Below are 115,343 nucleotides of genomic sequence, written 5' to 3' on the forward strand. Positions count from 1 at the left end.
CCAGCAAGCCGCCGGGGCGAATTAAGGTATAAATCAGGCCACTGGTTTGTAACCAGCTCTCAGCCAGTGACTTTTCACGAACCGCCTGACCAAAAGCGGCGCGGGCGGCGGCGGAAAGTGTTGGCCAACTATCACCACAGCCAATGGATGTAACCAAAAGCATACGTTTCAAGCCAAGTTTCTCGGCAGTATCAATAATCAGCCGGTTGCCCTGATAGTCAGCCGTGCGGCCACCTAATGTTGAAATGATGGCCGCCTCTGGCCCGACGAGTTGGCAAGCTTGGTACACACTTTCAGGATCACAAGCATCGCCACATACCACGGTCAAACCCTGGCTGCGCAGGGCTGCTGCTTGTTGCGGATTGCGTATTAATAGCGTGACCGGGCGCAGCTGCTGGCCAGAGTGGGGGGCGGGATTTGCCAGCGCGAGCAGGTGTGCGCCCACACCATGCCCGGCACCGAATATCAGCCAAGGTTTCATGGTGTTCCCTCACTTTTTTCATTTATATCATGTTGTTGCGTGAGTTGTTGAGCCAATTGATGAAACGCGGCAAGGCCGTCAGCCCGCAGTTGGCGGTGCTCATCACGGCCCACATAGACCTTCAGCATCACATCACCTTGCTGATTAAAAAATTGTACCGATGCCGTTGCCATCCCCATGAATGGGCGCTCCAGCAGGGCAATAGCTTGGCAGTTTTGTGCTCGGATATGGCCGCTAAGCCCTTGTTTGTCGCGGAGATTAAAATAGCCGTGACGATGAAAACCACTCGGCAATGGGCCTTTGTGTTCCAGAATAATATCGGCAGTGTGCACCAGGGTGGTGACATCTCCCCACTGCGTCATACTGTCCCACACGTGGTCAAATTGGTCGGCACTGACTAAAACACGTTGGGGTAAGGCGCGCACCACTTCGAGTGGGCTGACCTGATAATCCTGTGCAATTTGTTCCAGTGTGCCATCCGGCTGCGTGGCAAGAAATTCGGCCAAGGATGAGTTATCTTTAGGCGATGGACGGTTCATAAGTGGCGTTCCGTAGTCATTAGTGAGGGAATAATATTTTGCAGGGCCTGCATGATATTACTGGCCCAGAAGCGCCCGCTATCTGTGAGCCGGAGACAGAAACTGTCATCTTTTAGCAGGTGGGTCTGATGCCACTGTGCAATCAATGGCTGCAAGGGGGATGGGTCGGGAATTAATTCATGCAAGTTCAGGCGGCCGACTTCAATACCGCTTTGCAATTTAGCCCGCCACGGATGTTCGCCACTGGCTTGCGTCATCATCATTAAAGGCTTTTGCCCGCTGTCTATTAATTGATAGTAGTTATCTAAACTGCGGTGCTGCATGTAAGCATGCCCTTGCAAAGACCCCCCCGCACCACTGCCCAGGGCTAGGCAATCTGCCCCTTGCTTGATCAACAGGTTATAAAGATTGCGTTCACGGGTCGTGCGCGCCCAGTGGCTGTTACTTAACTGATGCCAGCCCGCCTGGGCGAGATTTTCGGCACCGTGACAGTAAAAGTCACATTGCTGCGCCAGTGCTGGCAGTTCCACCCGGTTATTTTCCACTGATTTGGCTAATGGTGTGGTTGGTAACAAATTAAGGGCATACAAATCAACACCATCCAGCGGCAATTGGCGCACGATAGCCAAGTCTTCTTGCCAAGTTTCGGGGGTTTGATGTGGTAAGCCAAACATCAGGTCGCAGACCACCGCAGCACGATCGCGCAAGGCCAAGTTAGTCAGAAAACTAATGGCCTGATCACGGTCAGCTTTCCGCCCCATGCGCTGGCGAATACGGGTGTTAAAGGTCTGAATCCCAACAGAAAAACGGTTGGCACCAGCCTCCAGACAAGCATCAATCCGCTCATCATCAAAATTGAAAATACGGCCTTCAATAGTTATTTCACAATCCGGGGCCAGCGGCAGACTTTTACGCAATTGGCTGATAATGCTGTGTAATTGTGGCGCTGACAGCGCACTGGGGGTGCCGCCGCCGAAGTAAATTGCATGAATCGGCCCCCCTTGTAGCAGCGGGCTGCCAGCTTCCATACTCAGTTCCCGCAGCAGGTAGTCGGTGTAGCGCGCGGTGCTTTCTGGTTGTAATGGATTTTGATAAAAACCACAGAAAGTGCAGTGAGTGGCACAAAAAGGAATATGTAAATAAAGCAAACGCTTATTCGGTGGCAGCGGCTTTTGCAGCAGTGATTGCCAGCAAGTCTGTAGTGACTCCGCCGGTAATGGGCGGCTATCGCGCCACGGCATGGTGGCCCAGCGCTTGGGGAAAGGTAGCGGCCCCGGACGGGCATGATATGGCATTAAATCAATATTCATAACAAACTCAATGACGATCTAGATGATAAATTAAATGATAATCATAAGCATTTGATCAATGAGTAAAGGGCAATATATTGATCCGCATCATTAAATTAGGGTGAAATAGGCTCATATTGGCTGGGGGTGTGGGAAATAGGCTCGGTCAATCAGGATTTGAGAGTGGCGATGAGTGGTTTTGTTACTGACGAAAAATGAAAAATCTTACAAATTCAGATGGATGAGCTAGCACAGTCACTCCGGCGTTAGCTCATCTTGAGACGATTTCAGTCTAACCTCCCTATTTATAAGTAAAATCACTGACGCTCATTATTTTAATAAGCTAGATAATTATATTTAAATAATTAGAAATATAATTATCGTGACAAGTTTCACTCACTGTAATTGATGATTTTTAATCAAAATGAATTATATGTAATGTATATTTTAATAGCTAATATACTAATCATTAATATCATTTTCACACTGCATAATTTTTTAAAACATGAATATCTTATGACAGTTTACCTATTTATAATCTGATGTGAATTGTAATAATAATCTTATGAAAATATTCAAGCCACCATTGCCAAATGCTAATTTGAAATTTCAAGGCGTGACTATATTGATTTAACAATGAAAAGAATGAAAGTGACTTTTCAAAAAAATCAATGCACAATGATATGTGGCTTGATCAAAGTAAAAGTCATGAATTAAATGATCTATGTGAAAATATAGGATTGGTCGGTGCATTAGACCATTCATTAACAATATCTACTCACCAAATTTCAGGGAATATTATGTTCACACCGTCTGACACTATTCAGAGGGATAAATATCATGACGAAGTAAACAATTTGCATTGCATATATTCTATGTGCTGTTCAGAAATTGCTAATGGCACTAACGTAAAGAATCTCAAAACTACAGTAAGTCACGAAAATACACCGGAAAAATTGCGCTTGCACTTTCTAACCTCCGGTTCATGTAAGTTCTGGGCAGGGAATGCTCTATATAGCGCGCCCGTTGGGATGGTATTAGAAAGATTTATAGTTAAGGATACTGATCATGTACCTGATTGGTTCCAAGTGCCATTGCGGTATCAAGAGCATGGAGTATTATTCTCTAGCATCAATATTCCCGCCATCTGAGTTAATAACCGCGCCAATAGTTGACTCAGACTACACAAAGAAATTCACCGAGAAGTTACACGTCAAATATTATGCACACACCTTGTCATAAAGATTAAATAACTATAGGAAATATATCATGAACACAAGCATTATAAATACAGAAAAACCCAATGATAAAATAAGGATTCGGGAAGTAAGGAAAGCCATAATTAATCACTGTAAGGAAGTAAAGGAAAAATATAGTATATTAAAATACCAGGATGCATTGGGTTTTGGTATTTTATCCACTATGATTAGTGTTATTAGTTCATTATGTTATATAAATGGGTATATAGCATGGTGGGTATGTATAATAATTAATGCCCTTTGTATTTCCTTAGCACATGAAATTGAACATGATTTACTTCACAGTTTGTATTTTAAGAAGCATCGTATCATGCAATACATCATTTTGTAGTCAACGAGCCTTTTTATATCAGACAACTATCGGCACCATTTGCTCATAAAGTAATGAAAGAAATGGGCGTAAGATTTAATGACATTGGAACTTTCAACCGAGCAAATAGATGGGGAGAAAATATCAGCAGATAATAGCTTGATTTCTGATAAGAAGAAATCACTTACCAATATGCCCCAACCCCAAATCCACTCTATATCGCCGGCGGGCGAGGGATACGGCTATTTGACCAAGGGGTGAAGGACTGATTTCAGAGTGAGTTGTCGCAGGGCATAACTGGCGTGCTATGGTGAATCCAAACGGCAGAAAGCAAAAAACCAGCTGTTAAGCTGGTTTCTTTAAATATGGTGCCCGGACTCGGAATCGAACCAAGGACACGGGGATTTTCAATCCCCTGCTCTACCGACTGAGCTATCCGGGCAACGGGGCGCATTAAACCGTATTAGCCGCTGATCGTCAACGCATTTATAGCTTAAAACGACTAAAACGGTATTGATCGCTCTCTTTTCAGGCAAAAAACAAAAAGTCTGTGTGAATTGGCCTGAAATTCAGCCCAGTGCGGCTTAACTCAGCGCACCATTTTTTCGGCATTGAGCGACTTCCAATACATCCTCCGCCAAGCATTTGGCAACCTCAACATCGGCGAGTTGGCGTTTCACCAATAACTTGCTCAGGCAACCTTCTAAAATCAACTCCATCTGCTGGGCGACCATCTCGGCATCATCGGCCTCCATCTCTCTCAACAACTCCAGCGTATAGTACAGCGAAGCTGCTTTTTGCTGTTCAGCCAATTGGTGGATAGGGTGTTCATCATCAGGATAAAAGCTACACGCAGCAATAAATAAGCAACCGGGATAGCGCTGGTTTTGCACTTGTTCACTGAGAGTTTGGTAGCGCGCCAGTAGCTTTTGTTTCGGCGATAATGTTTCATCCAGTTGTAATTGACGCCGCCAGGTATCTATCTGCTGACCATGATAACGCAGGCAATCATACAGTAATGCCTCGCGATCTGGCCAAAATCGGGTCAGATCACTGACCTCGGTTGAGACTTCTTTTGCCAGCATCTCCAGCGTGGTATTTGCCAGCCCTTTCTGTTCTAACAGATTGAGCGCACTGCTTAAAACTTGTTCGCGTTGCACGTTGCTCTCCTCCGACTTCTTACTGGCAAGTAGGGTTTTTCACAGCCGATACCCCTCGTGTTTGAGCCACGGGATGATTTAGCGACAACTTTAGGCATCGATTTATCCACACTGGCAGGCATCGCCACTTTCTGCCAGCGGACTCTATACCTTATCACTACTGCGGCGAGATTTTGTGAACTCTTTGCCATTATGGTCTTGCTTATTTCACTGTGCTCAATGAGTGATGCCCTGAATGGCAAGCCCGCACTCTGTGAAGTAGCCCGCATTTTATTGTGCATCCGCCCATAATTGTTGGTGAATAACTGATTATTCCTGTTCTTTTGCCCGATGGTTTATTGGAACGCGGTTTCTATAATGTTTATCATGAATTGCTTAACGTCCTGCATCGAGCTTTCGTGCAAATTGGGCGTTCTATCATAAGGGTTAAAAATGAGTCTCCAAAATTATCCTAATCAGTTCCGCCGCAATCTACAACAAGGGCAAACCCTGATTGGCTGCTGGAGTGCGCTGGCCAATCATATCTCGGCTGAGGTGCTCGGGCTGGCGGGTTTTGACTGGTTGGTCTTAGACGGTGAACATGCTCCGAATGATGTCACGACGTTTATCCCACAGTTAATGGCATTGAAAGGCAGTCACAGTGCGGTGGTTGCGCGCGCGCCGTGCAATGAGCCGATTATTATCAAGCGGTTATTGGATATTGGTTTCTACAACTTTCTGATCCCGTTTGTTGAAAATGCAGAAGAGGCCATTCGGGCAGTGGCTTCCACCCGTTATCCGCCAGCCGGCATCCGTGGGGTTTCGGTGTCTCATCGCAGCAACAATTACGGCACGGTGCCGGATTACTTCGCCACTATCAATGACAATATTACTGTATTGGTTCAGATAGAAAGCCAGCAAGGGGTCGACAATCTGGATGCTATCGCCGCTGTTGATGGTGTTGACGGTATTTTTGTCGGGCCGGGCGATCTTTCTGCTGCATTAGGTTATCTCGGTCAACCGAACCACCCTGAAGTGCAAAAAGTCATTCGGCATATTTTTGATCGCGCCAAAGCACAGGGTAAGCCGAGCGGCATCCTGGCACCGGTTGAAGCTGATGCTCGCCGTTATCTGGAATGGGGCGCAACATTTGTCGCTGTTGGCAGTGATTTGGGCGTCTTTCGTAGTGCCACTCAGGCCCTGCGCGACAAATTTAAACAATAATTATCGGTCTGTTTTACCTATTTAGCGCTGCCGTGTTGACGGCCTTCCGACCTTTTGAGGAGAGATACATGAAAATCGGCTTTATTGGTTTAGGGATTATGGGCAAGCCCATGAGTCAAAATCTGCTGAAAGCAGGTTACTCATTAATCGTCCTTGATAGGAATGCGGCGGCCTTGGATGAGCTGCTCAGTGCCGGTGCGCGTAAGATATCGACCCCCAAAGCGCTGGCTGCTGAGTGCGATATTATTATTACTATGCTGCCTAATTCACCACAGGTGAAAGAAGTGGTCTTAGGTGAAAATGGCGTGATTGAAGGGGCAAAACCCGGTTCGGTGCTGATTGATATGAGCTCGATTGCACCGTTGGTCAGCCGCGAAATCAGCGCAGCGCTGGCCGTGAAACATATCGCTATGTTGGATGCGCCCGTCAGTGGCGGTGAGCCTAAAGCGATCGATGGCTCGCTGTCCATTATGGTCGGTGGCGATAAAGCTATTTTCGACCAATGTTTTAATGTGATGAAAGCGATGGGCGGCTCGGTGGTACATACTGGTGAGATTGGTGCTGGTAATGTGACTAAATTGGCCAATCAGGTGGTGGTAGCGCTGAATATTGCCGCGATGTCTGAAGCATTAGTGCTGGCCACGAAAGCCGGTGTAAATCCGGATTTGGTATTCCAGGCGATTCGTGGTGGTCTGGCGGGCAGTACGGTGCTGGAAGCTAAAGCCCCGCTGGTGATGGACCGCAACTTTAAACCGGGTTTTCGTATTGATTTGCATATCAAAGACTTGGCTAACGCCTTAGATACTTCGCACGGTGTGGGGGCCCAATTGCCATTGACCGCCGCCGTCATGGAGATGATGCAGGCATTAAAAGCCGATGGGCTGGGAAGTGCAGACCACAGTGCATTGGCCTGTTATTACGAAAAGTTGGCTAAAGTTGAAGTGACGCGTTAATCAGTGCTAGACAGACTTTGTGTAGCAGCGGATAGCTCATGAGATTGAATCATTTATGAAAATAGTCATCGCTCCGGATTCTTATAAAGAAAGTTTATCCGCGCTGGATGTTGCCGTGCAGATTGAAGCAGGTTTTCGTACCCAGTTTCCTGATGCGCAATATATCAAGTTGCCGGTTGCTGATGGCGGCGAAGGCACGGTAGAAGCTATGGTTGCGGCCACGGCGGGCAGAATTATTAAGGTTAAGGTGACCGGCCCGTTAGGTGACAAGGTGGCGGCTTTTTACGGAATATCCGCTGATGAAAAGTGTGCTTTTATTGAGATGGCCGCCGCCAGTGGGCTAGAGCTTGTCCCACCGGCGTTACGTAACCCACTGAAAACCACCTCTTACGGCACGGGGGAACTGATTTGTCATGCACTGGATCAGGGTGTGAAACATATCATTATCGGCATAGGTGGCAGTGCGACTAATGATGGTGGGGCGGGGATGGCGCAAGCCCTGGGCGTCAAATTGGAGGATAAGCACGGAAAGCAGATTGGTTTTGGTGGCGGTAAGCTGGCTGAGCTGGTTAGGATTGATATCTCAGGGCTCGACCCGCGTATTAAGCAGTGCCAAATCGATGTGGCCTGCGATGTCACCAACCCATTAACCGGTCGTGAAGGAGCTTCTGCGGTATTCGGCCGACAGAAAGGTGCTACACCGGCCATGGTGACCCAACTGGATGAGGGGTTGTTGCATTATGCTCGTGTCATTAAACATCATCTTGATATCGATGTTGATCACGTTGAGGGCGCGGGTGCTGCTGGGGGGTTAGGTGCGGCGTTACTGGCTTTTTGCGCCGCGACTCTGAGCCCGGGGATTGACATTGTGACGGAAGCATTGGGGCTGGATGCTTTAGTTCGCGATGCTACTTTTGTGATTACTGGCGAGGGGCGGATTGATAGCCAAACTATTCACGGTAAAGTACCCATTGGGGTTGCCAGAGTGGCTAAACGTTATAACAAACCGGTGATTGGCATTGCCGGAAGCCTGACTGATGATGTGGACGTGGTGTATGAGCATGGTCTGGATGCGATTTTCAGTGTGATTTACAATATATGCACTCTGGAGCAGGCGCTGGATAATGCTGCGGATAATGTGTTCAGAACCGCGCGTAATATCGCCGCCACGTTAGCGATAGGTATGGCTGCTGCTGGGTCATAATATCTCGGTAAATCATCATCATATTTTAAACCGAGGCCTTCCTCATGAGTGTATATAACCTTGATCCCCGGCTTGCCCAAGATATCGTCACCCGGACGATGAAGATCATTGATACCAATATTAACGTGATGGATGGCAAGGGGCGGATCATTGGCAGCGGTGATGAAGAGCGCCTTGGCGAGCTGCATGAGGGGGCGCTGCTGGCGTTATCCCATGGCCGTATTGTCGACATTGATGATGCGGTTGCCCGCCAATTACACGGCGTGAAGCCCGGTATCAATCTGCCATTGCGCCTTGAGGGTGAAATTGTCGGCGTGATTGGCCTGACTGGGAATCCCGGACAATTGCGCCAATATGGCGAGCTGGTATGCATGGCCGCCGAAATGATGATGGAACAGGCGCGGCTGGTGCACCTGCTGGCGCAGGATAGCCGTTTGCGTGAAGAGCTAGTGCTGAACTTGATCCGCACTGAAGAAATATCACCGGCACTGATTGAATGGGCGCAGCGTCTCGGGGTCGATATCAATAAACCGCGCGTGGTGGCGGTGGTGGATGTGGACAGCGGCCAACTGAGTGTTGACAGTGCCATGTCGGAATTACAAGAGTTGCAAACCCTGCTGACTACCCCAGAGCGCAATAATCTGATTGCGATTGTCTCCCTCACCGAAATGGTGGTGCTGAAACCGGCACTTAACAGCCATGGCCGCTGGGATGCTGTGGATCACCGACGCCGGATGGAATCATTACTTTCACGTATGACGGAACGCGGCCGCTTGCGGGTGCGGCTCTCATTAGGGAATTTCTTTACTGGCCCCGGCAGTATTGCCCGCTCATACCGCACCGCCCGCACCACCATGGCGGTCGGCAAACAACGGATGCCAGAACAGCGCAGTTACTATTACCAGGATTTGGTTTTGCCCGTCTTGCTCGACAGCTTGCGCGGTGGTTGGCAAGCCAATGAGTTGGCGCTGCCATTAGCTAAATTGCGGGCCATGGACAGTAATGGCTTACTGCGCCGCACATTGGCTTGTTGGTTTCGCCATAATGTGCAACCCACGGCGACGGCGAAAGCGCTGTTTATCCACCGTAATACATTGGAATATCGACTTAATCGTATTTCGGAATTGACCGGGCTGGATTTAGCGAATTTCGATGACCGCTTGTTGTTGTATGTCGCTTTACAATTAGGCGAACAGGAATAGAAAAAATCTATTTTTTACAAAGCGCGTTATCGGTATATAAAATTAATTCTCTTTATTATGAGAGTTAATTGAAGTAATTCTCTGTGCTTAATCGTTTCTCCCCGCGATTTATTATTCTGCTTGGTACATCTGCCTATTTTACCCCCCATGAATATTTGCAGGAGCACAATTCTTTTGCATTAAAAATTAATTGTAATAACACAATACTATAGCCACTATGTCTGTGTGGTTAATTATTGTTTTATTTGTAACTTATTGTTGTAAATAAGAATTATTTATCCGTAAGGGTATGGCTTCTGGGAAGAATATAATGAATTCATTTATTGTGGCTGACGCCGAAAGCTGTATTGGTTGCCGGAGCTGTGAGGTCGCTTGTGTGGTTGCACATCATGAGGGCAAATTCCCGGATAAACCGGATTATTTCACTCCACGGGTGAAAGTCTTTCGAGACAATCAGGGCGCTACCGCTGTTTTTTGCCATCATTGTGAAGATGCCCCTTGCGCAAGTACCTGCCCGAATGGAGCTATTATTGAAATGAATAACAGCATTCAGGTTATTCAGGAAAAATGTATTGGCTGCAAAACCTGCATGATTGCTTGCCCGTTCGGCATGATGACCGTCGTGACCGAAACTGTGCAACCTGCCAGTCACCGGTTGGCGGATGCTTATCAACGTACTGAAGCCCAGAAGTGCGACCTATGTCTTGACCAACCTAATGGCCCTGCCTGTATTCATACTTGTCCTACACAAGCTTTGACTTTGGTTGACCAAAATTATCTCCTGAATCAACAGCGGCAAAAGCGCCAGCGCAGCGCATTGAATGAGCATAATGGCCGCTTGTTCAGCAGTGGTGCATCAGCGGACGTGGCTCACTCTTTCAGCCCATTACGCAAAAATATCCGCGATACGGCCGCCGTCAATCTGCTATTGCGGCCACGCCCCCCGCGCTTGGAAGCCAAAAAAATCCCACTGGCAGAGCGCAAAACCAGCTTTGCTGAAATCTATTTGCCTTTCACCGAAGGCCAAATTTATGAGCAGGCCGAGCGTTGCTTGAAGTGCGGTGACAAGACGATTTGTCAGTGGACATGCCCACTGCATAACGCCATCCCGCAATGGATTTCATTGGCCTATCAAGGCCGTATCCATGAAGCTGCTGAATTGTCTCATCAAACCAGTAGCTTGCCAGAAATATGTGGTCGGGTTTGCCCGCAAGACCGCTTATGTGAACAGGCTTGCACCTTAAATGACCATGATGGTGCGGTCACCATTGGCCAGATTGAACGGCATATCACAGAAACGGCATTGGCGACGGGCTGGCGGCCTGATATGTCGCAGGTTAAAGCTAGCGGAAAGCGGGTTGCTATTATCGGTGCCGGCCCGGCAGGTTTGGGTTGCGCGGATATTTTGGTTCGCCACGGTATCACGCCAGTTGTCTTTGATCGCTATCCTGAAATCGGTGGTTTGCTGACCTTCGGTATCCCGGCTTTCAAACTGGAAAAAGGGGTTATGACGCGCCGGCGAGAAATCTTTAGCGAGATGGGGGTCGAGTTTTGCCTCAATACTGAAATTGGCCGCGACATCACCATGGAAAATCTGCTCGGTGAGTTTGATGCGCTTTTCCTTGGGGTGGGAACATACCGTTCGATGCGCTCCGGGCTGGAAAATGAGGATGCGGCCGGTGTTTATGATGCTTTGCCCTTCTTGATTGGTAATACCCAGCACTTGATGGGGTATCCCGCCAGCGCTGCTCACCCCTATGTCAGTATGGAAAACCAGCGGGTCGTGGTGTTGGGCGGCGGAGATACTGCCATGGACTGTGTGCGCACCTCATTACGCCACGGGGCCACCAGTGTAGTTTGCGCCTATCGCCGTGATGAAAGAAACATGCCTGGCTCCAAACGTGAGGTCAAAAATGCCCGTGAAGAGGGCGCAGAATTTATGTTCAATCTTCAACCGCAACGGATTGAGGTGGATGAACAGGGGCAGGTTACCGGCATCAACATGATACGAACTGAAATGGGCCAGCCCGATGCTAAAGGGCGGCGGCAGGCGCGACCGATTGCTGGTTCTGAACACACTATTCCCGCCGATGCGGTCATTATGGCTTTTGGTTTTAGCCCGCATCGAATGTCGTGGTTGGCGGAACATAATGTGGTGCTGGATAAACAGGGGCGAGTGGTGGCCCCGACTATTTCCGGTTATCCGTATCAAACCAGTAATCCTAAAATCTTTGCCGGGGGTGACATCGTGCGTGGGGCTGATTTGATTGTCACGGCCATCGCCGAGGGGCGCAAAGCGGCCGAGAGCATTGCCTATTATCTCAATGTGTTATAACCCCAGCGGCGAGGAGAAAAGATGAACCGATTTGTTATCGCCGATATGACCCAATGCATTGGCTGCCGCACTTGTGAAATTGCCTGCGTGGTGGCGCACAGCACAGAGAATAAGGCCAGCGCCATCACTGCGGATCAGTTTCATCCGCGCCTGAGTGTGATGAAAAGTTTTGCCGTCAGCACCCCCATTCTCTGCCATCAATGTGAGGATGCGCCCTGCGAAAATTCCTGCCCCAATGGCGCAATTGCCACCGGCGACCATGGGGTGCAGGTGCTGGCTTCGCGCTGTATTGGCTGTAAAACCTGCATGTTGGTCTGCCCGTTTGGGGCGATGAATATGATTGAGCCGATGAGTCAAAACGCGACGGTGAGCGCACAAGCGCATAAATGTGATTTATGCCATTCCCGCGCAGCTGGCCCGGCCTGTATTGAGGTCTGTCCGACGAAAGCATTGAAATTGGTAACGCCACAGGCGCTAGAAACCCTCCAGCGGGAGCGACAATGGCGGGCTGCGCGTGGCGCTGTATCAGGCCGCGCCCGATAACACCTGAGATTTTAAGGATAAAAAATGGAAAAAATCCTCACGGTCTGCCCTTATTGCGGCTCCGGATGCAAATTAAATCTGTTGGTTGAGGGCGGTGAAATCGTCGGGGCGCAACCGGCTAATGGCGTCACTAATCAGGGGGAGTTATGTCTGAAAGGTTACTATGGCTGGGATTTTTTGAATGACACTCGTCTGCTGACTCCTCGCTTGACCCGCCCATTATTGCGCCGCCAGCGCGGTGGTGCATTTGAAAGTGTCAGCTGGCAAGAGGCCATTAAATTCATCACCACCAAACTTAACACCATCAAACAGCGCCACGGGCCTGATGCCATCATGATGACCGGCTCATCGCGCGGGCCGGGTAATGAGGCCAATTATGTGATGCAAAAATTCGCGCGTGCCGCCATCGGTACGAACAATATCGACTGCTGCGCTCGCCTGTGTCACGGCCCCTCCGTCGCGGGTTTACAGCAAACTCTGGGCAATGGCGCGATGAGTAATTCCATCGGCGAAATTGAGAATACCGAGTGTATTTTGGTGTTCGGCTATAACGCCGCTGACTCTCATCCCATTGTGGCGCGCCGTATTCTGAAGGCCAAAAGCAAAGGTGCCAAATTGATCGTCTGTGATCCTCGGCATATTGAAACCGCGCGCATTGCCGACCAATGGTTACCATTGAAAAACGGGGCCAATATGGCGTTGGTGAACGCCTTTATTTATGTGCTGATTGAAGAAAAACTCTATGACGATAATTATGTGCGCGCCCATACCCGGGGATTTGATGAACTGAAAGTCGGCATTGCGGATTATCGCCCGGAGGATGTCGAACACATCACGGGCCTACCCGCGCCAGCTGTGCGTTTGGCGATGCGCACCTATGCCGCGGCTCCCTCTGCGACCATTTTGTGGGGCATGGGGGTGACTCAGTGGGGGCAAGCGGTGGATGTGGTGAAAGGGCTGTCTTCGCTGGCGCTATTAACGGGCAATCTCGGGCGTCCGAATGTGGGGGTCGGGCCGGTGCGTGGGCAAAATAATGTACAGGGCGCTTGTGATATGGGGGTATTGCCCAATACTTTCCCCGGTTATGAGAAGGTGACAGACCCAGAGGCCAGAGGCCGTTTTGCCGCCGCTTGGGGAGTCGAGGAGTTACCTGCGCAGGTGGGGTTCTCGATTACTGATGTGCCGCATAAAGTGGCGCAAGGCAAACTCAAAGCCTATTACGTGTTTGGCGAGGATCCTATCCAGACTGAGCCAGATTTAGCCGCCATGCGCACCGCGTTTGCGGCACTGGAGCTGGTGGTGGTGCAGGATATCTTTATGACCAAGACGGCTGAACTGGCGGATGTGGTTCTCCCGGCCACCTCTTGGGGTGAGCATGAAGGGGTCTATACCAGTGCGGATCGCGGTTTCCAGCACTTTAATAAAGCCATTGAGCCGAAAGGCGATGTGAAGCCAGATTGGGAAATTATCAGCCTAATATCCACGGCGATGGGCTACCCGATGGCCTACCAGAATACTCAGCAGATTTGGGATGAAATGCGCAGTTTGTGCCCGCCATTCTTTGGCGCAACTTACGAGAAAATGGCGGGGCTGGGATATGTGCAATGGCCATGCCCGAGCGAAGACCACCCCGGCACCCCCTATCTGTACACCGGTAACCAATTCGCGACCGAAGATGGCAAAGGTGTTTTGAGCTGTGCGCCATGGCAGCCGCCACATGAGCAAACTGACCGCGATTATCCGCTGGCACTTTGCACGGTGCGTGAGGTCGGGCACTACAGTTGCCGCTCAATGACCGGTAATTGCGCCACACTGAAAATTTTGGCGGATGAGCCGGGTTATGTGCAGATTCATCCTGAAGATGCCAGCCAGCTTGGGGTGGCCGATCAGGCGCTAGTTTGGATTTCCTCACGGCGTGGCAAAGTGATTGCCCGTGCCAGTGTTACTGAGCGGGCTAATTATGGCGCGGTGTATATGACTTATCAGTGGTGGATTGGCGCGTGTAATGAGCTGACGGTGGATCATGTTGATCCGGTGTCAAAAACACCGGAATTCAAACATTGTGCGGTCAGAGTCGAGGCCATTGGTGATCAAAATGCGGCAGAGCAATATGTCGAGCAGCAATATAACCATCTGAAAAAACGCCTATCAGATGCCGCAGCTGTTTAGCCGTGGTGCTAAGCCACTTTGGTGGTTACCGCACCTGACTTTGCAGATGCTGTAAGAATTGGCCGGCATCCATAAAGCCGGTCACTCTGGCTGCGTTAATCTCATGGCCCTGTGCATCGAAAAACAGGATGGTCGGCAAGCCCAACACATTTAACTGTTTTAATAGCGCCGCATGCTGTGGACTGTTGGCCGTCACATCAGCCTGGAGCAGCACCGTATTGGCTAACTGGCGCTGAACCTGTTCATTGCTAAAGGTATATTTTTCAAAATCTTTGCAGGCCACACACCAATCGGCATATAAGTCCAGCATCACCGGCTGGCCTTTGGCTTGGGCTAATGCCGCCTGTAATTGGGGTAAATCAGCCACTGGTTTAAAGGCTAAGTGATTGATTTCATTTTGTTGTGTCGGGCTGCCAAAAGCCCAGTCTTGCAGGGGGCGCGCCGCAACCAGCAGGGCGGCTAGCAGCAATAACTGGCAAACTCGCACCCAACCCGAGTGCGCTTTTAGGCTCAATATCAATGCCCAGCCGAAGAAGGCGACCGCCAACAGGCTCCATAAACGCAAGCCCCAGACATCGCCTAGCACTCTTTCCAGCAAGAACACCGGCAGTGCCAGAATAACAAACCCAAAAGCTTCTTTGACATACTGCATCCACGGGCCGCTGCGCGGGAGAAGCTTATTGCCGAACAGTGTCACCATCACCAGCGGAATACCCATTCCTAAGGCATATAAATACAGTGTTCCGCCACCGGCCAGCATATTCCCGCTTTGGGCGATATACAGCAAAATGGCGCTGAGCGGCGCGGTGGTGCAGGGGGAGCAAATCAGGCCGGCCAGTGCGCCCATGGCAAAGACACCGGCCAGAGAGCCTCCGCGCTGGCTGCTACTCCATTGCACCAGTCGAGTTTGCAGTGATGAGGGTAATTGCAGCGAATAGAGACCAAACATAGACAGCGCCAGCAGCACAAACAGTGCGGATAACCCAATCAAAACATAAGGATGCTGCAACGTAGCTTGAAATTGTAACCCCGCCGCCGCCACCACTAACCCGAGCAAAGTATAAGTCAGCGCCATGCCTTGGACATAGACCACCGCCAGCAGCAATATTCGCCGCTGGCTATGGGGTTTCTCACGGCCCAGAATAATGGCTGAAATCAGCGGATACATCGGCAAGACACAAGGGGTAAAGGCGATGCCGATGCCAATAAGTAGCGCCCACAGCGGTGAGAAGGGCAATTCAGCCGCCAGCGGTGCGGCCGGGGTGACCACGGCGGGTGCCATTGGCGTAGATGCACTGGCGACGACGGCAGAGAGAGGGACGATGCGTGTTTCCGGCGGATAACAGAAACCGGCCGCGGCACAGCCCTGATAAGTCACACTGACACTGGCCTGTTCAGCAGCCTGTGTGATGGGGATTTTCAATGTTAACTGTTGCTTGAAAATCGAAACTTCGCCATAAAATTCATCATGATGCGCAATACCCTCCGGGAGGGTAAATGCCCCGAGGGCCGCGTTTTTAGGCACGATTTTGATTTGCTGGCGATACAGATAATAGTCAGGATGAATTTGCCAACTGAGGGTGAGCTGGTCACCTTGTTGGCGAAAATCAAAGGCAAACGCTTGATCAACCGGAATAAACCGGCTCTGGCTGCTTTTTGGGCCGAATGAAGCATTATCGCCAAACAGCGAAGCTTGTGCACTGTGCGGCGCGAATAAAATGCTGCACAGCAGCAGTATCAGAGTAAGTGAGCGTTGAGCCATGACAGGTAATCTTTATCTCCATCCCGTACCGGCAGCACCAGCAATTCCGGTGTTTGGTAGGGGTGATGTTGTTTGATATAGCTGAGAAGCGCTTGCTGATGAGCGCTATTGCTCTTGAACAAGAGTTGGACTTCATACTCTTGCTGGAGCTTGCCCTCCCAGTAGTAAATCGAGGTCGCGCCCGGCAATAAAGTGGCGCAGGCGGCCAATTTCTCCCCCAGTACCTGCGCGGCTAAATCTTGTGCGCTAGCTTCATCAGGGGCGGTGCACAATACCACAATTGCATCACAATCAGACATCTTAACCTCTTAGGTCGCGCGGCTTATATGACGAAGTAGGTACTATAACGCGAGCGGGGGCGGGTCAGAAGATGATTTATGTAACAGTGGGATATGGGAGGGAAAGCGGGGCGCTAGGCGCCCCATTTGTTGATATATAAACAGATTACAGCACCAGGCCGCCCATCACGAAGCCGAAGCAAACAGCCAGTGCCACCCCGATGGTACCCGGGATGAAGAATGGATGGTTGAACACAAAGCGCCCAATACGGGTGGTGCCGGTGTCATCCATTTGTACCGCGGCGACCAGTGTTGGGTAGGTCGGCAGAATGAACAGACCAGAAACCGCAGCGAAAGAAGCAATTGCCGCCAGTGGTGAAACATTCAGCGCCATGGCCATTGGCATCAATGCTTTGGCCGTTGCTGCTTGAGAGTAAAGCAGGGCGGAACAGAAGAAGAAGATAACCGCCAGCAACCATGAGTGAGTTTGAATCAGGCTACCGGCAGTTTCTTTAATCCAGTCTAAGTTGTGTTGGACAAAAGTATCGCCCAACCAGGCCACACCCAAGATACAGATACAAGCACTCATACCCGCTTTGAATGTGCTGGAGTTAAGGATTGAATCGGTATCCACCGAGCACACCATAGTGGTGATGGTGGCCACACTCAGCATGATGATCAGAATGGCGTTAGTGGTGTTCATCAGCGGTGTTGCCACCAGACCGACACTTGGGCTGTTGATAATGGCATAGGCCACCACACACAAAACGCCCGCCAAGAACAGCAACACGGAGGTTTTGGCGCGCGGTTTAATCACTTTTACCGTGTCGCCACGCAGTGTGACCAAACCTTCTTCTAAGCGTTTCAGATAGATGGGGTCGTCAGACAGTTTGGAGTTAAAGCACCAAGAGACAATCAGTGACATCACAAACACCGCCAGCAGGGTGGATGGGATGACAATCATCAACAAATGTAAATAACTGACGCCATGACCTTCCATCACTGAAGACATGTAGACCACTGCCGCAGAAATAGGGGAGGCGGTGATAGCAATCTGTGCGGACACCACTGCGGTTGACAGCGGGCGGCAAGGTTTGATGCCTTGTTCTTTCGCCACTTCCGCTATCACCGGTAGGGCTGACAGCGAAATGTTACCTGTCCCGGCAAAGATGGTCAGAAAATAAGTGACCAGCGGAGCAAGGATGGTGATGTGTTTTGGATTCTTACGCAGCAGTTTTTCAGTTTGCTGCACCAGATAATCCATACCGCCTGCCACCTGCATTGCAGAGATGGCGGCAATAACGGCCATGATGATTGAAATAACGTCAAAGGGAATGCTGCCCGGTTTGACGCCAATGATCGCCAACACCAAAACACCAATCCCACCCGCAAAGCCGATACCGATACCGCCTAACCTGGCCCCTAAAAAAATGGCCAGCAGAACGATGACTAATTCTACGGCTATCATAGTGTTTACTCCTTGTTTTTAATTGAAAACTATTTGTTTTTATTGCAAATAGAAAGTTAAAAAATTGTGTTTGCCAGAAAGTAAAAAGGCACGCCGTCCAGAGGATCATGCGTGCCTTATATGGCTACCGGATGATTATTTTATTGTTCATTTTCATCGGTATAACGTTTTGCCTTATAGGCAGGATGCATCAGGTTCTCGACAGAAAAAATGTCGTCTAACTCGGCTTCCGTTAATAAGCCGCGTTCTAGAACCACTTCTCGCACATTTTTACCGGTTTCCGCGCAAATCTTGCCCACAATGTCACCGTTATGGTGGCCAATGAATGGGTTCAGATAAGTGACGATACCGATAGAGTTAAAGACGTAACGCTCGCAGACCTCTTTGTTGGCAGTGATGCCATTGATGCATTTTTCCAGCAGATTGTAACAAGCATTTGTCAGGATGTGGATGGACTCAAACATCGCCTGGCCAATCACTGGCTCCATCACGTTCAACTGGAGCTGACCTGCTTCGGCCGCCATAGTAATGCAAGTGTCGTTACCGATCACCTTAAAACAAACCTGGTTAACAACTTCAGGGATAACCGGGTTGACTTTAGCTGGCATGATGGAAGAGCCGGCTTGCAATTCTGGCAGATTAATTTCATTCAGACCGGTGCGCGGGCCAGAGGATAGCAGGCGCAAGTCGTTACAGATTTTTGACATCTTAACGGCCAGGCGCTTCAGGGCACTGTGCACCATCACGTAAGCACCGCAGTCAGAGGTTGCTTCAATCAAATCTTCTGCTGGCACACATGCCAGCCCACTGATTTCGGCCAGTTTTTGCACTGCCAGTTGTTGATAACCTTCTGGCGTGTTCAGTGCGGTACCGATGGCTGTCGCACCTAAGTTAACTTCCAGCAGCAATTCAGCGGTACGTTGCAAGTTTTTGGTTTCTTCGTTCAGTAAGACCTGGAAGGCGCGGAATTCCTGCCCCAAAGTCATTGGTACGGCGTCCTGTAACTGGGTACGGCCCATTTTCAGGATTTTTTCGAATTCTTTAGATTTTCTACCGAAACCATCGCCGAGTTCTTTGATTGCGTCGATCAATTTCATGATAGAGGCATAGACCGCGATGCGGAAACCGGTGGGGTAGGCATCGTTGGTGGATTGGCATTTGTTCAGATGGTCGTTAGGGTTGAGGTATTGATATTCCCCTTTCTGGTGACCCATCAGTTCCAAGCCGATATTGGCCAGAACTTCGTTGGTATTCATGTTCAAAGAAGTGCCGGCGCCGCCTTGGAACACGTCTACCGGGAACTGATCCATGCATTTGCCTTTGTCCAGAACTTCATCACAAGCTTGGATAATAATGTCAGCAATCTTGCGTGGGATGGTGTGTAACTCTTTGTTCGCCATCGCCGCCGCTTTTTTTACCATAACCATGCCGCGGACAAATTCTGGAACATCACTTATCTTGCTGTTACTGATATAGAAGTTTTCAATCGCACGCAGGGTATGAACACCGTAGTAAGCCTCTGCGGGGACTTCTCGTGTACCTAACAGGTCTTCTTCAATACGAATGTTATTTGACATGAGAACCTTCTCTAATGTGCTGTCTTGTTTTGTATTTGTTAACTAAATTATGCCGCCGTGGGCAATATGATGCCGCAATGAACCTTTAGTGCGGAAAGATTAACCATTCATCTTATTGCTGACAGGATCATATGCTGCTTAATGATAAAAAGCCTTGAACTAGGATCACTATATGGTCGGAATAAATTGAGATGATCTGATATCTGTGATTTATCTCACAGTTGTACTAATGAGTAATAAAATAATTCCCCTAACTTGAAAAGCGAGTCAATCACCACCATTTTATGGGGGTCGACCCTCGTTGAAGGGGGAGTTGATGCTGAAATCCGCTAATAAGGGAAAAACAGTGTCAGCACCAGCCGGGTCCAGGTTTTCATGGTATCTGTCAGTCAGGTTTGCCCTGATGAGAGGTACTGAATGATTGGAATAAGGAGAATGCGGTGCGTTGGTTACCGTTAGCGCTGATATTTTTATTGGCATACATAGAAATATCGATATTTATCAAGGTAGCAGCAGTGTTGGGGGTGTTAGTTACCCTATTACTGGTTATCCTCAGCTCCTGTGTGGGGATCTCTCTGGTGCGTAATCAGGGAATCAAAACCTTTATGCAGATGCAGCAAAAGCTGGCTGCGGGTGAAAGCCCGGCGGCAGAAATGGTGAAAAGCGTGTCGTTAGTATTGGCCGGTTTCTTACTGTTGATCCCGGGTTTCTTTACTGACTTCCTCGGCTTGCTGCTGCTCTTACCTCCGATTCAAAAGTCATTAACATTAAAGTTGATGCCGCATTTGCACATTTACCGTGGCGGTGGTTTTGGCACGGGCAGTGGCCCTATGGGGGGCGGAAATACCTTCGATGGTGAGTTTCAGCGCAAAGCCGATGACCGCTTTATCGTCGAGCATCGTCCGGATGAGGATGATAAATCGACAGATAATCGCTTCAAAGATGATAAATAAATAGTCATAAATCTAATTGATTGTTTATTAACCATAAATTCGCAAGGTAAATCATAACGCTTTCTTTAATGGGGCGATGGCGTGGTGGCTAATATGAGTCACTGCGGGACAAGAAAAAACTGAAATTTTTTTTGTTCTCTCCCTTGAAGCGGTGTGAAGCCGCCCCCATTAAGATAGCCACGGTATCGGTTATGAAGGCATACCGATATTAATCCTAAATCTGATACGGACCTTCTCAATAGGAGAGCTATCAATGAAAATTCGTCCATTGCATGACCGCGTTATCGTCAAGCGCAAAGAAGTTGAATCCAAATCTGCTGGCGGCATCGTTCTGACTGGCACTGCAGCGGGCAAATCTACCCGTGGTGAAGTTCTGGCAGTCGGCAATGGTCGCATCCTAGATAACGGTGAGATCAAGCCGCTGGATGTGAAAGTTGGCGACATCGTTATTTTCAACGATGGTTACGGCGTGAAGTCAGAGAAGATCGACCATGAAGAAGTGTTGATCATGTCCGAAAGTGACATTCTGGCAATTGTTGAAGCGTAATTCGCGCTCTCTAATCTTCTGAACTGAACGAGTTAAGGGAAATCATACCAATGGCAGCTAAAGACGTAAAATTCGGTAACGACGCCCGCATCAAAATGCTACGCGGCGTAAACATTCTTGCTGATGCAGTAAAAGTGACCCTGGGCCCGAAAGGCCGTAACGTAGTTCTGGACAAGTCTTTTGGCTCTCCAACTATCACCAAAGATGGTGTGTCTGTTGCGCGTGAGGTAGAACTGGAAGACAAGTTTGAGAACATGGGTGCACAGATGGTTAAAGAAGTTGCCTCTAAAGCGAATGACGCGGCAGGTGACGGCACTACCACTGCAACTGTATTGGCTCAATCCATTATCACTGAAGGCCTGAAAGCAGTTGCGGCCGGCATGAACCCAATGGACCTGAAACGCGGTATCGACAAAGCTGTTATCGCTGCGGTTGAAGAGCTGAAAAAACTGTCTGTACCTTGCTCTGATTCTAAAGCGATTGCTCAGGTAGGTACCATCTCTGCAAACTCAGACTCAACTGTGGGTGAGCTGATTGCACAAGCGATGGAAAAAGTCGGTAAAGAGGGCGTTATCACCGTTGAAGAAGGTTCAGGCCTGCAAGACGAGCTGGACGTGGTAGAAGGTATGCAGTTCGACCGTGGCTACCTGTCTCCTTACTTCATCAATAAACCAGAAACTGGTTCTATTGAACTTGAAAGCCCATTCATCCTGTTAGCTGATAAGAAAATCTCTAACATCCGTGAAATGCTGCCAGTGCTGGAAGCCGTCGCGAAAGCCGGTAAACCACTGCTGATCATTGCAGAGGATGTTGAAGGTGAAGCTCTGGCAACTCTGGTGGTGAACACCATGCGCGGTATTGTTAAAGTTGCCGCTGTTAAAGCACCTGGTTTCGGTGATCGTCGTAAAGCTATGCTGCAAGACATCGCTACCCTGACTGGCGGTACGGTTATCTCTGAAGAGATCGGCCTGGAGCTGGAAAAAACCACCCTGGAAGATCTGGGTCAGGCGAAACGTGTTGTTATCAACAAAGACACCACTATCATCATTGATGGCGTAGGCGACGAAGCTGGGATTCAGGGCCGAGTTGCTCAGATCCGTCAGCAAATTGAAGATGCGACTTCTGACTACGACAAAGAAAAACTGCAAGAGCGTGTGGCTAAACTGGCTGGCGGCGTTGCCGTTATCAAAGTTGGCGCTGCAACTGAAGTTGAAATGAAAGAGAAAAAAGCGCGCGTTGAAGATGCTCTGCACGCAACTCGTGCTGCGGTAGAAGAAGGCGTAGTTGCGGGTGGTGGTGTTGCTCTGATTCGTGCTGCAGCTGCTATCACTGCGGCTGGTCTGAAAGGCGACAACGAAGACCAGAACGTGGGTATCAAAGTTGCTCTGCGCGCGATGGAATCTCCACTGCGCCAGATCGTAGTTAACGCCGGTGAAGAAGCATCTGTTATCGCGAACAACGTTAAAGCGGGTTCAGGTAGCTACGGCTACAACGCGTACAGCGAAGAATACGGCGACATGATCGCGATGGGTATCTTGGACCCAACTAAAGTGACTCGTTCTGCTCTGCAGTACGCAGCCTCTATTGCTGGTCTGATGATCACCACCGAGTGCATGATAACTGACCTGCCACGTGATGATAAAGGTGCTGATATGGGCGCTGGCGGCATGGGTGGTATGGGCGGCATGGGCGGCATGATGTAATGCTCCCAACCCTATAGCTTCATTGATTGCTGATTTAGCTATAAACCTAAAGCGAGTGGGGCAACCTGCTCGCTTTTTTTATAGGAAAAATCAGCTATACAGTCAATTCCTGTCGTAACCTCACCTCATCCAGGCTTTATACTCAGCCTTTTCTTATTCATATTTTGCAACTTAGTGCGCCAAAAGCGGTTTTATTTCACTCTGTGTGATGATTACAGGACTTTTTATTGTCTTCGTTTCTGATTTAATGTGTAAACTGTTAATCATTAACCATCAGGCTCGACATCGAGTATTTGGATAATTTCGGCAGCGGATGCCTAAGCGGCAGCGGTGCTTTCTGGTAATCTTTAGCGTGATTCTCAACTTCTCATGGGGAAAAAAATGCGGATTAAAGTGTTACTTGGTCTTTCAGCGGCACTGTTGCTGGCAGGTTGTAGCTCCACGAATCAATTGAGTTCAGCGGGCGAGCAAGTGAAGTTCTCTGATACCAAACCGGGTAGTGAATGCCAGTTGATTGGGCAGGTGACGGGCACTCAGAGCAATTGGATCTCAAGCGGTGAAAGCAGCTCAATGCGTGGTGCGGCAAATGACCTGCGCAATAAAGCGGCGGCAATGGGCGGTAATGTTATCTATGGCGCAACCAGCCCGAGTGAAACCTTCTTATCAAGTTTCGCACCGCTAGACAGCAAAATAGTCGGCGAAGTTTACAAGTGCCCTTAATATTTACAGCACGAACGTAAATAAATCAGGGGGTGTCATGGCATCCCCTGTTGCTTATTCTGCTGATAATGTATCTTGCATTAATCGTAGATCCAGCGGTGTTTTGCTGGGCTGCCCTCCGATTTCTCGCGCCAGACGCGGAACCAGATAACCGGATACCCGGCTGAGTAAACCTTTCATTAATTGCCGAGCTTCCTCATCATCAACCATAAAATGAGCAGCACCTTGTACTTTATCCAGCACATGGATGTAATAAGGCAGAATGCCGGCATCAAATAATGTATTACTTAAGGTTGCCAAGACCTCGGCATCATTATTGACCCCGCGCAACAACACACTCTGGTTTAAGAGGGTCACACCCACCTGTTTTAGCTGTGCCATACCGGCGCGTAAAGATGAGTCAATTTCATTGGCGTGGTTGATGTGTGTCACCATCAACACTTGTAAGCGTGAATCCCCCAGTCGTTGGCATAGTGCCGGAGTAATACGCGCAGGAATGACGACAGGCAAACGAGTGTGGATGCGTAAGCGTTTGATATGCTGGATGCTTTCTATTTCGTCCAGTAACCAGTCGAGTTCGCTGTCTTTGGCCATTAGCGGGTCGCCGCCCGAGAAAATAATCTCGTCCAGTTCAGGATGTTGGCGGACATAATCCAGCGCCTGACGCCAATTGGCTTTGTTGCCTTGGTTATCCTGATAAGGGAAATGACGGCGAAAACAATAGCGGCAATTGACGGCACAGCCGCCCTTGACCAGTAATAACGCGCGGTTACGGTACTTGTGCAATAGACCGGGTACTACGCTACGCTGTTCATCAAGTGGGTCATTGGTAAAACCGGGGGCCGCGATAAATTCTTCCCGTGCCGTGAGCACTTGAAGCAATAAAGGGTCTGATGGATTCCCCGGTTGCATGCGCGAAACAAATGCTCGGGGTACTCGTAAAGGAAATAAACGACGTGCAGCACTCCCTTGTTGCAGGCTAGGATGTTCATTTAGCAACAGAATTCTTAGCAATTCGTCCGGATCGGTAATTACATCGGCGAGTTGTTGCAACCAATCTTCTCTAATTGGCATGTTTCGGGTTACAATACTTGCCATTTTTTAGGCTTACTACCAGTTTCTTGAGGACCATTATGGCCAGTTATTATAGCAACGATTTTCGTCCCGGTCTTAAAATCATGTTTGAGGGCGAGCCTTATGCAGTGGAGTCCAGCGAATTCGTAAAACCGGGCAAAGGCCAGGCTTTTGCTCGTGTTAAAATGCGCCGCTTGCTGACTGGCGGGCGTGTGGAAAAGACCTTCAAATCAACAGATTCTCTGGAAGGCGCTGACGTTAACGACCTGAACCTGACTTACCTGTATAACGACGGTGAGTTCTGGCACTTTATGAATAACGAGACTTACGAACAACTGCAAGCCGATGCTAAAGCGATTGGCGATAATGCTAAGTGGCTGATTGATCAAGCCGAATGTATCGTAACTCTGTGGAATGGTCAGCCTATCTCGGTGACTCCACCAAACTTTATTGAACTTGAAATTGTTGACACTGATCCGGGCCTGAAAGGTGATACCGCCGGTACTGGTGGTAAGCCAGCAACCCTGAGCACCGGTGCTGTGGTCAAAGTGCCACTGTTCGTGCAGGTCGGCGAAGTCATCAAAGTTGATACCCGCTCTGGCGAATACGTCTCTCGCGTTAAATAAGTCACAACTCTTCAGGTGTGATAGAACATCGCGCGTAGAATGAAAGAAAACCGCTAAATCGGCGGTTTTCTGTTATCTGGGGTGAGCGGAATAAGCCCTAGTTGAGCTTTTATCGGCACTCACCGTCGCCGGATTCATTTTTGATTGCTCATGATATTGCTGCTTATTATCTTGCGTGCTAACGTATCATTCTTATCTATCTGCTGCCTGGGACGACCCAGCACGTATCTGTTATCTCGGGGACGACCCCGCCTGAGCGAGGGGGTTACCATGGCTTGGATTATTCTGGTTATTGCAGGTTTATTGGAAGTTATTTGGGCTATCGGCTTGAAGTATTCCCATGGTTTTACACGGCTGACACCCAGTGTTGTGACTCTGATAGCCATGGCGGCCAGTGTATTTTTGTTGGCTTATGCTATGAAAACGCTACCCGCAGGGACAGCTTATGCGGTTTGGACGGGGATTGGCGCGGTGGGGACGGCGATCCTCGGTATTATGCTGCTGGGTGAATCGGCCAGCTTGGCGCGAGTTTGCAGTTTGGGGCTGATTTTAGCTGGAATTATTGGGTTAAAATTGGCGTCATAAATGATAAGGGGGGAATATCCCCCTTAACGAATAGCCGAAGGTAAACGGCTCACGCGGTCATTGGCCTAAACTCAGCTCTCCCTGCTTAACCCATATCAATTCTTCCACCGGGAAACCATAATTTTTCGCGACGGCGACCAGGCGGTCTCGCGTTTGGTTATCAATTGTTGGTGTGCGCGATAAAATCCACAGATAATCCCGGTTAGGGCCAGCAATCAACGCGTGCTGATATTTGTCATCTAAATCAATAACATTATATCCGCCATAAAACGGGCCGAAGAATGAAACTTTGAGTGAAGCTTGGTGTGGCGAGCCAATAAAATAGGCTTTCCCGATGCTTTCCTGCCACTGCTGTTTCTTCGCGTTATAACCTCGGTTAATGACTTTTACCCCGCCATCATCACGGAGTGAGTAATTAGCGGTGACATGGTCTAACCCGCGCTCAAAGGAGTGGTCTAGCCGGGCAATTTCATACCACGTGCCGAGATAGCGGGGTAATTGGAAGTTATCGACGATTTTCACGTCTTTTGGTGGGGTAACACTGCAAGCGACAGAAAATAAGGTTGCCGCTAATACGGATAATTTTGACCACAGATGCATCAGTATTCCTTAGTATTCCAATCATTAGCTTGTGATTGAGAATAGCTATCATTTATGAAAGAGGCAAATGGATGAATCTGAGTTATTGGTGGAATAGGGGATTGGTGGAAAAAAAACGGCCCGGCATGAGCACGGGCCGCTGAGCGGGCATGGGTAATTACAGTGTCAGGACACCGATGATAGCGACCACACTTAGAATGGCAGCCAACCCATAGAACACCCACTTCCCAGCAGGGACGTGGATTTTCAAATCATGCATCGCATGGTGGATACGGTGTAAACCGCACCAGAGTGGCAGAATAATCATCAGCAACAGGAATACCCGGCCAATGAAACTCTGGCAGAAGGCCAATATGCGCTCATAGCTCAATGCTTCGCCGGGAAAAGCCCCCAGGGGGAGCAAAATAGCGACTAACAGAATAACTGCCGGGGCAATAATGGCACTCCACATGCCGCCCGCGCCGAACAGACCCCAGAAGATAGGTTCATCGGAGCGCTTAGGGACTTGATTCATCTTGTTCTCCTCCGAGTTAGAGTAAGGCAACGGCCAGGATAATCGCGCTAACCACGATAGTCACAACCCACAGCGCCTTGATAACTGGCTCTGGGCCCATTTTTTCGTCTTTAACAATAATATTGGCGGCTTTGGGGGCCAGTTCAAACCAGGTTTTGGTATGTAACACGGCGGCCAATAACGTAATAATATTGATTAATAACACCAATGGGTTTTGCAGGAACCCGACAAAACCTTCCCAGCCAGCAGGGCCGTTTTTCAGTGCGAATACTCCGTAAATCAACAGAATACTGAACCACACTGTGGGCAAAGAGGTACCTTCACGCAACATATAAAAGCGATAGAAACCAAGCTGTTGCCACCAGTTCGGGGCCATGCCACGGACGTAAGCTTTACGTTTAGTCGTCATTACTTTTCCCCTCCCTTATTGTGGTTTCAGCATGGCTATCATGAAGTCTTTTGCACTCTCAACCTTGCCTTGCTGGATAGCGGCGGCAGGGTCAACATGCTTAGGACAAACTTCAGAACAGTAGCCGACGAAAGTACAACTCCAGACACCATTTTTGCCGTTAAGCTGCGGCATACGCTCTTTCTTACCGTGGTCACGGTTATCCAGATTGTAGCGGTGGGCCAGAGTGATGGCTGCCGGGCCGATAAACTCAGGATTGAGGCCAAATTGTGGACAAGCGGCGTAACACAGACCGCAGTTAATACAGCCAGAGAACTGATGGTATTTTGCCATCTGCGCCGGAGTCTGCTTATTCGGGCCGTCTTTCGGGTTGCGCTCATTGCCAATAATATACGGTTTGATGGCCTCCAGGCTCTCAATAAAGTGAGTCATATCAACCACTAAATCGCGCTCGATAGGGAAGTTCCCCAGTGCCTCAACTTTCATCCCGCCGGTATATTCGCGCAGGAAAGTCTTACAGGCGAGTTTGGGTACCTTGTTGACCATCATGCCGCACGAACCGCAAATTGCCATGCGGCAAGACCAGCGATAAGAGAGATCCGGTGCCAGGTTATCTTTGATATAACCCAATGCATCCAGCAGAGACGTCTGCTCATCGTAGGGCACTTCAAAGGTTTCGAAGTGGGGTGCGCTATCACGTTCCGGGTTATAGCGCATGACCTCCATTTTCAGGACTTTCATATCAGTCATTCGCCTGCTCCTTATCCTTTAAATCTTTGGCATCTTTAGCATCTTGTGCTGTGGCTTCACCACCATAAACACGTTTTGCTGGTGCCAACTTGGTAATTTTTACGTCGCTGTACTCAAGACGTGGTGCGCCACCCGGAGTATGGAAAGCGAGAGTGTGCTTGAGGAAGTTAACATCATCACGCTCGGTGCAGCCTTCATCCAAACGTTGGTGCGCGCCGCGAGATTCTCTGCGATTCAGTGCTGAGTGGGCCATACATTCGGCGACATCCAGGCCATAACCCAGTTCGATGGTGTAGAGCAGGTCGGTATTGAATACACTGGAATTATCGGTGATTTTCACGCGTTTGAAGCGCTCTTTGAGCTCAGCCAGTTTATCCACCGTTTTCTGCATCAGTTCCGGGGTGCGGTAAATGCCACAACCCTCTTCCATTGACAGGCCCATTTCATCACGAATTTTAGACCAATTCTCAGTCCCTTCCTGTTTCATCAGATTGCTCAGGCGGGTTTCCACATCACGTGCTTGCGCATCTAATGCGCTGCCGTTGGCCGGTTTGCTTTCCATGGCGCGTGCAGCAGCTTGCTCGCCAGCCACCCGACCAAAGACCACCAGTTCGGCCAGTGAGTTGGACCCCAAGCGGTTCGCACCGTGCAGGCCAACAGAAGAACATTCGCCGACTGCAAATAGCCCTTTAATGCGAGTTTCACATTGCTGGTTAGTTTCGATGCCGCCCATAGTGTAATGCGCGGTTGGGCGCACCGGGATGGGGTCTTTAACCGGGTCAACCCCCACATAAGCTTTTGCCAGTTCACAGATAAAGGGTAGGCGCTCAAGCAGTTTTTTCTCGCCCAAGTGGCGCAAGTCCAGATAGACCACATCACCACGCGGTGTGGCGATAGTGCGCCCAGCCCGCCATTCATGCCAGAAAGCTTGCGAGACTTTATCGCGCGGGCCCAATTCCATGTATTTGTTCTTCGGCTCTCCGAGCGGGGTTTCAGGCCCCATGCCGTAATCCTGCAAATAGCGATAACCATCTTTATTGACCAGAATACCGCCTTCACCACGACAGCCTTCGGTCATCAGGATGCCTGAGCCTGGCAAGCCAGTAGGGTGATATTGCACAAATTCCATATCCCGCAGCGGAACGCCGTGGTGGAATGCCATCCCCATACCATCACCGGTAACAATACCGCCGTTGGTGTTATAGCGATAAACTCGGCCTGCCCCCCCGGTCGCCATGACCACGGCATTCGCGCGGATTTGTACCCGGGTGCCTTCCATCATATTCATGGCAACAACACCGCGAGCCTGCCCATCATCGACTAGAATATCCAGCACGAAGTGTTCATCAAAGCGTTGAATTTGCGGGTATTTTAACGAGGTTTGGAACAGAGTATGTAGCATGTGGAAGCCGGTTTTATCCGCGGCAAACCACGTGCGCTCAATTTTCATTCCGCCGAAGCGGCGAACGTTAACTGAACCGTCTGGTTTACGACTCCATGGGCAGCCCCAAATTTCTAACTGCGCCATTTCTTGTGGGCAGTGGTGAACAAAATGGTCTACAACATCTTGTTCGCATAACCAGTCACCACCGGCAACGGTGTCGTGAAAATGATAGTCAAAGGTATCGTGGTCCTGTGTGACAGCAGCTGATCCCCCTTCTGCGGCCACAGTATGGCTGCGCATTGGGTATACTTTCGAGATCAGAGCAATCTTCAGCTGAGGGTTGGCTTCCGCTGCGGCTATTGCTGCACGTAAACCAGCGCCCCCGGCCCCAATAATGGCAAGATCGGCGTTAAAGGTTTGCACTGCGCTTCTCCATTGTTCAAGTGAAAATCCTATACCCGTGGTACTCGGGTAGATAAAAGTGAATTTCTATTCTTAATATGTTTTTTAATATTCTTATTACGCTAACTTATTAGCGAGTAACGATAATTATTCAATTAAGAATAGCTATTTCTTACTTTTTGTATGGAAATAATTATACCTAATGCTCAGTGACAGAAATTTGATGTGATCGATTGTTTTGTTTTATTTGAACCACCTCAAGGGCATTACTAGCAAAAACGTGATCCCAAACAGGATATGCTGGGCAAAAGTCTTTTTCACAGAGTGAAATGCTAAATTTGCGCGGGAAATCTGCCAGGTGAGTGACAGATTTGTCTGAGTGGGTAGATGCGAGTAGACTGCATCCCCTGTTTGATTTCGGAGTTAACCACCATGAGCGAAACGGCAAGCTGGCAGCCGAGTGCACCTATCGCCAATTTGTTGAAGCGCGCAGCAATAATGGCAGAGATCCGGCGTTTTTTTACCGATCGTGGCGTATTAGAAGTTGAAACGCCCACCATGAGCCAAGCGACAGTGACGGACATTCATTTAGTCCCATTCCAAACCCGGTTTGTTGGCCCGGGCGCTGCCGATGGTGTGACGCTGTACATGATGACCAGCCCGGAATATCACATGAAGCGCCTGTTGGCGGCGGGCAGCGGTTCTATCTATCAATTGGGGCGCAGTTTCCGCAATGAAGAGGCCGGCCGTTATCACAATCCTGAATTCACTATGCTGGAATGGTATCGCCCGCATTATGATATGTATCGCCTGATGAATGAGGTTGATGACCTCTTGCAGCAAATTTTGGATTGCAGCAGTGCAGAAACCCTGTCTTATCAACAAGCATTCTTGCGCCATTTGGATATTGACCCCCTGTCGGCGGATAAAGCGCAATTACGTGAAGCGGCAGCCAAACTGGATTTAAGCAATATTGCGGCGACAGAAGAAGATCGCGACACCCTGCTGCAATTGCTGTTCACTGTCGGGGTTGAGCCGCACATTGGCCGCGAAAAGCCGGCTTTTGTCTATCATTTCCCGGCCTCTCAGGCCTCCCTCGCGGTGATAAGCACGGAAGATCATCGGGTAGCAGAACGTTTTGAGGTTTACTTCAAAGGCATTGAACTGGCGAATGGTTTCCATGAACTGACTGATGGCGATGAACAACTGAAACGTTTTGAGCAAGATAATCGCAGCCGTGAAAAGCGCGGTTTACCACCGCATCCCATTGATATGAATCTGATTAATGCCCTGAAGCACGGCCTGCCCGATTGTTCTGGTGTGGCGCTAGGGGTTGACCGCCTGGTGATGTTGGCGTTGGGCGCGGAAAGGTTGAGTGATGTTATTGCCTTCCCAGTCGATATTGCCTAATTCCTCTTCGTCCTTGGCGCCGCAGCGGTGTTCGCTGCACTCGCTTACCCGAATCACTTACTACAGTAAGCTCATCGGGATGCGCTCACTTGCGGCCTTGTTGCAACACCAATGACTTTGAGGAATGCGAGTGTCTTTTGTGGCGCAGCGGTGTGAAAAGAAATGCCCTGAACCTTCACAGGTCAGGGCATTTTTGTGTCTTATTCACTGATTGATCTTACAAACTGCCCGGTGCGCGGGGGCGGCTTGAGGACACCACTCGCCCACGGCCCAGAGTTTCCAGACGGGCTTGGAATGGTGGGAACGGCAGTGTAATGCCGTGCTCACGATAACCGGCCAGAATTAACTGGTGAATCTCATGGCGCAGCGGCATTCGATGGCCCATTTCGGCGGCATAGATACGCAGCTCGAAAATCTGAATCCCTTGCTGGAGGTCGACCAAATAGACCTCCGGTGGCGGGTTATCCAATACCAAGGTACAGCGGCGCGCGGCGGTCAGTAAGACTTCGGTCACTTCCTCACTGCTGGTTTCTGCCGGGGCCGGTACTGTCAGCACCACACGAGTAATCGAGTCAGACAGTGACCAGTTAATAAATTGCTCGGTAATAAAGGCCTTGTTCGGCACGATAATTTCTTTGCGGTCCCAATCAGAGATAGTGGTTGCCCGGGTGTTTATCTTGGTGACGCTACCGGTGAGATCGCGAATGGTCACAGTATCGCCGATACGGATCGGTTTCTCGAACAAGATTATCAAGCCGGATACAAAGTTGGCAAAAATCTCCTGCAAGCCGAAGCCCAACCCCAAACCTAATGCGGCAACTAGCCACTGGAATTTCGCCCATTCAATCCCCAGCATCGAGAAGCCGAGTAAGCCACCAAACAGGATCAACAGATACTTGGTGATAGTGGAAATGGCGTAGCCCGTTCCGGGCGTCAGATCCAGATGCTGTAGCAGCGCCAGCTCCAGCAGAGCAGGCAAGTTACGCACTAACTGGGCAGTGACAATCATCACCAGAATGGCAATCAATAAAGATCCCATGGTGATCGCCTGCACGGACTCAACGCCATTAATGGTGGATGACACATCCCACAGACGAATGTTTTCCAGGAAACCGAAAGCGGAGTGAATCTCAGACCACAGCACAATCACCGACACTAACGCGACCATCGTCAGAATAGATCGCACCAACCGCAGTGATTGGGCGCTGATCACATCCAGATCGATAACCGGCTCTTCGACATCAATGGAGCCCTCAGTGCTGTTATTGTGCGGCGTATCATCCTCGCCACGGGCCCGTTGCGCCAAAATATCAGCCCGGCGCTGTTTAGCACGATCAAAAGCAATCCGGCGGCGCTGAATCAGCATCCAGCGGCGAATAATATGGTAAACCACCAACAAGAAGAACCAGATAGCAACCGAGGTCTCCAGACGGGCTAATAATGCTTGTGACGTCGTGAGATAACCCAGGGCAGAGGCCAATGCCGCAATCAGTGGCGCAGAGAGCAAAAGCCCCCATAGTGCCGCATTAACAATATTCTCACCCGAGCCTTTTTTATCCAGATAGAGCGGAATACCGGCCCGCTTGAGGCTATTGGTCACTAAACTTAAGGCAATACACAGCAAAATAAAGCATAACCGGCCAAGTGTGCCGGCAAACTCGCGATCGTTATAATTTTCGAAAGTAATCAGCGCCATCATCAGTGGGATAATCAACCACACAGACATACGATAAAAGCGCATTGCCCGCCCGACTTGGGCTGGTGACCAGCGGAAATGAGTAATAAACAGGCCGTGCGGATGGGCAAATGCGGCGCTTATCATAAACACCCACAGCACCGGCACGGTCGCAGTGACAGCATTGCCAATGGCAATCGCCATCGAATACGACCATGCACTTTGTAAACCATAGCCAACCGCCGCCCACAAGACGGGCAATGGCAACGCCATCAGAATCGACCAGAAAACGGTGCGTAATGTCAGGGAGAAATGGTCTTGCGTAACCTTACCCACCCGACTGCTGGCGCGCTCAAGAAAAGCATGATAGTGACGACGTGAGCTGAGACTGAAACCGACGAACAGCAGGGCACCAATAATTGGCAGCAATGTGTCCTGGGTGGTCACCATCATGACGAATGCCCCGCTCAGCTGCGAGAGGGTATCGAGCGTCAGCAAACGGGTAAGATCTTGGGCGACGTTAATCGGGTAAGAGAGTGATATCGGGCTGACATCCGCCACCCAAAACAGGTAACGGTGGGTCGCTTCGCGCACTTCACTTAGGGCATCCACGAGCTGGCTATTGGCGACTTTCAGCTTGGTCAGCTCTAGAATCTGAGTGTCATAGCCAGACAGCAAAGAGTTGAGTAACTCGCGCTGTGTGCGCCATTGGGCATCCAAAATTCGCTGTTGCTCAGTGGTCAGTGGCGTGCCATCGTCTTGGGTTAATTTGACATTTTGCTGCTGTAATTTCTCCAGCATGTCTTCATATTGCAGGCGCTGAACGCGCAATTGGGCCATGTCGCGATCCAATTGCTGAGATTTTGGCACATCGGGCAATCTGGCTACTTGGGCGCGCAATGCTTCACCCAATGCGGTTGACACCCCCAACCACTGAGCTTGCTCGCGGATGGTGCTCAGTGCCTGGCGAACTTGCTGAGTTTGGGTGACCGCCTGGCGTTGCTGTGAGGAAATCAGATCGATGCGCTGCGCTTGCTGATTCAGTGCTTGGGACAAATCACGGTTTATTTGTAACTGTTGGGTAATCGACTCGGGTAAATCACCGCCTTGTTCCGCCAGTAGTTCTGTGCGCTCAAGTGCTTGTTCTGCGGCTTGTTGACGCTGATTATTCAGATTGTTACGTAAAGTCTGGAGCTGGGCATCGACCCGTTCCTGGCGTTTTTTGTATAGCTCGGCCCGCAGCCGTGACAGTTCTTGGCGATTATTGGCGGAGAGCTGGGAAAGCTCCAACTCGTTGACCTTAGCTTTGCGGGCGACGGCTTCAGCCTGCAATAATGCCAATTGCGCCTGTGCTACAGGGGTCGTGGGGCTATTTTGTGCCTGAAGTCGCGTATTGATTTCGGTCAGAATGCGCCGGGCTTCTGATTGTTGCTGCGGGAGCTGATTGAGTGACTCACTGATTTCCCGCGCGCGGTCTTGTTCCTGCTGCGATAGGCGGTTCAACTCTAGCAATTGGCTGCTGATTTGCAGCACTTGCTGTTCCAGTTCGGACGTGGACATATTGTTTGGCACAGGCAGGGGTTTATCCCCCTCCTGTGCCAGTTGTTGGCGTAACTCTCGAGTCAGCTTGGGAAAGTCATCAATGGCTTTTTGGTACTGCTGGGCGCGAATATCAGACTCTTTTGCATCGGCCAGCCAGCTAAGGGCCCCTTGCAGCGCTTGCACAATTTCTGCCTGATTTATCATCCCCTTATTAGCTTCAGCCTGTTTCAGCTCTTGTCTGAGCTGGTCTTCATTTGGCTGAGTTGCGGCATAAAGAGGCAGGGATAACAACATTACCGCTGACAGTAATATTGCAGAAAACCATGAAATGATTAGGCGCACGTATGGGTTCCTTAACATCAGTTACTTATCAGCCGAGACTAGCACGGCGGGGTAACAGGGACGGCTTCGGCGAGCAGTTCACCCATGCGGGTCACCGAGCCGCTGTTTAACTGTGGCGCCAGATACACTTTAGCCTCAGCAAACAAGTTAATTACCGTGGAGCCCAATTTAAAGCGGCCCATTTCTTGCCCTTTTTCCAGCGTGATTGCGCCCTCGCTACCGGCTTGCGGATAAGTCCAGCGGCGAATAACGCCCTGCCGTGGTGGGGTGATGGTGCCAGCCCAGACCGTTTCTATGCTTCCGACGATAGTGGCACCGACCAAAATTTGCGCCATCGGGCCAAAGGCGGTATCAAAGATACAAATGACACGTTCATTACGGGCGAACAGATTAGGCACATTCGCTGCGGTCAATGGATTGACGGAGAATAAATCGCCCGGCACATAAATCATTTCGCGCAACACACCCTCACATGGCATATGCACCCGGTGGTAGTCACGGGGGGCCAAATAAGTGGTGATAAACTGGCCATTCTGGAACTCGGCGGCCAGCATATAGTTACCCGCCAGCAAAGCTTCAACACTGTAGTTGTGGCCTTTGGCTTGCAAGATTTGCCCATCATGGATGGTGCCTAACTGACTAATCGCGCCATCCGCAGGTTGGGCTAATAGATTTTCTTCAGCAACAACCGGGCGCACACCGGCGCGTAACGGGCGGACAAAGAATTCATTAAAGGTACGATAAGCAGAGAATTCAGGATCTTGCGCCTCTTTCATATCGACATTGTAGTAGCGGGCAAAGGCTTTGATAACCAGTTGTGTCAACCAGCCACCTTGTTTATCTGCGCCCCAGCCGGCCAAGCGGGTCAGGCCATGTTTAGGGAGTAAATACTGCAATCTGATTTTGATACTGTCGAGCACGTAGACCTCTTGGGTTTTCTATGAGCTATAAAAATGGGGGCGCATTGTAGCTACCTGCACCTACCCATGTATACTCGCCTGCACCCCGGATTATGTAGGGTATAAGTCATTCAGTATAGAATGCTATGCGGACATCACTTTTCGTCGCTATCTGATGTCTTGCGCGGCTTCACCTGCTCCATACTTTCAAGAATCCGATGATAATTATCAAAGCGCTCTTCGGCAATTTTGCCTTGCTCTACCGCTTCGCGCAGCGCACAACCAGGATCGGTGGTATGGCTACAATCGCGGAACTTGCAATGGCCCAGATAATCACGGAATTCGACAAATCCTTGGGTAATTTGTTCCGCAGCCAGATGCCAGAGGCCGAACTCACGTACTCCTGGTGAATCAATCACATCACCGCCATGCTGGAAGTGATATAACCGGGCGGCGGTGGTGGTGTGCTGGCCCAAACCTGAGTTATCTGAAACGGCATTGACCAAAATTTCGTTATCAGTTGGCGGTAACAAAGCATTCAAGAGGCTGGATTTACCGACACCTGACTGCCCGGCAAAGATGCTGATCCGCCCAGCTAGTGCTTGCTCAAATGCCTCCATTCCTTCACGAGTTTGGCTTGAAACTTCTAATACGTTGTAGCCAATTCGGCGGTAGATATCCATCATGCCATCAACGAATTTACGGCCATCGGCATCCAGTAAATCGATTTTATTCAGTACAATTAACGGCTCGACATCTAATGTTTCACAGGCCACCAGATAGCGATCAATAATATTGAGGGAAAGTTCAGGTAAGATCGCCGAAACGATGACTATCTGATCAATATTTGCGGCGATCGGTTTCACACCGTCATACAGATCAGGCCGGGTCAGAACGGATGTGCGCTCATGGACGGCTTCGACGATACCTTTAACTCGCACACCTTCCTGCGCTTGCAGGCCGGGACGCCAAACTACGCGGTCACCGGTTACCAGAGATTTAATGGTACGGCGGATATTACAACGGTGCTGAACACCATCAGTGGCTTCAACATCGGCATGCTGACCGAAACGGCTGATAACAATACCTTCCTGCGCATCGCCAAGCTGAGAGTCATCTAACTCAGGTTTTCTATCAGTGCGTAGCCGGCGCTGATGGTTCGCCTGCACGCGGCGTTGTTGACCTTTGGACAGTTTATTCTTGCTCACTGTGCCTCACTTGAATTTGCATGTATCGCTGGTTGCGACCAAAAGGGCTATGATACACATTATTTTATCAATTAACCGTTTGTTCGGTTGTCTTCCCCGCTAACAGGTAGGAAATATCATGGCAGAGAATCAAAACAATCTGATCTGGATCGATCTGGAAATGACCGGCCTTGATCCGCTGCGGGATCGGATCATCGAAATAGCCACTCTGGTCACCGATGCCAACCTCAATATTTTGGCAGAAGGCCCGGTGCTCGCCGTCCATCAGTCTGATGAACAGCTTGGGCTAATGGATGAATGGAACGTGCGAACTCATACTGGTAGTGGGTTAGTGGAACGGGTAAAAACCAGCCCTTTTAGTGAGCACGATGCTGAATTACAAACCATTGAATTTCTAAAGCAGTGGGTTCCGGCCGGCACTTCCCCGATTTGTGGTAACAGTGTGGGCCAAGACCGGCGTTTTCTGTTCCGTTATATGCCAGAACTGGAAGCCTACTTCCATTACCGTTATCTCGATGTGAGTACTTTGAAAGAACTGGCTCGCCGCTGGAAACCTGAAATTTTGCCTGGTTTTAAGAAGCAGAATACTCACCAAGCCCTGGATGATATTCGCGAGTCGGTCGCGGAGCTGGCCTACTATCGCGAACATTTTATTCAGTCTTAATCCTTGCTGCTGCGGGGCGTTGGCTGGCTAGTTAACCGCAGCTCCAATGATTTTGGGTATATACTTCTGCCCAGTGCTGGTAAAAACATCATATTGCTGTTTTAATCGGCACTTAAACCGAAAAATGATTTTTTTGCTTTCAGGGGCTTGCGGCAAAACGGATTTCTCGTATAATGCGCACCCCGTACCGATGAAGAATTCGCAGCCTTGCGCAAACAGATTCAGTACCGGAAAATATGACATAGTGCGGGAATAGCTCAGTTGGTAGAGCACGACCTTGCCAAGGTCGGGGTCGCGAGTTCGAGTCTCGTTTCCCGCTCCAATTTCTTAAATCATAAAGAAATTAGTCATAGGTAGCCGGCAGTAAAAGAAATAAAAAATATAATATTGATGTGTTGTTTTCAGCACATGATGGCGACGCGGGAATAGCTCAGTTGGTAGAGCACGACCTTGCCAAGGTCGGGGTCGCGAGTTCGAGTCTCGTTTCCCGCTCCAAAATTGTATTTCTTTCAGCACGGGTTACTTCAGATAACCAAATATTGCCCTAACGGCAGTTCAATGCGGGAATAGCTCAGTTGGTAGAGCACGACCTTGCCAAGGTCGGGGTCGCGAGTTCGAGTCTCGTTTCCCGCTCCAAAATTTTCATTCAAATTATCCACAGCCTCGTCACGCGCTACGTCTCATCTCACATACATTGTATTAACTTCGTCAACAGAGTTATCCACAGATCCTGCTGTTTTTGTACTCAGGTCAAAATTCAATCATTTTAAATTTTTGTTTTATATCTGTTTGATTTATTTATATATATTTTTATTCGAAAACGTTATGCGGATCACTTGTGCTTTTTTTTGCACTTGATTGCCAAGGTGTTTTTATTTTTATACACAGGAAAACTCTGAGCTTATTTATAACATAAATAGTTAAAAAAACTCTGCTCAAGGTCATTCGACATCAGGCAAAAGTGGGATCAGGCGTCTCGTGGCAGGCCTTTTTCAATCGCTCTTACCAGCCGTTTTTTCTGCGGCGATTGAACATCCCCAATCAGTGTAGACCGTCTTTTCAATTGCTGTGAGATTGCCCATTCAATATGTTCATCTAACATGGCATCAATACCGCGGCGAGCTTCCAATGCCAGGACGATATTATCGAGGTAGGGCGCATTGCCCAGTGCGACCGATATATTGCGCAACCAGCGCAGATGGCCAATTCGCCGGATGGCAGACCCTTCAGTGACCCGTAAAAATTTTTCTTCATTCCAGGCAAATAAATCCAATAATTGCGGTGTATGCAGCACCGCGCGCGGGCTGAAGTCTTCTTCATCGGTTAATTGTGAAAAGCGGTTCCACGGGCAGATTAGCTGGCAATCATCACAGCCATAAATGCGATTACCCATGAGTGGCCGGAATTCTTCCGGTATCGCGCCTTCCAGTTCAATGGTCAGATAAGAGATACAGCGGCGTGCATCAACAGTATAAGGGGCCACGATAGCCCCGGTTGGGCAGGTGGTGATACAGGCGACACAGCGCCCGCATTGCTCTTCTTGCGGTTTATCGACAGGCAGCGGTAAGTCAATAAGTAACTCACCCAGGAAAAACCAAGAGCCCGCCTCACGGTTTAATATAAGTGAGTGCTTACCAACCCAGCCAATGCCGGCTTTGGCTGCTAGCGAGCGCTCCATGACCGGGGCTGAGTCGACAAATGGGCGGAAATTAATGTGGTCGCCGCTCTGTTCCAGACAATAGTTCTGAATCATATCGCCCAATTTTTTCAGGCGCTGGCGTAATAATTTATGATAGTCACGGCCCAATGCATAACGGCTGACATACCCCCATTCTGCATTCTTTAAGGTGCTGGCAAATGCTGCTTTGGCGGGCAGATAATTCATTCGCACGCTAATTACCCGTAAAGTCCCCGGTAATAATTCATGGGGGCGCGCGCGCAGCATACCGTGGCGGGCCATCCAGGCCATTTCGCCATGATATTGTTTATCAAGCCAGGCCTGTAAGCGCGGTTCTTCCGCTGACAAATCAGTATCGCAGATACCGACTTGCTGGAAACCTAGCGATTGCCCCCATTGCTTGATATGTTGGGCTAATTGATTCAGAAAAAGGGGGTGTGCCATGACGGACCATAGTAAGAAACAAATCGGTGTTAGTTTACCACACTCTGTTTTTTCTGCGGACTGGGTGCGTCGAAATGAAGCGGTTGCCGCGGCACACTTCTCCCTGACCTTATTTGACCTGATGGTGAGAGCAGGAAATGCCGCCTTTGAATTGGCGCGCAAGCAATACCCAGCAGCGCGCCATTGGCTCATTTTATGTGGTCACGGCAATAACGGTGGCGATGGTTATATTGTTGCCAGCCGCGCCTTGGCTGCCGGTTTGCATGTCACTCTGATTGCTTGCCCCGGCAATCGTCCATTACCCAGCGAAGCTCATCAAGCCCAGTCTCAGTGGCTGGCGGCCGGTGGTGTGATTCATCAGGCCGATATTCCGTGGCCGCAACATGTCGATTTAATTATTGATGGTTTGCTGGGGATTGGCCTACGCGCAGCGCCACAAGGGGCTTATGCAACACTCATTGATACGGCAAACCGCCATGGTGCGGCAAAAATTGCGCTGGATATCCCGTCTGGATTGAGTGCGGATAGCGGTGCGGCCCCTGGCTCAGTGATTCGTGCTGATCACACCCTGACTTTTGTCACACTGAAACCCGGCTTGCTGACCGGACAGGCGCGCGATTGGGTCGGGCATTTACACTGTGATGACTTGGGCTTAGCACCATGGCTAGCGGCGCAACCGGTGCAAATTGAGCGACTGACTGCTGTTCATCTGCCGCTATGGCTGAAACCGCGCCGCCCTTGTGCGCACAAAGGGGAGCACGGGCGGCTACTGCTGGTGGGGGCGACAAAGGGTTTGGCGGGGCGATTCGCATGGCGGGGAAGCCGCTTTGCGCACTGGCGCGGGTTGGTGCGAGTGCTCACTCACATTGAGCATGTGGCCCCGATTCTGGCCGCTCGCCCTGAGCTGATGGTGCAGGAGCTAACGGATGAAACTCTTACACAAAGCATGAATTGGGCCGATGTATTGGTGGTTGGCCCGGGGTTGGGGCAATCTGATTGGAGCAGAAATGCTCTGAATTTATTGCAACAAAGTGATAAACCAGCATTATGGGATGCAGATGCACTCAACTTGCTGGCATTAAATCCGCAGAGGCGTCAGAATCGGGTATTGACCCCCCATCCTGGCGAAGCGGCCCGCCTGCTCGGTTGCCGCGTTGCTGATATTGAGAGTGACCGCTTACTTTCCGCCCGTAACATCGTTAAACAATATGGTGGTGTGGTGGTCTTGAAAGGGGCTGGTACTCTTATTGCCAGTGAACAGGGCGAAATGGCGATTGCGGATGTCGGTAATGCGGGTATGGCCTCTGGCGGTATGGGGGATATTCTGTCCGGTATTATTGGTAGTTTGATAGCACAAAAGCTGGTGCTGTATGATGCTGCTTGTGCAGGTTGTGTTGTGCATGGCATTGCCGCAGACAAACTGGCTGAAGTTCAAGGCACCCGGGGTATACTGGCCACAGATTTGCTGCCAGTTATTCCGAAGTACGTTAATCCTGAGTTAGCAAGATAGATATCACAGAATGAAAGAACTCGTGTTACCTCTGCCCGATGAGGCAGCGACCGTTGCATTAGGGGCCGCTTTGGCCCATGCCTTCAATGGTGCCAGCGTTATTTATCTGTTCGGTGACTTAGGCGCCGGGAAAACAACTTTTAGCCGTGGCTTCCTTCAAGCCCTTGGCCATGCGGGGCATGTTAAAAGCCCGACTTATACTTTGGTTGAGCCTTATACTTTGGCCCCTAGGCCGGTTTACCATTTTGACCTGTATCGTCTGGCTGACCCCGAGGAGCTGGAATTTATGGGTATTCGTGATTATTTTGATAAGCAGGCTATCTGTCTGGTGGAATGGCCGCAACAAGGGGCTGGGTTCTTGCCTTCGGCGGACGTAGAACTGCATTTGGCTTATCAGGGCGCAGGGCGTGAAGCGCGTCTGATGGCTATTTCTGATGCGGGTGCTGATGTGTTGCGCCGTTTAGCTGCTGTGCAAGGATAATGTGATAATGACGCATAGCTTGACGCTACCCCATTGTTTAACGCAAAAAATGCGCTGGAAACGAACACTGACCATGGCCATGCTGGTACTCGTGAGTTTATTCACTCTGCCCTGTGCATTTGCCATGAAGCTCACTGACATTAAAGTCAACAATGGCCCGACCGAAAGCCGGGTGACACTCAGTTTTGATGGGCAGCCGATTTACGCCTTTTTCTCTTTAAACTCGCCAGAAAGGGTGGTGTTGGATGTGCGTCAGAGTGGCAATCTCTCGGGGCTGCCACTGGAGTTTAGTGGGCAAAATCTGCTGAAAAGAATTCGCTCCAGTACCCCGAAAGATGAGCAAAGTACCCGGCTGGTGCTGGAACTGACACAAAAAGTCAAAACTCGCGCGGTCACGCAGCAATCAGGTAACAATTACACCGTGGTGATTACGATGACTGCGGCGGCCAGCGCCCCGGTTCGTCAGGTGCAATCCACGCCCAGCCCAAACAATACGCGGTTAAGCCAAAATAATACGCCACTGAGCCAAACCAATACGCCCAGCCCTAATGCTGGGCGGCTGACATCACAGGCGGCAAGTGCGAATACCGAGTCGCGGGTGACCAGCGCAAATACCACGTCAGTGGCTAAAAATCCGTTTAATAACAAGCCAACGGTGGTGGTGAGCAGTGAGCGCGTCACCACCAATACCTCCCGGCCAATCAAAACCGCCAGTGGCGCGAATAGCTCCCGGGTGGTGGTGGCCATTGATGCCGGCCACGGTGGGCAAGATCCCGGTGCTATCGGGCAAAATGGCTTGCAAGAGAAGAATGTCACGATTGCTATCGCCCGTCGGCTTGAAGCATTACTTAACAGCGACGCGATGTTCAAGCCGGTGTTGACCCGCAATGGCGACTATTTCATTTCGGTGATGGGCCGCTCCGATGTGGCGCGTAAACAAGGGGCCAACGTGTTGGTCTCTATTCATGCTGATGCCGCGCCTAACCGCAGCGCAACAGGGGCGTCGGTGTGGGTGTTGTCAAATCGCCGTGCTAATAGTGAGATGGGCAATTGGCTGGAGCAGCATGAAAAGCAATCCGAACTGCTGGGTGGGGCCGGTGATGTGCTGGCAAACACCGCGTCCGACCCCTATTTAAGTCAGGCTGTATTGGATTTGCAATTTGGCCATTCTCAGCGCGTAGGCTATGACGTTGCCACCAAAGTGCTGAATGAGCTGCAAAGAGTTGGCGACATTCATAAACGTCGGCCTGAACACGCCAGCCTTGGGGTGTTACGTTCACCGGATATTCCGTCATTGTTAGTGGAAACCGGCTTTATCAGTAATAGTACGGAGGAGCGGCTGCTAGGCAGTAGCGCGTATCAGGAGAAAATTGCGAATGCCATTTATAAAGGCTTACGCAGTTATTTCCTCGCGCATCCGCTACAAGCCGACCCAAAGGTCGAAAACCGCCCGCTGATTGAAACAGCGGCGGTTGACTCTTCTTCACGGCGCTCTGGTGTTAATCAGCCCGAGCCGGTTGTCAGTTCCGCACAAAGCGGCAGGTCGGCTGCCGCCAAGCCAGCTGCCGCGGGAAAAAGCCAAATTCATAAAGTACAACGCGGCGAAACCTTATCCGGCATTGCCAGCCAGTACGGCGTCAGCATGGCGGTATTGCGGCAAAATAATACACTGAAAAATGATGTGGTCTGGGTCGGGCAGCGCTTGAAAGTTCCGGCATCGGGCCGCGCAACCGCTGTTAGCGCCGCCAAAACAGTCGCTAAAGCTAAGCCGGTTAAACATCAGGTAAAACGCGGTGATACTTTGTCGGCGATTGCGGCCAGATATGGTGTGTCGATGAGTGAGATTGAGCGGGTGAATAAGATAAAGTCAGGCAATGTCCAACTTGGGCAAACCCTCACCATTCCACAGTCGTAAGCGAAAGGAACTGCTATGCCAATTCAGATTCTACCACCACAGCTTGCTAACCAAATTGCCGCCGGTGAAGTGGTAGAGCGGCCGGCGTCGGTCGTCAAAGAGTTGGTAGAAAACAGTCTGGATGCGGGGGCGACACGGATTGATATTGATATCGAGCGCGGTGGCGCGAAACTGATTCGTATCCGTGATAATGGCTGCGGTATTGGTAAAGATGATTTGGCATTGGCATTGGCGCGTCATGCGACCAGTAAAATAAGTTCACTGGAAGATTTGGAAGCTATCCTCAGTATGGGGTTTCGCGGCGAGGCGCTAGCCAGTATCAGTTCAGTCTCCCGGCTAATTTTGACATCGCGGACAGCACAACAACACGAGGCCTGGCAGGCTTATGCCGAAGGCCGTGACATGGCGGTGACCATCAAACCCGCGGCTCACCCGGTCGGCAGTACCCTTGAGGTGCTGGATCTGTTTTACAACACCCCCGCCCGTCGCAAATTTATGCGCACGGAAAAAACCGAATTTGGCCATATTGATGAAGTGGTGCGCCGCATTGCGCTGGCGCGTTTTGATGTGGCTATCAATCTCAGTCATAACGGCAAATTAATGCGCCAGTATCGCGCCGCCCCAGATCCTGCCCAGCATGAACGCCGTCTGGCCAGCATCTGCGGCCCGACATTTTTGCAGCATGCACTGGCGATTTCCTGGCAACATGGCGATTTGACCATTCGTGGTTGGGTGGCTGATCCTGCGGCCAGCCGCACACTCGGTGAAATGCAATATTGCTACGTCAATAACCGTATGATGCGCGACCGGCTGATTAATCACGCCATTCGCCAGGCTTATCAGGATTTACTCAAAGACGACCAACAGCCCGCCTATGTACTGTATCTGGATATCGACCCGCACCAAGTTGATGTCAATGTGCATCCGGCTAAACATGAAGTGCGTTTTCATCAGGCGCGGTTGGTGCATGATTTTATTTATCAAGCCGTTACCACTGTTTTACAGCAAGCGGCGACCCCGCTACTGAACATCAATGAAGATGGCGAAGAAATGGAAGCGCCGCGCTGGCAGCCGGAAAATCGCGTGGCGGCCGGTGTCAATACCTACGCGCAACCGGATGCTGCGAAAGCACCGCCAATAGAGCGGGGGGCCGCTGCGGGGCGCACCATCAGCACCGAGCGCTCTGTCGCCCGTGAACGCACCCCGACCTACCCCGCCGGCCAGCCTTACCAAAAGCAGCAAGGTGAGTTATATCGCCAACTGGTACAGCCGGCCACCGTGAGCCAAGTGGCAGAGACCACCATTGCCGCCCCCGCGCCAATATTGCGTCAGGTAGCTGTCGATGAGCCACTTCCGGGTGATAATTACAGTTTTGGCCGGGTGCTCACGGTGTTTCCACCTTGCTATGCTCTGATTGAATATAAGCAAGGTATCGCATTATTAGCACTGACAGTTGCTGAACGTTGGTTAAAACAAGCTCAATTGAATCCGCCAGCAGAGGGGTTGCGCCCGCAACCATTACTGATCCCATTAAAACTGACATTGGATAAAAATGAAGCGGCGGCATGTCTGCATCATCAGAAATTGTTAGTTACCATGGGAATTGAATTGGCTATTGAGCATACAAGAGCGACTTTACGTGCAGTATCTTTACCATTACGCCAACAAAATTTACAAAAACTGATACCGGAACTGTTAGGCTATCTGTCGCAACATGAGGAGATATCGCCAGACGCTCTGGCCGCATGGATTGCTCGCCATCTTGGCAGTGAACATGAGGTATGGAATATGTCTCAAGCGATACAGTTATTGACGGATGTTGAACGTCTTTGTCCACAGTTGGTAAAATCACCGCCTGCTGGGCTATTACAACCTATTGATATAAAGGCTGCATTGGCAACCCTGAAACATGAATGATATTGAGAATCTAGACCGGCCACCGGCGATATTTATCATGGGGCCCACTGCCTCGGGTAAAACAGCGCTCGCCATTGCACTGAGAAAACAGCTACCTGTGGAGCTCATCAGTGTCGACTCAGCCCTGATTTACCGTGGTATGGACATCGGCACCGCGAAACCCAGCGCGCAAGAATTGGCATTAGCGCCGCACCGGTTGATTGATATTCGAGACCCTGCGCAATCCTACTCGGCCGCTGACTTTCGTAAAGATGCATTAAAAGAGATGGCCGACATCACCGCCGCCGGGCGTATTCCGCTGCTGGTGGGCGGCACGATGTTGTATTTTAAAGCTTTATTGGATGGTTTGTCGCCATTGCCGTCTGCTGACCCACAAGTGCGTGAGCGTATTGAGCAGCAGGCCGCGGAGCGGGGTTGGGAAGCATTACATCAACAATTGGCTGAAATCGATCCCATTGCGGCGGCGCGAATTCATCCTAATGATCCCCAACGGCTCTCCAGAGCACTGGAAGTTTTTTTGATTTCAGGTAAAACTCTAACAGAACTGACTAAAATTTCAGGTGAAACCTTACCTTATCGGGTTCACCAATTTGCGATTGCGCCTGTTAGCCGGGAACTCTTGCACCAGCGGATTGAATTACGTTTTCGTCAGATGCTGGATGCTGGGTTTGAAACTGAGGCTAGGGCGCTTTTTGACCGCGGTGATTTGCATACGGATATGCCGGCCATTCGTTGTGTGGGATACCGACAGATGTGGTCTTATCTGTCCGGTGAGATTGATTACGACGACATGGTTTACCGCGGAATCTGTGCGACACGTCAACTGGCAAAGCGCCAAATGACCTGGTTGCGGGGCTGGGGTTCAGTCCAGTGGCTTGACAGTGATAAGCCGGGAGAGGCTTTAGACTCTGTAATACAGGTTGTTAGTGCATAGGTTGAATGATTGTGTACAATTGATGAGTACTCAACGCGCGGATTTTTTTACGCAGTTTATTTTCGAGCCGATAGGTTCTTAGTTAATAACAACAAGCAAATAAGGAAAATATAGAATGGCTAAGGGGCAATCTTTGCAAGATCCGTTCCTGAACGCATTGCGTCGTGAACGGGTTCCGGTTTCTATTTATTTAGTGAATGGCATTAAACTGCAGGGCCAAGTTGAGTCTTTTGATCAGTTTGTCATTCTGTTAAAGAACACAGTCAGTCAGATGGTTTATAAGCACGCCATCTCTACTGTTGTGCCTTCTCGCCCGGTTTCGCATCACAGCAATAATCCGAGTGGAAGCACCAATAATTATCATGGTAGTAATCCATCTGCGCCGCAACAACCGCAGCAGGATAGCGATGACGCTGAATAAAGCGCCTTGCTGGTCAACCATGACGGGGAACATAAGCAACAGATTCGAGCTTATGTTCTCCGCACTAGCGGTTTTTTCCCGTTTGAGAGGTTGCACGTTTGTTTGACCGTTATGAAGCCGGTGAGCAGGCCGTACTGGTTCATATATATTTCTCGCAAGACAAAAACTCAGAGGATCTGCGTGAATTCGAAGCGCTGGTATCTTCTGCGGGCGTAGAAGCTTTGCAAATTGTGACAGGCAGTCGCAAAGCACCGCATCCAAAGTTTTTTGTTGGCGAGGGAAAGGCTGAAGAAATTGCTGACGCGGTGAAAGCCAGTGGCGCGTCTGTTGTCCTGTTTGATCATGCCCTTTCCGCAGCGCAAGAGCGAAATCTTGAACGTTTGTGCGAGTGCCGGGTTATTGATCGTACTGGGTTAATTTTAGATATTTTTGCCCAACGGGCCCGTACTCATGAAGGTAAATTACAGGTTGAATTAGCGCAATTGCGTCATATTGCGACCCGTTTGGTACGCGGCTGGACGCACCTTGAGCGTCAGAAAGGGGGGATTGGCCTAAGAGGGCCAGGTGAAACCCAGTTGGAGACCGACCGCCGTTTGTTACGCGACCGTATCAGTTTGATTTTGAGCCGGTTAGATCGGGTAGCAAAGCAGCGTGAGCAAGGGCGGCGTGCGCGCACTCGTGCTGATATTCCGACAGTATCTTTGGTGGGATATACCAACGCCGGTAAATCTAGCCTGTTTAATAAAATTACGGCAGCTGATGTCTATGCGGCTGACCAACTATTTGCCACGCTGGATCCCACTTTACGCCGTATTAATGTGGCTGATGTGGGCGATACAGTATTGGCGGATACAGTAGGCTTTATCCGGCATTTGCCGCACGATCTGGTCGCTGCTTTTAAAGCGACATTACAAGAAACGCGGCAAGCCTCATTACTGCTACACATTATTGATGCAGCTGATCCTCGGGTGGCCGAGAATATGGCCGCAGTTGATGCTGTATTGGCAGAGATCGAGGCGGATGAAATTCCTACATTATTAGTAATGAATAAAATTGATTTGTTGGATGATTTCGTCCCGCGAATTGATCGCAACGAAGAAAATCTGCCAGTCAGAGTTTGGCTTTCGGCCCAAACCGGCGCAGGTATCCCGTTGCTTTTTCAAGCGTTAACGGAGCGTCTTTCAGGTGAGATCGCACACTTTGAATTGCGTTTGCCGCCTCAGGCAGGCCGTTTACGTAGCCGTTTTTACCAGCTTCAGGCAATTGAAAAAGAGTGGATAGACGAGGACGGGAACGTCGGTATGGTGGTCAGAATGCCTATCGTTGATTGGCGTCGTCTCTGTAAACAAGAGCAAGATTTGGTCAGTTATATTGTTAGTGAACCGAATTCGGGTAATTAATTGATAATTTGACCTTTTTTGTGAGATTAAGAGCCAGCTTCTTTGGCGTGTGCTCTTGGCCTGAAGAAAACCAATCATAGAAGAATGGAGCTAAAACATGGCGTGGAATCAGCCCGGTAATAACGGACAGGACCGCGATCCGTGGGGGAGCAGCAATAATAATGGCGGCAACTCTGGCGGAAATAATAACAATAATAAAGGTGGCCGTGACCAAGGGCCGCCGGATCTTGATGATATCTTTCGTAAACTGAGCAAAAAACTGAGTAGCCTCGGTGGCAAAAGTGGCGGGAGCGGTAACGATAACGGTGGAACAACAAGAGGCCCTGGTTTCAGTCGGCGTATTGTTGGCATCGCTGTGGTTGCGGTTGTGGTTATCTGGGCAGCAAGTGGTTTCTATACAATTAAAGAAGCTGAGCGCGGTGTTGTGACGCGCTTGGGGAAATTAAGCCACATTGTACAACCTGGTTTGAACTGGAAACCCACCTTTATCGATGAAGTCACCCCGGTTAACGTCGAGTCTGTACGTGAATTGGCGGCTTCAGGTGTGATGTTGACCTCTGATGAGAACGTGGTTCGCATCGAAATGAACGTGCAGTACCGCGTCACTGATCCGGCCGCTTATCTGTTTAGCGTGACCAATCCGGATGACAGCCTGCGTCAGGCAACTGACAGCGCAGTACGTGGTGTTATTGGTAAATACACCATGGATAAAATCCTCACCGAAGGCCGTACCATCGTGCGTAGCGATACTCAGCGGGTACTGGAAGAAACTATTCGTCCATACAATATGGGGATAACGCTGCTGGACGTTAACTTCCAGGCTGCACGTCCGCCGGAAGAAGTTAAAGCGGCATTTGATGATGCGATTGCTGCCCGTGAAAACGAACAACAGTATATTCGTGAAGCAGAAGCTTACACCAACGAAGTTCAGCCACGTGCTAACGGCCAGGCGCAGCGTCTGTTAGAAGATGCCCGTGCTTATGCCGCGCGTAAAGTGTTGGAAGCGCAAGGTGAAGTTGCTGGTTTTGCCAAGTTGTTGCCGGAATATAAGGCGGCACCAGAACTGACCCGTGAGCGTCTTTACATCGAAACCATGGAGAGAGTCCTGGGTCATACCCGCAAAGTGCTGGCTAATGACAAAGGTAACAGTCTGATGGTGCTGCCGCTGGATCAACTGATGCGCGGTCAAGGTGCAGAAAAAGCGGATGGCAACAAGGATAGCAGTCTGATTCGTTTGAATCCGCCGTCCTCTGCCAATAGCAGCCAAGAATCTGGTGCTAGTAACTCGAATACCAGTTCAACCAGTGGCTCTATCATGGATCAGCGCCGGGCGAATGCTCAGCGTGATACTTCCACTCGCGTAGGGAGAGAATAACCAATGCGTAAGTCTTTTTTACTTATCGTCGTTGTGGTGTTAGTCGCACTCTACGCTTCGCTGTTTGTGGTACAAGAAGGTCAACGCGGGATCGTACTGCGCTTTGGCAAGGTATTGCGTGATAGTGATAACAAGCCTTTGGTGTATGCGCCGGGCCTGCACTTCAAGATACCGTTTATCGAAACAGTGAAGACGTTGGATGCCCGTATTCAAACCATGGACAACCAGGCCGACCGTTTCGTGACTAACGAGAAGAAAGACCTGATTGTTGACTCTTATCTGAAATGGCGTATCAGCGATTTCAGCCGTTACTATCTGGCCACCGGTGGTGGTGATGTTTCTCAGGCTGAAGTGCTGTTAAAACGTAAATTCAGTGACCGTTTGCGTTCTGAAATCGGTCGTCTGAACGTGCGCGACATCGTCACAGACTCACGTGGCCGTCTGACTTCAGATGTTCGTGATGCGCTGAACACCGGTAGTGTGGATGATGAAGCCGTGACGACCGAAGCTGATGATGCTATTGCCTCTGCGGCAGCCCGTGTTGAACAGGAAACTCGTGGCAAACAGCCTGCGGTTAACCCGAACAGCATGGCGGCTCTGGGGATTGAAGTGGTTGACGTGCGAATCAAGCAAATCAACTTACCGGCAGAAGTCTCTGACGCCATCTTCCAGCGGATGCGTGCAGAACGTGAAGCGGTTGCTCGTCGTCACCGTTCACAAGGTCAGGAAGAAGCCGAGAAGTTGCGGGCAACAGCGGACTATGAAGTGACACGTACCTTGGCAGAAGCAGAGCGTCAGGCGCGTATTACTCGTGGTGGCGGTGATGCTGAGGCCGCTCGTCTGTTTGCTGATGCATTCAGTAAAGACCCTGACTTCTATGCTTTCATTCGTAGCTTACGTGCTTATGAAAATAGCTTCAGCAGCGGTAATGATGTCATGGTACTGAGCCCGGAAAGTGATTTCTTCCGCTATATGAAATCGCCGGATAACTCGAACAAACGTCCATAACGTGTATTTGAAATAAAGTCACACCTGTGCATAACCTGCACAGGTGTTTTTTTTAATTTCTACCCTGAAGTATGAAATGAATGTATATAGTTTTGTGGTCGCAGTGGTGAAATAATGGTATTGAAAATATTGTTAGACGTCATTTCATTCTTTTGTACCATTGAAGCCATAATATCTGCCATCTCTTCATTAGCATTAAAAAATAAATTTCCCTCTGGTTTCTGTTGATTGATTATATCGGAGGTGTCTGGATTTTTATTTATCTCTTTATTTAACAATATTTCATTAAACTTAATAATCATTGGTTCTTGCATGCCCCGAGCTTTCATCGTCAAAATCTTGATAGGGTCAACATTTCTTTGAGTTGCATATTTTAATAATTCATCTCCGGAACCTAGGGATTCAAGCATTCTCAACTCGACCATAAGTCCTACGTCATATCCTCTATGTTCCGTTAAATCAAAATACTTTGAATCAAAGTAATCGCTATAGGCGTATTTATTATATACCTCGCTATACCCACTTCTGGCATCCGGTGATAAGTATTCTGCTTCACTATCAGCGAGTCTTTTGAATTCGGTATAAGTATCATCAAATGGTTGACACAACATCAGTGTCTTTGCAAAAACGTTGTCGCCAAAATTGCTGCTTTCAGCATGTGTATTCAGTACCATGATTTTTTTATCGGATAGCTGGTATCTTTTTGCCAGAATAATGCGATTAATATTGGCTTGTTGATTCTCTGTCACATATTCTAATAACTCTCGACTGGCACTGGCTTCACTTAATAGAGTTAATTGAACCATAAACTCAAGCTGTTGTTCATTTTGGGTTAAATACATCCGCTGTTTTGCTAAATCATAAATTACCGCGGAGAATTTATCACTATGCATAGTATGGTAATATGTAAGGCTATAGTCATGGTGTTTAAAGTGATCACCAAAATGATGGCCTCGCCTGTTGATTATTTCACTTTTAATTTTAGCTGTTTCTGTATTTATCATTTTATTTTCCTTTGATGTTTTTTTGTTTAGTTCAATCATAAAATTATACAAATGATTAATTTATTTCAATGTCATTAATATTTGTTCTTCTTATTATTACCATTGTTTTTTTGTATTGTTTTTTACTTGATGTTAGTGAATAGTAAATATGATTTATTTTGGTGATATAATTTCTTAGAGTCGGGAAAACAATGAATTCAACCATCTTATTAGCATTGGGCTTGGTTTTGGTGCTCGAAGGGCTAGGCCCGATGTTGTATCCCAAAGCCTGGCGCAAAATGATCTTGGCAATGACCCAATTACCGGATACCACTTTACGTCGTTTTGGCGGAGGATTAGTGGTTGCTGGCATCGTTATCTACTACATGTTGAGTAGCCGCATGGGTGGCTAAATATAAGCACAAAAATTGTTCAGTTATGTGTTAAAAAGTACTGAAAGCAGCCGAGTGAGATGTTAGAATCCTTTTTTAAGCAACCTGGTGATTTTTGAGATGGGTAAGAACGTCGTCGTACTAGGCACCCAATGGGGTGACGAAGGTAAGGGCAAGGTCGTTGACCTGCTGACTGAACGGGCTAAATATGTTGTGCGCTATCAAGGTGGTCACAACGCTGGCCATACTTTGGTTATCAACGGTGAGAAAACCGTTCTTCATTTAATTCCCTCAGGTATTCTGCGTGAAAACGTCACCAGCATCATCGGTAACGGTGTAGTGCTGGCGCCTGATGCTTTAATGAAAGAGATGACAGAACTTGAAGCGCGCGGTGTGCCTGTACGTGAGCGACTGTTACTCTCCGAAGCATGCCCATTAATCCTGCCATATCATGTGGCGCTGGATAATGCGCGTGAGAAAGCACGTGGTGCAAAAGCAATCGGTACTACCGGTCGTGGTATCGGCCCGGCCTATGAAGATAAAGTTGCCCGCCGCGGTCTGCGTGTTGGTGATTTGTTCAATAAAGAAACCTTCGCAATCAAACTGAAAGAAATTGTGGATTACCACAACTTCCAGTTAGTGCATTACTACAAAGAAGACGCGGTTGACTATCAGAAAGTGCTGGATGAGGTATTAGCGGTTGCTGATATTCTAACAGCCATGGTAGTTGATGTATCTGAATTGCTGGATAATGCCCGCAAGCAGGGTGAATTCATCATGTTCGAAGGCGCCCAAGGCACCTTGCTGGACATCGACCACGGCACTTATCCGTATGTCACTTCATCTAACACCACCGCAGGTGGCGTAGCGACAGGCTCTGGCCTAGGCCCACGTTATGTTGATTATGTGCTGGGTATCGTAAAAGCATATTCGACTCGTGTTGGTGCCGGTCCATTCCCGACTGAACTGAATGATGAAACGGGCGAATTCCTGCGCAAGCAAGGTAACGAATATGGCGCGACCACTGGCCGTAGCCGTCGTACCGGTTGGTTGGATGCTGTTGCCGTGCGCCGTGCTGTGCAAATTAACTCTTTGTCTGGCTTCTGCATGACCAAATTGGACGTGCTGGATGGCCTGAAAGAAGTGAAAATCTGTGTGGGCTACCGCATGCCAGATGGCCGCGAAGTGGATACCACGCCACTGGCTGCTGAAGGTTGGGAAGGTATTGAGCCAATCTATGAAACCATGCCAGGTTGGTCAGAAACGACCTTTGGCGTGAAAGAACACAGTAAGTTGCCACAAGCCGCTCTGAACTACATCAAACGTGTAGAAGAGCTGACGGGTGTTCCGGTTGATATCATCTCCACCGGCCCTGATCGTGAAGAAACCATGATCCTGCGCGACCCATTTGATGCGTAATTGACAAAATTATTGTCAACTCTATGTTATCAAAACACTCAAACCGGGCCAATGCCCGGTTTGTTGTTCCTTCGCAGCTGTTTTTACATCAAAAAAACCTACCCGTCACCTAAATGATTAGCCGCAAGCTTTGTGGCTGGTTTATCATTCAAAGCATTAGTTTCTAAATAGCACTTAGCATCGTACTTATAACCTATCCAAAATGTGTCATTGTCGATGGGTTTAAGCCGGGTAAACTGATACTCAGGGGTATTCGTGCAGTTAACAAGTTTTACTGATTATGGTTTGCGGGCGCTGACTTATATGGCCTCGCTACCTGAGGGCCAAATGACCAGCATTTCTCAGGTAACTGAGGTCTATGGCGTATCTCGCAATCATATGGTTAAAATAATCAATCAGTTGAGCCGGGTAGGGCTGGTAACTGCTGTGCGGGGCAAAAATGGCGGCATACGGTTAGGTAAACCGGCTGACCAGATTCGAATTGGTGATGTCGTGCGTCAGTTGGAACCCCTTTCACTGGTCAATTGCAGTAGTGATTTTTGCCATATAACACCTGCTTGTCGCCTGAAACAAGTGCTTAACCAGGCGGTACAAAGTTTCCTTAACGAGCTGGATAACTATACTTTAGCCGATATGGTTCAGGATAATACCCCGCTCTACAAGCTATTACTTGTTGAGTAATTCTTATAATAAAACACGTATAGCAAGCTGCTGCTGACAACGGAGGAACCGCAATGTCACAAGATCCATTCTTGGAACGAGAAGCAGAAAAATATGAGTCACCGATCCCTAGCCGGGAATTCATTTTGGCTCATCTCGCGAAGCGCGAAACACCTGCCAGTCGTGAAGAGCTGGCGAATGAACTTAATTTATCTGGTGAAGAACAGCTAGAGGCGCTGCGTCGCCGCCTGCGCGCCATGGAGCGTGATGGGCAATTGGTCTTCACCCGCCGTCAGTGCTACGCCTTGCCGGAGCGCCTGGACTTATTGCGCGGGACGGTTATTGGCCACCGTGATGGGTTTGGTTTTTTACGTGTTGAGGGCAGTAAAGACGATCTGTATCTCTCCGCGGAACAGATGAAAATGGCTATCCACGGTGATGTGGTACTGGCCCAAGCCATGGGGGCTGATCGCAAAGGCCGCCGTGAGGCGCGTATTGTGCGGGTATTAGTCCCGAAAACCAGCCAGATTGTAGGCCGCTATTTTACTGATGCGGGCACGGGGTTTGTAGTGCCGGATGATGGCCGCTTGAGTTTTGATATTCTGATCCCGCCTGATGCTATTAGCGGTGCTCGGATGGGCTATATGGTGGTGGTTGAGTTGACTCAGCGCCCCACTCGCCGGACTAAAGCGGTGGGTAAGATTGTTGAAGTGCTCGGTGAGAATATGGGCACCAGCATGGCGGTGGATATTGCACTGCGCACCCATGAAATCCCGCATACCTGGCCGCCACAAGTTGAAAAGCAAGTGGCTGATCTGAAAGAGCAAGTGCCAGAAGAGGCGAAAAAAGGCCGGGTTGATTTACGCAATCTGCCCTTGGTCACTATTGATGGCGAAGATGCCCGCGACTTCGATGATGCGGTGTATTGTGAGAAAAAACGTGGCGGTGGCTGGCGTTTGTGGGTGGCGATTGCTGATGTTAGCTATTATGTGCGCCCACGCACGGCGCTGGATGATGAAGCCCGCAGCCGTGGTAACTCCGTATACTTCCCATCACAAGTGGTCCCGATGCTGCCAGAGGTGCTGTCCAACGGCCTTTGTTCGCTGAATCCGCAGGTCGACCGCCTGTGTATGGTGTGTGAGATGACCATCTCGGCGCAGGGCAAATTGTCATCGTATAAGTTCTACGAAGCCGTGATGAGCTCCCATGCGCGCCTGACTTACACTAAAGTGTGGCGCATTATTGATGGCGAAGAATCATTACGTGAGCAATATAAACCGCTGGTGCCGCATCTGTTAGAGCTCCACGCGATGTACAAAGTGCTGGATCAAGCGCGTGCCGAGCGCGGTGGTATTGCGTTTGAAACCGAAGAGGCCAAGTTTATCTTTAACGCCGAACGGCGCATTGAACGCATTGAATCGACAGTGCGTAATGATGCGCATAAGTTAATTGAAGAATGCATGATTTTGGCGAATATCGCCGCCGCGCGCTTTGTGGAAAAACACAACGAACCGGCGCTGTTCCGTGTGCATGACCGCCCAAGTGATGACCATATCTCTGCACTGCGCAGTGTGCTCAGTGAATTGGGTCTGACACTCGGCGGTGGTTTGAAACCGGAACCCAAAGATTACGCGGTGTTGATGGATGAAGTTGCCGATCGTCCCGACCATGAAATGCTGCAAACGATGTTGCTGCGCTCAATGAAACAAGCGGTTTATGATCCGGAAAATCGTGGTCACTTTGGTTTGGCATTGGCATCTTATGGCCACTTCACTTCGCCAATCCGCCGTTACCCCGATTTGGCCATGCACCGGGCTATCAAGTACCAGTTGGCCAAAGAGCACGGTAATGTGAAAGAGCGCTGGACACCAACAGGTGGCTGGCACAGTGATTATGAAGACATGCTGCAATTGGGCGAACATTGCTCAATGACCGAACGTCGCGCTGATGAAGCCACCCGTAATGTGGCCGACTGGCTGAAGTGTGACTTCATGCAGGATCAGGTGGGCAAAGTGTTTACCGGCATTATTGCCAGTGTCACCGGGTTTGGCTTCTTTGTGCGCTTGGATGATTTGTTCATTGATGGTCTGGTGCATGTCTCTAGCCTGGACAATGACTATTACCGCTATGACAATATCGGCCAGCGCTTAATTGGTGAGTCTTCAGGTCAGGTTTACCGCTTGGGCGATACCGTGGAGATCCGTGTGGAAGCGGTGCATATGGACGAGCGCAAAATCGATTTTGCTCTGGTCTCCAGTACGCGTAAGCCGCGCGGTGAGGGTAAAACCGCCCGTGATAAAGCCAAGCAAGCTGATGGTCAGCGCACTATGCGCGATACCTCTAGCCGTGGTGGTCGTGGCAGCTCTTCGAACCCATCACGCCGTGATGGCGCGCCAGCGGGCAGTGGGCAGAAACGGCCGCGTCGTGCTAAAAAGCCGGCCAATTTTGAGCCGGATAGTGCCTTCCGCCCGGCCGATGCTGCCGCTAAGCTAGATGAGAAAGCGCAGGCCGAGAAAAAAGCCAAAGCTAAGGCGAAAAGAGCCTCGGCCAAAACCAAGAAAATTGCCGCCGCCACCAAGGCGAAGCGGGCCAAGAAAAAAACCAGCAGCGGCCAGTAATGGCCCACTGCATGATTTAACCACTGAATTGTCGGGCGGCTGTGGTCGCCCGCACTAAAATTTAAACATTGGTCAGCAAATTATGTTGCCTGCCAACACATGTAAAAGAGCCTCATGAGCGAAATTATTTACGGCATTCATGCTGTTAAAGCCCTGTTAGACAATGATCCACAACGTTTTCTGGAAGTTTTTATTCTGAAAGGTCGTGACGATCGTCGCCTACAGCCATTGATTGCCGAACTGGAAGCGGCTGGTTTGGTGATTCAGGTTGCCAATCGTCAGTGGTTGGATGCGCAGGTAGAGGGCGGTGTCCATCAGGGCATCGTGGCGCGAGTCCGTGAAGGGCGTCAGTATCAGGAAAATGATTTGCCGGCACTGTTGGAAAGTGTGGAAACTCCTTTCCTGCTGGTGCTGGATGGGGTCACAGACCCACATAATTTAGGGGCCTGTTTACGTAGCGCAGATGCTGCCGGTGTCCACGCGGTCATCGTGCCGCGGGATCGCTCGGCTCAGCTCAATGCCATCGCCAAGAAAGTCGCCAGTGGTGCTGCTGAAAATGTGCCACTGATTAAAGTGACTAATTTGGCGCGCACGCTGCGGGTGTTGCAAGAGCACAATGTCTGGATTGTCGGGACTGCCGGTGAAGCAGACCACACGCTGTATCAGAGTAAAATGACCGGCCCAATGGCATTGGTGATGGGGGCCGAGGGTGAGGGGATGCGCCGTTTGACCCGCGAACATTGTGATGAGCTGATCAGCATTCCGATGGCGGGGAGTGTTTCTTCACTCAATGTGTCGGTTGCTACCGGTGTGTGTTTGTTTGAAGCGGTGCGCCAGCGAGCACTGAAAACCCAATAAGTTGTTCGTTGTATCAACAATTTTCTTAAAAAGCCAATATTTGCGGATATTGGCTTTTTGTTTTTTATTTTTAATCTTAAGGAATTCCAGGTTACTATCAGTGAGATAGAGTAGGTTAGTCTCTGTTTGTGATGAGTGCGTCAGCAAAAAAACCGGTCTGCACCATACTTAACCCTGATTTATGGATGCTGGTTTTGTAATGAGTACCGAAATGGAGGAAGGTATGGATTGGCAGACTCACTTGGTTTTCAATCAGCCAGAACCCTTATCGAACAGTAATTTATTTCTGTCTGATATGGCCTTACGGGAGGCTGTGATACGGGAACATGCTGGCTGGGATGGAGAAGATCTTGCTCGGTTCGGGCTACAACTCGGTTCACAAGAATCACTTGAATTAGGGCGACTGGCAAACACCAATCCGCCAGAATTATTGCGTTACAATGCGGCGGGGCAGCGGTTGGATCAGGTGCGATTTTATCCCGCCTGGTATGTGCTAATGCAAGAGTTGGTCAGCCACCGGGTGCATAATTTACCGTGGCAAGAAGATGCCCGAATGGGGTCTTTTGTCGCGCGCGCCGCGCGCTTTATCCTGCATGCTCAGGTCGAGGCCGGGACGTTATGCCCGATAACCATGACATTTGGCGCAATTCCACTGCTGCAACAAACCCTTCCCTCTCAATTCCACAGTTGGTTACCGCCACTGCTTTCAGACCGTTATGATTCCCATCAAGTTGCCGGCGGCCAGAAACGCGGCTTATTGATTGGTATGGGCATGACGGAAAAACAGGGCGGTTCCGATGTGTTAAGCAACAGCACCAGAGCTGAACCACTGGATGTTCGCGGCCATGGCGAGGCTTATCGTCTGGTCGGACACAAATGGTTTTTTTCGGTGCCACAAAGTGACGCGCATCTGGTACTCGCCCAAACGGAGGGCGGATTATCCTGTTTCTTTTTGCCGAAAATATTGCCGGATGGCAGCTATAACGCTATTCGATTGGAGCGCTTGAAAGAGAAACTCGGCAACCGCTCCAATGCCAGCAGTGAGGTCGAATTTGATAATGCCACCGCCTGGTTATTGGGGGCGGAGGGCGAGGGGATTCGCCAAATTCTAAAAATGGGCGGATATACCCGATTTGACTGCGCGCTGGGTAGCCATGGGCTGATGAGACGCGCTTTCTCCGTCGCGCTGTATCATGCCTGTCAGCGGCAGGCCTTTGGTAAATCATTGGTTAACCAGCCTTTAATGCGGCAAGTTCTCAGCCGCATGGCACTGCGCTTAGAGGGGCATACCGCGCTATTGATGCGCTTAGCCAGTGCATGGGAAAAAACGGGCGAGGTTGATGAGCAGATATTCAGCCGGCTGCTGACCCCGGCGGCGAAATATCGAGTCTGCGGCCTGGGCAGCGGATTCGTAGCCGAGGCGATGGAGGTGCTGGGCGGAATCGGCTATTGCGAACAGAGTGAGTTGCCGCGCATTTATCGTGAAATGCCGGTCAACAGTATTTGGGAAGGCTCCGGCAATATTATGTGCCTGGATGTGTTGCGCACATTACGTAAGCTGCCCGCCGCGCTAGACATGCTACAACAAGAGTTTTACCCCGTACGTGGGCAAAATCGGTTATTTGACCGCGCATGGCGGCAACTGCAACAGCGGCTGAAAAACCCGAAGGAAGAACAAGGGCGGGCGCTAACCCAGCAACTGTTTGATTTATGCTGCGCGGCGCAATTATTGCGTTTTGCTTCACCGCCATTAGTCGATGCCTGGTGCCGCATGACGCTAGACCATCGGGATCAATATATGTTGCCAGAAGCCGTTTGCGCGCGCTTGCTCGGCCGTGCCAGCGGAGAGCAATAAATCCCTTTTCTATTTATACAGCAGCGCATTGGCATACCAGATTCCGGGGTAAACACTGTCAGACATCATAATAATTAAGTAATAGGGCGCGCCGCTGGCATCAGCTTTGCGCTTGATTTCTGCCTCAATATCCATTGGGCTGCCAAATACCTGAGCCGAAATTGTGCCCACTTTTTGTAAGTTAAGGCTCTGTGCACGGGTAATTTCCTGGGCATAGGGCTGAGCCACTGGCGGCGGAACAGGAGTGACGTGAAAAGCGCTACAAGCCGAGAGCCCCAAGGTTATCAGTAGGAACAGCATGGCGCGTTTTATATTCATGTTGGCCTCTTTGTCAGCAGGGCCGTTACTGCAAAGCCCAGTGAGGAAGGGTAATATCTTGGAAGAAATTGGTTTAAGACTTTATCTCTCCATTTTGGCACACTGCAGCAAGTTTTTAAGCATATAAATCATTTTTTCCGTCGTTATGCTCGGCCTGATAAATAAAGGATTCTCGCCATGATTGAGATGTCGCTGGAAAATATTAATGGTATTGAGCTCATCCATGCGGCTCCCGCGGGTAAACGCGAGCAGCCGTTACCGACCATTTTCTTTTACCACGGCTACACCTCATCAAAAGAGGTTTATTCCTACTTTGCTTATGCTTTCGCCCAAGCCGGTTTTCGCACTATTGCACCGGATGCTGAGATGCATGGCGCGCGCTTTAATGGCGATGAAACTCAACGGTTGTCCCATTTCTGGGAGATCTTAAAAACAAATATTGATGAGCTACCCGCACTTCGCCAGCATTATCAACAAGCTGGATTGATTGATGGCGAGCGCATTGGGGTTGCGGGCGCGTCGATGGGCGGGATGACCACTCTGGGCGCTTTTGCCCGCTATCCATGGGTTAGGGTCGCGGCCAATTTTATGGGGTCAGGTTATTTTACTGCGCTGGCGCGCACTCTGTTCCCGCCATTGGAGGCCGGCCAACCAGTCAGTCCGGCAGAATTTGAGCGCCGTTTATCCCCTTTGGCTGATTACGAGCTTTCCCATCAGTTGGAAAAAATTGCCGACCGACCCTTGTTGGTTTGGCATGGCGAGGCGGATGATGTGGTGCCGGCGGCACAAAGTGCGCGGTTGGTGCAGGAGCTGAGAGCCAGTGGGCGAGATAACCACCTGACATATCTTACCGAGGCGGGCATCGGTCATAAAATCACTCCCACGGCTTTAGCGGCGGGCAGTCACTTTTTCAGCCAATATCTATAAAAAACCCCCGACAAGCGGGGGGAATGGCTATCTGGGCTTTCTTTTTATCGGTGTTTCTCTGGTGTTGTATTTATCTATTGAATCTTAGCGATAGAGCACGGCATTAACATGTATGGAGCTGTTGTCGCCCGGTTCATGCATGGCAATTATCTGATAAGAACTTGCACCGCGCTCATCGGCTAATTTGCTGATTTGCGCTGTGGCGTCATCAGGTGAAACCACATTGTGGCCCAGTGACAGCGCCCCGATACTGACGCGCTGTTGCTGCATAGCTTGCTGGGCGGTTATTTCATTGGCGGCGAACGCACTGCTTGATACGGCCAAGCCGAGTACGGCTGCGATGGCGAGTGTATGTTTCATAGGTGGCTCCAATATCTTATTTATATACTTTGAATAAGTTGTCTATCTGCTGCGCCGCTTGTTTGCGGTGGATGTAAATAATTCTAGTCGCTTTTAGACATTTAAAAATAGGTGATAATTGATTCACTTTGTCAAAAAAAATGAATGATATTTATGTGGAGTTAATGATTTTATTGAAAGATTTCGCAGACTAATGGTTTTACATCCATTGGTTACTTAATGAACAAAAAGTGCGATTTTAGTGCAGTAATAGTAAGAACAAGAATAAATCCCCGGCAGTCCTTGAGTTTCGAGCCGCCCGCAAGTATAGTTACGCGTCATTTTTCAGCCGCACACAAATACGTTCCTTGCCTCCATGGGCCGCGGTTGACCCTATCAGGAGGCTGAATAATCCGTAAGGAGCAATAATCGATGCGTCATTACGAAATCGTTTTTATGGTCCATCCTGACCAAAGCGAACAGGTTCCGGGCATGATCGAGCGCTATAGTGCAACTATCACTAATGCTGCTGGTACGATCCACCGTCTGGAAGACTGGGGCCGCCGTCAACTGGCTTACCCGATCAACAAACTGCACAAAGCTCACTACGTTCTGCTGAACGTTGAAGCTCCGCAGGAAGCGATCGATGAGCTGGAAACAAACTTCCGCTTCAACGACGCCGTTATCCGTAGCATGGTTATGCGCGTTAAACACGCGGTAACTGAAGCATCACCAATGGTTAAAGCGAAAGACGAACGCCGTGAGCGTCACGACTTCGCGTCTGATGCCAATGATGATTCTGAAGCTGGGGATTCTGAAGAGTAATTGCCGTGGTGACCACTAATCGTCTGGTACTCTCTGGCACTGTGTGCAAGATACCGGTTCGAAAAGTTAGTCCTTCTGGCATTCCGCATTGTCAATTTGTGCTTGAGCACCGATCAACACAGCAGGAAGCCGGATTTAGCCGACAGACATGGTGCAGAATGCCCATCATCGTCAGCGGGCAAAAGTCACAAGCATTAACTCACAGTATAACGGTCGGCAGTCAGTTAACCGTTGAAGGCTTCATTAGCTGCCATCAAGGCCGCAATGGGCTAAACAAATTGGTTCTGCATGCCGAGCAGATTGAATTTATAGATTCTGGAGACTAGCCAAATGGCACGTTATTTCCGTCGTCGCAAGTTCTGCCGTTTTACCGCGGAAGGCGTTGTAGAGATTGATTATAAAGATATCGCTACGCTGAAAAACTATATCACTGAAAGTGGTAAAATTGTCCCGAGCCGTATTACCGGTACTCGCGCAAAATACCAGCGTCAGCTCGCCCGTTGTATCAAGCGCGCACGCTACCTGTCTTTGTTGCCGTACACTGATCGTCATCAGTAATCGGCCACTGTCCATTAACGACTTTGAGAGGATAAGGTAATGCAAGTTATTCTGCTTGATAAAGTAGCAAACCTGGGCAGCCTGGGTGACCAAGTGAACGTTAAAGCGGGCTACGCTCGTAACTTCCTGGTTCCACAAGGTAAAGCTGTTCCGGCAACCAAGAAAAACGTAGAGTTCTTTGAAGCACGCCGCGCAGAATTGGAAGCCAAATTGGCTGGCGTTCTGGCTGCTGCTGAAGCTCGCGCAACCAAAATTAACGAACTGGTCAGTGTCACTATCGCTTCTAAAGCAGGCGATGAAGGCAAACTGTTCGGCTCTATCGGTACTCGCGACATCGCTGATGCAGTCACTGCAGCTGGCGTTGAAGTGGCCAAGAGCGAAGTTCGTCTGCCGAATGGCGTTCTGCGTACTACAGGTGATCATGAAGTTCACTTCCAAGTACACAGCGACGTGTTCGCGCAACTGAACGTGATCGTGGTTCCAGAAGCGTAAGTTACGCGGCTGTTACCTGCTAAAACGCCAGCCTCGTGCTGGCGTTTTGCTTTCTGGCACAGGAAAAAGCATCAGAAAGTTGGGGCCGAGGGCAGAATATCAAATTTACATTGCTCCGCAGCAACCCCTGAACATTGATACATTTCAAAAAGAGGCGTTTGTTGATATTTCCAATGTGGTTTCCCACTGATGGATACACGCCAAGTTTTATTGCCGTAATACATATCTAACTGCCAACCATCGGCTTGCAAGTTATAGATACATTTTTGAAATTTCCCCTGTTCGATGGCGTTACTCTCCAGACTTTCTTGATCGATACTGATAAGCGCTTCACTAAAATCTTTAATCGCTGTTTTGTTCTGCGGTATTGAGCCCTGCACAATACCTTGCCACTCCTCACCGCCTGCGGTCTCGGCTGTGTAAAATAGCCCTACTTGCTTGATGGCATCCAGTGCGGGGCAATGATGGGCGAGTGCGGCAAAAGGGGGAAAGAATAGGAACAAAAAAGCTAATTTACATTTCATAATCACTCCCTGATAAATGAGGTTATGGGGTTATGGGGTTATGGATGGTGTTAACCATCCACAAAACAACCTAATTCGGAAGCGGCGGGGTAACAATATCAAAGAAGATCAGGCGGTAAACAGCAGCAGTTATGGAAGGCGGTGATTAACGCTCGCGGCGATAACTGCCGTCGCTTTGCCGGGTAAACAGCACTTCGGTACTGTTAGTGGTTTCAATGGACAGAGCGGCGACCACTCCCTGTGCATCCAGCATGATTTTAACCTCTTGCCCAGCTTTGAGGTTGCTTAGCGGCTTATCATTACCCTCAACTTGTGCCATGGCAAAAACTTCATTCACGGGCAGATTATTATCGCGGAACAACTGCGCCAATGTTTTCCCTGACTGAATCTGATAGCTTTGCCAATTTCCCTGTCGCGGGGGCGTGACCTCTGGCGTTACTGAAGGTGCCACCGTTGGCGGTGGCGGAGCATCAAGATTACCCTGTAATTGGGCCTGTAGCGGCACGTCAGTGGACGATGCGCTGACTGGGAAGGTGTTGTTGGTATTATCACGGGAAACCGGCCACAACAATGCCAGCAGCAATACCGCGGTCGCAATAATGACCCAGCGCCGGTGGAAGTGAGGCAATGGCTCCATCCACTGAAAACTGTCCGGCAAGTGCCAGATTTTTAGCAGTAGCCCCTTAAGCCCTTTTTCCGGCGTAATTGTCGCGGCGGTTTCAGGGGGCATATTATTGTCACTCGCGGCGGTATCCTCAGCAGGATAAATGTGTTCAGACACACTCACTTCAGACATCAGATTTTGTTCATCCGCATTTTTAGCCTGTGGCATGACCCTTTGCCTAATCGTTAGCCAGGTGCGCAGTAGTGGCTGATAAACTCGAGTGTTTTTCCTTCTCCTGGGCGCGATTCTGCCCATGGTGACCTCTCTTCAACGACGTAAAACAATAAAATGGCAATATACCCATAGGCTTCTAAGTATAACTCTTCTTACCTGAAGTTGGGCTGGGTGGCTAACTGACTGATGCCAAAAGACAGAATATTATGATACCTAAACGGGGTATTCCCCGTTAGCCTGCTGCCATTGTTTCTTTTTCTACAACAAAAGTCATCATTCGCGAAGCAAGATTTTACCGCGCTCCCCTGCTGCTGTTATGCTGGCGGCTTCGACATGATAAGTGACTAAAGGAAAATCCATGACAACCCCTTCTTTTGATAGCGTTGAAGCGCAAGCAAGCTACGGAATTGGTTTACAAATCGGGCAGCAATTGCAAGAGTCCGGGCTGGAAGGTTTACTGCCAGAGGCACTGCTGGCCGGTCTGCGCGACGCGATGGAAGGCAATACACCAACTGTTCCTGTTGATGTTGTGCACCGTGCCCTGCGTGAAGTTCACGAGCGTGCGGATAAAGTCCGTGTTGAGCGCCAACAGGCTTTGGTAGAAGAGGGGAAAACGTTCCTGGAAGAAAATGCCAAGCGTGATGGTGTCACCACCACCGAGTCGGGCTTACAATTCTCTGTCTTGCAGGCGGGTGATGGCCCGATTCCATCCCGTCAGGATCGCGTCCGAGTGCACTATACTGGCCGTTTGGTGGATGGCACGGTATTTGACAGCTCAGTTGAACGCGGCCAGCCAGCAGAGTTCCCCGTCAGTGGCGTTATTCCCGGCTGGATTGAAGCACTATCCATGATGCCTGTCGGGTCTAAGTGGAAGTTGTATATCCCACATAACCTGGCTTACGGTGAGCGTGGTGCCGGTGCCACTATCCCACCATTCAGCGCATTGATGTTTGAAGTGGAATTGCTGGATATTCTGTAATTTCTAGCGCAGTAACATCAGAAAGGGCGATATATATGTCGCCCTTTCGCCTGTCTGGATGCTGCTATCAGAAGGGATTATTCGCCGTCCAATGCACGGGGGAACAGTAAGTTATTCTCCAGGTGAATGTGTTCCATCAAGTCAGTGATGAATTCATTGATACCACTGTAGAGCGCCTGCCAGGTATTACAGGCACCTGCTGGTGGCGTCATATTCTGTGTCAATTGTTTGACCACCTCCAACTGCTGCCCCACGGCATCGTGCTCCGCTTCCATCACCATGATTGGCCCGCCGGCCTGTGATCCCAGCCCACGTTTAATCATCGGGAACAGAATTTGCTCCTCTTTGTACATATGCTGGGTCAGTTCTTCAATAATTGCTGTGAGTTCGCTGGCCAGTCCACGAGGGCAGGCGGGTTTTTCCCCATGGACACGTTCAACTTTTTCCGCCATGAGAATCAATTCCGGTAACTGTTCACGATGGCGGTTGTGATAGCGGCTGATAATAAAATCAATAATGTTTGCCAGCGGCTGTTGTTGCCAATCTGTTGAGGAAAGAGGCTCGGCTTGCAATGCACTCAATTGTGCTTCCAACTCATCAATATCCAGATGCAACTTATTCGCGGCCCGTAACAGTGTTTGTTTACCGCCACAGCAGAAATCCAGTTGGTGCTGGCGGAATAATTTTGTTGCTCGGGGAATAGCGATAGCCAAAGCGCCCAGTGACTGATTACGGTAATCCATGGTGACACCTCATTGAGTAATTGAATATCTATAACATGTATAATAAATGCATGTTATAGATTGCGATATAGCTCTAAAGAGGTAGGAAAGAGGGCAACAGCGCTCCGTGAAGCACTGTTGCCAGCGATTATTTCTGCTGTAGATCGAGTTGATAGACTGCGAAGCCAATCTCATCAGTACCCAATGCTTTCAGCGGATATTGTGCTTTTTGCTTAATAAATTCAGCGGCTTTAGCGCTCGGTGAGGTTTCAAAGCGGATATCCAGTGGGTGCTGACTGACAAGAGTCGCCAGACGCCAATTGTTATCAGCTTGCGGGGTCACTTGCCCCTGCTTTTTGGTTTCTGCGCTGATGTAAGCAGATAAAACCGCCCGATTCTCATCCGGGGAGGCGAATGCAATATGGCTATCCCCGGTGCCCGCAAACTTACCGCTGTAAGCTCGGTAATTATTGGTCGCTATCAGGAATGTGGCGTTCGGATCGATAGGTTTGCCATTGAAAGTCAGGTTTTTAATACGTTCGGCTTTATCATTGATAAGTGTGCATTCACCATCATAGCGGGCGGGTTGGCTGACATCGATTTCATAGTTAACCCCATCAATGACATCGAAATTATAAGTACGGAAACCCTCCCAGTTAATCAGCGATTGTGGTTTGCTGCTGTTCACATCAATTTGATTAAATTGCGCGGCAGAGCACTCTAGCCACTGTTTCACATCCGCACCACTGGCTTTCACCACCACTAAAGTGTTCGGGTAAAGGTACAAATCGGCGGCATTACGGAAGGTCAATTGGCCTTTTTCCACCTCCACAAAGCTGGCTGGGTCATTTTTACGGCCCCCGGCTTTAAATGGCGCGGCCGCAGACAGCACCGGTAAATCAGCTAAATCAGGATCGCCCTGAATAAAGTGCTCGGTATAGGCGCGCTGGGCATTATTGACAATTTGTACCGTCGGGTCGTCTTGGATCAACGCCAGATAGCTGTACATATTATCTGATGCTGAACCAATCGGCTGGCTGACAAAATCGCGAGTGCCTTGATGGTCTGCCGCCAACACTTGCACCAATTTTGCATCTTCGGCGGCTAGCGATTTTTGGCTGGCTTTATCAAAGATAGGGCGGGCTTCGGCCTTGGCTTGAGTCACCTGCCATGGGCCTTGGTCATTATTGAGGACAAAATCCACCACCCCGAGATGGTCACCCCACTGGCCTGGCATCACGGCCGGAATACCATTTAATGTCCCTTGGGCGATATCAGCCCCTTTGATAGTGGCAAAATCTTGACTTGGGAACACGGCGTGGGCATGGCCAAACATGATGGCATCAATGCCCGGCACTTGGCTGAGATAATAAACCGAGTTCTCCGCCATGGTTTTATAAGGGTCACTGGAGAGGCCCGAATGGGGAATAGCGACCACTAAATCAGCACCTTGCTGGCGCATTTCCGGCACCCACTTTTTGGCGGTTTCGGTAATATCATTGACGGTGACTTTACCGCTGAGGTTAGCTTTATCCCATATCATGATTTGTGGCGGCACAAAACCAATGTAGCCGATGCGCAGATTATGACTTTTTCCCTCGCGATCTTTGACTGGAGTATCGACGATTAAATAGGGCTGGAACAGCGGTTTACCGGTTTTAACATCAATGACGTTGGCATTGACATAGGGGAATTTTGCCCCCGCCAGTGATTTTTTGAGATAATCCAGACCATAATTAAATTCATGGTTGCCGATGTTACCCACGGCATAGTCCAGTGTGTTCATCGCCTTATAGACGGGGTGAATCTCACCTGCTTTAAGCCCGGTGGCTGCCATATAATCACCGAGTGGACTGCCCTGAATCAGGTCACCATTGTCCACCAGCACACTGTTAGTTGCTTGTTGGCGCGCCGCTTTAATCAGGCTTGCGGTGCGAACCAGGCCAAACTTTTCAGTGGGTTTATCTTTGTAGTAATCGAAATCCATCATATTGCTATGCAGATCGGTGGTTTCCAGCACGCGTAAATCAACAGTGGCGGCTTGTGCGGTTGAGGCGGCGACAGCAATCAGGCTGGCAAGGAGGGATAACGTCAGCGGGCTTTTAAACATGGCTTTCTCCATCATCGTGGCTTTTCCATTAAGAAAACAATTCGACATGTATCGCAAATGAATATGTAAATTTAATAGGTCGTCATAACAAAATGTGAAGTTTGGCAGAAAATGCCGCCGGATACCGCGGAGATGCTCACAATTGCAGCAGCTTAATGTCACTGATTCTATTGAGAGTTATCCGCAATAGTGGCTATTTGGTCGAAAAATTATTAGTCTGCCCAACGGGGACTTGGCATTGTGATGATTAATTTTTATTTTAGCTTTGCGTTCTAAAATGAATGTAGAGTGAGCGAGAAGTCTCGAGAACCCTTCTTGATTTAAGAACCACTATTAATATTCGGCATGAATCATAATACCAAGGGGTGGATGATGTTAGAGCAAATTTGCCAGTTAGCTCGCGAGGCAGGCGTGGCGATTATGGCGGTTTATCAGGGTGAGAAGCCGCTTGATGTGGCCCATAAAAAAGATGATTCACCCGTCACAGCTGCGGATCTTGCGGCTCACCAGATTATCAAAGTCGGCTTGGCCGCATTGACCCCTGATATTCCACTGTTATCTGAAGAAGACCCGCCAACTTGGGCCGTGCGCCAACACTGGCAGCGCTACTGGTTAGTGGACCCGCTGGATGGCACCAAAGAATTCTTGAATCGTAATGGCGAGTTTACCGTCAATATTGCCCTGATTAATCAAGGGGTTCCGGTGCTTGGGGTGGTCTATACTCCGGTGACCGAGGTGATGTACAGCGCGGAGAATGGCCAGGCGTGGAAGGAAGAGTGTGGCCGGCGAATGCAGATTCAGGTGCGTGATGCCCTCTTGCCGCTGGTGGTGGTCAGCCGCTCCCACAGTGATGCCGAGCTGGAGGATTATTTGGCGCAATTGGGCGAGCATCAGACCATTTCAGTGGGTTCATCACTGAAGTTTTGTCTGGTGGCCGAGGGAAAAGCACAGTTATATCCTCGTTTTGGCCCAACTAATATTTGGGATACGGCCGCCGGGCATGCTGTTGCTATTGCGGCCGGGGCGCAAGTTCACGATTGGCAGGGTAAACCGCTTTCTTATACCCCGCGTGAATCGTTCCTGAACCCCGGTTTTAGGGTATCTATATTCTAGTCATTTTACTGTTTAACAAGCTGGTGCAGTTGGGCGATAACCTGCTGCACTTCTTCGGCAGTCAGTGCGCCGTCTTTGACAAACTTAACATTTCCTTGCTTATCCAGCACCACGATAGCCGACCCTTTCTCTGCTAAATCCCAGGCTTTTTTAACATTGCCGTTGCTGTCGACCACAAACTGCGACCAAGGAAATTCCCGCTTATTACTTTCAATACTGTTTCGCACAAACACCGCGGTACCGATGATGGCGTCATCGGTATTGACGATGGTCGTCGTTTGGTAATCTTCATGTGGCAAATTAGCGTGCTTGATGGCTTCCACCAGCGGCGCATTTAATTCTTTTGCTGAGGTGCGGCCAGCAATATGCTGCACCACGCGCACTTTGCCGGGCAATTGCGAGCTATTCCAGTTTTTATAGCTAAACTGATCAGTAGCTTTATCGTAGTTTAATTCACCTTTATCACTGACCCCCACTGGCGGTACGCGCTGGTCAAGTTGGAGTGTGTGGGCACTGGCAATAACCGGGGTGAACAGCAGCGATACGATAAGCAGGCTATTTTTTATCATGGGATGTCCTTGTCGATCTTATGAGTTATGTGGGGCACTTATTTCTCTACCTTGCGATCTGTTGGGTAGCAGTTTTTCTATCATAGGTGCAGATCAGAGGTCTGTCCTGTTTGCTTAAAATAATTATTTCCAACATTTACCAGATGGTTATTCTGTTTCAATCTCTCATTTACTCTGTGTGATTCTGTAATTTTATGTAAATTCAGCATCAATGACTAATTTTGGTGGAACTTAAGCCCATACCCCAGGTCTATTACTCTGCAATTATCTTACGCTACCTGTGATCTTGGTCGCTAAGCCGAGCAAAGGTACGTATTGGTGTTAAGGGAGGAAAGTAAAACAATGAGGATCTTCCAACGTTACAATCCGGCAAAAATCGCGATGTATGTCAAAACGCTATTTCGCGGTCGGTTGTATATCAAAGATATGGGGGCTTTTGAGTTTGATAAGGGCAAAATTTTAATCCCGAAAGTTAGGGATAAACGCCACTTTGAGGTGATGTCCGAAGTTAACCGGCAAGTGATGCGCTTGCAAATGGAAGTTTAGTGACACCACCGAACTGAATTAATCGCGGCCCCTAATTAGGGGCCGCTACTGTTTTCAGCCGTCGCGCTTTTGCTTAGCTGAGCGGCTATGCATCACTGCTTTCATGCGGGGCTTTTGGCAGTATTGGCGCGGGTTGGTCACTGAGCCTGGTGACCAATAACTGATCGATTTTGTAGCTATCAATGTCTACCACTTCAAATTTGTAGCCAGCATATTTGACAAAATCGGTGCGCTTTGGAATTTTGCGCAGCATATACATCATAAAGCCGCCGATGGTTTCATAATTGCCGGACTGCGGGAATTCATCGATATGCAGCACGCGCATAACATCCTCAATCGGGGTACCGCCCTCAATCAGCCATGAGCTTTCATCCCGGGCCACAATCTGTTCTTCTTGCCCTTGGCCCACTAAATCACCCATCAGAGTGGTCATCACATCATTCAGAGTAATTATTCCAACGACCAAAGCATACTCGTTGAGGATAACGGCAAAGTCTTCACCGGCGGTCTTGAAACTTTCCAGTGCTTCAGAGAGTGTCAGGGTGTCCGGCACAATCAATGCCGAGCGGATTTGTACCCCACTGCTGAGCACTAAACTTTGGTTGCCCAAGACTCGGTTCAATAAATCTTTGGAGTCAACATAGCCCACCACTTGGTCGATATGGCCATCGCACACCAGGAATTTGGAATGCGGATGGGTCGAAATCTTCTCTTTGATGCTGTCTTCACTTTCCCGCAGATCAAAATAAATCACACTTTCGCGCGATGTCATTGAGGAGGGAACGGTGCGGGATTCCAGTTCAAAAACGTTTTCAATCAGTTCGTGCTCTTGCTTACGTAACACCCCCGCCAATGCGCCCGCCTCCACGACGGCGTAGATATCATCTGAGGTGATATCATCATTGCGAACCATTGGTAGCTTAAATAGGCGGAAAATCAGATTTGCCATTCCATTGAAGAACCAAACTAATGGGCGACAAATCATCAGACAGAAGCGCATTGGGTTGACGATCCGCACGGCGACCGCTTCAGGTGAAATCATACCGATGCGTTTCGGGGTTAAATCTGCAAACAGAATAAATAAGCTGGTCACCAAGACGAATGAGCAAACGAAGCTGACTTGATCAGCAAGTTCAGGCGACATAAAGCGCTCAAATACCACCTTGAAAGAGGGGGAAAATGCGGCATCGCCGACAATACCACCGAGGATGGCGACGGCATTGAGCCCAATCTGCACCACGGTGAAGAAGATCCCCGGTGTTTCTTGTAATTTAAGAACCCGTAAGGCGTTGATATCGCCTTCGTCTGCCAGAAGTTTTAGTTTAATTTTGCGCGATGCTGCCAGTGAAATCTCGGATAACGAGAAAAAGGCACTCACTGCGATTAAAAATAGAATCAGTAAAATACTGTTTAACATAATCTGTCCGTGTCGTACCGACGAGAGTGCCGGCGATCGTAAGAAAGGGCCATACCATTCTTTGGGTTAATTCAATTTTGTCTGCAAGATCACGGCAGAAAGCCATGATCGGGCTGAGTCAACAGCCCGAATAGTATAACCCGTCTTACTTTAAGTTGCAGCGGTGTTAGCTGCGTTCACTTACTTGAATAACCTGCCTGAATAAGTTCATTGGAACTCATTCATTTGCTGCTGACCCAGAACGTCAGGTCACTGAGTTAGCGGCGGCAATAAGTGCATGCGGGCAGCTTTACAGATTAGGCGGCATACAAACACCGATACCCCCTAAACCACAGTATCCATGTGGATTTTTGTATAAATATTGCTGGTGGTCATCCTCGGCGTAGTAAAAGGGCAGGGCGGCGGCTATCTCACTGGTTATGACCCGGCTGTCCCCGGCTTTTTCCATGGCGCGTTGGAACAATGCTTTGCTCTCTTGAGCCTGCGCTTGCTGCTCGGGTGTCAATACGTAAATGGCTGAGCGGTATTGTGTGCCCACATCGCCCCCTTGGCGCATTCCTTGCGCGGGATCGTGATTTTCCCAGAAAATCTGCAGTAATTGCTGGTAGCTAATGATGGCCGGGTCAAAAACCACCCGAACCACTTCCGCATGCCCTGTACGGCCACTGCATACTTCATGATAGGTTGGGTTTGGGGTCGATCCACCACTGTAGCCCGCCGCGGTGCTATAGACCCCCGGTTGTTGCCAAAACAGGCGCTCGACCCCCCAGAAACAGCCCATCGCGAAAATGGCAACTGCCATACCTTCAGGAATATGTGTCATGGAGTGCCCATTCACCACGTGCAGAGTTGCGACCGGCATCGGTGTCAGTCGCCCCGGTAAAGCATGCGCGGCATCAATGACGGTAGTTTTATCAAAATTTTGCACCACAATAGACTCCGATGTTGACAGTGAATCCTAAGTTTACAGTAAATAACTAACAAGATGTTTACAGTGAATGACCATAGACAGTTGTATCTGATGGCGAGTTTGCACACAATAAGACTCATTCCGCATTAATGTAGCGGCTTAAGGTGGAGTTTTAGGGGTAACCGGCTTAAATCGGCCTTTTACGCGAAATGATAGTGTGTGTGATGCCACTGTTTTCAAATACCCGTAAGATCATTTTTTACAGGAAAGTAGACCTAAAAGATTTCAGGCGGCAGAAAAGTGATGGGCAAAAGCGGCTCACACATCTGTAACTTGAAAGATGACGGGGATAAAATTCATTAGGAGTACGCGTGCCACGATACCCTATTCTGTGTTTTTTGTGTGTATTGCTCGCCACACCTATTGCCTATGCCGCCAATGTGCGGTTGCAGGTCGAGGGTCTTAGCGGGGATTTAGAACGAAATGTCAGGGCGCGTTTATCCACGATTGGCACTGATGAAGTCACCGCCGATGGGCGCTTTCGCTCCCGGGTGGATGAAGCTATTCGCCAAGGGTTGCGTGCTTTGGGTTATTACGACCCAACCATCACTTTTGATTTACAAGAGCGCCCAGCGCCCGCCCGTTCGGTGTTAATTGCCCAGGTGGTGCCTGGCGAGCCGGTCTTGATTGCTGGGGTGGATATCGTGTTGCAAGGCGGGGCGAAAACCGACCCCGATTATCTGGCATTGGTGCGCCGAGATACCCCCAAGATTGGCTCAGTGCTCAATCATGGTGAGTTTGATAATTTCAAAAGTTCGCTGACCAGCTTGGCATTACGCCGAGGTTATTTTGACGCCAATATGATCAAAAGCCAGCTGGGTGTTGCCGCTGAACTGCGCCAAGCTTTCTGGGATATTGATTTTGACAGTGGTGAGCGCTACCGCTTTGGTAAAGTCATCTTTCAAGGCTCGCAAATCCGCGAAGATTATCTGCAAAATTTAGTGCCCTTCCATGAGGGGCAGCTGTACTCGGCGGATGATTTGGCAGAGCTGAACCGCCGACTTTCTGCCACTAACTGGTTTAACTCCGTGGTGGTTTCGCCGGATTTCCGCGATGCCAGAAAAACGAAAGTTTTGCCGCTTGATGCCGTGGTGACGCCACGAACCGAAAACACGGTGGAGCTGGGGGGCGGCTATGCCACGGATGTCGGCCCGCGCCTGACCGCCAGTTGGCGTAAACCCTGGGTGAACTCCTATGGCCACAGCCTGACCACCAGCACCACACTGTCGGCACCTGAGCAGACACTGGATTTCAGCTATCGGATCCCACTGCTCAAAAACCCACTTGAACAATATTATCTGTTGCAGGGCGGGTTTAAACGCACTGATCTGAATGACACCAAATCAGATACCACGACACTTAACGTTGCCCGCTTCTGGGATTTATCCAGTGGTTGGCAGCGCGCGATAAACTTGCGCTGGAGTCTAGATCACTTTACTCAGGGCAGTGTCACGGACACCACTATGCTGCTGTATCCGGGGGTGAGCATCAACCGCACCCGCCAGCGCGGTGGTGCCATGCCGGTCTGGGGCGATAGCCAACGCTATTCTATTGATGTGTCTGATACTACCTGGGGGTCTGATGTGGATTTCGGCATCTTCCAGGCGCAAAACGTGTGGATAAGAACTCTGGGCGAGAAAAATCGCTTTGTGGTGCGCGGCAATGTCGGTTGGATTGAAACGAATAACTTTGACCGCGTGCCGCCGTCATTGCGCTTCTTCGCTGGCGGTGATCGCAGTATTCGTGGCTATAAATTCCGCGATGTTTCCCCGCGCGACAGCGAGGGTAAGTTAACCGGGGCCTCTAAATTGGCCACCGGCTCGGTGGAATATCAATATAACGTCACCGGCCGCTGGTGGGGGGCGGTATTCGTCGATACCGGTGAAGCCGTCAATGATATTCGCAAAAGTGATTTAAAAACCGGCGCTGGGTTTGGGGTGCGCTGGGCTTCTCCGGTTGGCCCGATTAAACTGGATATCGCGAAGCCTATTGGTGACAACGAAGCACGTGGCGTGCAATTTTACATCGGTTTGGGGCCTGAACTATGACGTCGGTAAAGGGATGGCGGTGGCTAAAGAGACTTTGTATTGCGTTTCTGCTCATTATTCTGCTGCTGGTCGGGGCGCTGGTGGGCTTACTCGGCACTACCAGTGGTTTGCATTTTGTCATCAACAGTGCTGCACGATGGGTACCTGGCTTGGATATTGCCAGTGTCAGCGGTGGTTGGCGCTCACTTACCTTAACAGGCATTCAATACCAAATGCCGGGTGTCACCGTGAAAGCGGGGCAATTTCATCTGTCATTGCAGCTCTCTTGCCTAAAACGTAGCGAATTATGTGTTAATGCCCTGACAGCCCAAGATATTGATGTGGTGGTGGACACCAAAGCCATGGCACCTGCGGCCCCGGCACCCGCCAGCACCGAGCCGATGGGCGAGCTGAGTACCCCGTACCCCATCACTTTGCGCCTGTTGTCACTCAATAATGTCAAAGTCGCGATTGATGACACCGCGATTTCGCTGGATGAATTCCGTACTGGCGCACATTGGCAACAGCGCGCACTGGACTTAATGCCGACTAAAATCAGCGGCTTATTAATCGCATTGCCGAAAACTGCGCCGGCCATTGTTCCCGAGGCCGCGCAGCCGGCGGTTGACACCGCACTTGCGGTTAAAGAGGCGGTTGCACCACCGGCGGCCACCCCCGCAGTAGCAGAAACCCCGCTGGGTGAAACTTTAAACGCGTTATTTGCCAAGCCATTATTGCCAGATTTACCGGATTTTCGTTTGCCCTTGGATGTGAATATTAAGGAAATTTCAGGGCAACAGCTGCGGCTGACTGGCGACAGCGACATACTCATCAGTGATATTTTGCTGCGCGCTAGCACCCAAGAAAATCGCATCACACTGAATACACTGGATATTAAATCACCGCAGGGGGGAGTGTCAGCCCATGGTGAGGCGACGCTGGCGGATAAGTGGCCGCTGAGTATGGTGGTTAACAGCGCGTTGAATATCGAGCCGCTGAAAGGTGAGAAAGTCAAACTGACTGTTGGCGGCGCATTGCGTGAGCAGCTCAAGGTCGAACTCAATTTGTCTGGCCCGGTCAGCGCACAGTTGGAGGCCGAAACGGCATTAGCGCAAGCGGGGTTGCCGCTGGCACTGACTCTGCAAAGTCAACAACTGCGCTGGCCATTGAGTGGCGAGCCTCAGTTCCAGCTTGATAATCTCAGAATGCGCTTCAATGGGCAGGCGACAGATTATGCGCTCTCCATTCGCTCAGATTTTAAAGGAACAGATTTACCGCCCGCGCTATTAACCTTGGATGGCAAAGGCAATATTGAGCAATTCAATCTAACGCGCTTACGTCTGGCGGCACTGCAAGGCAATACTGACTTGACCGGTGTGGTGGATTGGCGCAAAGCCATTAGCTGGAACTCGGTGTTAACCTTATCGGGCATTAATACCGCTAAACAGTGGCCGGAGTGGCCGGCAAAATTGGACGGTAAGATTGTGACCCGCGGCAGTCTCCATGGTGGAAGCTGGCAATTACAGGTGCCGGAACTGACGTTGGACGGCAATGTGAAACAGAATCGCGTCACCGCGCGCGGATCATTGACCGGGAATGCGGCGGGTCAGTGGCATATTCCTGGCATCAATCTGGCACTGGGGCGCAACAAGCTGGATGTCAAAGGCGATTTGAATGACAACTGGCTGCTCGATGCCAATGTCGATGCGCCGCAACTTGATGGCGCGTTGCCGGGGCTAGGCGGCGTGGTGAAAGGAACACTGAAATTACGCGGCAACCTTACAGCGCCACAATTGCTGGCGGATCTCACCGCGAACCGCCTGCAATGGCAAGAATTGACGATTAATCGGGTCAAAATTGATGGTGATGTCCGCTCGACGGATCAAATTCAGGGGCAGTTGGCCATTCGGGTCGAGCAGCTCAAACAAGCTGATTTGCTGGTCAGCCTATTGACGTTGGATGCCCGTGGCAGTGAAAAACAGCATCAATTACGTCTCAATATGCAAGGTGAGCCGGTATCGGGCCAGTTGGCGCTGGAGGGCAGTTTCGACCGCCAGCAGGAGCGCTGGCGCGGTACCCTCAATAACACCCGCTTTGATACGCCAGTCGGCGAATGGCGCTTAAGCCGTGCCATTGCCCTGGACTACCAAAATACACTCGAGCGGGTCACTATCGGGCCACATTGTTGGCTTAATCCGAATGCGGAACTGTGTGTGCCGCGCGCGATTGAAGCTGGCCCAAGTGGGCAGGCGACGGTGGTGCTCAATCGTTTTGATTTAGCGATGATAACGCCATTCCTTGGCCCCGATACCACCATGAGCGGGGTGTTCACTGGCCGGGCCGATGTTAGCTGGCAAGCCGGAGGCAGTTTGCCGGATGTGCGGGTATCACTCAGTGGCAATGGCGTCAAAGTGCAGCAAATGGTGCAGGGCAATCCACTGCCGATTGCTTTTGAAACACTGAATCTGAATGGCGGCTTGGCGAATGGGCAGGTGCGGGCCGATTGGTTAGTTAAGATTTTGAATAATGGTCAATTTTCCGGCCAGGTGCAGGTTGCAGACCCGCAGGGGCGGCGCAATCTATCCGGTAATATTGCTATCAGTAATTTCTCGCTGGCAATGATTAATCCTATTCTGAGTGACGGCGAAAAAGCGAGCGGCGCATTAAATGCCAACCTGCGTTTAGGCGGCAATGCGAAAAGCCCGTTAGTCTTTGGCCGCCTGGCGCTGGATAACGTAGATGTTGATGGCAGTTGGATGCCATTTGATATCACCGACGGGCGTCTGGTGATGAATTTTGACGGCATGACCTCGACTCTGGAGGGGTTGATTCGCACCTCTCAGGGGCAGCTCAATCTTGCTGGGGATGCCGACTGGCGTGATATCAATGCCTGGCGCGCCCGCATTGCCGCCAAAGGTAATAGACTGCGGGTCACCATCCCACCGATGGTGCGGATTGATGTGTCGCCGGATATTGTGTTTGAAGCCACGCCGCAACTCTTTACGCTCAATGGCTCGGTCGATATCCCGTGGGCGCGCATTACCGTGCAGGAAGTGCCGGAAAGTGCCGTCGGTGTCTCGCCTGATGAAGTGATGCTCAATAATGATTTGAAGCCTATTTCACCGCGCTCTGCCAGTATCCCGATTAACAGTAATCTGGTTATTCGGGTTGGTAATGATGTGCGGCTGAATGCATTTGGTCTGAAAGCGCGCCTACAGGGCGATTTAAAAATGGTGCAGGACCAGCGGGGCTTGGGCTTAAATGGGCAGATTAATATTCCGTCCGGCAGTTTCCGTGCTTATGGTCAGGATTTAATTGTTAACAAAGGGGTGTTGTTATTCTCAGGCCCTCCGGATCAGCCGCTGCTTAATATTGAGGCAATCCGCAATCCTGATGCCACCGCCGATGGTGTGACCGCGGGTGTGCGGGTGACCGGTATGGCGGACTCACCACGGCTGGAGATCTTCTCAGACCCGACGATGTCCCAGCAAGAAGCCCTCTCCTATCTGCTGCGGGGGCAGGGGCTGGGCAATTCAGGGGCTGATAGTGGCCTGATGACCTCAATGCTGGTGGGGATGGGGGTTGCGCAAAGTGGTAAACTGGTGGGTAAAATCGGCGAGGCATTTGGCGTCAGTAACTTGGCGCTGGATACTCAGGGGGTGGGTGATAGCTCACAAGTCGTCGTGAGCGGCTATGTGACTAAAGATCTGCAAATAAAGTACGGTGTGGGTATATTTGACTCGCTGGCGACGTTAACATTACGTTATCGGTTGATGCCTAGGTTGTATCTGGAAGCGGTGTCTGGTATTGATCAGGCATTAGATGTGCTTTATCAGTTTGAGTTCTAACAATGCGAATTATTGTCTACGGTAGTTTACGGCGCAAGCAAGGTAATAGTCACTGGATGACGGACGCCCAGTTATTGGGCGAACATGATCTGGAAGGCTTTGATATGTACAACTTAGGTCATTATCCGGCAGTTGTTCCCGGAAGTGGCACTGTGCATTGTGAAGTCTATCGGATTAATTCATCTATTATGAATGAGTTAGATGAACTAAAAAGTAATACCAAAGATTATCGGCGTGAGTTGATCCAGACGCCTTACGGCAGTGCCTGGATATACCTTTACCGTTTACCGGTTGAGGGTTTACCCCGCATTTACAGTGGTGATTGGCTCAAACGCCATGAAGAAAATGATAAGCCGCAAAGCTAGATAAGCATAAAAAACACCGCGCAAAGACGGTGTTTTTACTGTTTACGCCAAAAGGCACTTCGTGAAGAGGTGCCTTTTTGTTTTGTGCAACAGAGAGTTACTTCTTCGCGCGCTCGAAAGAGGACAGAATTTCGGCTTTCGCCGCTGCGGCATCTTCCCAACCGTCAACTTTCACCCACTTGCCGGTTTCCAGATCTTTGTAATGCTCAAAGAAATGTTTGATTTGTGCTTTCAGCAGCTCTGGCAGGTCTTGCACGTCTTTAACGTGGTCATATTCTTTGGTCAGTTTGCTGTGTGGCACCGCGACCAGCTTGGCATCTTCGCCAGCTTCGTCAGTCATTTTCAGCACCCCAACTGGGCGGCAACGAATGACGGAACCTGGCTGCAACGGATATGGCGTTGGCACCAACACATCAACCGGGTCACCATCTAATGACAAGGTGTTGTTGATGTAGCCGTAGTTGCACGGATAGAACATGGCGGTCGACATGAAACGGTCGACAAACAGAGAGCCAGTCTCTTTATCAATCTCATATTTGATAGGGTCTGCATTGGCAGGGATTTCAATCACAACATAAATATCTTCTGGCAGGTCTTTACCTGCGGGTACTTGGTTCAAGCTCATGTCGGTTTCCTTTTATCAAACCAGAAATGGAGTGCTGGCTATTATAGCCAAGTCTTATCTGAATTCCTGTCCTTTTCACTGCTTGATGACGGTGAGATTGCCTGAATCAAGGCCATTATATTGAGATAAAATACCGTGATTATCTAAATGTATCTATTTTAAGCTGTTTTTCTGGTGATGGTTCAAGACGATTTTCTAGCAGCCGATAACTTAATCAAACAATAAGACCGTCCACTGTACTGCTAACGCTTTGTAATCTTAATCATTTTCACATGACCGGGAAAAACCGATGTTAAAAAAGATTACCATTAAAAATGGGCTTATTGCTCAACTAAGCCTTATGTCATTGATTTTACTGATTGTAAGTATCATTGGCATTAATTCAATCCAGGAAAGCTCAGGTGCATTACAGGCCATCAATCAAATTCAAGGGGAAGAGTTAGGTTCATTATCCAATAGTTTTAATGCCACATTAAGTGCCAGAACTGAAGCGGCCTTGGCCATTCATCAATTAGAAATCGGCCTGATTGATGAATCATTACAAACAGCAAAGGAGGCTGAGGCTTCATTAGCATTATCGCAACATGAAATGGCGCGTTTTGTCAGCGCGGTAACTGACCGGGGAGACGGGCAGGCGCTGGCGACTAACATCCAAAAAAGCTATAAAAATTATATTGATAAGGGCGTTATTCCCATGTTGGCCGCCATCAAGGCGGGCTATGCTGATGAATATTATGATGTACTGGAAAAGAATATTACGGCTATCAGCAAAGCTTTTAATAATGATGTCGCCACTTTTCGCAGTTATGCGCTGAATGCTGGCCAACTGCAAATCACTAAAGCCAATAATGCCGCCAAAATTAAATTGGCCATCATTGTGGCTGCGGGATTGATCACTTTGTTCTCTGCGGTACTGGCGTGGTTTGCACTTAAATACATTATTTTGCAACCGCTGGAACAATCAATTCATCAGTTGGAATATATAGCTGCTGGTGATTTGACCCACAGTATTAACAGTGAGGGCAATACGGAGTTAGCTCGACTGGCAAGAGCACTGGAAACCATGCAGCAATCGCTGGTGGTTTCTGTCAGTAATGTGCGGGATGTGGGGGGGCAAATTGGGGTCGGTTCGCGGGAATTAGCCGCGGGTAATAGCCATTTGGCTGAACGAACGGAAGAGTCGGCGTCTTCATTAGAGCAAACTGCGGCCAGTATGGAGCAGTTGACTTCGACGGTAAAAATGAATGCAGAAAACTCGGATCAAGCCAATCGCCTGGCGATGAGTGTGTCGGATATTGCCAGTAAAGGGAGTGAAGCGGTCAGCCATGTGGTGGATAAAATGCAGGCCATAACCACCAGCTCACGGCGTATCTCGGATATTATTGCCGTGATTGATGGCATTGCATTTCAGACTAATATTCTGGCACTTAACGCGGCGGTTGAGGCGGCCAGAGCCGGTGAGCAAGGGCGCGGCTTTGCCGTGGTTGCCGGTGAAGTGCGTAATTTGGCACAACGTAGCGCACAGTCAGCCAAAGAAATTAAAGACTTAATTATCGAATCACAAAACCGGGTGCGGGAAGGTGCGGATATGGCTGAATCGGCAGGAAAAACCATGCATGAGATTGCCGACGAAGTCGGCCGGGTGACCGCATTAATGCGCGAAATTTCTGCGGCTTCTTATGAGCAAAGCAGTGGAATTGAGCAAGTGAATGTGGCTATTGCGCAAATGGATCAAGTCGCGCAACAGAACGCCGCATTAGTTGAGCAAGCCGCGGCCGCGACACACTCATTAGAAGAGCAAGCTGATGCGCTGTCAGCCAGTATGGCGGTATTTAAATTGCAAGGCGATAAATTCGCTGTTGTAGCATAAAAAACAGCGGCTTAGGTGCCGCTGCTCTCTGACATACATCAAGCCACCCACCGGTGGCTTGTGAAATGATTGCCGATAATTACTGCACTTCTTCATCTGGGAATTTAGCGATAAAACCTTCTGCATCTTCAACCATGGATTTGGTGCCGACGAAGAAAGGTGCGCGCTGGTGCAGTTTTTCCGGCACGATATCCAGAATGCGGTTAACCCCATCAGTGGCTTTCCCTCCGGCTTGCTCCGCCAGAAATGCCATTGGGTTGCATTCATACAGCAAGCGCAGTTTCCCTTGTGGGTGGCTGGCGGTGCTTGGATAAATATAGATGCCGCCTTTCAATAGGTTGCGATGGAAATCGGCCACCAGTGAGCCAATGTAGCGCGAAGTGTAAGGGCGCTTGGTCGCTTCATCCTGCTCTTGGCAATATTTGATGTATTTCTTCACACCCAGCGGGAATTTAATGTAGTTCCCCTCATTGATGGAATACATGCAACCGGTTGCGGGATAACGCACTTTTTCGCCGGATAAACAGAAAACACCCAGCGACGGATCATAAGTGAAAGTGTGGACGCCATAGCCCGTGGTATACACCAACATGGTCGACGAACCATACACCACATAACCTGCTGCAACTTGCTTGGTGCCCGGTTGCAGGAAGTCAGCTTCAGTAATGGGGGTGCCAAATGGGGTAATGCGGCGATAGATAGAGAAAATAGTCCCGACGGACACATTGACATCAATATTTGAAGAGCCATCTAGCGGGTCCATCAGAACCACATATTTGGCATTTTCTGCTCGTCCACCATCAAAGATAACAATATCATCTTCTTCTTCGGAGGCGATACCCGCCACTTCCCCACGAGCTTTAAGGGCGGCTTTCAATTTTTCATTGGCAAATAAGTCCAGTTTCATCTGGTCTTCGCCCTGAATATTGGAAACACCGCTAGCACCTAAAATATCAACCAGACCCGCTTTATTGATATCGCGGTGGATAATTTTGGCGCCAAGTTTGATTGCTGAAAGTAATGCAGTTAATTCGCCGGTGGCGTGAGAGAAATCCAGTTGTTTCTCAACGATGAATTCGCCTAACGTTTTCATGACACAATCCCTGAATCTACGGTTAAATATCGATTTATTCGCACCCAATACACTTGATGTTCGCAGTGTAGCCCAAAGGAGATAATGATTCATAGGCAATTCCATTTCTTCTCTTTGATTCTGAGCGGTAGAATGGGTGCAAACTCGAAGCTGATTAATCCGGAAAATTTATGCGTATTCACATATTAGGTATCTGCGGCACTTTTATGGGCGGGCTGGCAATGCTTGCTCGCTCATTGGGTCATGAAGTGACGGGATCGGATGCTAACGTGTATCCCCCGATGAGCACGCTGCTGGAAAACCAGGGGATCGACTTGATTCAGGGTTATGATCCTGTGCAGCTCAACCCAGTGCCTGATTTAGTTATCATCGGCAATGCTATGACCCGTGGTAATCCGTGTGTTGAAGCAGTATTAGAGCAAGGTATTCCTTATGTTTCCGGCCCTGAGTGGTTACATGACCACGTGTTGCCCGGGCGCTGGGTATTGGCGGTAGCCGGAACTCACGGCAAAACCACCACCGCCGGGATGGTGGCCTGGATCCTAGAAGCCTGTGGCTATGAGCCAGGGTTTGTCATTGGTGGGGTTCCGGGTAATTTCGACGTCTCCGCGCGTCTAGGGAATAGCCCATTCTTTGTGATTGAAGCTGATGAATATGATTGCGCCTTCTTTGATAAGCGCTCTAAATTTGTTCACTACAGCCCAAGAACTTTGATCATGAATAACCTTGAGTTTGATCATGCTGATATTTTTGATGATCTCAAGGCTATCCAAAAACAATTCCACCATTTGGTTCGCATTGTGCCGGGGCAGGGTAAAATCATTGTTCCAGATAATGATAACCACCTAAAACAGGTGATGGCGATGGGATGCTGGAGTGAGCAAGAGTTTGTCGGCGAAAGTGGCAGTTGGTTGGCCCGTAAAGTATCGACGGATGCCAGTGTCTATGAAGTGCTCCTTGAGGGGGAATTAGTCGGTGAGGTCAGTTGGTCACTGGTGGGCGAACACAATATGCATAATGGCTTGATGGCTATTGCAGCAGCCCGCCATGTTGGCGTCTTGCCCGCAGATGCATGTCGCGCTCTCGGGGATTTTATTAATGCCCGTCGCCGGTTGGAATTACGCGGTGAAGCTCATGGTGTCACGGTTTATGATGATTTTGCTCATCACCCAACGGCCATCCTTGCCACATTAGCGGCTCTGCGCAGCAAAGTCGGCGGCACGGCGCGCATTTTGGCGGTGCTGGAACCGCGTTCTAACACCATGAAATTGGGGTTATGCAAAAACGAACTCGCCCCCTCATTAGGGCGCGCGGATGAAGTATTTCTGTTCCAGCCGCAACATATTCCTTGGCAAGTGGTGGAAGTGGCTGAAGCCTGTATTCAGCCCGCGCATTGGAGCGCTGACATTGATACTCTGGTTGATATGATTGTGAAAGCGGCGCAGCCGGGTGATCACATTTTGGTGATGAGCAACGGCGGGTTTGGTGGAATTCACGATAAGCTGTTGAGTGAATTAGATAAAAAAGCCGAACAGGAATCACTGCCTCAGGATTAAAGTGGATAAAAAAAGCCCCCGTCGAGCGGGGGAAAAGGGTTCGTCGGATAGACGACGAGGGATTATTCGGTTGTTGTGCAGATTGAACTGACCAACTTGTTTCAATGAATATTCTATTCAATCTGCTGCAATGAATATCTCAACAGATTGAATAAACCATCATGTTCCAAAGTATGCCCCTCTGAGCGGGGCATTTACTTTCACTCTGGCAGCTGAATTTTATTTATAAATCTTGGCTGTTGCGTGCCAATTATTCTCTTCGCGTGCTTCGATAACTTTGTATGCTTTAGCCCCCATGGTATCTGCTTTATCAGACAATGCCTGACGAATATCAGAAGGCGCTCCATTCAAGCCACTGACGGAAATAGTCCCCATCGGCTGCAAGTTAACTGCTTGATTTTCACTGATTGAATCAGCTGAAAAAACACCAAATGACAGAGCAGATAGAATGCTTATGGTTGCGATTGTAGTTTTAACTTTCATATTATTGCCTCTATTTATTCTTTTATCACTTCGATGGAAGTGTGATTTACGTCACGAAAATGAGTATACAGCTAGTCACTAAGAATATTAATAGCGCGCTAATAATATTTAACGTCACTTTATCGTGAGTTACTATTTTTTAAGAACAAAAAGGAATAAAAAATGATTAAAAAACAGCTGTTTTACAAAAAAATGTAATCTTATCAAATTGATAAGTTCTTTTGACCAAAAGTGCGAAAAGTTATGGTGACTTTCACCATAAAGAGAATAAAAACAGGGTTGTCTGGTGGTTTTAAACAGTAATGGCAGCTAAATGCCCTATTTATGGTAGGCAGGCAATAGAGATAAACATGAAAAGAGATAATGCGGCATATAAAAGCCGCATCAGAATATTGGCCGTGAATTAAAGTTCTTGTTCGAACAAACGGAGGATAGCCTCATGTAACTGTTCGACGGTGAAACCCCTAGCTGGAGTAGTGAAAATAGTGTCATCCCCCGCGATGCTGCCGAGAATACCTTCCGCTTTACCTAATGAGTCCAGCAGACGGGCGATCAATTGGGCCGCTCCTGGGCTGGTATTAATCACCACAACCGAATCATTATAATCGACATCTAATACCAGATTTTTGAGCGGGCTGCTGGTTGTCGGAACCCCTAATTCAGCAGGCAAACAGTAAACCATCTCCATTTTTGCATTACGCGTTCTGACCGCACCAAATTTGGTCAACATGCGCGAAACTTTGGACTGGTTAATATTTTCAAAGCCTTCTTCCTGCAAGGCCAAAACAATTTCGCCTTGAGAACTGAATTTCTCTTCTTTCAATAACGCTTTAAACGCCTTGATAAGATCTTCTTGTTTGGCGGGGTTACGCATTTTTTGTGCCCTGAACAGTCAATAGTGAATAGGATTATTATGCATATAAATGAATTTTTATTCAACACGACTATAGAGTATTGGTGATAAAAGCACTGATATCAAGGTGCGCTGGAATTGTAACATTATCCTGCTGTTACGATTATGCTAAATCAACTTTTATTAACATTCGAGTCGAGTAACTAAAATGTTATTAAAATGATGTTGTTTTGATGTAAAGGAAGGGTGTAATGTAACCGCCGATTAACCGGTCACGAATACCGTGAAGGAATTTTAGAATAATGTGCGCTATATCATTAATGAATAAGCGATTTAATCTAAAATACACCAACCTTATGCGCTTTTTTGATGCGTGATATCTCAATCTGACTGTTAATAGATTGTGTTTAAAATCGCAATAAACTAAGGTTCGTAAATAGATGAATTCACGGCAAATTTAAATTAAATATAATAAGGAGTATAGGATGAAAGTTGCAGTTCTCGGTGCCGCTGGTGGTATCGGCCAGGCCCTCGCTCTTCTACTCAAGACCCAGCTTCCTTCAGGTTCAGACCTCTCTTTATATGATATCGCGCCAGTGACCCCTGGTGTTGCGGTTGATCTGAGCCATATTCCGACCGCTGTTAATATTAAAGGCTTCAGCGGTGAAGATGCTACCCCGGCCCTACAAGGGGCAGATATTGTTCTGATTTCTGCGGGTGTTGCACGTAAACCCGGCATGGACCGTTCAGACTTGTTCAATGTCAACGCGGGTATCGTTCGTAATCTGGTTGAGCAAATTGCCCGCACTTGCCCGAAAGCATTAATCGGTATTATTACTAACCCGGTTAATACCACGGTGGCGATTGCAGCCGAAGTGCTGAAAAAAGCCGGTGTTTACGACAAAAATAAATTATTCGGTATTACTACACTGGACACCATTCGTTCGAACACCTTTGTTGCTGAGCTGAAAGGCAAGCAACCTCAGGATATCGAAGTGCCGGTTATTGGCGGCCACTCAGGTGTTACCATCCTGCCATTACTTTCACAAATTCCAGGAATCAGCTTCACAGAGCAAGAAGTTATTGATCTGACTAAGCGTATCCAGAATGCAGGGACTGAAGTTGTTGAAGCTAAAGCCGGTGGCGGGTCTGCGACTCTGTCTATGGGGCAGGCTGCTGCGCGCTTTGGCCTTTCTTTGGTTCGCGCTCTGCAAGGCGAGAGTAATGTGGTGGAATGTTCTTACGTTGAGGGCGACGGCAAATATGCTCGTTTCTTCGCGCAGCCTATTCTCTTGGGTAAAGACGGCGTGGCAGAACGTAAAGATATCGGCAAACTGAGTGCTTTTGAACAACAGGCACTGAACAGCATGCTGGATGTGCTGCACAAAGATATTGAGTTAGGCGAGCAGTTTGTGAAATAAATCAGTGTAGCAGGGGCTAAAGCAGCCCCTGAAATCACGCCATCAACCGCCGCAGCAGTATATCGGCGGTTTTTTTATGGCTGAGTAATAGGTTGCCGTATCCTCATTTTGCGATCCAGAAGATCGCCAGTTTTTGCGTCAAAATAGCGAGTTGGCCAGATTTCGGAAGGATGAATGTCCAGGCATTCTGCAATCAACCATTCCCCCTTAGGCCAAGGGCGGGTTAGCGCATTAGCAAGCGTGGATGAGCTTAACCCTGCTTTGCGAGATAGCGCTGCCAAAGTGGTGTCTTTTTTACGTAGCGCAGCAATGATGTCGGCTGGGTGCCAATCAGATTTCCTTAAAATCATCTTTAATCCTTTTTTTTTCTAAGTGGCTGACGTGTTAGTGATATAAATAACGGTACATTGTTAATCGTACTGTGAACATAAAGTAATCATTTAGAAGCATAGTAACATTTATTTTCTGAAAGATTTTAAATGTTTTCTAAATATTCCTTTTTTGTGTCACAACGCATATTAGGAAGCAACGCCATGAAAAAAGAGTGGTTTGCCGCTAAGGAGTTGGCAGGTCTTGATGGATTACCGTCATCACCACAAGGAGTAAACCTCATGGCTAAACGTGAGGGATGGGAACAGCGCCGCCGCCGTGGTGTTCAAGGGAAGGCTGTCGAATATCATATTGAGAGCTTGCCTATCACCATATTGAATTCATTGCAGTTAAGGGAAGAACCTGCCCAGTATACGGCGACGCGACAAGACCCGCTGGTACTATGGGTTGAAGCCTATTATCGTTTTACCGAGGCTGAACGTGAGCAAGTCATTACATTTATTTTTCGTGAGGGCGCTAAAAGTCTAATAGAGCGATTGACGGCAGATTAGTGTGGATGAGTTGCTGTTTTTGTGACCAATGAAAAAACTCCGACCATTGCGCCGGAGTTTCTAAATAATTTCTTAAAATGAACGTTGTACAGCAATGTGCGCCAACCCTTCCAGAGCTTGGCGATATTCGCTGTCAGGGAGAACCTGCAAAGCCGCAATGGCTTTATCAGCTTCTTCCTCAGCACGCTGGCGCGTATAATCCAGTGAGCCGCACTGCTGCATTGCAACTAATACCGGTGTGAGTAAATGGCGGCCATTTCCTTCTTCAATCGCCCGTCGAATCATGGCGGCTTGTTCTGGCGTGCCATGATTCATTGCATGCAGTAAAGGCAGTGTTGGCTTGCCCTCATTCAGGTCATCACCGGTATTTTTACCTAAAGTGGTGCCATCGGAACTGTAATCCAGCAGATCATCAATAAGTTGGAAAGCCGTGCCCAGATAGCGGCCATAATTCTGCAAGGCCAGCTCTTGTTCTTCACTGGCATCTGCCAGTATGGCAGCAGACTGCGATGCAGCTTCGAACAAGCGCGCGGTTTTGCTATAGATGACCTGCATATAGTTTTCTTCAGTGATGTCCGGGTTATTGCAGTTCATGAGCTGCAAAACTTCGCCTTCAGCAATCACGTTGGTTGCGGCTGACATCAATGTCAGGACACGCAGTGATTCAAGGCTGGTCATCATCTGGAATGAGCGGGTATAGATGTAGTCACCCACCAGCACGCTGGCAGCATTGCCAAATGCAGCATTAGCGGTGGCTTTACCCCGGCGCATATCTGATTCATCGACCACATCATCATGCAGCAGCGTGGCGGTATGGATAAATTCAATCAATGCGGCGACCGTGATATGCTTACTGCCCTGATAGCCCAGTGCTCGAGCCACCAAAACAGCGATCATCGGGCGGATACGTTTGCCACCGCCACTGATAATGTAATGGCCCAATTGATTGATAAGAACAACATCCGAGTTCAATTGGTCGAGAATTGTTGTATTTACCGCCGCCATATCTGGCGCGGTTAAGTCGATAATCTTTTCTAGGTTCATTGTTATATTCAGCTGTTTTTCTCTTTAACTGCGATGAGATTACCGCCCACATTATTACATGACGTTCCCTGAGACTATGATTGTACTTGAAAAATTCATCAAATAAACGAGATGTAAGAAACTGTGCTTTTTTTCTTCTCTTGGGCTGATTATATACTTGTCATTCACTACATTTTTGCGTAGAATTCGCGCCCTATTGTGAATATTTATAGTGCGCTCTGGACTACAAAAGTGGAGTGCGCGGAAAGCGGAGTTTTATATGTACGCGGTTTTCCAAAGTGGTGGTAAACAACACCGAGTAAGCGAAGGTCAAACCATTCGCCTGGAAAAGCTGGACATCGCAACTGGTGAAACTGTTGAGTTTGACCAAGTTCTGATGATTGCTAACGGTGAAGAAATTAATATCGGCGCTCCTTTAGTCGATGGTGGCAAGATCAAGGCTGAAGTAGTTGCTCACGGTCGTGGCGAGAAGATTAAGATTGTTAAATTCCGTCGTCGTAAGCACTACCGTAAGCAGCAAGGTCATCGTCAGTGGTTCACTGATGTTAAAATCACCGGCATCAGCGCTTAAGATTTAGGAGAGCGGATAAATGGCACATAAAAAGGCTGGTGGCTCGACTCGTAACGGTCGTGACTCCGAAAGTAAACGTCTTGGCGTAAAACGTTTTGGCGGCGAAGCAGTTCTGGCAGGCAGCATCATCGTTCGTCAGCGTGGCACTAAGTTCCATGCAGGCATCAACGTAGGTTGCGGCAAAGACCATACTCTGTTTGCTTTGGCTGACGGTAAAGTCAAGTTCGAAGTTAAAGGCCCGAAAAACCGTAAATTTATCAGCATCGAAGCTGAATAAGTTTTTCGCGTCCTGTAAATAGATGTAAGCCCTGCAATTTCGTTGCGGGGCTTTTTACATTTCTGGGTTAACCCCCCTGGTAAAAAATGGATACGAAGCAGCAGGCTGGTTTAGGTATTTTTTTGGCACTAACCACTGCGGTATTCTGGGGTGCCTTGCCGATTGCTATGAAGCAAGTGCTTGAAGTCATGGAGCCTTATACCATTGTTTGGTATCGCTTCATGATGGCGGCTATCGGCTTGGGGATTATTCTGGCTACACGTCGTCAGTTGCCTCCTGTTAAACTTTTTCGCCAACGTCGCTGGTTAGTCTTATTGATTATTGCGACCTGCGGCTTGCTGGGGAATTTCATCTTCTTCAGCTCATCATTACAATATCTTAGTCCGACGACATCTCAGGTTATCGGGCAACTTTCGCCGGTTGGGATGATGGTTGCCAGTGTACTGATTTTAAAAGAGCGGATGCGCATCACTCAAGTGATTGGCGCGGGGATGCTGATTTGCGGGCTGCTGCTATTTTTTAACACCAGTTTGCATGAAATCTTTACCCGCCTGACTGATTACACTCTTGGGGTGGCATTGGGGGTCTGTGCTGCGGTGGTCTGGGTCAGTTATGGTGTCGCCCAGAAAGTGCTATTAAGGCGTATGGCATCGCAACAAATCTTATTATTGTTGTACACTTTATGTGCAATCGCATTGTTCCCATTAGCAAAACCAGCCGTTATTTTTCAGCTAAATGGGTGGCAGTTTGCCTGTTTACTTTTTTGCGGGGTTAATACCCTGGTTGGTTATGGTGCCTTGGCTGAGGCCATGGCGCGCTGGCAGGCAGCGCAGGTAAGCGCACTCGTCACCTTGACGCCGCTGTTTACCTTGTTTTTTTCAATTTTATTGGCGCTGATTTTGCCCGATATGTTCGCCGCACCTTCTCTTAACTTTGTGGGATATGTCGGCGCATTCGTGGTGGTGGCCGGTGCCATGTTTTCCGCCATTGGGCACCGTTGGTGGCCACGTCGGACAGAAATAAATCAGGTTGCTGCACAAAAGCAGCAGCCCGGTGAATGATTTACGGAGAGAGTAAATGAAGTTTGTAGATGAAGCCGCGATTCTGGTTGTAGCGGGTGACGGCGGTAATGGTTGTGTCAGTTTCCGTCGCGAAAAATATATTCCTAATGGCGGCCCTGATGGTGGTGATGGTGGTGATGGCGGCGATATTTACCTGCTGGCCGATGAAAACCTCAACACACTGATTGACTACCGTTTTGTGAAATCTTTCCGTGCCGAACGTGGTGAGAATGGCCAGAGCCGTGACTGTACCGGCAAACGCGGTAAAGATATCACGATCAAAGTGCCTGTTGGGACCCGTGTACTCGACCAAGCGACGGGTGAAATTGTCGGTGATATGACGCGCCATGGTCAGCGCCTGATGGTCGCAAAAGGCGGTTTCCACGGGTTGGGCAATACCCGCTTCAAATCCTCGGTAAACCGTGCTCCTCGTCAGAAAACGATGGGGACTGAGGGCGAAACGCGTGAGCTGATGCTGGAGCTGCTGTTACTGGCTGATGTGGGGATGTTGGGCTTACCGAATGCTGGTAAATCAACCTTTATCCGCGCTGTTTCTGCGGCTAAACCCAAAGTGGCTGATTATCCCTTTACGACACTGATCCCTAGTCTGGGTGTGGTGCGTATGGATCACGAGCAAAGCTTTGTGGTTGCCGATATTCCCGGCCTGATTGAAGGTGCATCCGACGGTGCGGGCTTAGGTATTCGTTTCCTTAAACATTTGGAACGTTGCCGCGTATTGTTGCATTTAGTGGATTTAGCCCCGATCGATGAATCTGATCCGGTTGAAAATGCCAAAATCATTATTAATGAGTTACAGCAATACAGCGAAAATCTTGCTCAGAAGCCACGCTGGCTGGTGTTCAATAAGATTGACCTGCTAGACCCTGAGGAAGCTGAAGTGCGCGCTAAGGCTATCGTAGCGGCTCTGGGATGGGAAGATAAGTATTATATGATCTCGGCGGCGAATCGCGATAACGTGAACGCCTTATGTTGGGATGTAATGAACTTCCTTAACTCACAACCTAAAGCGATGGCAATTGCGGAAAGTACGCCGGAAAAAGTTGAATTCATGTGGGATGATTACCATCGTGAGCAATTGGCTGAAGTGGAAGCCGAAGCTGAATCAGAAGATGACGATGATTGGGATGAAGAAGACGATGACGGCGTAGAGTTTATCTACGAACGTTAAGCTCCCTGAGGCTAATAGCCTGTCATCTGAGCCGGGGCTGCCATTCGTGGTGGCCCTTTTTCTTGGTAAATAACTATTTGATATAAAAGATATTTAGGTGTGCGCTGTCGGTATCCAGCATTGCGCTGTTAACCCGGAGCGTTCAGTGCGGTTTTCGAGGGTTAATTTGCCTTGGTGCAGTTGAGCAATCCGAATCACAATATTCAGCCCTAAGCCACTGCCACCATAGCGCTGATCCATGCGGCGAAATGCCTGAGTCAGTTCACCGGCTTGTTCCTGCTTTATTCCTGGCCCCTCATCAATCACTTGCAATAAAGCGCTCTGAGTTTCAGTCGACAACTTGACTGAAATTTGGCTGCCAATTGGGCTATAGCGATGGGCATTTTCAACCAAATTACGCAGCATCAAACGCAGTAATGTGGCATCGCCCTGAGTTTGAGCAACCGCGGGGAGTTCCCATCGTAAAGTCTGCTGCCGTTGGGCGCACATTTCTTGTAATTCTTCTTTCAGCGGTTGCACGACATTTTCTATCCAATCGAGTGTCTGATAAAGACCACTGGCAAAATTCTGCCCCGCCCGTGACAGCATCAACAATTGTTCAATAGTATGTATCAATAAATCAATGCGGCTGATGAGCGGCTTGCTTTCTGTAATACCTTGTTGCTCCATCAACTCCAAGTGCAGCCGGATACCGGCCAGAGGCGTGCGTAGCTCGTGTGCTGCATCGGCGGTGAACAGGCGCTCCTGCGCAATGGTATTGGATAGCCGGGATAGCAGTTGATTCAGGGTTGAGGTTACTGAGACAATTTCTTGCATGTCACTGTTAACCACAACGGGAGTGAGATTATCTGCAGAGCGCTCGGCCAATTTCTGCTGCAGTTGGTCCAGTGGCCGAATAATCCAACTGATTGCCCAGAAAGAGAGCAACAGAGTGATGGCCATCATAATCAGTGATGGCGCGAGCAGTGATGCTATGGCCTCGGCTATTTCGGTATCAACCCGCTCATTACGCACTTTGGCACTGAGCGTTTCATCAACCAAAAAGCTAATTTGCTCTTGGCTTTCATGCCATAGCCAAAATGCACTGATTAATTGGGTAGCCAACAATATTAATGCCAACATCAAGATGAGACGCCGCCGCATACTGATCATCATTGTGCTTCCAATCGGTAGCCAATACCCCGGATAGTCCGAATACGATCTTTACCCAATTTGCGCCGGAGATTATGGATATGAACTTCCAGTGTATTGGAGCCGAGATCATCATTCCAAGTATACAGATCCTGTTGCAGTAACTCGCGATTGACGGTTTGTCCGGCGCGCATGATTAAACGCGAAAGAATCGCAAATTCTTTCGGTGTGACTTCCAGCGGCTGCCCCTGCAAACACACTTGTTGTGTTGATAAATTAAGGCTCAGGTCATCTTGCTGCACCAGATTGTCACTTTGCCCTTGATAGCGGCGGATCAGTGCTCTAACTCGGGCCAGTAACTCTGCGAGCGCGAACGGTTTTATCAGATAATCGTCAGCACCGGCATCCAGCCCGTCAACTCTATCTTCAAGTGCATCGCGGGCGGTCAGAATAAGCACCGGCAACGTGATATGCTGACGCCGCCATTGGTGCAGCAATACGCCACCGTCTTGATCCGGTAAACCGAGATCGAGAATAACCATGCTGTACTGACTGGTGAGTAACAAACTATGCGCTTGTGCCGCGGTGCCCGCGCAATCACAGGCATAACCGGCGCTGGTCAGCGCCATGGCTATCCCTCGTTGTAGCAATTCATCATCTTCAACAATCAGTAGTTTCATCGTTTTTCGCTGTTCTAAAAAGAGTCTCAGTTATTCTGATAAATATCTTTATACAGGCGACTTTCAAAGCGAACCAAAGGCGCTCGACGATTTTTTTGATCTTCAGGTGGCACTGCGTAACCCGATAAGAATTGGACAAACGCCATGCGCTGCCCACTGGCCGTAGTAATAAAACCGGCCAGATTGTAGACGCCCTGTAATGCCCCGGTTTTGGCCGATACTTTGCCATTCACCCCAGCTTCATGCAGCCCACCCCGATAACGCAATGTTCCGTCATAACCGGCTAACGGCAGCATCGAGATAAAGTTAAGTTCTTGATCATTCTTAGCAATATATTGTAGCGCCTGCATCATTGTTGCCGGTGAAATAAGGTTATGACGCGATAAACCTGAACCATCCACGACAATACTGTTCCCCAGGTCCACGCCCGCTTTTTGGCGTAATACCTGACGTACCGCATCAGCGCCGGCACGCCATGTCCCGGGCACACCAAAGCGCTGGTGACCAATGGTTCTGAACACAGTGTCAGCAATCATATTGTCAGACTTTTTCAACATGATTTTCAGTAAGTCATGTAATGGCGCGGACTGCGTTTGGGCCAGTACATTTCCAGCGGCATTGGGTGTTGTTTGTCGGCGCAAGCTGCCATCAATTTGGATATCAGCTTTCTTCAACTCATCTTTCAAAATAGCCCCGGCATAGCTGGCACCATTTTGTATTGCAAAGGCCAGCGGCAAAGGCTCGCTACGTTGTGTCAGACAACCGGTCAGTGTAAAACGATTTAATTCGCCGGGAACGACATCCAATTCACAATATTGTGCATCAGGCGAACCTTTGGCTAAGGTGCGAACTTCACTGAACATTTGTACTGGGTAATATGAGGCGACTCGGATAAATGCCATGTCACCGGGGTTTGGCGCGCTATAAAGGGAGACAGAAAAACAGTTTCTATCAACAATGGCGGCGGCGGGCGGCGCGCTAAAGCATTGTGTCATATCGTTCCACGGCCAACCTGGGGCTTTGTCATGGCTGGCAAAAACTGACGTGTCGATAATCAAATCACCCGCAATTTGTTTCACACCCGATTTTCTGAGCGTCGCCACCATATTACGCAACTGTTGGCGTGTTAAGGTGGGGTCACCATCAAAACGTGCAATTAAATTGCCGCGTAGAACGCCATCGGTGATTGTGCTGTGACTTTCGAGCGTCGTATTGAAGCGAAAATCTGGCCCTAGCTGTAATAACGCCGCCAGTGCGGTCAGAACTTTTTGCGTACTGGCAGGCAAGGCCATTTGCTGGGCGTGATAGTCTATAGCCGGGGTTGTGGCCCCGATTTTTTGTACAACTAACGCAAGATTTGCCCCATCAGGCAGATATTGTGTGTAATTCTCGACCTGAGCCGCATTGGCGTTAGATATGCTGATATTGAGAGCCAAAGCACAGGCCAATCCACTGACAATTCGTGAAAAATGCATAATTTCGGTATAACTGCTGAATAACGTGTTGCCATACTACGGTGCAACGAGGGCGAAAGTAAACGATGACCCTAAAGGAACTCTACGTTAAAATGCATATCAAAATGCAAAATTGATCCTAGCTTGGGGTTTTGGCTCCGGGGGTGGTTTTTTTTGTTTATCGCCTGGAGGCGGATAGGGTATCTGGCTAGCCGCATTTTCATTCGAAAACGTTAGGATGACGGTTTTTTGAACAGGATAGATTTAGAGGTATTTAAAAGATGAAACAGATTCCGATGACGGTAAATGGCGCAGAGAAACTGCGCGAAGAGCTAGATTTTTTAAAAGGCGTTCGTCGCCCTAAAATTATTGCCGATATTGCAACTGCCCGTGAACATGGCGATTTGAAAGAAAATGCGGAATATCATGCAGCCCGAGAGCAGCAAGGGTTCTGTGAAGGCCGTATTCAAGAAATAGAAGCAAAGCTTTCTAATGCACAAGTGATTGATATCACTAAAATGCCCAATAATGGCCGCGTTATTTTTGGCGCTACTGTGCGGGTATTAAATTTGGATACTGAAGAAGAGCAACAATACCGGATTGTGGGTGACGATGAAGCTGATTTTAAACAAAATCTAATTTCAGTTAACTCCCCAATTGCACGTGGCCTGATTGGTAAAGAAGTCAATGACGAAGTGGTTATTCGGACTCCAGGTGGCGATGTGGAATATGAAATTCTTAATGTAGATTATGTGTAATACTTGTTCATCTGAATCGTTAGTACGCATTGTTTATAAAAAATGAAGTTGTAAAGAAAAGTAAAAGGCCGCTCGCGGCCTTTTATCAGAACAAAGTGCATGGCACCTTTTCTCTAAAACAAGCGTCATTAACGCGGTAAAATAATTTTGCGCTCTTTTGCCGGGCGATAGAGCACTAAAATATTACCGATGATTTGGACGTTAACGGCACCGGTCTCACGCACGATGGCATCAGCAATTAGGGCTTTGGTTTCACGCTCTTCTGCAGTGATCTTCACCTTAATAAGTTCATGATGTTCCAGCGTTTGTTCGATTTCAGCCAGCACACCTTCGGTTAACCCGTTGTTGCCCAGCATCACCACTGGTTTTAACGGATGGGCCAAGCTTTTCAGGTGCTGTTTTTGTTTGTTATTCAGATTCATCGTCTTTTTTGCTTAAGTTGGGATTGAAAACGGTTCATTCTACCGCCATCTCATGTGTATCACCAAATCGGTCTACGCCGAGAGGGAGTTTATGCGAGCTAAGCAACAGATGCGCGGGCTCTTAATTAAGATAGTTGGAAAAATAGATGTCTAATAAAAAGCGTTCGGCTAGCTCCAGTCGCTGGTTACAAGAACACTTTAGCGATAAATATGTCATTCAGGCGCAGAAAAAGGGGCTACGCTCCCGTGCCTGGTTTAAACTTGATGAAATACAACAGAGCGATAAGCTTTTTAAACCGGGTATGACTGTTGTCGATTTAGGCGCGGCACCTGGTGGTTGGTCCCAATATGTTGTCACCCAGATTGGTGGTAAAGGGCGGATAATTGCATGTGATCTTCTACCAATGGATCCAATCGTTGGTGTCGATTTCCTTCAGGGCGACTTTCGTGATGAATTAGTTCTGAAAGCTTTACTTGAGCGTGTTGGGGATAAAAAGGTTCAGGTGGTCATGTCTGATATGGCCCCGAATATGAGTGGTACTCCGGCAGTCGATATACCTAAATCAATGTATCTGGTTGAATTAGCTTTAGATATGTGTCGTGATGTACTTGCACCAGGCGGAAGTTTCCTGGTGAAGGTGTTCCAGGGAGATGGCTTTGATGAATACCTACGGGAAATTCGCTCCCTGTTTACGAAAGTTAAGATTCGTAAGCCAGACGCTTCTCGTGCGCGATCGCGTGAAGTGTACATTGTAGCGACAGGGCGGAAACTGTAGTACCCTAACGCTGTTTGTTAACACAGTTGTAATATGAGGTTAATCCCTTGAGTGACATGGCGAAAAACCTAATTCTCTGGTTAGTTATTGCAGTCGTATTAATGTCTGTATTCCAGAGCTTTGGACCCAGCGAATCGAATGGCCGTAGAGTGGATTACTCTACTTTCATGTCCGATGTAACCCAAGATCAGGTTCGTGAAGCACGTATCAATGGACGTGAAATTAACGTTAGTAAGAAAGATAACAGCAAATATACGACCTTCATTCCGGTCAATGATCCAAAGCTGTTAGACACCTTATTGACTAAAAATGTGAAAGTTGTTGGTGAGCCACCGGAAGAGCCGAGCTTGCTGGCCTCTATCTTTATTTCCTGGTTCCCAATGCTGTTGTTGATTGGGGTCTGGATCTTCTTTATGCGTCAAATGCAGGGCGGTGGCGGCAAAGGGGCGATGTCCTTTGGCAAGAGCAAAGCTCGCATGCTGACAGAAGACCAGATAAAAACCTCTTTTGCTGATGTCGCCGGTTGTGATGAGGCAAAAGAAGAAGTCAGTGAATTAGTTGAATATCTGCGTGAGCCAAGCCGTTTCCAGAAATTGGGCGGTAAGATTCCGAAAGGCGTGTTGATGGTCGGGCCTCCGGGTACCGGTAAAACCTTGCTGGCGAAAGCCATTGCGGGTGAAGCTAAAGTGCCATTCTTCACCATTTCCGGTTCTGACTTCGTAGAAATGTTCGTCGGTGTGGGTGCATCCCGTGTCCGTGACATGTTTGAACAGGCTAAGAAAGCCGCGCCTTGTATCATCTTTATCGATGAAATTGATGCGGTCGGCCGTCAACGTGGTGCGGGTCTGGGTGGCGGTCATGACGAACGTGAACAGACACTGAACCAAATGTTGGTTGAGATGGATGGCTTTGAAGGTAATGAGGGCATCATCGTCATCGCGGCAACTAACCGCCCAGACGTTCTTGACCCGGCGTTACTGCGCCCAGGCCGTTTTGACCGCCAAGTTGTGGTGGGTTTACCGGATGTCCGTGGCCGTGAACAGATTCTGAAAGTTCACATGCGTCGCGTGCCATTAGATATCGACATTGATGCTTCAGTCATCGCCCGTGGTACCCCTGGTTTCTCTGGTGCTGACTTGGCTAACTTGGTCAACGAAGCTGCGCTGTTTGCCGCTCGCGGTAACAAGCGCGTTGTTTCAATGGTCGAGTTTGAGAAAGCCAAAGACAAAATCATGATGGGTGCGGAACGTCGCTCCATGGTGATGACAGAAGCGCAGAAAGAATCTACGGCATACCACGAAGCTGGGCACGCGATTATTGGCCGCTTAGTGCCTGAGCATGACCCAGTACATAAAGTGACCATTATTCCACGTGGTCGTGCGTTGGGTGTGACATTCTTCCTGCCGGAAGGTGATGCTATCAGCGCCAGCCGTCAGAAACTGGAAAGCCAGATCTCCACGTTGTATGGTGGCCGTCTTGCTGAAGAAATCATTTATGGCCCGGAAAAAGTGTCTACTGGTGCATCAAATGATATCAAAGTGGCGACGTCTATTGCGCGTAACATGGTGACACAGTGGGGCTTCTCCGAAAAATTGGGGCCGTTGCTGTATGCTGAAGAAGAGGGCGAAGTGTTCCTTGGCCGTTCTATGGCGAAACCTAAGCATATGTCCGATGAAACCGCGCGTATTATCGATCAGGAAGTTAAAGTACTTATCGAGCGTAACTACCAGCGTGCACATAAATTGCTGTTAGAAAACATGGATGTACTGCATTCCATGAAAGATGCGCTGATGAAGTATGAAACCATTGATGCACCACAGATTGATGACTTGATGAATCGCAAAGAAGTTCGCCCGCCAGCGGGTTGGGACAATGCGAACAAAACCAAGCCAACTGACAACGATAGTACGCCAAAAGCGCCTACGCCGGTTGATGAACCGCGTACTCCAACGCCAGGCAATACCATGTCAGAGCAGTTAGGTGATAAGTAAGTCTAGTGTTGGCATCTAAAAGCGTTGTGATTACTATAAACCCCGGGCTTGCTCGGGGTTTTTCTTTTTCTGTTGTATAGAATCAAAGTGAATTGCCACTTTAAGGCGCTATTGCATGAAATTAATGGCCAGAGATCGGGTTTTGGATCTCACTCATCCACAGGTTATGGGAATTTTGAATGTCACCCCGGATTCATTTTCGGATGGCGGACACCACAATAATCTTGATAAAGCGCTGCAACATGCTCAGCTGATGTTATCTGCAGGTGCTACGCTGATTGATATTGGCGGTGAATCCACCCGCCCAGGTGCTGCTGAAGTCAGTGAGCAAGAAGAGCTTGACCGAGTAGTGCCGGTGGTCGAGGCGCTGGCAAAACGTTTTGATGTTTGGCTATCTGTAGACACATCCAAAGCGGCGATTATCACCGAGTCAGCGGCTGCTGGCGCTCATCTAATCAATGATATTCGTTCATTGCAAGAGCCTGGTGCGCTTGATGCGGCAGCCAAAACGGGACTGCCGGTGTGCCTGATGCACATGCAAGGGCAACCACAAAGCATGCAGCAATCTCCCCATTACGATGACTTAATGGCCGATGTTAATCAGTTCTTTGCGCACCATATCGAACGTTGTGTTGCGGCCGGCATCGCAAAAAGTAAATTGTTACTCGACCCGGGCTTCGGTTTCGGTAAAAATCTAGCGCATAATTATCAGCTACTGGCTCGTCTGGCCGAACTTCACCATTTTGAGCTGCCTGTATTGGTAGGAATGTCGCGAAAATCGATGGTCGGCCAGCTATTAAATGTTCCGCCACAACAGCGAATTATCGGCAGTGTCGCCTGCGCTGTTATTGCGGCAATGCAAGGTGCGCAGATTGTCAGAGTGCATGATGTCAAAGAAACTGTCGAGGCGATGCGTATCGTCGAGGCAACACTTTCAGCGAAGGGATAAACAAAAATTATGAGCAACCGTAAATACTTTGGTACAGATGGCATTCGCGGCAAAGTGGGTGACAGTCCGATTACGCCAGATTTTGTATTAAAGCTTGGCTGGGCCGCCGGTAAGGTTCTGGCTCGGCATGGTTCTCGTAAAATTATTATTGGTAAGGATACGCGCATTTCTGGCTACATGCTGGAGTCAGCACTGGAAGCAGGCTTGGCCGCCGCTGGGTTATCCGCCTCATTCACCGGCCCAATGCCGACCCCCGCGGTTGCTTACTTGACGCGAACTTTCCGTGCAGAAGCCGGCATTGTGATTTCGGCATCTCACAATCCTTTCTACGATAATGGCATTAAATTCTTCTCAATTGATGGCACTAAACTGCCTGATGACGTGGAAGAAGCCATTGAAGCTGAGATGGAAAAACCCTTAACTTGCGTAGAATCCGCTGAACTGGGCAAAGCTAATCGTATTGTTGATGCTGCTGGGCGCTATATCGAGTTCTGTAAAGGAACCTTCCCGAGTGAACTCAACCTGAATGATATGAAAATTGTGGTCGATTGCGCCAACGGAGCAACCTATCACATTGCACCAAGTGTATTGCGCGAGCTGGGGGCAACCGTTATCACCATTGGCTGTGAGCCAGATGGGATGAATATTAATGAGAAATGCGGGGCGACAGATGTGCGCTTGCTGCAAGAACGTGTTCTTGCCGAAGGTGCTCATGTTGGTCTGGCATTTGACGGTGACGGTGACCGGCTGATGATGGTCGATCATTTGGGGAACAAGGTTGATGGTGACCAAATCCTCTATATCATTGCTCGCGAAGGTTTGCGTCAGGGCCAGTTGAAAGGCGGAGCTGTCGGGACTCTGATGAGTAATATGGGGCTGCAATTGGCACTAAAAGAGCTGGGCATTCCTTTTGTTCGTGCCAAAGTTGGCGACCGCTACGTGCTGGAAGCTATGCAGGAAAAAGGCTGGCGAATTGGTGCTGAAAACTCAGGCCATGTGATCCTGTTGGATAAAACCACCACCGGTGATGGCATTGTGGCGGGGTTGCAGGTATTGACGGCGATGGTGCGCAACCATATGAGTTTGCAAGATTTATGTAGCGGCATGAAATTGTTGCCACAAATTTTGGTGAATGTGCGGTTCTCGGGTGATCACAACCCACTGAAATCAGAGAAAGTTGAAGAAGTCACTCGCCAAGTTGAGAAAGAACTGGGCGACCGTGGCCGGGTTCTATTGCGTAAATCAGGTACCGAGCCATTAATCCGAGTGATGGTTGAAGGTGATGCCGAGGAAACATTGATTGCAGAAATGGCGAATCGCATCGCCGATGCTGTGAAAGCGGCAGGCTAATGACTTTTAAGCGGGGGAAAGGTGACTCTCCCCCGTAAATTACACTGAAGTTGAATAACTTGACGTTTTTTTCCGCAAATGAACCCATGTAATGAAATTGCCCTTGCGTGTATTAGACGCTTTGGTTAGTATTCACACCCGCTTAAGTGGGTGAATAAGTCCCCGCTTGATGGGTGAGAAGCATTTGGCATGCGGTGAACCCGCAAGGATACAGGTACAACTATGTACGAAGCTCTTCTGGTTATTTTCTTGCTGATTTCGATTGGGCTAGTTGCTCTGATCATGTTACAGCAAGGCAAAGGCGCGGATATGGGAGCCTCATTCGGAGCAGGTGCTTCTGCAACTCTGTTCGGTTCGAATGGTTCCGGTAACTTTATGACCCGCATGACGGCTATATTGGCGACGCTGTTTTTCGTCATTAGCTTGATTTTGGGCAATATGAGCACCAACCAGGGCAATAAAGGTAGCGAGTGGGAAAATCTGGGTCAGCCTGCAAAAACTGAACAGACTACAGCCCCTGTAGCGCCGACTAAGCCGAGTAGTGATATCCCGCAGTAATGTTTCAAAAGCAGTAAATAGTAAGAAACAAAAAGAAAGTTTTAAAATGGTTGTGTTGGCTTAAACAGTAAAACAACCATGTGAATCAGTGCCGGGGTGGTGGAATTGGTAGACACGCTACCTTGAGGTGGTAGTGCCCGATTGGGCTTACGGGTTCAAGTCCCGTCCTCGGTACCAAATCAGACAGATAACTTGCTTTTTTGTCGTTATCAACGTAATATTTGCCACGTTTTCGGACGCGGGGTGGAGCAGCCTGGTAGCTCGTCGGGCTCATAACCCGAAGGTCGTCGGTTCAAATCCGGCCCCCGCAACCACTTTCCTAAAGTGTTTTTTTTCAAATGTTGTATTCGGTAGACCTCAGATACTTTCGATTTCAATTTGAAAAAAATACTTGTCAGAAAGTTGTACCGAGGCCGCTTTGCGGCAAACAGGGTCCAGTTGCATAAAGCCCCGAATTTCGGGGTTTTTTGTTATTTGACAGCAGAATCACTGGGCTATTAGGCCCTTTTTTTATGTCTTGGGGGTGGGCTTGTCCACATTAGAACAAAAGTTAACAGAGATAATTTCAGCACCGGTTGAGGCTTTAGGCTATGAATTAGTCGGCATTGAGTTCATCCGGGGGCGCCAATCGACGCTACGAATCTATATTGATAGTGACGACGGAATCACTGTTGATGCTTGTGCTGATGTCAGCCACCAGGTCAGCGCTGTATTGGACGTAGAAGATCCCATTACGGTCGCTTACAACTTAGAAGTTTCCTCTCCGGGCCTTGATCGCCCAATGTTTACTGCTGAGCACTATACTCGTTACCTTGGTGAAGAAGTCACTCTGGTTTTGCGTATGGCAATGCAGAACCGCCGTAAATGGCAGGGCATTATTAAAGCCGTGGATGGTGAAATGATCACGGTGACTGTGGATGGAAAAGATGAAGTGTTCGCGCTGAGCAACATCCAGAAAGCGAACCTGGTACCCCACTTTTAAAGTTTGGATGAGGCAACTAGGATGAACAAAGAGATTCTGGCTGTTGTAGAAGCAGTTTCCAATGAGAAATCCCTTCCGCGCGAGAAGATTTTTGAGGCGTTGGAAACCGCTCTAGCGACAGCGACCAAGAAAAAATACGAACAAGAAATTGAAGTTCGCGTCAGTATCGACCGTAAAACCGGCGATTTCGACACCTTCCGTCGTTGGGTGGCGGTTGACGAAGTCACGATGCCAACGCGTGAAATCACATTAGAAGCAGCTCAGTTTGAAGACCCTTCGCTCCAGTTGGGCGATTATGTTGAAGATCAAATTGAATCTGTCACTTTTGACCGCATTACCACTCAAACCGCCAAGCAAGTTATCGTACAAAAGGTACGTGAAGCTGAACGTGCTATGGTGGTTGAACAGTTCCGCCAATACTTGGGCGAAATTGTGACTGGTACCGTGAAAAAAGTTAACCGCGACAGTATTGCACTGGATCTGGGCAATAATGCAGAAGCGGTTATTGGTCGTGAAGATATGTTGCCGCGCGAAAACTTCCGCCCAGGTGACCGTATCCGTGGTGTTCTGTACGATGTTCGTCCAGAAGCTCGTGGTGCTCAACTGTTTGTTAGCCGTTCACGCCCTGAAATGCTGGTTGAACTGTTCCGCATTGAAGTGCCAGAAATCGGCGAAGAATTGATCGAAATTAAAGCCGCAGCCCGTGATCCTGGCTCGCGTGCTAAAATTGCGGTCAAAACCAACGACAAACGTATCGACCCCGTTGGTGCTTGTGTTGGTATGCGTGGTGCCCGTGTTCAAGCTGTTTCCAGCGAACTTGGCGGCGAGCGCATTGATATTGTATTGTGGGATGATAATCCAGCCCAGTTTGTGATTAATGCCATGGCGCCAGCTGATGTTGCGTCAATTGTGGTTGATGAAGACAAACACACGATGGATGTTGCCGTTGAAGCCAGTAACCTGGCACAGGCAATTGGCCGTAATGGTCAGAATGTGCGTTTAGCGGCACAGCTGAGTGGCTGGGAACTGAACGTAATGACGGCGGACGATCTTCAGGCGAAGCATCAGGCCGAGGCTCATGCCGCTATTGATACTTTCACCAAATATCTTGATATCGATGAGGACTTTGCCACCGTCTTGGTAGAGGAAGGTTTCTCTTCTCTGGAAGAATTGGCTTACGTGCCAATGAAAGAACTTCTGGAAATCGATGGTCTTGACGAAGATACGGTTGAAGCGCTGCGTGACCGCGCCAAAGCTGCATTGACCACGCTGGCCCTGGCACAAGAAGAAAGTCTTGGCGACCAAAAACCCGCTGACGATCTGCTGAGTCTGGCCGGTCTGGAACGTAGCATGGCATTTAAATTGGCTGCGCGCGGTGTGTGTACGCTGGAAGATCTTGCCGAGCAGGGTATCGATGATCTGGCGGATATTGAAGGGCTTAGCGATGAGCAAGCCGGCGAGCTGATTATGGCCGCACGTAATATCTGTTGGTTTGGCGATAACGCGTAATAAACTGTAGCAGGAAGGAACAGCATGACAGATGTAACCGTAAAATCGCTGGCAGCTGAGATTCAGACTCCAGTTGATCGCTTGGTACAGCAATTTGCTGATGCAGGGATCAAGAAGTCTGAAGTAGACTCAGTAACCCAGCAAGAAAAAGAAACATTGCTGGCGTATTTAAACCGTGAACACGGTAGCGCGCCTAATAAACTCACGCTGCAACGCAAAACGCGTAGCACCTTGAATATTCCGAGCACCGGCGGAAAAAGTAAATCGGTGCAAATCGAGGTCCGCAAGAAACGCACTTATGTAAATACGCCGGAAGCTGAACAAGCGAAAGCGGAAGAGCAGGCACAGCGTGAAGCGGAAGAGCAGGCACAACGTGAAGCGGAAGCAGCAGCGCAGAAAATCGCTGAAGAAAAAGCTAAACGTGCGGCCGAAGAACAAGCCAAACGTGAGGCCGCTGAAAAAGCTAAGCGCCAAGCAGCGGAAAAAGAAAAAGTGACGAATCAACAAACCGACGAAAAAACCAAGCCAGCTCAGACCGATAAAGCACGCCGTGAAGCTGAAGCTGCCGAGCTGAAACGCTCAGTAGAAGAAGAAACACGCCGTAAGGTCGAGGAAGACGCTAAACGCGTTGCTGAGGAAGCCCGTAAAATGGCAGCCGAAAACGAAGGTAAATGGCCAGAGCCTGTGACTGAGCAGACTGAATCTGCCGATTACCATGTCACCACTTCACAACATGCGCGCGCCGCAGAAGATGAAAACGACGCCAAAGTTGAAGGCGATCGCCGTAGCCGCACTCGTGGTGGTAAAGCCACTAAACAGAAGAAAGGCAATAAACTCTCTGAGTCTAAAGCTGATCGCGAGGAAGCCCGTGCTGTTGGCCGTAAAGGCAAACGTAAGCCAAGCACCTTGCAGCAGAGTTTCAACAAACCTGTTGTCGCTGTTAACCGCGATGTAGTGATCGGTGAGACAGTAACAGTTGCTGAATTAGCAAACAAAATGGCAGTTAAAGGCTCTCAGGTCATCAAAGCAATGATGAAACTGGGCGCAATGGCGACCATTAACCAGGTTATCGATCAGGAAACAGCACAGCTGGTTGCTGAAGAGATGGGCCACAAAGTGATTCTGCGTCGTGAAAACGAGCTGGAAGAAGCACTGATGAGCGACCGTGATACTGGCGCTGAAGCTGCCGCCGAGCACCGCGCTCCGGTTGTGACCATCATGGGCCACGTTGACCACGGTAAAACCTCTTTGCTGGATTACATCCGTTCCACGAAAGTGGCATCAGGTGAAGCTGGTGGTATTACTCAGCACATCGGTGCTTATCACGTTGAAACTGAAAACGGCATGATAACCTTCCTGGATACGCCAGGACACGCCGCATTTACTTCAATGCGTGCTCGTGGTGCTCAAGCGACTGATATCGTGGTACTGGTTGTTGCAGCTGACGATGGCGTGATGCCACAGACTATCGAAGCTATTCAGCATGCTAAAGCGGCGAATGTGCCGGTTGTGGTAGCAGTGAACAAAATCGATAAGCCAGAAGCTGATCCAGACCGCGTTAAAACCGAACTGTCCCAGTACGGTATCCAGCCAGAAGAGTGGGGCGGCGAGTCTCAGTTCATCAATGTATCGGCGAAAGCCGGTATCGGTATTGATGAATTGCTGAACGCCATCTTGCTGCAAGCTGAAGTGCTGGAGCTGAAAGCGGTTCGTACTGGCATGGCAAGCGGTGTAGTTATCGAATCCTTCCTGGACAAAGGCCGTGGCCCGGTGGCTACTGTGCTGGTTCAACAAGGTACGCTGAACAAAGGCGATATCGTGCTGTGTGGCTTTGAGTATGGCCGTGTGCGTGCGATGCGTGATGAGTTGGGCCGTGATATCACCTCGGCTGGCCCGTCTATCCCGGTAGAAATCCTGGGTCTGTCCAGTGTTCCGGCTGCCGGTGATGAAGTGACCGTGGTTCGTGACGAGAAAAAAGCACGTGAAGTTGCACTGTATCGTCAGGGTAAATTCCGTGAAGTTAAGCTGGCTCGTCAGCAGAAATCTAAACTGGAAAACATGTTTGCTAACATGACCGAAGGTGAAGTTTCTGAACTGAACATCGTCATCAAGTCTGACGTACAGGGTTCTTGTGAAGCTATCTGTGATTCACTGGAAAAACTGTCTACCGATGAAGTGAAAGTCCGCATTGTGGGCTCAGGTGTGGGTGGTATCACCGAAACTGATGCAACACTGGCGGCTGCTTCTGGCGCAATCATTCTTGGTTTCAACGTCCGTGCTGATGCTTCAGCGCGTCGTGTTGTGGAAACCGAAGGCCTGGATCTGCGTTACTACTCCGTTATTTATAGCCTGATCGACGAAGTTAAGCAGGCGATGAGTGGTATGCTAGCACCTGAGTACAAACAGCAGATTATTGGCTTGGCTGAAGTTCGTGATGTATTTAAATCACCGAAATTTGGCGCCATTGCTGGTTGTATGGTGACTGAGGGTGTGATTAAGCGTAATAATCCAATCCGTGTTCTGCGCGATAACGTGGTTATCTATGAAGGCGAGCTGGAATCTCTGCGCCGCTTCAAAGATGACGTTAACGAAGTTCGTAATGGTATGGAATGTGGTATCGGCGTTAAAAACTACAATGACGTTCGTACTGGCGATGTGATCGAAGTCTTCGAAATTATCGAAATTAAACGTACTATCGCTTAACCACCTCTGATTTGCTTATATCCATTTGGGGGGCCTTGGCCCCCCAAATTGTCTGGAGAACCCCCATGGCAAAAGAATTCAGCCGTTCTCAGCGTGTTTCACAAGAAATGCAGAAAGAGATCGCACTCATCTTACAGCGTGAAATCAAAGATCCTCGTGTTGGCATGGCTACTGTGTCAGGTATCGAGCTGTCCCGTGATTTGGCTTACGCTAAAGTCTTTGTGACTTTCCTGAACGTGTTAACGGATAATGCGGATCCGGATACCGTTAAAAATGGCATTAAAGCGCTGCAAGATGCTTCCGGTTATATCAGAACTTTGCTGGGAAAAGCGATGCGTTTGCGCATCGTGCCAGAATTGACTTTCGCTTATGATAACTCTCTGATTGAAGGGATGCGGATGTCTAACTTGGTGACTAATGTCATCAAAAATGATGTAGAGCGTCAGGTTAATTCAGGCAACGACGAGGAGAAGTAATGGGTCGTCCACGTCGTCGTGGCCGTGACATTAACGGCATTCTGTTATTGGATAAGCCGCTGGGCCTCTCCTCTAATGATGTTTTGCAGAAAGTAAAACGGCTCTTTAGTGCTAACCGCGCGGGCCATACCGGTGCGCTGGATCCTTTAGCGACGGGTATGTTGCCAATCTGTTTAGGGGAAGCGACCAAGTTTTCCCAATTTTTGCTCGATTCCGATAAACGTTATCGGGTGGTGGCTCGCTTAGGCCAGCGCACTGATACCTCGGATGCCGAGGGAGCGTTAATTAGTGAGCGGGAAGTCAACGTCACTCAGGCTCAGATGGATGCTGCGCTAGACCGTTTCCGTGGTGACAGCCAGCAAGTGCCGTCGATGTATTCTGCACTGAAGCACCAAGGCAAGCCGCTGTACGAATATGCCCGTCAGGGGATTGAAGTCGAGCGTGAAGCTCGCAGTATTACCGTTTACGAACTGCTGTTTATCCGCTGGGAAGGCAATGATCTCGAGCTGGAAATCCATTGTTCTAAAGGAACTTACATTCGCACCATTATTGATGATTTGGGCGAATTGTTGGGTTGCGGTGCTCATGTGAGTTATCTGCGCCGATTACAAGTGGCGACTTATCCCAGTGAGCGCATGGTGACCTTAGAGCAGTTGGCTGCGATAGTTGAAACGGCACAAATGGAAGAGCGCTCACCAAATGCCGAACTGGATTCGCTGTTATTGCCGATGGATAGCGCAGTGTTAAACTTCCCTGAAGTCAATCTGTTACCTGCGGTTGCTGCCTATGTAAAACAAGGGCAACCGGTGCATGTCGCGGGTGCGCCAAGTGAAGGAATGGTGCGCATGACTGAAGGTGAAGAGCGTAATTTCATTGGCATTGGCACGATTGCAGAAGATGGTCGTGTGGCGCCGAAACGTTTAGTCGTGGAATACGCGGAGTAAGTCGAAGCGGCCTTTCTTGCGATCCCGCAGTTCAAAGAGTAGAATAGTGCGGCTTACATATTGGGTTGCTGAATTAGAGATCGGCGCCTATCTTAATTTATCTATATATTTGGAGTTGTATTATGTCTCTAAGTGTTGAAGCGAAAGCTAAAATCGTTGCTGACTTCGGTCGCGGTGCCAATGACACCGGTTCAAGCGAAGTTCAGGTTGCTCTGTTGACTGCTCAAATTAACCATTTGCAAGGTCACTTCTCCGAGCACAAAAAAGATCACCACAGTCGTCGTGGTCTGCTGCGTATGGTATCCACGCGTCGTAAGCTGCTGGACTACCTGAAGCGTGAAGATGTAGCGCGTTATGCTTCCCTGATCGAGCGTCTGGGTCTGCGTCGCTAAGTCTGCGAGTTTCGGGAGAAAGGGGCCAAATTGGCCCCTTTTTTCTAAGAAGCAATGATAAAGTGCGCTAGTATATTGTTGTTTTATATTTTTATAACATAGGATCTTCCGGTGCAGAGGTTCGCGCGGCTAATGAGAGACTTTAACTCAATGGGAGTTAAGGATTGTCATTAGTCGCGAGGATGCAGTGTGAAGGTATTAGTAACAGGTGGATGAGATCGTCAATACGATCCGCCACCGCATAGTATAAGGATACTATTTTGCTGACTCCGATTATTCGTAAATTCCAGTACGGCCAACATACCGTCACCATTGAAACCGGCATGATGGCACGCCAGGCAACCGCTGCAGTTATGGTAAGCATGGATGACACCGCAGTATTTGTGACTGTTGTTGGCCAAAAGAAAGCCAAACCAGGCCAGAGCTTCTTCCCTTTGACTGTTAACTATCAGGAGCGTACTTACGCTGCTGGTCGTATCCCAGGCAGTTTCTTCCGTCGCGAAGGCCGCCCAAGTGAAGGTGAAACACTGACTTCACGTCTGATTGACCGCCCGATTCGTCCACTGTTCCCAGACAGTTTCCTGAATGAAGTTCAGGTTATCGCGACCGTTGTTTCTGTTAACCCACAAGTTAACCCAGATATCGTGGCACTGATTGGTGCATCAGCGGCACTGAGCCTATCAGGTATCCCATTCAACGGCCCAATCGGTGCTGCTCGCGTTGGTTTTATCAACGACCAGTATGTACTGAACCCAACCACTGACGAGTTGAAAGAGAGCCGTCTGGACTTGGTCGTTGCCGGTACTGCTGCTGCGGTATTAATGGTCGAATCAGAAGCAGACATCTTGTCTGAAGATCAAATGTTGGGCGCGGTTGTGTTCGGCCACGAACAACAGCAAGTTGTGATTGAAAATATCAATGCACTGGTTGCCGAAGCCGGCAAACCTAAGTGGGATTGGCAGCCAGAAGTGGTTAACGAAGAACTGCATGCGCGTGTTGCTGTATTGGCTGCTGCTCGTCTGGGTGACGCATATCGCATCACTGAGAAACAAGAGCGTTACGAACAAGTTGATGCTATCAAAGCTGATGTCACTGACACACTTTTGGCGCAAGACGATACTTTAGATGCTGCCGAAATTCAGGATATCCTGGGCAACGTTGAGAAAGATGTCGTTCGTAGCCGCGTATTACGTGGCGAACCACGTATTGATGGCCGCGAAAAAGACATGATCCGTGGCTTGGATGTGCGTACTGGCGTCTTGCCACGTACCCATGGTTCTGCGTTGTTCACCCGTGGCGAAACTCAGGCATTGGTTACCGCCACACTGGGTACAGCACGTGATGCGCAAAATATTGATGAGCTGATGGGTGAGCGTACTGACTCATTCCTGCTACACTATAATTTCCCTCCATATTCTGTTGGTGAAACAGGCATGGTGGGTTCACCGAAACGTCGTGAGATTGGCCATGGCCGTCTGGCGAAACGCGGTGTAATGGCAGTGATGCCAAGCCCGAGCGAGTTCCCTTACACTGTACGTGTGGTTTCTGAAATCACCGAGTCTAACGGTTCTTCCTCAATGGCCTCTGTCTGTGGTGCTTCTTTGGCCCTGATGGATGCAGGTGTGCCGATTAAAGCCGCTGTTGCTGGTATCGCCATGGGCCTGGTGAAAGACGAAGAAAGCTTTGTCGTGCTGTCTGACATTCTAGGTGATGAAGATCACTTGGGCGACATGGACTTTAAAGTGGCCGGTAGCCGTGACGGTATCACCGCACTGCAAATGGACATTAAAATTGAAGGTATCACCCGCGAAATCATGCAGGTGGCTCTGAACCAAGCTAAGGGTGCGCGTTTGCACATTCTGGGTGTTATGGAACAGGCTATCAGCACACCACGTGGCGATATCTCTGAGTTTGCTCCACGTATTTACACCATGAAAATCAATCCTGAGAAAATCAAGGATGTGATTGGTAAAGGTGGTTCCGTGATTCGTGCGCTGACAGATGAAACTGGCACCACCATTGAAATCGAAGACGATGGTACCATTAAGATTGCAGCAACCGACGGCGATAAAGCAAAACATGCTATCCGTCGTATTGAAGAAATTACTGCTGAAATCGAAGTGGGCCGCATCTATGCGGGTAAAGTGACTCGTATTGTTGATTTCGGTGCCTTTGTTGCTATTGGCGGCGGTAAAGAAGGTCTGGTGCATATTTCTCAAATCGCTGACAAGCGCGTAGAGAAAGTGACTGACTATCTGCAAATGGGCCAAGAAGTGCCAGTGAAAGTCATGGAAGTTGATCGCCAGGGCCGTATTCGCCTGAGCATCAAAGAAGCTACGACTCCTGACGCAGAAGCGGCGGCACCAGAAGCAGCAGAGTAATTAGTATTCCACAGCCTCTTACTCATAAGTGAGGGGCTGTGTTATCTCGAGGGCAGGATGCTCTTGTGTTAAACAAATGGATGAAAGGATATTTATCCAATGTTTGTCTTCGGGAGTAGGAAATGAAGCCTTTCTTGCGCTGGTGTTACGTTGTGACAGCACTGATGCTGGCAGGATGCAGCAACCATGATTGGCGTAAAGACGAGGTATTGGCAATCCCGTTGCAACCTACGTTGCAGCAGGAAGTGATTCTGGCGCGCATGGAACAAATCCTTGCAAGTCGGGCACTTACGGATGATGAGCGCGCACAGCTTTTATATGAGCGCGGAGTGCTGTATGATAGCCTCGGGCTACGGGCACTAGCGCGAAATGATTTTTCGCAAGCGTTAGCTATTCGTCCTGATATGCCAGAAGTTTTTAACTATCTGGGCATTTATTTAACGCAGGCAGGCAATTTTGATGCTGCCTATGAAGCGTTTGATTCTGTACTAGAGCTTGATCCAACTTACAATTACGCGCGTTTAAACCGGGGTATCGCTCTGTATTATGGCGGTCGACTCCCGTTGGCGCAGGATGATCTGCAGGCGTTTTATCAAGACGATCCAAATGATCCCTTCCGTTCGTTATGGCTGTATCTGGTGGAAAGAGAAATTGATCCCAAGGCAGCTGCAGTAGCGTTACAACAGCGCTATGAAAAATCGGACAGAGGGCAATGGGGATGGAATATTGTCGAATTCTACTTGGGCACAATCAGCGAAAAAACGCTGATGGAACGGCTCAAGGCAGATGCAACGGATAACACTTCGCTCGCTGAGCATCTCAGTGAAACTGACTTCTATTTAGGTAAGCATTACCTAAGTCTGGGGGACAAGAACACCGCTTCGGCGCTGTTCAAACTGACGGTAGCTAACAACGTTCATAACTTTGTTGAGCACCGCTATGCATTGTTGGAATTGGCGCTTTTGGGCCAAGAACAAGACGACCTATCGGAATCGGACCAGCAATAGCTGACGAACAACTATCAGCCTGATATACCTTGGTTTTTACCAAAGTTTATCACCTTAACGGGTGATGGCCTTTTTGTTCGTTTTATAATCTAATTTGAGCCGGTTCACACTTTTCAATGAAAATGACTGAAAATTTTCTCGACGAGTTATGTAGACTGGCTGCCATTATTAATGAGGCACGTGTACATGACTACTGAGCTTGAAACCTCTTTTGCTGATTTGGGGCTGTCTGCTCCTATTCTTTCTGCCCTGACGACTTTGGGTTATGAAAAACCATCTCCAATTCAATTGGAATGCATTCCGCACCTGTTGAACGGTCGCGATGTTCTTGGTATGGCGCAAACCGGTAGCGGCAAAACCGCTGCATTCGGGCTTCCGCTGTTGCACAACATTGACCCAGAACTGAAAGCACCACAGGTGCTGGTACTGGCTCCAACCCGTGAGTTGGCGATTCAGGTTGCTGAAGCATTAACTAGCTTCTCTAAAGATATTAAAGGCGTTAACGTTGTAGCCCTGTACGGTGGCCAACGTTATGACGTTCAATTACGCGCTTTGCGCCAGGGGCCACAAGTTGTTGTTGGCACCCCAGGTCGTCTGTTAGACCACCTGAAACGCGGTACCCTTAATCTGTCCAACCTGAAAGGTTTAGTGCTGGACGAAGCAGATGAAATGCTGCGCATGGGCTTTATCGAAGACGTCGAAAATATTCTGGCACAGATCCCGGCTGAACATCAGACTGCGCTGTTCTCTGCAACCATGCCAGAAGCCATTCGCCGTATTACCCGCCGCTTTATGAAGGAGCCGCAGGAAGTCCGCATTCAATCTAGCGTGACGACTCGCCCCGACATTAGCCAGGTTTATTGGAAAGTAGGCGGTGGCTATCGTAAAAACGAAGCACTGGTTCGTTTCCTAGAAGCGGAAGATTTCGACGCGGCCATCATTTTCGTCCGTACTAAAAACGCCACTCTGGAAGTTGCAGAAGCCTTGGAGCGTAGCGGTTATAGCAGCGCTGCACTGAACGGCGACATGAACCAGGCCCTGCGTGAGCAGACTCTGGAACGCCTGAAAGATGGCCGTTTGGATATCCTGATTGCCACTGACGTTGCTGCTCGTGGTTTGGATGTTGAGCGTATCAGCCTGGTTGTAAACTATGATATCCCTATGGATTCAGAGTCTTACGTCCACCGTATCGGTCGTACTGGCCGTGCCGGTCGCGCTGGTCGTGCGTTACTGTTTGTTGAGAACCGTGAACGCCGTCTGTTGCAGAACATTGAACGTACGATGAAGCTGACCATTCCTGAAGTCATGCTGCCCAATGCAGAATTGCTGAGCGAGCGCCGTTTAGCTAAATTCGCGGCTAAAGTTAGCCAACAGCTGGAAAGCAGTGATTTGGATATGTACCGTGCGTTGCTGGCTAAACTGCAACCAGAAGAAGAGTTTGATATCGAAACTCTGGCTGCTGCACTGCTGAAAATGGCACAGGGCGAACGCCCGCTGATTCTGCCACCAGAAGCTCCGCGTCGTCCACAGCGTGAATTCAATTCTCGCGATGACCGTGGTAGCGATCGTGGCCGTGACCGTGATCGTCGTGACAACCGCTCTGACAGCCGTGATGGTGGCGAGCGCCCAGCGCGTCGCGAGCGTCGTGATGTTGGCGAAATGGAACTGTACCGCATTGAAGTGGGCCGTGATGATGGTGTTGAAGTTCGTCATATCGTTGGCGCTATCGCTAACGAAGGTGACATCAGCAGCCGTTATATCGGTAACATCAAGCTGTTTGCTTCCCACTCAACTATCGAGCTGCCAAAAGGTATGCCAGGCGAAATGTTATCTCACTTCACCCGTACCCGTATCCTGAACAAGCCGCTGAACATGCAGCTGTTGGGTGATGCACAGCCGCATGAACGCCGTGAGCGTCCAGCTGGCGGTAACGGTGGTGAGCGTCGTGGCGGTGGCCGTTCATTCGGTGGCGAACGTCGTGACGGTGCTGGCGCCCCTGCTCGTCGCTCATTCGGTAGCGACCGTGCTCCAGCCGGTGGTGGTGAGCGTCGTGGCAATCGTGATGGTCAGCGTTCATCTGCACCACGCCGCGATGATGCAGCCGCACCCGCTGCACCTGCTCGTCGCCGTTTCGGTGATGCATAACTCTTAGTCATCTCTGATGATTAAACATAAAAACCAGCCCTCGGGCTGGTTTTTTTATGTCTGCGATATTTAATTTAACCATGGGTTACAGGTGTTCAACCGGCTGTAAATCGTGCTGCAAACTGGCGATAATTTCAAACGAGTACAATCGCGCCTGATGATCAAATATCTGGCCATTCACCATCAGTTCATCAGCTTGAGTTTCCCGTAATAATGACTGAAGGCCGTGCCGGACTTTGCTTTTGTCCCCAATGATAGACAGGCGCAGCGCCTGATCGACACCAAATTGTTCGGCTGGCGAGCAAATTTTCTCCATATCATCGACTGGCGGCGGTAGCTGGCCTGGTATACCCCGGCGCAGATTAACAAACTGTTGCTGCATCGAGGTAAACAGGAAGCGGGCGTCACGTTCGCTGTCAGCGGCGACCACATTCACACACACAATGGCATAAGGTTTCGGCCACTGAGCGGAGGGCTTGAAGTTTTCCCGATACAATTTGAGTGCTTGGAATAACATATCCGGCGCAAAATGGGAGGCAAAAGCGAAAGGCAGCCCCATGGCGGCCGCCAGTTGTGCGCTATATAGGCTGGAACCCAGCAGCCACAGCGGGACATGGAGCCCTTGACCGGGGACGGCTTGTACCCCTTGCCCTGGTTGCGCGTCAGCAAAGTAGTTTTGCAATTCGCGCACATCAGACGGGAAGTTATCGATTTCAC

107 protein-coding genes and 6 tRNA genes (2 of these 113 running past the window's edge) are annotated in these 115,343 nt (G+C 49.3%); 73 read left to right on the plus strand and 40 right to left on the minus strand.

Annotation, left to right across the window (positions count from 1 at the left end; all coding sequences use genetic code 11):
• The 3 genes in view from D5F51_RS01920 to hutW are tightly spaced (each overlapping or abutting the next) and all read right to left on the minus strand, a layout consistent with a single transcriptional unit that may run on beyond the window.
• Positions 1-481 carry the 5' portion of an SDR family oxidoreductase gene (locus D5F51_RS01920; protein ID WP_129195457.1) on the minus strand. 155 nt of this gene lie to the left of the window's left edge, so the window shows 481 of its 636 coding nt (coding positions 1-481); it begins with the start codon at positions 479-481; its stop codon lies beyond the left edge, outside the window.
• Positions 478-1,020: a heme utilization cystosolic carrier protein HutX gene (gene hutX, locus D5F51_RS01925; protein ID WP_129195458.1), complete on the minus strand. Its 543-nt coding sequence runs from the start codon at positions 1,018-1,020 to the stop codon at positions 478-480. The genes D5F51_RS01920 and hutX overlap by 4 nt, the downstream gene beginning before the upstream one ends.
• Complete coding sequence (gene hutW, locus D5F51_RS01930) at positions 1,017-2,330, minus strand: heme anaerobic degradation radical SAM methyltransferase ChuW/HutW (RefSeq protein WP_129195459.1); 1,314 nt, start codon at positions 2,328-2,330, stop codon at positions 1,017-1,019. Before hutW ends, hutX begins: the two co-directional genes overlap by 4 nt.
• 662 nt (positions 2,331-2,992) lie before the next feature.
• On the opposite strand from hutW, the gene D5F51_RS01935 reads away from it, so the two are divergent.
• Both D5F51_RS01935 and D5F51_RS01940 read left to right on the plus strand, forming a co-directional pair.
• Entirely contained in the window at positions 2,993-3,460 is a 468-nt protein-coding gene (locus D5F51_RS01935) for a hypothetical protein (RefSeq protein ID WP_129195460.1), read from the plus strand.
• Between the two features lie 118 nt (positions 3,461-3,578).
• A complete protein-coding gene (locus tag D5F51_RS01940; protein ID WP_129195461.1) occupies positions 3,579-3,899 on the plus strand; it encodes a hypothetical protein in 321 nt (106 codons plus the stop codon).
• Between the two features lie 345 nt (positions 3,900-4,244).
• On the opposite strand, the gene D5F51_RS01950 is transcribed toward D5F51_RS01940, so the two are convergent.
• Both D5F51_RS01950 and D5F51_RS01955 read right to left on the minus strand, forming a co-directional pair.
• Positions 4,245-4,320, minus strand: a tRNA-Phe gene (locus D5F51_RS01950).
• Positions 4,321-4,462: 142 nt separating this feature from the next.
• A complete protein-coding gene (locus tag D5F51_RS01955) occupies positions 4,463-5,038 on the minus strand; it encodes a transcriptional regulator (RefSeq protein WP_129195462.1) in 576 nt (191 codons plus the stop codon).
• A 57-nt stretch (positions 5,039-5,095) separates the two neighbouring features.
• Here D5F51_RS01955 and D5F51_RS01960 point away from each other — a divergent pair, with 57 nt between their 5' ends.
• The 8 genes from D5F51_RS01960 (at position 5,096) to fdhF (ending at position 14,647) form a co-directional block, all read left to right on the plus strand.
• On the plus strand, positions 5,096-5,329 hold the full coding sequence (locus D5F51_RS01960) for a hypothetical protein (RefSeq protein ID WP_129195463.1): 234 nt from the start codon (positions 5,096-5,098) through the stop codon (positions 5,327-5,329).
• 141 nt (positions 5,330-5,470) lie between these two features.
• Complete coding sequence (gene garL, locus D5F51_RS01965; protein WP_129195464.1) at positions 5,471-6,241, plus strand: 2-dehydro-3-deoxyglucarate aldolase; 771 nt, start codon at positions 5,471-5,473, stop codon at positions 6,239-6,241.
• Positions 6,242-6,309: 68 nt separating this feature from the next.
• The gene (gene garR / locus D5F51_RS01970; protein ID WP_129195465.1) at positions 6,310-7,194 is read left to right on the plus strand and encodes a 2-hydroxy-3-oxopropionate reductase; all 885 of its coding nucleotides are present in this window, start codon (positions 6,310-6,312) and stop codon (positions 7,192-7,194) included.
• 55 nt (positions 7,195-7,249) lie between these two features.
• Positions 7,250-8,398, plus strand: a complete 1,149-nt coding sequence (locus D5F51_RS01975; RefSeq protein ID WP_025379761.1) for a glycerate kinase — start codon at positions 7,250-7,252, stop codon at positions 8,396-8,398.
• A gap of 44 nt (positions 8,399-8,442) precedes the next feature.
• A complete protein-coding gene (locus D5F51_RS01980; protein ID WP_129195466.1) occupies positions 8,443-9,600 on the plus strand; it encodes a CdaR family transcriptional regulator in 1,158 nt (385 codons plus the stop codon).
• Positions 9,601-9,910: 310 nt separating this feature from the next.
• Entirely contained in the window at positions 9,911-11,935 is a 2,025-nt protein-coding gene (gene aegA, locus D5F51_RS01985; protein WP_129195467.1) for a formate-dependent uric acid utilization protein AegA, read from the plus strand.
• A 21-nt stretch (positions 11,936-11,956) separates the two neighbouring features.
• Positions 11,957-12,478 carry a 4Fe-4S dicluster domain-containing protein gene (locus tag D5F51_RS01990; RefSeq protein ID WP_087769478.1) on the plus strand — a complete coding sequence of 174 codons (522 nt, stop codon included), beginning with the start codon at positions 11,957-11,959 and terminating at the stop codon, positions 12,476-12,478.
• A 24-nt stretch (positions 12,479-12,502) separates the two neighbouring features.
• Positions 12,503-14,647, plus strand: a complete 2,145-nt coding sequence (gene fdhF, locus D5F51_RS01995) for a formate dehydrogenase subunit alpha (protein WP_129195468.1) — start codon at positions 12,503-12,505, stop codon at positions 14,645-14,647.
• A 25-nt stretch (positions 14,648-14,672) separates the two neighbouring features.
• Here fdhF and D5F51_RS02000 read toward each other — a convergent pair whose 3' ends face one another.
• From D5F51_RS02000 to aspA, 4 genes are all read right to left on the minus strand, one after another.
• A complete protein-coding gene (locus D5F51_RS02000) occupies positions 14,673-16,409 on the minus strand; it encodes a protein-disulfide reductase DsbD (RefSeq protein ID WP_129195469.1) in 1,737 nt (578 codons plus the stop codon).
• Complete coding sequence (gene cutA / locus D5F51_RS02005; protein WP_025379756.1) at positions 16,385-16,708, minus strand: divalent cation tolerance protein CutA; 324 nt, start codon at positions 16,706-16,708, stop codon at positions 16,385-16,387. The genes D5F51_RS02000 and cutA overlap by 25 nt, the downstream gene beginning before the upstream one ends.
• 145 nt (positions 16,709-16,853) lie before the next feature.
• Positions 16,854-18,155, minus strand: a complete 1,302-nt coding sequence (locus D5F51_RS02010) for an anaerobic C4-dicarboxylate transporter (protein ID WP_025379755.1) — start codon at positions 18,153-18,155, stop codon at positions 16,854-16,856.
• Between the two features lie 140 nt (positions 18,156-18,295).
• Positions 18,296-19,732 carry an aspartate ammonia-lyase gene (aspA, locus tag D5F51_RS02015; RefSeq protein ID WP_025379754.1) on the minus strand — a complete coding sequence of 479 codons (1,437 nt, stop codon included), beginning with the start codon at positions 19,730-19,732 and terminating at the stop codon, positions 18,296-18,298.
• 440 nt (positions 19,733-20,172) lie between these two features.
• Here aspA and D5F51_RS02020 point away from each other — a divergent pair, with 440 nt between their 5' ends.
• The 4 genes from D5F51_RS02020 (at position 20,173) to D5F51_RS02040 (ending at position 23,655) form a co-directional block, all read left to right on the plus strand.
• On the plus strand, positions 20,173-20,685 hold the full coding sequence (locus D5F51_RS02020) for an FxsA family protein (protein ID WP_025379753.1): 513 nt from the start codon (positions 20,173-20,175) through the stop codon (positions 20,683-20,685).
• A 253-nt stretch (positions 20,686-20,938) separates the two neighbouring features.
• Positions 20,939-21,232, plus strand: a complete 294-nt coding sequence (locus tag D5F51_RS02025) for a co-chaperone GroES (protein WP_004391824.1) — start codon at positions 20,939-20,941, stop codon at positions 21,230-21,232.
• A 50-nt stretch (positions 21,233-21,282) separates the two neighbouring features.
• Positions 21,283-22,935, plus strand: a complete 1,653-nt coding sequence (gene groL, locus D5F51_RS02030) for a chaperonin GroEL (RefSeq protein WP_025379752.1) — start codon at positions 21,283-21,285, stop codon at positions 22,933-22,935.
• A gap of 381 nt (positions 22,936-23,316) precedes the next feature.
• Entirely contained in the window at positions 23,317-23,655 is a 339-nt protein-coding gene (locus D5F51_RS02040; RefSeq protein ID WP_025379751.1) for a DUF4156 domain-containing protein, read from the plus strand.
• Between the two features lie 54 nt (positions 23,656-23,709).
• On the opposite strand, the gene epmB is transcribed toward D5F51_RS02040, so the two are convergent.
• Positions 23,710-24,753 carry an EF-P beta-lysylation protein EpmB gene (epmB, locus tag D5F51_RS02045; protein ID WP_129195470.1) on the minus strand — a complete coding sequence of 348 codons (1,044 nt, stop codon included), beginning with the start codon at positions 24,751-24,753 and terminating at the stop codon, positions 23,710-23,712.
• A 35-nt stretch (positions 24,754-24,788) separates the two neighbouring features.
• Between epmB and efp the strand changes: the two genes are divergently transcribed.
• Together efp and sugE are read left to right on the plus strand one after the other, a co-directional pair.
• Positions 24,789-25,355, plus strand: coding sequence for an elongation factor P (gene efp / locus D5F51_RS02050; RefSeq protein WP_005156473.1), 567 nt, complete (start codon positions 24,789-24,791; stop codon positions 25,353-25,355).
• A 270-nt stretch (positions 25,356-25,625) separates the two neighbouring features.
• Entirely contained in the window at positions 25,626-25,940 is a 315-nt protein-coding gene (gene sugE, locus D5F51_RS02055; RefSeq protein ID WP_129195471.1) for a quaternary ammonium compound efflux SMR transporter SugE, read from the plus strand.
• A 57-nt stretch (positions 25,941-25,997) separates the two neighbouring features.
• On the opposite strand, the gene blc is transcribed toward sugE, so the two are convergent.
• The 5 genes from blc to frdA all read right to left on the minus strand — a co-directional run bounded on the left by blc (position 25,998) and on the right by frdA (position 30,020).
• Positions 25,998-26,540: an outer membrane lipoprotein Blc gene (blc, locus tag D5F51_RS02060; RefSeq protein WP_129195472.1), complete on the minus strand. Its 543-nt coding sequence runs from the start codon at positions 26,538-26,540 to the stop codon at positions 25,998-26,000.
• Between the two features lie 157 nt (positions 26,541-26,697).
• Positions 26,698-27,054, minus strand: coding sequence for a fumarate reductase subunit FrdD (frdD, locus tag D5F51_RS02065; protein WP_129195473.1), 357 nt, complete (start codon positions 27,052-27,054; stop codon positions 26,698-26,700).
• 16 nt (positions 27,055-27,070) lie between these two features.
• A complete protein-coding gene (gene frdC / locus D5F51_RS02070; protein ID WP_129195474.1) occupies positions 27,071-27,463 on the minus strand; it encodes a fumarate reductase subunit FrdC in 393 nt (130 codons plus the stop codon).
• A 15-nt stretch (positions 27,464-27,478) separates the two neighbouring features.
• On the minus strand, positions 27,479-28,213 hold the full coding sequence (locus tag D5F51_RS02075) for a succinate dehydrogenase/fumarate reductase iron-sulfur subunit (RefSeq protein ID WP_025379745.1): 735 nt from the start codon (positions 28,211-28,213) through the stop codon (positions 27,479-27,481).
• Positions 28,206-30,020, minus strand: a complete 1,815-nt coding sequence (frdA, locus tag D5F51_RS02080) for a fumarate reductase (quinol) flavoprotein subunit (protein WP_129195475.1) — start codon at positions 30,018-30,020, stop codon at positions 28,206-28,208. Before frdA ends, D5F51_RS02075 begins: the two co-directional genes overlap by 8 nt.
• 411 nt (positions 30,021-30,431) lie before the next feature.
• Here frdA and epmA point away from each other — a divergent pair, with 411 nt between their 5' ends.
• Complete coding sequence (gene epmA / locus D5F51_RS02085; RefSeq protein WP_129195476.1) at positions 30,432-31,409, plus strand: elongation factor P--(R)-beta-lysine ligase; 978 nt, start codon at positions 30,432-30,434, stop codon at positions 31,407-31,409.
• Positions 31,410-31,626: 217 nt separating this feature from the next.
• Here the strand turns inward: epmA and mscM are convergent, their stop codons facing one another.
• The 3 genes from mscM to rsgA form a co-directional block, all read right to left on the minus strand.
• Positions 31,627-34,968: a miniconductance mechanosensitive channel MscM gene (gene mscM / locus D5F51_RS02090; protein WP_186368182.1), complete on the minus strand. Its 3,342-nt coding sequence runs from the start codon at positions 34,966-34,968 to the stop codon at positions 31,627-31,629.
• Between the two features lie 38 nt (positions 34,969-35,006).
• Complete coding sequence (gene asd, locus D5F51_RS02095) at positions 35,007-35,888, minus strand: archaetidylserine decarboxylase (protein ID WP_129195477.1); 882 nt, start codon at positions 35,886-35,888, stop codon at positions 35,007-35,009.
• A 134-nt stretch (positions 35,889-36,022) separates the two neighbouring features.
• Positions 36,023-37,075: a small ribosomal subunit biogenesis GTPase RsgA gene (rsgA, locus tag D5F51_RS02100; protein ID WP_129195478.1), complete on the minus strand. Its 1,053-nt coding sequence runs from the start codon at positions 37,073-37,075 to the stop codon at positions 36,023-36,025.
• 118 nt (positions 37,076-37,193) lie between these two features.
• Between rsgA and orn the strand changes: the two genes are divergently transcribed.
• From orn to D5F51_RS02120, 4 genes are all read left to right on the plus strand, one after another.
• Positions 37,194-37,739: an oligoribonuclease gene (gene orn, locus D5F51_RS02105; RefSeq protein ID WP_129195479.1), complete on the plus strand. Its 546-nt coding sequence runs from the start codon at positions 37,194-37,196 to the stop codon at positions 37,737-37,739.
• 246 nt (positions 37,740-37,985) lie between these two features.
• Positions 37,986-38,061: transfer RNA gene (locus D5F51_RS02110), tRNA-Gly, on the plus strand.
• 97 nt (positions 38,062-38,158) lie between these two features.
• A tRNA-Gly gene (locus tag D5F51_RS02115) sits at positions 38,159-38,234 on the plus strand.
• A 65-nt stretch (positions 38,235-38,299) separates the two neighbouring features.
• Positions 38,300-38,375, plus strand: a tRNA-Gly gene (locus tag D5F51_RS02120).
• Between the two features lie 331 nt (positions 38,376-38,706).
• On the opposite strand, the gene queG is transcribed toward D5F51_RS02120, so the two are convergent.
• On the minus strand, positions 38,707-39,861 hold the full coding sequence (gene queG, locus D5F51_RS02125; RefSeq protein ID WP_129195480.1) for a tRNA epoxyqueuosine(34) reductase QueG: 1,155 nt from the start codon (positions 39,859-39,861) through the stop codon (positions 38,707-38,709).
• Between queG and nnr the strand changes: the two genes are divergently transcribed.
• The 9 genes from nnr to hflC all read left to right on the plus strand — a co-directional run bounded on the left by nnr (position 39,860) and on the right by hflC (position 50,822).
• Complete coding sequence (gene nnr / locus D5F51_RS02130; protein WP_129195481.1) at positions 39,860-41,371, plus strand: bifunctional ADP-dependent NAD(P)H-hydrate dehydratase/NAD(P)H-hydrate epimerase; 1,512 nt, start codon at positions 39,860-39,862, stop codon at positions 41,369-41,371. The two genes, queG and nnr, sit on opposite strands and share 2 nt — an antisense overlap.
• 10 nt (positions 41,372-41,381) lie before the next feature.
• The gene (tsaE, locus tag D5F51_RS02135; protein ID WP_025379737.1) at positions 41,382-41,852 is read left to right on the plus strand and encodes a tRNA (adenosine(37)-N6)-threonylcarbamoyltransferase complex ATPase subunit type 1 TsaE; all 471 of its coding nucleotides are present in this window, start codon (positions 41,382-41,384) and stop codon (positions 41,850-41,852) included.
• A 79-nt stretch (positions 41,853-41,931) separates the two neighbouring features.
• Positions 41,932-43,767, plus strand: a complete 1,836-nt coding sequence (gene amiB / locus D5F51_RS02140) for an N-acetylmuramoyl-L-alanine amidase AmiB (protein ID WP_162301822.1) — start codon at positions 41,932-41,934, stop codon at positions 43,765-43,767.
• 15 nt (positions 43,768-43,782) lie between these two features.
• Positions 43,783-45,684, plus strand: coding sequence for a DNA mismatch repair endonuclease MutL (mutL, locus tag D5F51_RS02145; RefSeq protein ID WP_129195482.1), 1,902 nt, complete (start codon positions 43,783-43,785; stop codon positions 45,682-45,684).
• Entirely contained in the window at positions 45,677-46,618 is a 942-nt protein-coding gene (gene miaA, locus D5F51_RS02150; RefSeq protein WP_129195483.1) for a tRNA (adenosine(37)-N6)-dimethylallyltransferase MiaA, read from the plus strand. The genes mutL and miaA overlap by 8 nt, the downstream gene beginning before the upstream one ends.
• Before the next feature lie 115 nt (positions 46,619-46,733).
• A complete protein-coding gene (hfq, locus tag D5F51_RS02155) occupies positions 46,734-47,039 on the plus strand; it encodes an RNA chaperone Hfq (RefSeq protein ID WP_004392473.1) in 306 nt (101 codons plus the stop codon).
• Between the two features lie 98 nt (positions 47,040-47,137).
• A complete protein-coding gene (gene hflX, locus D5F51_RS02160) occupies positions 47,138-48,439 on the plus strand; it encodes a ribosome rescue GTPase HflX (protein ID WP_025379733.1) in 1,302 nt (433 codons plus the stop codon).
• Between the two features lie 97 nt (positions 48,440-48,536).
• Complete coding sequence (gene hflK, locus D5F51_RS02165) at positions 48,537-49,814, plus strand: FtsH protease activity modulator HflK (RefSeq protein WP_129195484.1); 1,278 nt, start codon at positions 48,537-48,539, stop codon at positions 49,812-49,814.
• Between the two features lie 3 nt (positions 49,815-49,817).
• On the plus strand, positions 49,818-50,822 hold the full coding sequence (gene hflC, locus D5F51_RS02170; protein WP_025379731.1) for a protease modulator HflC: 1,005 nt from the start codon (positions 49,818-49,820) through the stop codon (positions 50,820-50,822).
• A 59-nt stretch (positions 50,823-50,881) separates the two neighbouring features.
• On the opposite strand, the gene D5F51_RS02175 is transcribed toward hflC, so the two are convergent.
• A complete protein-coding gene (locus D5F51_RS02175) occupies positions 50,882-51,826 on the minus strand; it encodes a hypothetical protein (protein ID WP_129195485.1) in 945 nt (314 codons plus the stop codon).
• A gap of 191 nt (positions 51,827-52,017) precedes the next feature.
• Between D5F51_RS02175 and D5F51_RS02180 the strand changes: the two genes are divergently transcribed.
• The 6 genes from D5F51_RS02180 to D5F51_RS02205 all read left to right on the plus strand — a co-directional run bounded on the left by D5F51_RS02180 (position 52,018) and on the right by D5F51_RS02205 (position 59,607).
• Positions 52,018-52,218: a DUF2065 domain-containing protein gene (locus tag D5F51_RS02180; RefSeq protein WP_025379729.1), complete on the plus strand. Its 201-nt coding sequence runs from the start codon at positions 52,018-52,020 to the stop codon at positions 52,216-52,218.
• A gap of 99 nt (positions 52,219-52,317) precedes the next feature.
• Positions 52,318-53,616, plus strand: coding sequence for an adenylosuccinate synthase (locus D5F51_RS02185; RefSeq protein WP_025379728.1), 1,299 nt, complete (start codon positions 52,318-52,320; stop codon positions 53,614-53,616).
• A gap of 255 nt (positions 53,617-53,871) precedes the next feature.
• The gene (nsrR, locus tag D5F51_RS02190) at positions 53,872-54,297 is read left to right on the plus strand and encodes a nitric oxide-sensing transcriptional repressor NsrR (RefSeq protein WP_005156409.1); all 426 of its coding nucleotides are present in this window, start codon (positions 53,872-53,874) and stop codon (positions 54,295-54,297) included.
• Between the two features lie 53 nt (positions 54,298-54,350).
• Positions 54,351-56,894 (plus strand): ribonuclease R, encoded by a 2,544-nt coding sequence (gene rnr / locus D5F51_RS02195; RefSeq protein ID WP_129195486.1) that lies wholly within the window; start codon positions 54,351-54,353, stop codon positions 56,892-56,894.
• Between the two features lie 114 nt (positions 56,895-57,008).
• Complete coding sequence (gene rlmB, locus D5F51_RS02200; RefSeq protein ID WP_025379726.1) at positions 57,009-57,752, plus strand: 23S rRNA (guanosine(2251)-2'-O)-methyltransferase RlmB; 744 nt, start codon at positions 57,009-57,011, stop codon at positions 57,750-57,752.
• A 211-nt stretch (positions 57,753-57,963) separates the two neighbouring features.
• Entirely contained in the window at positions 57,964-59,607 is a 1,644-nt protein-coding gene (locus tag D5F51_RS02205; RefSeq protein ID WP_129199131.1) for an isovaleryl-CoA dehydrogenase, read from the plus strand.
• Positions 59,608-59,616: 9 nt separating this feature from the next.
• Here D5F51_RS02205 and bsmA read toward each other — a convergent pair whose 3' ends face one another.
• Positions 59,617-59,925: a biofilm peroxide resistance protein BsmA gene (gene bsmA / locus D5F51_RS02210; protein WP_025379724.1), complete on the minus strand. Its 309-nt coding sequence runs from the start codon at positions 59,923-59,925 to the stop codon at positions 59,617-59,619.
• Positions 59,926-60,102: 177 nt separating this feature from the next.
• Between bsmA and yjfP the strand changes: the two genes are divergently transcribed.
• Positions 60,103-60,852 (plus strand): esterase, encoded by a 750-nt coding sequence (gene yjfP, locus D5F51_RS02215; RefSeq protein ID WP_129195487.1) that lies wholly within the window; start codon positions 60,103-60,105, stop codon positions 60,850-60,852.
• Positions 60,853-60,936: 84 nt separating this feature from the next.
• On the opposite strand, the gene D5F51_RS02220 is transcribed toward yjfP, so the two are convergent.
• Complete coding sequence (locus D5F51_RS02220; protein WP_025379722.1) at positions 60,937-61,212, minus strand: YdgH/BhsA/McbA family protein; 276 nt, start codon at positions 61,210-61,212, stop codon at positions 60,937-60,939.
• Between the two features lie 411 nt (positions 61,213-61,623).
• On the opposite strand from D5F51_RS02220, the gene rpsF reads away from it, so the two are divergent.
• The 4 genes from rpsF to rplI are packed head-to-tail and all read left to right on the plus strand — an operon-like array spanning position 61,624 to position 63,066.
• The gene (gene rpsF / locus D5F51_RS02230) at positions 61,624-62,016 is read left to right on the plus strand and encodes a 30S ribosomal protein S6 (RefSeq protein WP_025379721.1); all 393 of its coding nucleotides are present in this window, start codon (positions 61,624-61,626) and stop codon (positions 62,014-62,016) included.
• An 8-nt stretch (positions 62,017-62,024) separates the two neighbouring features.
• Entirely contained in the window at positions 62,025-62,342 is a 318-nt protein-coding gene (gene priB / locus D5F51_RS02235; protein WP_162301669.1) for a primosomal replication protein N, read from the plus strand.
• A gap of 4 nt (positions 62,343-62,346) precedes the next feature.
• A complete protein-coding gene (gene rpsR, locus D5F51_RS02240; protein ID WP_002210155.1) occupies positions 62,347-62,574 on the plus strand; it encodes a 30S ribosomal protein S18 in 228 nt (75 codons plus the stop codon).
• Positions 62,575-62,613: 39 nt separating this feature from the next.
• Positions 62,614-63,066: a 50S ribosomal protein L9 gene (rplI, locus tag D5F51_RS02245; RefSeq protein ID WP_025379720.1), complete on the plus strand. Its 453-nt coding sequence runs from the start codon at positions 62,614-62,616 to the stop codon at positions 63,064-63,066.
• A 71-nt stretch (positions 63,067-63,137) separates the two neighbouring features.
• On the opposite strand, the gene D5F51_RS02250 is transcribed toward rplI, so the two are convergent.
• Positions 63,138-63,590, minus strand: coding sequence for a DUF3757 domain-containing protein (locus D5F51_RS02250; protein ID WP_129195488.1), 453 nt, complete (start codon positions 63,588-63,590; stop codon positions 63,138-63,140).
• 145 nt (positions 63,591-63,735) lie between these two features.
• Positions 63,736-64,509, minus strand: a complete 774-nt coding sequence (locus D5F51_RS02255; protein WP_129195489.1) for a LysM-like peptidoglycan-binding domain-containing protein — start codon at positions 64,507-64,509, stop codon at positions 63,736-63,738.
• Positions 64,510-64,786: 277 nt separating this feature from the next.
• Between D5F51_RS02255 and bamJ the strand changes: the two genes are divergently transcribed.
• Positions 64,787-65,407 (plus strand): BamJ family beta-barrel-assembly machinery protein, encoded by a 621-nt coding sequence (bamJ, locus tag D5F51_RS02260; protein ID WP_025379717.1) that lies wholly within the window; start codon positions 64,787-64,789, stop codon positions 65,405-65,407.
• A gap of 77 nt (positions 65,408-65,484) precedes the next feature.
• On the opposite strand, the gene ytfE is transcribed toward bamJ, so the two are convergent.
• Entirely contained in the window at positions 65,485-66,150 is a 666-nt protein-coding gene (ytfE, locus tag D5F51_RS02265) for an iron-sulfur cluster repair protein YtfE (protein WP_025379716.1), read from the minus strand.
• 127 nt (positions 66,151-66,277) lie between these two features.
• The gene (locus D5F51_RS02270) at positions 66,278-68,251 is read right to left on the minus strand and encodes a bifunctional 2',3'-cyclic-nucleotide 2'-phosphodiesterase/3'-nucleotidase (RefSeq protein WP_129199133.1); all 1,974 of its coding nucleotides are present in this window, start codon (positions 68,249-68,251) and stop codon (positions 66,278-66,280) included.
• Positions 68,252-68,611: 360 nt separating this feature from the next.
• Between D5F51_RS02270 and cysQ the strand changes: the two genes are divergently transcribed.
• The gene (cysQ, locus tag D5F51_RS02275) at positions 68,612-69,352 is read left to right on the plus strand and encodes a 3'(2'),5'-bisphosphate nucleotidase CysQ (protein WP_025379714.1); all 741 of its coding nucleotides are present in this window, start codon (positions 68,612-68,614) and stop codon (positions 69,350-69,352) included.
• A 5-nt stretch (positions 69,353-69,357) separates the two neighbouring features.
• Here the strand turns inward: cysQ and D5F51_RS02280 are convergent, their stop codons facing one another.
• On the minus strand, positions 69,358-69,921 hold the full coding sequence (locus D5F51_RS02280) for a YtfJ family protein (RefSeq protein ID WP_129195490.1): 564 nt from the start codon (positions 69,919-69,921) through the stop codon (positions 69,358-69,360).
• A 342-nt stretch (positions 69,922-70,263) separates the two neighbouring features.
• Between D5F51_RS02280 and D5F51_RS02285 the strand changes: the two genes are divergently transcribed.
• Positions 70,264-70,467, plus strand: coding sequence for a DUF1107 domain-containing protein (locus D5F51_RS02285; RefSeq protein ID WP_025379712.1), 204 nt, complete (start codon positions 70,264-70,266; stop codon positions 70,465-70,467).
• Between the two features lie 85 nt (positions 70,468-70,552).
• Here D5F51_RS02285 and paeA read toward each other — a convergent pair whose 3' ends face one another.
• Both paeA and msrA read right to left on the minus strand, forming a co-directional pair.
• Complete coding sequence (gene paeA, locus D5F51_RS02290) at positions 70,553-71,884, minus strand: polyamine export protein PaeA (RefSeq protein WP_025379711.1); 1,332 nt, start codon at positions 71,882-71,884, stop codon at positions 70,553-70,555.
• A gap of 289 nt (positions 71,885-72,173) precedes the next feature.
• Positions 72,174-72,812, minus strand: coding sequence for a peptide-methionine (S)-S-oxide reductase MsrA (gene msrA / locus D5F51_RS02295; protein ID WP_129199135.1), 639 nt, complete (start codon positions 72,810-72,812; stop codon positions 72,174-72,176).
• A gap of 353 nt (positions 72,813-73,165) precedes the next feature.
• Between msrA and tamA the strand changes: the two genes are divergently transcribed.
• The 3 genes from tamA to D5F51_RS02310 are packed head-to-tail and all read left to right on the plus strand — an operon-like array spanning position 73,166 to position 79,094.
• Positions 73,166-74,902 (plus strand): autotransporter assembly complex protein TamA, encoded by a 1,737-nt coding sequence (gene tamA / locus D5F51_RS02300; RefSeq protein ID WP_129195491.1) that lies wholly within the window; start codon positions 73,166-73,168, stop codon positions 74,900-74,902.
• On the plus strand, positions 74,899-78,729 hold the full coding sequence (gene tamB, locus D5F51_RS02305; RefSeq protein ID WP_145507703.1) for an autotransporter assembly complex protein TamB: 3,831 nt from the start codon (positions 74,899-74,901) through the stop codon (positions 78,727-78,729). Before tamA ends, tamB begins: the two co-directional genes overlap by 4 nt.
• 2 nt (positions 78,730-78,731) lie before the next feature.
• Positions 78,732-79,094 (plus strand): gamma-glutamylcyclotransferase family protein, encoded by a 363-nt coding sequence (locus D5F51_RS02310; protein ID WP_129195492.1) that lies wholly within the window; start codon positions 78,732-78,734, stop codon positions 79,092-79,094.
• Between the two features lie 97 nt (positions 79,095-79,191).
• On the opposite strand, the gene ppa is transcribed toward D5F51_RS02310, so the two are convergent.
• Positions 79,192-79,719, minus strand: coding sequence for an inorganic diphosphatase (gene ppa, locus D5F51_RS02315; RefSeq protein WP_002210169.1), 528 nt, complete (start codon positions 79,717-79,719; stop codon positions 79,192-79,194).
• A gap of 289 nt (positions 79,720-80,008) precedes the next feature.
• Here ppa and D5F51_RS02320 point away from each other — a divergent pair, with 289 nt between their 5' ends.
• Positions 80,009-81,589 (plus strand): methyl-accepting chemotaxis protein, encoded by a 1,581-nt coding sequence (locus tag D5F51_RS02320; RefSeq protein ID WP_129195493.1) that lies wholly within the window; start codon positions 80,009-80,011, stop codon positions 81,587-81,589.
• Between the two features lie 79 nt (positions 81,590-81,668).
• On the opposite strand, the gene fbp is transcribed toward D5F51_RS02320, so the two are convergent.
• On the minus strand, positions 81,669-82,682 hold the full coding sequence (gene fbp / locus D5F51_RS02325; RefSeq protein ID WP_025379705.1) for a class 1 fructose-bisphosphatase: 1,014 nt from the start codon (positions 82,680-82,682) through the stop codon (positions 81,669-81,671).
• Positions 82,683-82,852: 170 nt separating this feature from the next.
• Here fbp and mpl point away from each other — a divergent pair, with 170 nt between their 5' ends.
• The gene (gene mpl / locus D5F51_RS02330; protein WP_129195494.1) at positions 82,853-84,238 is read left to right on the plus strand and encodes a UDP-N-acetylmuramate:L-alanyl-gamma-D-glutamyl-meso-diaminopimelate ligase; all 1,386 of its coding nucleotides are present in this window, start codon (positions 82,853-82,855) and stop codon (positions 84,236-84,238) included.
• 219 nt (positions 84,239-84,457) lie between these two features.
• Here mpl and yhcN read toward each other — a convergent pair whose 3' ends face one another.
• Both yhcN and argR read right to left on the minus strand, forming a co-directional pair.
• On the minus strand, positions 84,458-84,721 hold the full coding sequence (gene yhcN / locus D5F51_RS02335; protein ID WP_129195495.1) for a peroxide/acid stress response protein YhcN: 264 nt from the start codon (positions 84,719-84,721) through the stop codon (positions 84,458-84,460).
• A 403-nt stretch (positions 84,722-85,124) separates the two neighbouring features.
• Positions 85,125-85,595 carry a transcriptional regulator ArgR gene (argR, locus tag D5F51_RS02340; protein WP_004389210.1) on the minus strand — a complete coding sequence of 157 codons (471 nt, stop codon included), beginning with the start codon at positions 85,593-85,595 and terminating at the stop codon, positions 85,125-85,127.
• Between the two features lie 464 nt (positions 85,596-86,059).
• On the opposite strand from argR, the gene mdh reads away from it, so the two are divergent.
• The gene (gene mdh, locus D5F51_RS02345; RefSeq protein ID WP_087769082.1) at positions 86,060-86,995 is read left to right on the plus strand and encodes a malate dehydrogenase; all 936 of its coding nucleotides are present in this window, start codon (positions 86,060-86,062) and stop codon (positions 86,993-86,995) included.
• Between the two features lie 74 nt (positions 86,996-87,069).
• Here the strand turns inward: mdh and D5F51_RS02350 are convergent, their stop codons facing one another.
• Complete coding sequence (locus tag D5F51_RS02350; protein ID WP_129195496.1) at positions 87,070-87,345, minus strand: helix-turn-helix domain-containing protein; 276 nt, start codon at positions 87,343-87,345, stop codon at positions 87,070-87,072.
• 183 nt (positions 87,346-87,528) lie between these two features.
• Between D5F51_RS02350 and D5F51_RS02355 the strand changes: the two genes are divergently transcribed.
• Positions 87,529-87,876 (plus strand): DNA-binding protein, encoded by a 348-nt coding sequence (locus D5F51_RS02355; RefSeq protein ID WP_025379701.1) that lies wholly within the window; start codon positions 87,529-87,531, stop codon positions 87,874-87,876.
• Positions 87,877-87,948: 72 nt separating this feature from the next.
• On the opposite strand, the gene ispB is transcribed toward D5F51_RS02355, so the two are convergent.
• Entirely contained in the window at positions 87,949-88,920 is a 972-nt protein-coding gene (gene ispB, locus D5F51_RS02360) for an octaprenyl diphosphate synthase (protein ID WP_129195497.1), read from the minus strand.
• A gap of 259 nt (positions 88,921-89,179) precedes the next feature.
• Between ispB and rplU the strand changes: the two genes are divergently transcribed.
• From rplU to cgtA, 4 genes are all read left to right on the plus strand, one after another.
• The gene (rplU, locus tag D5F51_RS02365) at positions 89,180-89,491 is read left to right on the plus strand and encodes a 50S ribosomal protein L21 (protein WP_004707048.1); all 312 of its coding nucleotides are present in this window, start codon (positions 89,180-89,182) and stop codon (positions 89,489-89,491) included.
• A 19-nt stretch (positions 89,492-89,510) separates the two neighbouring features.
• Positions 89,511-89,768, plus strand: coding sequence for a 50S ribosomal protein L27 (gene rpmA / locus D5F51_RS02370; protein ID WP_002210179.1), 258 nt, complete (start codon positions 89,511-89,513; stop codon positions 89,766-89,768).
• An 86-nt stretch (positions 89,769-89,854) separates the two neighbouring features.
• Positions 89,855-90,829 carry a DMT family transporter gene (locus D5F51_RS02375; protein WP_025379699.1) on the plus strand — a complete coding sequence of 325 codons (975 nt, stop codon included), beginning with the start codon at positions 89,855-89,857 and terminating at the stop codon, positions 90,827-90,829.
• Between the two features lie 16 nt (positions 90,830-90,845).
• Positions 90,846-92,018: an Obg family GTPase CgtA gene (cgtA, locus tag D5F51_RS02380; protein WP_129195498.1), complete on the plus strand. Its 1,173-nt coding sequence runs from the start codon at positions 90,846-90,848 to the stop codon at positions 92,016-92,018.
• Between the two features lie 93 nt (positions 92,019-92,111).
• Here the strand turns inward: cgtA and pmrB are convergent, their stop codons facing one another.
• Genes pmrB through dacB form a run of 3 tightly spaced genes read right to left on the minus strand, consistent with a single transcriptional unit; the run spans position 92,112 to position 95,304 of the window.
• A complete protein-coding gene (pmrB, locus tag D5F51_RS02385) occupies positions 92,112-93,170 on the minus strand; it encodes a two-component system sensor histidine kinase PmrB (protein ID WP_025379697.1) in 1,059 nt (352 codons plus the stop codon).
• Positions 93,170-93,829, minus strand: coding sequence for a two-component system response regulator PmrA (gene pmrA / locus D5F51_RS02390; RefSeq protein WP_025379696.1), 660 nt, complete (start codon positions 93,827-93,829; stop codon positions 93,170-93,172). The genes pmrB and pmrA overlap by 1 nt, the downstream gene beginning before the upstream one ends.
• A gap of 26 nt (positions 93,830-93,855) precedes the next feature.
• Positions 93,856-95,304, minus strand: coding sequence for a serine-type D-Ala-D-Ala carboxypeptidase (gene dacB, locus D5F51_RS02395; RefSeq protein WP_129195499.1), 1,449 nt, complete (start codon positions 95,302-95,304; stop codon positions 93,856-93,858).
• A gap of 260 nt (positions 95,305-95,564) precedes the next feature.
• On the opposite strand from dacB, the gene greA reads away from it, so the two are divergent.
• The gene (gene greA, locus D5F51_RS02400; protein ID WP_025379694.1) at positions 95,565-96,041 is read left to right on the plus strand and encodes a transcription elongation factor GreA; all 477 of its coding nucleotides are present in this window, start codon (positions 95,565-95,567) and stop codon (positions 96,039-96,041) included.
• A 128-nt stretch (positions 96,042-96,169) separates the two neighbouring features.
• On the opposite strand, the gene yhbY is transcribed toward greA, so the two are convergent.
• The gene (gene yhbY / locus D5F51_RS02405) at positions 96,170-96,463 is read right to left on the minus strand and encodes a ribosome assembly RNA-binding protein YhbY (RefSeq protein WP_004389225.1); all 294 of its coding nucleotides are present in this window, start codon (positions 96,461-96,463) and stop codon (positions 96,170-96,172) included.
• Positions 96,464-96,609: 146 nt separating this feature from the next.
• Here yhbY and rlmE point away from each other — a divergent pair, with 146 nt between their 5' ends.
• The 17 genes from rlmE (at position 96,610) to D5F51_RS02490 (ending at position 114,626) form a co-directional block, all read left to right on the plus strand.
• On the plus strand, positions 96,610-97,239 hold the full coding sequence (rlmE, locus tag D5F51_RS02410) for a 23S rRNA (uridine(2552)-2'-O)-methyltransferase RlmE (protein ID WP_019211304.1): 630 nt from the start codon (positions 96,610-96,612) through the stop codon (positions 97,237-97,239).
• Between the two features lie 56 nt (positions 97,240-97,295).
• The gene (ftsH, locus tag D5F51_RS02415; protein WP_087769085.1) at positions 97,296-99,230 is read left to right on the plus strand and encodes an ATP-dependent zinc metalloprotease FtsH; all 1,935 of its coding nucleotides are present in this window, start codon (positions 97,296-97,298) and stop codon (positions 99,228-99,230) included.
• Between the two features lie 115 nt (positions 99,231-99,345).
• Complete coding sequence (folP, locus tag D5F51_RS02420) at positions 99,346-100,179, plus strand: dihydropteroate synthase (protein WP_129195500.1); 834 nt, start codon at positions 99,346-99,348, stop codon at positions 100,177-100,179.
• A 9-nt stretch (positions 100,180-100,188) separates the two neighbouring features.
• A complete protein-coding gene (gene glmM, locus D5F51_RS02425) occupies positions 100,189-101,529 on the plus strand; it encodes a phosphoglucosamine mutase (protein ID WP_025379692.1) in 1,341 nt (446 codons plus the stop codon).
• Between the two features lie 222 nt (positions 101,530-101,751).
• Positions 101,752-102,087: a preprotein translocase subunit SecG gene (secG, locus tag D5F51_RS02430; RefSeq protein ID WP_129195501.1), complete on the plus strand. Its 336-nt coding sequence runs from the start codon at positions 101,752-101,754 to the stop codon at positions 102,085-102,087.
• A gap of 90 nt (positions 102,088-102,177) precedes the next feature.
• Positions 102,178-102,264, plus strand: a tRNA-Leu gene (locus D5F51_RS02435).
• Positions 102,265-102,324: 60 nt separating this feature from the next.
• A tRNA-Met gene (locus D5F51_RS02440) sits at positions 102,325-102,401 on the plus strand.
• Between the two features lie 215 nt (positions 102,402-102,616).
• On the plus strand, positions 102,617-103,069 hold the full coding sequence (gene rimP / locus D5F51_RS02445; protein WP_002222054.1) for a ribosome maturation factor RimP: 453 nt from the start codon (positions 102,617-102,619) through the stop codon (positions 103,067-103,069).
• 21 nt (positions 103,070-103,090) lie between these two features.
• The gene (gene nusA / locus D5F51_RS02450) at positions 103,091-104,578 is read left to right on the plus strand and encodes a transcription termination factor NusA (RefSeq protein ID WP_025379691.1); all 1,488 of its coding nucleotides are present in this window, start codon (positions 103,091-103,093) and stop codon (positions 104,576-104,578) included.
• Between the two features lie 24 nt (positions 104,579-104,602).
• A complete protein-coding gene (infB, locus tag D5F51_RS02455; RefSeq protein WP_025379690.1) occupies positions 104,603-107,281 on the plus strand; it encodes a translation initiation factor IF-2 in 2,679 nt (892 codons plus the stop codon).
• A 65-nt stretch (positions 107,282-107,346) separates the two neighbouring features.
• Positions 107,347-107,757, plus strand: a complete 411-nt coding sequence (rbfA, locus tag D5F51_RS02460; RefSeq protein WP_025379689.1) for a 30S ribosome-binding factor RbfA — start codon at positions 107,347-107,349, stop codon at positions 107,755-107,757.
• Positions 107,757-108,701 carry a tRNA pseudouridine(55) synthase TruB gene (truB, locus tag D5F51_RS02465; RefSeq protein ID WP_025379688.1) on the plus strand — a complete coding sequence of 315 codons (945 nt, stop codon included), beginning with the start codon at positions 107,757-107,759 and terminating at the stop codon, positions 108,699-108,701. The genes rbfA and truB overlap by 1 nt, the downstream gene beginning before the upstream one ends.
• A gap of 122 nt (positions 108,702-108,823) precedes the next feature.
• Positions 108,824-109,093 (plus strand): 30S ribosomal protein S15, encoded by a 270-nt coding sequence (rpsO, locus tag D5F51_RS02470; RefSeq protein ID WP_004707062.1) that lies wholly within the window; start codon positions 108,824-108,826, stop codon positions 109,091-109,093.
• Between the two features lie 260 nt (positions 109,094-109,353).
• Positions 109,354-111,474, plus strand: a complete 2,121-nt coding sequence (gene pnp, locus D5F51_RS02475; protein WP_025379687.1) for a polyribonucleotide nucleotidyltransferase — start codon at positions 109,354-109,356, stop codon at positions 111,472-111,474.
• Between the two features lie 122 nt (positions 111,475-111,596).
• Positions 111,597-112,481: a lipoprotein NlpI gene (gene nlpI, locus D5F51_RS02480; RefSeq protein WP_025379686.1), complete on the plus strand. Its 885-nt coding sequence runs from the start codon at positions 111,597-111,599 to the stop codon at positions 112,479-112,481.
• A 122-nt stretch (positions 112,482-112,603) separates the two neighbouring features.
• Positions 112,604-112,678 (plus strand): protein YrbN, encoded by a 75-nt coding sequence (gene yrbN / locus D5F51_RS22945; RefSeq protein WP_223499600.1) that lies wholly within the window; start codon positions 112,604-112,606, stop codon positions 112,676-112,678.
• A complete protein-coding gene (locus tag D5F51_RS02490; RefSeq protein WP_129195502.1) occupies positions 112,668-114,626 on the plus strand; it encodes a DEAD/DEAH family ATP-dependent RNA helicase in 1,959 nt (652 codons plus the stop codon). The genes yrbN and D5F51_RS02490 overlap by 11 nt, the downstream gene beginning before the upstream one ends.
• An 85-nt stretch (positions 114,627-114,711) precedes the next feature.
• Here D5F51_RS02490 and D5F51_RS02495 read toward each other — a convergent pair whose 3' ends face one another.
• Positions 114,712-115,343 carry the 3' portion of a luciferase-like monooxygenase gene (locus D5F51_RS02495; protein ID WP_129195503.1) on the minus strand. Its footprint extends 412 nt past the window's final position, so only the last 632 of its 1,044 coding nucleotides appear in the window; its start codon lies beyond the right edge, outside the window — the gene reads right to left on this strand; its stop codon occupies positions 114,712-114,714.

The organism is Yersinia hibernica (genome assembly GCF_004124235.1).
GTDB classification, from domain to species: domain Bacteria; phylum Pseudomonadota; class Gammaproteobacteria; order Enterobacterales; family Enterobacteriaceae; genus Yersinia; species Yersinia hibernica.

Coding starts and splice junctions, on each gene's coding strand:
- ispB (WP_129195497.1), bottom strand. CDS start 88,920: ATGAACCTAGAAAAGATTATCGACTTAACCGCGCCAGATATGGCGGCG.
- D5F51_RS01975 (WP_025379761.1), top strand. CDS start 7,250: ATGAAAATAGTCATCGCTCCGGATTCTTATAAAGAAAGTTTATCCGCG.
- tsaE (WP_025379737.1), top strand. CDS start 41,382: ATGAAAGAACTCGTGTTACCTCTGCCCGATGAGGCAGCGACCGTTGCA.
- D5F51_RS02310 (WP_129195492.1), top strand. CDS start 78,732: ATGCGAATTATTGTCTACGGTAGTTTACGGCGCAAGCAAGGTAATAGT.
- frdD (WP_129195473.1), bottom strand. CDS start 27,054: ATGAATCAAGTCCCTAAGCGCTCCGATGAACCTATCTTCTGGGGTCTG.
- D5F51_RS02175 (WP_129195485.1), bottom strand. CDS start 51,826: ATGATAAATACAGAAACAGCTAAAATTAAAAGTGAAATAATCAACAGG.
- sugE (WP_129195471.1), top strand. CDS start 25,626: ATGGCTTGGATTATTCTGGTTATTGCAGGTTTATTGGAAGTTATTTGG.
- folP (WP_129195500.1), top strand. CDS start 99,346: ATGAAATTAATGGCCAGAGATCGGGTTTTGGATCTCACTCATCCACAG.
- nlpI (WP_025379686.1), top strand. CDS start 111,597: ATGAAGCCTTTCTTGCGCTGGTGTTACGTTGTGACAGCACTGATGCTG.
- rpmA (WP_002210179.1), top strand. CDS start 89,511: ATGGCACATAAAAAGGCTGGTGGCTCGACTCGTAACGGTCGTGACTCC.
- D5F51_RS02280 (WP_129195490.1), bottom strand. CDS start 69,921: ATGATAAAAAATAGCCTGCTTATCGTATCGCTGCTGTTCACCCCGGTT.
- mpl (WP_129195494.1), top strand. CDS start 82,853: ATGCGTATTCACATATTAGGTATCTGCGGCACTTTTATGGGCGGGCTG.
- D5F51_RS01990 (WP_087769478.1), top strand. CDS start 11,957: ATGAACCGATTTGTTATCGCCGATATGACCCAATGCATTGGCTGCCGC.
- D5F51_RS02220 (WP_025379722.1), bottom strand. CDS start 61,212: ATGAAACATACACTCGCCATCGCAGCCGTACTCGGCTTGGCCGTATCA.
- D5F51_RS02180 (WP_025379729.1), top strand. CDS start 52,018: ATGAATTCAACCATCTTATTAGCATTGGGCTTGGTTTTGGTGCTCGAA.
- rbfA (WP_025379689.1), top strand. CDS start 107,347: ATGGCAAAAGAATTCAGCCGTTCTCAGCGTGTTTCACAAGAAATGCAG.
- D5F51_RS02355 (WP_025379701.1), top strand. CDS start 87,529: ATGAAAAAAGAGTGGTTTGCCGCTAAGGAGTTGGCAGGTCTTGATGGA.
- dacB (WP_129195499.1), bottom strand. CDS start 95,304: ATGCATTTTTCACGAATTGTCAGTGGATTGGCCTGTGCTTTGGCTCTC.
- D5F51_RS02205 (WP_129199131.1), top strand. CDS start 57,964: ATGGAGGAAGGTATGGATTGGCAGACTCACTTGGTTTTCAATCAGCCA.
- rplU (WP_004707048.1), top strand. CDS start 89,180: ATGTACGCGGTTTTCCAAAGTGGTGGTAAACAACACCGAGTAAGCGAA.
- pmrB (WP_025379697.1), bottom strand. CDS start 93,170: ATGATCAGTATGCGGCGGCGTCTCATCTTGATGTTGGCATTAATATTG.
- miaA (WP_129195483.1), top strand. CDS start 45,677: ATGAATGATATTGAGAATCTAGACCGGCCACCGGCGATATTTATCATG.
- rpsR (WP_002210155.1), top strand. CDS start 62,347: ATGGCACGTTATTTCCGTCGTCGCAAGTTCTGCCGTTTTACCGCGGAA.
- groL (WP_025379752.1), top strand. CDS start 21,283: ATGGCAGCTAAAGACGTAAAATTCGGTAACGACGCCCGCATCAAAATG.
- D5F51_RS02250 (WP_129195488.1), bottom strand. CDS start 63,590: ATGAAATGTAAATTAGCTTTTTTGTTCCTATTCTTTCCCCCTTTTGCC.
- D5F51_RS01935 (WP_129195460.1), top strand. CDS start 2,993: ATGTGGCTTGATCAAAGTAAAAGTCATGAATTAAATGATCTATGTGAA.
- D5F51_RS02000 (WP_129195469.1), bottom strand. CDS start 16,409: ATGGCTCAACGCTCACTTACTCTGATACTGCTGCTGTGCAGCATTTTA.
- infB (WP_025379690.1), top strand. CDS start 104,603: ATGACAGATGTAACCGTAAAATCGCTGGCAGCTGAGATTCAGACTCCA.
- efp (WP_005156473.1), top strand. CDS start 24,789: ATGGCCAGTTATTATAGCAACGATTTTCGTCCCGGTCTTAAAATCATG.
- D5F51_RS02040 (WP_025379751.1), top strand. CDS start 23,317: ATGCGGATTAAAGTGTTACTTGGTCTTTCAGCGGCACTGTTGCTGGCA.
- rpsF (WP_025379721.1), top strand. CDS start 61,624: ATGCGTCATTACGAAATCGTTTTTATGGTCCATCCTGACCAAAGCGAA.
- mutL (WP_129195482.1), top strand. CDS start 43,783: ATGCCAATTCAGATTCTACCACCACAGCTTGCTAACCAAATTGCCGCC.
- truB (WP_025379688.1), top strand. CDS start 107,757: ATGGGTCGTCCACGTCGTCGTGGCCGTGACATTAACGGCATTCTGTTA.
- greA (WP_025379694.1), top strand. CDS start 95,565: ATGAAACAGATTCCGATGACGGTAAATGGCGCAGAGAAACTGCGCGAA.
- D5F51_RS01980 (WP_129195466.1), top strand. CDS start 8,443: ATGAGTGTATATAACCTTGATCCCCGGCTTGCCCAAGATATCGTCACC.
- aspA (WP_025379754.1), bottom strand. CDS start 19,732: ATGTCAAATAACATTCGTATTGAAGAAGACCTGTTAGGTACACGAGAA.
- ytfE (WP_025379716.1), bottom strand. CDS start 66,150: ATGGATTACCGTAATCAGTCACTGGGCGCTTTGGCTATCGCTATTCCC.
- rpsO (WP_004707062.1), top strand. CDS start 108,824: ATGTCTCTAAGTGTTGAAGCGAAAGCTAAAATCGTTGCTGACTTCGGT.
- blc (WP_129195472.1), bottom strand. CDS start 26,540: ATGCATCTGTGGTCAAAATTATCCGTATTAGCGGCAACCTTATTTTCT.
- glmM (WP_025379692.1), top strand. CDS start 100,189: ATGAGCAACCGTAAATACTTTGGTACAGATGGCATTCGCGGCAAAGTG.
- hutW (WP_129195459.1), bottom strand. CDS start 2,330: ATGAATATTGATTTAATGCCATATCATGCCCGTCCGGGGCCGCTACCT.
- yhbY (WP_004389225.1), bottom strand. CDS start 96,463: ATGAATCTGAATAACAAACAAAAACAGCACCTGAAAAGCTTGGCCCAT.
- frdC (WP_129195474.1), bottom strand. CDS start 27,463: ATGACGACTAAACGTAAAGCTTACGTCCGTGGCATGGCCCCGAACTGG.
- hflC (WP_025379731.1), top strand. CDS start 49,818: ATGCGTAAGTCTTTTTTACTTATCGTCGTTGTGGTGTTAGTCGCACTC.
- yjfP (WP_129195487.1), top strand. CDS start 60,103: ATGATTGAGATGTCGCTGGAAAATATTAATGGTATTGAGCTCATCCAT.
- paeA (WP_025379711.1), bottom strand. CDS start 71,884: ATGTTAAACAGTATTTTACTGATTCTATTTTTAATCGCAGTGAGTGCC.
- D5F51_RS02075 (WP_025379745.1), bottom strand. CDS start 28,213: ATGACTGATATGAAAGTCCTGAAAATGGAGGTCATGCGCTATAACCCG.
- garR (WP_129195465.1), top strand. CDS start 6,310: ATGAAAATCGGCTTTATTGGTTTAGGGATTATGGGCAAGCCCATGAGT.
- secG (WP_129195501.1), top strand. CDS start 101,752: ATGTACGAAGCTCTTCTGGTTATTTTCTTGCTGATTTCGATTGGGCTA.
- D5F51_RS02025 (WP_004391824.1), top strand. CDS start 20,939: ATGAAAATTCGTCCATTGCATGACCGCGTTATCGTCAAGCGCAAAGAA.
- cgtA (WP_129195498.1), top strand. CDS start 90,846: ATGAAGTTTGTAGATGAAGCCGCGATTCTGGTTGTAGCGGGTGACGGC.
- aegA (WP_129195467.1), top strand. CDS start 9,911: ATGAATTCATTTATTGTGGCTGACGCCGAAAGCTGTATTGGTTGCCGG.
- nusA (WP_025379691.1), top strand. CDS start 103,091: ATGAACAAAGAGATTCTGGCTGTTGTAGAAGCAGTTTCCAATGAGAAA.
- yhcN (WP_129195495.1), bottom strand. CDS start 84,721: ATGAAAGTTAAAACTACAATCGCAACCATAAGCATTCTATCTGCTCTG.
- cysQ (WP_025379714.1), top strand. CDS start 68,612: ATGTTAGAGCAAATTTGCCAGTTAGCTCGCGAGGCAGGCGTGGCGATT.
- tamB (WP_145507703.1), top strand. CDS start 74,899: ATGACGTCGGTAAAGGGATGGCGGTGGCTAAAGAGACTTTGTATTGCG.
- ppa (WP_002210169.1), bottom strand. CDS start 79,719: ATGAGCTTGAACCAAGTACCCGCAGGTAAAGACCTGCCAGAAGATATT.
- D5F51_RS02490 (WP_129195502.1), top strand. CDS start 112,668: ATGACTACTGAGCTTGAAACCTCTTTTGCTGATTTGGGGCTGTCTGCT.
- amiB (WP_162301822.1), top strand. CDS start 41,932: ATGCTGGTACTCGTGAGTTTATTCACTCTGCCCTGTGCATTTGCCATG.
- epmB (WP_129195470.1), bottom strand. CDS start 24,753: ATGGCAAGTATTGTAACCCGAAACATGCCAATTAGAGAAGATTGGTTG.
- bsmA (WP_025379724.1), bottom strand. CDS start 59,925: ATGAATATAAAACGCGCCATGCTGTTCCTACTGATAACCTTGGGGCTC.
- orn (WP_129195479.1), top strand. CDS start 37,194: ATGGCAGAGAATCAAAACAATCTGATCTGGATCGATCTGGAAATGACC.
- cutA (WP_025379756.1), bottom strand. CDS start 16,708: ATGTCTGATTGTGATGCAATTGTGGTATTGTGCACCGCCCCTGATGAA.
- D5F51_RS02320 (WP_129195493.1), top strand. CDS start 80,009: ATGTTAAAAAAGATTACCATTAAAAATGGGCTTATTGCTCAACTAAGC.
- hfq (WP_004392473.1), top strand. CDS start 46,734: ATGGCTAAGGGGCAATCTTTGCAAGATCCGTTCCTGAACGCATTGCGT.
- epmA (WP_129195476.1), top strand. CDS start 30,432: ATGAGCGAAACGGCAAGCTGGCAGCCGAGTGCACCTATCGCCAATTTG.
- D5F51_RS02375 (WP_025379699.1), top strand. CDS start 89,855: ATGGATACGAAGCAGCAGGCTGGTTTAGGTATTTTTTTGGCACTAACC.
- D5F51_RS01940 (WP_129195461.1), top strand. CDS start 3,579: ATGAACACAAGCATTATAAATACAGAAAAACCCAATGATAAAATAAGG.
- fdhF (WP_129195468.1), top strand. CDS start 12,503: ATGGAAAAAATCCTCACGGTCTGCCCTTATTGCGGCTCCGGATGCAAA.
- D5F51_RS02350 (WP_129195496.1), bottom strand. CDS start 87,345: ATGATTTTAAGGAAATCTGATTGGCACCCAGCCGACATCATTGCTGCG.
- rlmE (WP_019211304.1), top strand. CDS start 96,610: ATGTCTAATAAAAAGCGTTCGGCTAGCTCCAGTCGCTGGTTACAAGAA.
- hutX (WP_129195458.1), bottom strand. CDS start 1,020: ATGAACCGTCCATCGCCTAAAGATAACTCATCCTTGGCCGAATTTCTT.
- D5F51_RS02185 (WP_025379728.1), top strand. CDS start 52,318: ATGGGTAAGAACGTCGTCGTACTAGGCACCCAATGGGGTGACGAAGGT.
- rplI (WP_025379720.1), top strand. CDS start 62,614: ATGCAAGTTATTCTGCTTGATAAAGTAGCAAACCTGGGCAGCCTGGGT.
- pmrA (WP_025379696.1), bottom strand. CDS start 93,829: ATGAAACTACTGATTGTTGAAGATGATGAATTGCTACAACGAGGGATA.
- queG (WP_129195480.1), bottom strand. CDS start 39,861: ATGGCACACCCCCTTTTTCTGAATCAATTAGCCCAACATATCAAGCAA.
- hflK (WP_129195484.1), top strand. CDS start 48,537: ATGGCGTGGAATCAGCCCGGTAATAACGGACAGGACCGCGATCCGTGG.
- rnr (WP_129195486.1), top strand. CDS start 54,351: ATGTCACAAGATCCATTCTTGGAACGAGAAGCAGAAAAATATGAGTCA.
- D5F51_RS02255 (WP_129195489.1), bottom strand. CDS start 64,509: ATGGGCAGAATCGCGCCCAGGAGAAGGAAAAACACTCGAGTTTATCAG.
- mdh (WP_087769082.1), top strand. CDS start 86,060: ATGAAAGTTGCAGTTCTCGGTGCCGCTGGTGGTATCGGCCAGGCCCTC.
- bamJ (WP_025379717.1), top strand. CDS start 64,787: ATGACAACCCCTTCTTTTGATAGCGTTGAAGCGCAAGCAAGCTACGGA.
- D5F51_RS02285 (WP_025379712.1), top strand. CDS start 70,264: ATGAGGATCTTCCAACGTTACAATCCGGCAAAAATCGCGATGTATGTC.
- garL (WP_129195464.1), top strand. CDS start 5,471: ATGAGTCTCCAAAATTATCCTAATCAGTTCCGCCGCAATCTACAACAA.
- nnr (WP_129195481.1), top strand. CDS start 39,860: ATGACGGACCATAGTAAGAAACAAATCGGTGTTAGTTTACCACACTCT.
- ftsH (WP_087769085.1), top strand. CDS start 97,296: ATGGCGAAAAACCTAATTCTCTGGTTAGTTATTGCAGTCGTATTAATG.
- D5F51_RS02270 (WP_129199133.1), bottom strand. CDS start 68,251: ATGGAGAAAGCCATGTTTAAAAGCCCGCTGACGTTATCCCTCCTTGCC.
- D5F51_RS02010 (WP_025379755.1), bottom strand. CDS start 18,155: ATGATAGCCGTAGAATTAGTCATCGTTCTGCTGGCCATTTTTTTAGGG.
- fbp (WP_025379705.1), bottom strand. CDS start 82,682: ATGAAAACGTTAGGCGAATTCATCGTTGAGAAACAACTGGATTTCTCT.
- rlmB (WP_025379726.1), top strand. CDS start 57,009: ATGAGCGAAATTATTTACGGCATTCATGCTGTTAAAGCCCTGTTAGAC.
- argR (WP_004389210.1), bottom strand. CDS start 85,595: ATGCGTAACCCCGCCAAACAAGAAGATCTTATCAAGGCGTTTAAAGCG.